Annotated in this window: 85 protein-coding genes, 9 pseudogenes and 1 riboswitch (2 of these 95 only partly in view); of the genes and pseudogenes, 50 read left to right on the top strand and 44 right to left on the bottom strand. The window is 60.6% G+C overall.

What is annotated here, in order from left to right:
• The 7 genes and pseudogenes from EJ075_RS15655 to EJ075_RS15620 form a co-directional block, all read right to left on the bottom strand.
• Positions 1-115: the start of a branched-chain amino acid ABC transporter permease gene (locus EJ075_RS15655; RefSeq protein ID WP_095487013.1), read on the bottom strand. 935 nt of this gene lie to the left of the window's left edge; the window shows 115 of its 1,050 coding nt (coding positions 1-115); its start codon is at positions 113-115; its stop codon lies beyond the left edge, outside the window.
• A 3-nt stretch (positions 116-118) separates the two neighbouring features.
• The gene (locus tag EJ075_RS15650) at positions 119-1,015 is read right to left on the bottom strand and encodes a branched-chain amino acid ABC transporter permease (protein ID WP_095487011.1); all 897 of its coding nucleotides are present in this window, start codon (positions 1,013-1,015) and stop codon (positions 119-121) included.
• Complete coding sequence (locus EJ075_RS15645) at positions 1,015-1,917, bottom strand: ABC transporter ATP-binding protein (RefSeq protein WP_126104948.1); 903 nt, start codon at positions 1,915-1,917, stop codon at positions 1,015-1,017. The genes EJ075_RS15650 and EJ075_RS15645 overlap by 1 nt, the downstream gene beginning before the upstream one ends.
• Before the next feature lie 55 nt (positions 1,918-1,972).
• Complete coding sequence (gene sfnG, locus EJ075_RS15640; RefSeq protein ID WP_095487007.1) at positions 1,973-3,073, bottom strand: dimethylsulfone monooxygenase SfnG; 1,101 nt, start codon at positions 3,071-3,073, stop codon at positions 1,973-1,975.
• Positions 3,074-3,098: 25 nt separating this feature from the next.
• Entirely contained in the window at positions 3,099-3,668 is a 570-nt protein-coding gene (gene msuE / locus EJ075_RS15635; protein WP_095487005.1) for an FMN reductase, read from the bottom strand.
• A 558-nt stretch (positions 3,669-4,226) separates the two neighbouring features.
• Positions 4,227-4,829: pseudogene (locus EJ075_RS15630) on the bottom strand (SMC-Scp complex subunit ScpB).
• Positions 4,830-5,370: 541 nt separating this feature from the next.
• Positions 5,371-6,510: a nucleotide disphospho-sugar-binding domain-containing protein gene (locus EJ075_RS15620; RefSeq protein ID WP_245458161.1), complete on the bottom strand. Its 1,140-nt coding sequence runs from the start codon at positions 6,508-6,510 to the stop codon at positions 5,371-5,373.
• A gap of 2,810 nt (positions 6,511-9,320) precedes the next feature.
• Between EJ075_RS15620 and EJ075_RS15610 the strand changes: the two genes are divergently transcribed.
• The 17 genes and pseudogenes from EJ075_RS15610 to EJ075_RS15530 all read left to right on the top strand — a co-directional run bounded on the left by EJ075_RS15610 (position 9,321) and on the right by EJ075_RS15530 (position 40,105).
• On the top strand, positions 9,321-9,584 hold the full coding sequence (locus EJ075_RS15610; protein WP_126104947.1) for a hypothetical protein: 264 nt from the start codon (positions 9,321-9,323) through the stop codon (positions 9,582-9,584).
• Positions 9,585-10,210: 626 nt separating this feature from the next.
• Positions 10,211-10,467 (top strand): annotated as a pseudogene (locus EJ075_RS15605) (aspartate 1-decarboxylase); the annotation flags it as partial.
• 117 nt (positions 10,468-10,584) lie between these two features.
• Positions 10,585-10,701: riboswitch (TPP riboswitch) on the top strand.
• A 103-nt stretch (positions 10,702-10,804) separates the two neighbouring features.
• Positions 10,805-12,640, top strand: coding sequence for a phosphomethylpyrimidine synthase ThiC (thiC, locus tag EJ075_RS15600; RefSeq protein WP_126104946.1), 1,836 nt, complete (start codon positions 10,805-10,807; stop codon positions 12,638-12,640).
• Complete coding sequence (gene thiO, locus EJ075_RS15595) at positions 12,637-13,638, top strand: glycine oxidase ThiO (RefSeq protein WP_126104945.1); 1,002 nt, start codon at positions 12,637-12,639, stop codon at positions 13,636-13,638. Before thiC ends, thiO begins: the two co-directional genes overlap by 4 nt.
• Entirely contained in the window at positions 13,607-13,804 is a 198-nt protein-coding gene (gene thiS / locus EJ075_RS15590) for a sulfur carrier protein ThiS (protein WP_126104944.1), read from the top strand. Before thiO ends, thiS begins: the two co-directional genes overlap by 32 nt.
• Position 13,805: 1 nt before the next feature.
• Positions 13,806-14,579 (top strand): thiazole synthase, encoded by a 774-nt coding sequence (locus EJ075_RS15585; protein WP_126104943.1) that lies wholly within the window; start codon positions 13,806-13,808, stop codon positions 14,577-14,579.
• A complete protein-coding gene (locus EJ075_RS15580) occupies positions 14,576-15,181 on the top strand; it encodes a thiamine phosphate synthase (RefSeq protein WP_126104942.1) in 606 nt (201 codons plus the stop codon). The genes EJ075_RS15585 and EJ075_RS15580 overlap by 4 nt, the downstream gene beginning before the upstream one ends.
• The gene (locus tag EJ075_RS15575; protein ID WP_126104941.1) at positions 15,172-15,987 is read left to right on the top strand and encodes a hydroxymethylpyrimidine/phosphomethylpyrimidine kinase; all 816 of its coding nucleotides are present in this window, start codon (positions 15,172-15,174) and stop codon (positions 15,985-15,987) included. The genes EJ075_RS15580 and EJ075_RS15575 overlap by 10 nt, the downstream gene beginning before the upstream one ends.
• Positions 15,988-16,458: 471 nt before the next feature.
• Positions 16,459-19,092, top strand: a complete 2,634-nt coding sequence (locus EJ075_RS15570) for a PD-(D/E)XK nuclease family protein (RefSeq protein ID WP_126104940.1) — start codon at positions 16,459-16,461, stop codon at positions 19,090-19,092.
• Positions 19,092-20,120, top strand: a complete 1,029-nt coding sequence (locus tag EJ075_RS15565; RefSeq protein ID WP_126104939.1) for a UvrD-helicase domain-containing protein — start codon at positions 19,092-19,094, stop codon at positions 20,118-20,120. Before EJ075_RS15570 ends, EJ075_RS15565 begins: the two co-directional genes overlap by 1 nt.
• On the top strand, positions 20,086-22,395 hold the full coding sequence (locus EJ075_RS15560) for a UvrD-helicase domain-containing protein (protein ID WP_164547113.1): 2,310 nt from the start codon (positions 20,086-20,088) through the stop codon (positions 22,393-22,395). The genes EJ075_RS15565 and EJ075_RS15560 overlap by 35 nt, the downstream gene beginning before the upstream one ends.
• A 350-nt stretch (positions 22,396-22,745) precedes the next feature.
• Positions 22,746-23,831, top strand: a complete 1,086-nt coding sequence (locus tag EJ075_RS15555; RefSeq protein WP_164547112.1) for a hypothetical protein — start codon at positions 22,746-22,748, stop codon at positions 23,829-23,831.
• Positions 23,828-27,241: a hypothetical protein gene (locus tag EJ075_RS15550; RefSeq protein ID WP_126104936.1), complete on the top strand. Its 3,414-nt coding sequence runs from the start codon at positions 23,828-23,830 to the stop codon at positions 27,239-27,241. The genes EJ075_RS15555 and EJ075_RS15550 overlap by 4 nt, the downstream gene beginning before the upstream one ends.
• Before the next feature lie 8 nt (positions 27,242-27,249).
• The gene (locus EJ075_RS15545) at positions 27,250-37,182 is read left to right on the top strand and encodes an RNaseH domain-containing protein (RefSeq protein ID WP_126104935.1); all 9,933 of its coding nucleotides are present in this window, start codon (positions 27,250-27,252) and stop codon (positions 37,180-37,182) included.
• Positions 37,179-38,822: an AAA family ATPase gene (locus EJ075_RS15540; RefSeq protein ID WP_126104934.1), complete on the top strand. Its 1,644-nt coding sequence runs from the start codon at positions 37,179-37,181 to the stop codon at positions 38,820-38,822. Before EJ075_RS15545 ends, EJ075_RS15540 begins: the two co-directional genes overlap by 4 nt.
• Positions 38,823-39,197: 375 nt before the next feature.
• Positions 39,198-39,584 carry a hypothetical protein gene (locus tag EJ075_RS15535; protein WP_095204923.1) on the top strand — a complete coding sequence of 129 codons (387 nt, stop codon included), beginning with the start codon at positions 39,198-39,200 and terminating at the stop codon, positions 39,582-39,584.
• On the top strand, positions 39,581-40,105 hold the full coding sequence (locus EJ075_RS15530) for an RES domain-containing protein (protein WP_126104933.1): 525 nt from the start codon (positions 39,581-39,583) through the stop codon (positions 40,103-40,105). Before EJ075_RS15535 ends, EJ075_RS15530 begins: the two co-directional genes overlap by 4 nt.
• Positions 40,106-40,143: 38 nt before the next feature.
• Here the strand turns inward: EJ075_RS15530 and EJ075_RS15525 are convergent, their stop codons facing one another.
• From EJ075_RS15525 to EJ075_RS15465, 11 genes and pseudogenes are all read right to left on the bottom strand, one after another.
• Entirely contained in the window at positions 40,144-40,866 is a 723-nt protein-coding gene (locus EJ075_RS15525; RefSeq protein ID WP_126104932.1) for an SMC-Scp complex subunit ScpB, read from the bottom strand.
• Between the two features lie 2 nt (positions 40,867-40,868).
• Complete coding sequence (locus tag EJ075_RS15520; RefSeq protein ID WP_126104931.1) at positions 40,869-41,828, bottom strand: DUF1403 family protein; 960 nt, start codon at positions 41,826-41,828, stop codon at positions 40,869-40,871.
• A gap of 203 nt (positions 41,829-42,031) precedes the next feature.
• Positions 42,032-42,178: pseudogene (locus EJ075_RS15515) on the bottom strand (DUF3363 domain-containing protein); the annotation flags it as partial.
• A 322-nt stretch (positions 42,179-42,500) separates the two neighbouring features.
• On the bottom strand, positions 42,501-43,178 hold the full coding sequence (locus EJ075_RS15505; protein ID WP_164547111.1) for a thermonuclease family protein: 678 nt from the start codon (positions 43,176-43,178) through the stop codon (positions 42,501-42,503).
• 523 nt (positions 43,179-43,701) lie between these two features.
• Positions 43,702-44,574, bottom strand: a complete 873-nt coding sequence (locus EJ075_RS15495) for a hypothetical protein (protein WP_245458160.1) — start codon at positions 44,572-44,574, stop codon at positions 43,702-43,704.
• 328 nt (positions 44,575-44,902) lie between these two features.
• Positions 44,903-45,952 (bottom strand): OmpA family protein, encoded by a 1,050-nt coding sequence (locus EJ075_RS15490; RefSeq protein WP_126104929.1) that lies wholly within the window; start codon positions 45,950-45,952, stop codon positions 44,903-44,905.
• The gene (locus EJ075_RS15485) at positions 45,949-47,262 is read right to left on the bottom strand and encodes a hypothetical protein (protein WP_126104928.1); all 1,314 of its coding nucleotides are present in this window, start codon (positions 47,260-47,262) and stop codon (positions 45,949-45,951) included. Before EJ075_RS15485 ends, EJ075_RS15490 begins: the two co-directional genes overlap by 4 nt.
• Positions 47,262-47,858 carry a hypothetical protein gene (locus EJ075_RS15480; protein ID WP_126104927.1) on the bottom strand — a complete coding sequence of 199 codons (597 nt, stop codon included), beginning with the start codon at positions 47,856-47,858 and terminating at the stop codon, positions 47,262-47,264. Before EJ075_RS15480 ends, EJ075_RS15485 begins: the two co-directional genes overlap by 1 nt.
• A gap of 214 nt (positions 47,859-48,072) precedes the next feature.
• Positions 48,073-49,512, bottom strand: coding sequence for a hypothetical protein (locus EJ075_RS15475; protein WP_126104926.1), 1,440 nt, complete (start codon positions 49,510-49,512; stop codon positions 48,073-48,075).
• Positions 49,513-50,357: 845 nt separating this feature from the next.
• Complete coding sequence (locus EJ075_RS33140) at positions 50,358-51,416, bottom strand: AAA family ATPase (protein WP_164547110.1); 1,059 nt, start codon at positions 51,414-51,416, stop codon at positions 50,358-50,360.
• A gap of 727 nt (positions 51,417-52,143) precedes the next feature.
• Positions 52,144-55,290: a class I SAM-dependent DNA methyltransferase gene (locus tag EJ075_RS15465; protein ID WP_206437554.1), complete on the bottom strand. Its 3,147-nt coding sequence runs from the start codon at positions 55,288-55,290 to the stop codon at positions 52,144-52,146.
• A gap of 589 nt (positions 55,291-55,879) precedes the next feature.
• Here EJ075_RS15465 and EJ075_RS15460 point away from each other — a divergent pair.
• Positions 55,880-56,254: a hypothetical protein gene (locus tag EJ075_RS15460; protein ID WP_126104925.1), complete on the top strand. Its 375-nt coding sequence runs from the start codon at positions 55,880-55,882 to the stop codon at positions 56,252-56,254.
• 87 nt (positions 56,255-56,341) lie between these two features.
• A pseudogene (locus EJ075_RS15450) lies at positions 56,342-56,872 on the top strand (RES family NAD+ phosphorylase).
• On the opposite strand, the pseudogene EJ075_RS15445 reads toward EJ075_RS15450, so the two are convergent.
• Together EJ075_RS15445 and EJ075_RS15440 are read right to left on the bottom strand one after the other, a co-directional pair.
• Positions 56,813-56,938: pseudogene (locus tag EJ075_RS15445) on the bottom strand (segregation and condensation protein B); the annotation flags it as partial. The pseudogenes EJ075_RS15450 and EJ075_RS15445 sit on opposite strands and share 60 nt — an antisense overlap.
• Positions 56,939-58,053: 1,115 nt before the next feature.
• Complete coding sequence (locus EJ075_RS15440; RefSeq protein WP_126104924.1) at positions 58,054-58,335, bottom strand: hypothetical protein; 282 nt, start codon at positions 58,333-58,335, stop codon at positions 58,054-58,056.
• Positions 58,336-58,865: 530 nt separating this feature from the next.
• Here EJ075_RS15440 and EJ075_RS15435 point away from each other — a divergent pair.
• The 5 genes and pseudogenes from EJ075_RS15435 to EJ075_RS15405 all read left to right on the top strand — a co-directional run bounded on the left by EJ075_RS15435 (position 58,866) and on the right by EJ075_RS15405 (position 62,776).
• The gene (locus tag EJ075_RS15435; RefSeq protein ID WP_095486945.1) at positions 58,866-59,066 is read left to right on the top strand and encodes a hypothetical protein; all 201 of its coding nucleotides are present in this window, start codon (positions 58,866-58,868) and stop codon (positions 59,064-59,066) included.
• Positions 59,067-59,538: 472 nt separating this feature from the next.
• Positions 59,539-59,997, top strand: a complete 459-nt coding sequence (locus EJ075_RS15425) for a sensor histidine kinase (protein ID WP_245458159.1) — start codon at positions 59,539-59,541, stop codon at positions 59,995-59,997.
• Positions 59,998-60,561: 564 nt separating this feature from the next.
• Positions 60,562-61,094, top strand: a pseudogene (locus EJ075_RS15415) (MgtC/SapB family protein).
• 261 nt (positions 61,095-61,355) lie between these two features.
• A pseudogene (locus EJ075_RS15410) lies at positions 61,356-62,125 on the top strand (cytochrome B6); the annotation flags it as partial.
• 45 nt (positions 62,126-62,170) lie between these two features.
• Positions 62,171-62,776, top strand: coding sequence for a DUF4142 domain-containing protein (locus EJ075_RS15405; RefSeq protein WP_126104922.1), 606 nt, complete (start codon positions 62,171-62,173; stop codon positions 62,774-62,776).
• Between the two features lie 866 nt (positions 62,777-63,642).
• Here EJ075_RS15405 and EJ075_RS15395 read toward each other — a convergent pair.
• The 7 genes from EJ075_RS15395 to EJ075_RS33540 all read right to left on the bottom strand — a co-directional run bounded on the left by EJ075_RS15395 (position 63,643) and on the right by EJ075_RS33540 (position 71,199).
• A complete protein-coding gene (locus EJ075_RS15395) occupies positions 63,643-64,152 on the bottom strand; it encodes a DUF892 family protein (protein ID WP_126104921.1) in 510 nt (169 codons plus the stop codon).
• A gap of 224 nt (positions 64,153-64,376) precedes the next feature.
• Positions 64,377-64,505, bottom strand: coding sequence for a DUF982 domain-containing protein (locus tag EJ075_RS33560; protein WP_245458158.1), 129 nt, complete (start codon positions 64,503-64,505; stop codon positions 64,377-64,379).
• A 697-nt stretch (positions 64,506-65,202) separates the two neighbouring features.
• Positions 65,203-65,439: a hypothetical protein gene (locus EJ075_RS15385; protein ID WP_091600251.1), complete on the bottom strand. Its 237-nt coding sequence runs from the start codon at positions 65,437-65,439 to the stop codon at positions 65,203-65,205.
• A 302-nt stretch (positions 65,440-65,741) separates the two neighbouring features.
• Entirely contained in the window at positions 65,742-67,661 is a 1,920-nt protein-coding gene (locus EJ075_RS15380; RefSeq protein ID WP_126104920.1) for a potassium transporter Kup, read from the bottom strand.
• Positions 67,662-68,530: 869 nt separating this feature from the next.
• Entirely contained in the window at positions 68,531-69,694 is a 1,164-nt protein-coding gene (locus EJ075_RS33965; RefSeq protein ID WP_126104919.1) for a calcium-binding protein, read from the bottom strand.
• A gap of 304 nt (positions 69,695-69,998) precedes the next feature.
• Positions 69,999-70,526, bottom strand: coding sequence for a hypothetical protein (locus tag EJ075_RS15370; RefSeq protein ID WP_095488462.1), 528 nt, complete (start codon positions 70,524-70,526; stop codon positions 69,999-70,001).
• A 385-nt stretch (positions 70,527-70,911) separates the two neighbouring features.
• The gene (locus EJ075_RS33540; RefSeq protein ID WP_126107342.1) at positions 70,912-71,199 is read right to left on the bottom strand and encodes a hypothetical protein; all 288 of its coding nucleotides are present in this window, start codon (positions 71,197-71,199) and stop codon (positions 70,912-70,914) included.
• A gap of 441 nt (positions 71,200-71,640) precedes the next feature.
• Between EJ075_RS33540 and EJ075_RS33365 the strand changes: the two genes are divergently transcribed.
• From EJ075_RS33365 to EJ075_RS15345, 3 genes are read left to right on the top strand one after another with little or no spacing between them, the layout of a single operon-like run.
• Entirely contained in the window at positions 71,641-72,387 is a 747-nt protein-coding gene (locus EJ075_RS33365; RefSeq protein ID WP_206437553.1) for a hypothetical protein, read from the top strand.
• On the top strand, positions 72,387-72,725 hold the full coding sequence (locus tag EJ075_RS33360) for a hypothetical protein (protein ID WP_206437552.1): 339 nt from the start codon (positions 72,387-72,389) through the stop codon (positions 72,723-72,725). The genes EJ075_RS33365 and EJ075_RS33360 overlap by 1 nt, the downstream gene beginning before the upstream one ends.
• A 30-nt stretch (positions 72,726-72,755) precedes the next feature.
• A complete protein-coding gene (locus EJ075_RS15345) occupies positions 72,756-73,682 on the top strand; it encodes a lipase family protein (protein WP_164547109.1) in 927 nt (308 codons plus the stop codon).
• On the opposite strand, the pseudogene EJ075_RS15340 reads toward EJ075_RS15345, so the two are convergent.
• The 7 genes and pseudogenes from EJ075_RS15340 to EJ075_RS15310 all read right to left on the bottom strand — a co-directional run.
• Positions 73,628-73,915, bottom strand: a pseudogene (locus EJ075_RS15340) (HupE/UreJ family protein); the annotation flags it as partial. The gene EJ075_RS15345 and the pseudogene EJ075_RS15340 overlap by 55 nt on opposite strands.
• Positions 73,916-74,022: 107 nt before the next feature.
• Entirely contained in the window at positions 74,023-75,540 is a 1,518-nt protein-coding gene (locus EJ075_RS15335) for a DUF1254 domain-containing protein (protein ID WP_126104916.1), read from the bottom strand.
• Between the two features lie 57 nt (positions 75,541-75,597).
• A complete protein-coding gene (locus tag EJ075_RS15330; protein ID WP_126104915.1) occupies positions 75,598-77,031 on the bottom strand; it encodes a DUF1254 domain-containing protein in 1,434 nt (477 codons plus the stop codon).
• A gap of 82 nt (positions 77,032-77,113) precedes the next feature.
• Positions 77,114-77,908, bottom strand: a complete 795-nt coding sequence (locus tag EJ075_RS15325; protein ID WP_245458194.1) for a transporter — start codon at positions 77,906-77,908, stop codon at positions 77,114-77,116.
• An 11-nt stretch (positions 77,909-77,919) separates the two neighbouring features.
• Positions 77,920-78,216 (bottom strand): hypothetical protein, encoded by a 297-nt coding sequence (locus tag EJ075_RS15320; RefSeq protein ID WP_126104914.1) that lies wholly within the window; start codon positions 78,214-78,216, stop codon positions 77,920-77,922.
• Between the two features lie 571 nt (positions 78,217-78,787).
• On the bottom strand, positions 78,788-78,934 hold the full coding sequence (locus tag EJ075_RS33135) for a hypothetical protein (protein ID WP_164547108.1): 147 nt from the start codon (positions 78,932-78,934) through the stop codon (positions 78,788-78,790).
• A gap of 20 nt (positions 78,935-78,954) precedes the next feature.
• Positions 78,955-79,847 (bottom strand): annotated as a pseudogene (locus tag EJ075_RS15310) (LysR family transcriptional regulator).
• Positions 79,848-79,968: 121 nt separating this feature from the next.
• Between EJ075_RS15310 and EJ075_RS15305 the strand changes: the two are divergent.
• The 4 genes from EJ075_RS15305 (at position 79,969) to EJ075_RS15290 (ending at position 82,397) form a co-directional block, all read left to right on the top strand.
• Positions 79,969-80,694 (top strand): SDR family oxidoreductase, encoded by a 726-nt coding sequence (locus EJ075_RS15305; protein WP_126104913.1) that lies wholly within the window; start codon positions 79,969-79,971, stop codon positions 80,692-80,694.
• 97 nt (positions 80,695-80,791) lie between these two features.
• A complete protein-coding gene (locus EJ075_RS15300) occupies positions 80,792-81,181 on the top strand; it encodes a carboxymuconolactone decarboxylase family protein (protein ID WP_245458189.1) in 390 nt (129 codons plus the stop codon).
• 92 nt (positions 81,182-81,273) lie between these two features.
• Positions 81,274-81,546 carry an Atu4866 domain-containing protein gene (locus tag EJ075_RS15295; protein WP_245458188.1) on the top strand — a complete coding sequence of 91 codons (273 nt, stop codon included), beginning with the start codon at positions 81,274-81,276 and terminating at the stop codon, positions 81,544-81,546.
• A gap of 89 nt (positions 81,547-81,635) precedes the next feature.
• Positions 81,636-82,397: an NYN domain-containing protein gene (locus tag EJ075_RS15290; RefSeq protein ID WP_126104910.1), complete on the top strand. Its 762-nt coding sequence runs from the start codon at positions 81,636-81,638 to the stop codon at positions 82,395-82,397.
• Positions 82,398-82,579: 182 nt separating this feature from the next.
• Here the strand turns inward: EJ075_RS15290 and EJ075_RS33355 are convergent, their stop codons facing one another.
• Positions 82,580-82,732, bottom strand: coding sequence for a hypothetical protein (locus tag EJ075_RS33355; RefSeq protein WP_206437551.1), 153 nt, complete (start codon positions 82,730-82,732; stop codon positions 82,580-82,582).
• 166 nt (positions 82,733-82,898) lie between these two features.
• On the opposite strand from EJ075_RS33355, the gene EJ075_RS15280 reads away from it, so the two are divergent.
• The 13 genes from EJ075_RS15280 (at position 82,899) to EJ075_RS15220 (ending at position 95,615) form a co-directional block, all read left to right on the top strand.
• A complete protein-coding gene (locus tag EJ075_RS15280) occupies positions 82,899-83,159 on the top strand; it encodes a DUF982 domain-containing protein (RefSeq protein ID WP_126104909.1) in 261 nt (86 codons plus the stop codon).
• Positions 83,160-83,214: 55 nt separating this feature from the next.
• The gene (locus EJ075_RS15275) at positions 83,215-83,403 is read left to right on the top strand and encodes a DUF3606 domain-containing protein (protein WP_095488451.1); all 189 of its coding nucleotides are present in this window, start codon (positions 83,215-83,217) and stop codon (positions 83,401-83,403) included.
• Positions 83,403-83,585 (top strand): hypothetical protein, encoded by a 183-nt coding sequence (locus EJ075_RS15270; RefSeq protein WP_164546994.1) that lies wholly within the window; start codon positions 83,403-83,405, stop codon positions 83,583-83,585. Before EJ075_RS15275 ends, EJ075_RS15270 begins: the two co-directional genes overlap by 1 nt.
• Before the next feature lie 153 nt (positions 83,586-83,738).
• Positions 83,739-84,788 carry a glycosyltransferase family 2 protein gene (locus tag EJ075_RS15265; RefSeq protein WP_126104908.1) on the top strand — a complete coding sequence of 350 codons (1,050 nt, stop codon included), beginning with the start codon at positions 83,739-83,741 and terminating at the stop codon, positions 84,786-84,788.
• Complete coding sequence (locus EJ075_RS15260; RefSeq protein WP_095488449.1) at positions 84,769-85,470, top strand: class I SAM-dependent methyltransferase; 702 nt, start codon at positions 84,769-84,771, stop codon at positions 85,468-85,470. Before EJ075_RS15265 ends, EJ075_RS15260 begins: the two co-directional genes overlap by 20 nt.
• A 44-nt stretch (positions 85,471-85,514) precedes the next feature.
• Complete coding sequence (locus EJ075_RS15255) at positions 85,515-87,005, top strand: hypothetical protein (RefSeq protein ID WP_126104907.1); 1,491 nt, start codon at positions 85,515-85,517, stop codon at positions 87,003-87,005.
• A gap of 369 nt (positions 87,006-87,374) precedes the next feature.
• The gene (kdpF, locus tag EJ075_RS15250; protein WP_032918612.1) at positions 87,375-87,464 is read left to right on the top strand and encodes a K(+)-transporting ATPase subunit F; all 90 of its coding nucleotides are present in this window, start codon (positions 87,375-87,377) and stop codon (positions 87,462-87,464) included.
• A 32-nt stretch (positions 87,465-87,496) separates the two neighbouring features.
• Entirely contained in the window at positions 87,497-89,200 is a 1,704-nt protein-coding gene (kdpA, locus tag EJ075_RS15245) for a potassium-transporting ATPase subunit KdpA (protein WP_126104906.1), read from the top strand.
• A 38-nt stretch (positions 89,201-89,238) separates the two neighbouring features.
• Positions 89,239-89,454 (top strand): hypothetical protein, encoded by a 216-nt coding sequence (locus EJ075_RS15240; RefSeq protein ID WP_126104905.1) that lies wholly within the window; start codon positions 89,239-89,241, stop codon positions 89,452-89,454.
• On the top strand, positions 89,451-91,544 hold the full coding sequence (gene kdpB / locus EJ075_RS15235) for a potassium-transporting ATPase subunit KdpB (RefSeq protein WP_126104904.1): 2,094 nt from the start codon (positions 89,451-89,453) through the stop codon (positions 91,542-91,544). Before EJ075_RS15240 ends, kdpB begins: the two co-directional genes overlap by 4 nt.
• Before the next feature lie 12 nt (positions 91,545-91,556).
• Positions 91,557-92,126: a potassium-transporting ATPase subunit KdpC gene (gene kdpC / locus EJ075_RS15230; protein WP_126104903.1), complete on the top strand. Its 570-nt coding sequence runs from the start codon at positions 91,557-91,559 to the stop codon at positions 92,124-92,126.
• A 52-nt stretch (positions 92,127-92,178) separates the two neighbouring features.
• Entirely contained in the window at positions 92,179-94,926 is a 2,748-nt protein-coding gene (locus EJ075_RS15225; protein WP_126104902.1) for a sensor histidine kinase KdpD, read from the top strand.
• Positions 94,923-95,615 (top strand): response regulator transcription factor, encoded by a 693-nt coding sequence (locus tag EJ075_RS15220; RefSeq protein WP_095488435.1) that lies wholly within the window; start codon positions 94,923-94,925, stop codon positions 95,613-95,615. Before EJ075_RS15225 ends, EJ075_RS15220 begins: the two co-directional genes overlap by 4 nt.
• A gap of 22 nt (positions 95,616-95,637) precedes the next feature.
• Here the strand turns inward: EJ075_RS15220 and EJ075_RS15215 are convergent, their stop codons facing one another.
• Positions 95,638-96,219, bottom strand: a complete 582-nt coding sequence (locus tag EJ075_RS15215; protein ID WP_095488433.1) for an invasion associated locus B family protein — start codon at positions 96,217-96,219, stop codon at positions 95,638-95,640.
• 34 nt (positions 96,220-96,253) lie between these two features.
• A complete protein-coding gene (locus EJ075_RS15210) occupies positions 96,254-104,479 on the bottom strand; it encodes an autotransporter outer membrane beta-barrel domain-containing protein (protein ID WP_126104901.1) in 8,226 nt (2,741 codons plus the stop codon).
• Positions 104,480-104,799: 320 nt separating this feature from the next.
• Here EJ075_RS15210 and EJ075_RS15205 point away from each other — a divergent pair, with 320 nt between their 5' ends.
• Together EJ075_RS15205 and EJ075_RS15200 are read left to right on the top strand one after the other, a co-directional pair.
• Positions 104,800-105,213 carry a hypothetical protein gene (locus tag EJ075_RS15205; RefSeq protein WP_337124228.1) on the top strand — a complete coding sequence of 138 codons (414 nt, stop codon included), beginning with the start codon at positions 104,800-104,802 and terminating at the stop codon, positions 105,211-105,213.
• A 133-nt stretch (positions 105,214-105,346) separates the two neighbouring features.
• Positions 105,347-105,814 carry an NUDIX hydrolase gene (locus EJ075_RS15200; protein ID WP_126104900.1) on the top strand — a complete coding sequence of 156 codons (468 nt, stop codon included), beginning with the start codon at positions 105,347-105,349 and terminating at the stop codon, positions 105,812-105,814.
• Between the two features lie 9 nt (positions 105,815-105,823).
• Here EJ075_RS15200 and EJ075_RS15195 read toward each other — a convergent pair whose 3' ends face one another.
• The 5 genes from EJ075_RS15195 to EJ075_RS15175 all read right to left on the bottom strand — a co-directional run bounded on the left by EJ075_RS15195 (position 105,824) and on the right by EJ075_RS15175 (position 111,060).
• Positions 105,824-106,675: a citryl-CoA lyase gene (locus EJ075_RS15195; RefSeq protein ID WP_126104899.1), complete on the bottom strand. Its 852-nt coding sequence runs from the start codon at positions 106,673-106,675 to the stop codon at positions 105,824-105,826.
• 13 nt (positions 106,676-106,688) lie between these two features.
• Complete coding sequence (locus tag EJ075_RS15190) at positions 106,689-107,873, bottom strand: CoA transferase (RefSeq protein WP_126104898.1); 1,185 nt, start codon at positions 107,871-107,873, stop codon at positions 106,689-106,691.
• Between the two features lie 15 nt (positions 107,874-107,888).
• A complete protein-coding gene (locus EJ075_RS15185) occupies positions 107,889-109,412 on the bottom strand; it encodes a tripartite tricarboxylate transporter permease (protein ID WP_126104897.1) in 1,524 nt (507 codons plus the stop codon).
• A 4-nt stretch (positions 109,413-109,416) separates the two neighbouring features.
• Positions 109,417-109,953 carry a tripartite tricarboxylate transporter TctB family protein gene (locus EJ075_RS15180; protein ID WP_126104896.1) on the bottom strand — a complete coding sequence of 179 codons (537 nt, stop codon included), beginning with the start codon at positions 109,951-109,953 and terminating at the stop codon, positions 109,417-109,419.
• Positions 109,954-110,082: 129 nt separating this feature from the next.
• Complete coding sequence (locus tag EJ075_RS15175; protein ID WP_095488421.1) at positions 110,083-111,060, bottom strand: tripartite tricarboxylate transporter substrate-binding protein; 978 nt, start codon at positions 111,058-111,060, stop codon at positions 110,083-110,085.
• A gap of 207 nt (positions 111,061-111,267) precedes the next feature.
• Here EJ075_RS15175 and EJ075_RS15170 point away from each other — a divergent pair, with 207 nt between their 5' ends.
• Positions 111,268-112,041, top strand: coding sequence for an IclR family transcriptional regulator (locus tag EJ075_RS15170; RefSeq protein ID WP_126104895.1), 774 nt, complete (start codon positions 111,268-111,270; stop codon positions 112,039-112,041).
• A gap of 49 nt (positions 112,042-112,090) precedes the next feature.
• Here EJ075_RS15170 and EJ075_RS15165 read toward each other — a convergent pair whose 3' ends face one another.
• Positions 112,091-112,630 (bottom strand): GNAT family N-acetyltransferase, encoded by a 540-nt coding sequence (locus EJ075_RS15165; protein WP_126104894.1) that lies wholly within the window; start codon positions 112,628-112,630, stop codon positions 112,091-112,093.
• Between the two features lie 231 nt (positions 112,631-112,861).
• Between EJ075_RS15165 and EJ075_RS15160 the strand changes: the two genes are divergently transcribed.
• Positions 112,862-113,317 carry a DUF2214 family protein gene (locus EJ075_RS15160; protein ID WP_095488419.1) on the top strand — a complete coding sequence of 152 codons (456 nt, stop codon included), beginning with the start codon at positions 112,862-112,864 and terminating at the stop codon, positions 113,315-113,317.
• On the opposite strand, the gene nth is transcribed toward EJ075_RS15160, so the two are convergent.
• Positions 113,311-114,114: an endonuclease III gene (gene nth, locus EJ075_RS15155; protein WP_126104893.1), complete on the bottom strand. Its 804-nt coding sequence runs from the start codon at positions 114,112-114,114 to the stop codon at positions 113,311-113,313. The two genes, EJ075_RS15160 and nth, sit on opposite strands and share 7 nt — an antisense overlap.
• A 22-nt stretch (positions 114,115-114,136) precedes the next feature.
• On the opposite strand from nth, the gene EJ075_RS15150 reads away from it, so the two are divergent.
• Both EJ075_RS15150 and EJ075_RS15140 read left to right on the top strand, forming a co-directional pair.
• The gene (locus EJ075_RS15150) at positions 114,137-114,631 is read left to right on the top strand and encodes a DUF2244 domain-containing protein (protein WP_126104892.1); all 495 of its coding nucleotides are present in this window, start codon (positions 114,137-114,139) and stop codon (positions 114,629-114,631) included.
• Positions 114,632-114,861: 230 nt separating this feature from the next.
• Positions 114,862-115,343: the 5' portion of a methylated-DNA--[protein]-cysteine S-methyltransferase gene (locus EJ075_RS15140; protein ID WP_126104891.1), read on the top strand. Its footprint extends 397 nt past the window's final position; the window shows 482 of its 879 coding nt (coding positions 1-482); it begins with the start codon at positions 114,862-114,864; its stop codon lies beyond the right edge, outside the window.

The raw sequence follows: 115,343 nt of genomic DNA, 5'->3' as shown, positions 1-115,343 counted from the left end.
AGGCAGGGACCACGCCGTAGGCGACGACGAACAGGGCGGTCGGCAATGCCAGCTTCTGAACGAGTTTCGCCCAGTCGACTGGAAGCCTTGCGGTGTCGAGAGCTTGCACGGCCATGGTTCAGACCCTTTCGACGGTTTTCTGGCCAAACAGGCCGGAGGGGCGCACCAAAAGCACCACCAGCGCCAGCGCATAGGCGAACCAGCCCTCGATGCCGCCGCCGACGAACGGGCCGAGATAGACCTCGGCCAGCTTCTCGCTGGCGCCGATGATGAGGCCGCCAACGATGGCGCCGAGGATGGAATCGAAGCCGCCAAGCACCAGCACCGGCAGCGCCTTCAGCACGATCAGCGACAGCGAGAACTGGACGCCGAGACGCGCGCCCCACAACAGCCCGGCGACCAGCGCGACGAAGCCGGCCGCCGTCCACACGGTGCCCCAGATGCGAGGCAGCCGCAGCCCGACGGCGAGGGCCGCGAACTGATCGTCGGCGACGGCGCGAAACGCAAGGCCGATCCGCGTCCAATAGAAGAAGGCGCTGAGGCCTGCGACCATGGCGGCGGCGATCGCCGCCGCCAGCAGGTCGAAGGACGAGATCAGTACGCCGCCGACCTCGAAGGGGGTGTCGTCGATGCCGAGGTCGAGCCCGTGCACCTGCGTGCCCCAGATAAGCTGGGCGGCACCTTCGATGATGTAGGAGAGGCCCAGCGTCGCCATGAACAGCGTCATCGGCGAGCGGTTGACCAGCGGCCTGAGCACGGTCCGCTCGATGGTGAAGCCGAGCGCGACCATGACCGCGAAGGTGATGAGCAGCGAAAGCGCGAAAGGGACGCGGCGTTCGACCAGGCTGACGAAAGTGAGTGCTGCAAACAGCACCATCGAGCCTTGCGCGAAGTTCAGCACGCCCGAGGTCTTGTAGATCAGCACGAATCCGATGGCGACGAGCGAGTACATGACGCCCGACAGCAGGCCTCCGACCAGCACCTCGATGACGAAGAGGAAATCATAGTAGCTCATCAGATGCCCTCGCCGTCTTCGCCCTCGGCGGTGCCGAGATAGGCCCGGATCACCGCAGGATCGGCGCGCACCTCGGCCGGCGTGCCGTCGGCGATCTTGCGGCCGTAGTCGAGCACGGCGACGCGGTCGGAGAGGCCCATGACGACGCCGATGTCGTGCTCGATCAGGATGATGGTGACGCCGTGCCGGTCGCGCGCGGCGCGCACGAAGCCGGCCATCTCGGCCTTCTCGGTCGCCGTCATGCCGGCCATCGGCTCGTCGAGCAGCAGCAGCTTCGGCTCGGCGACCAGCGCGCGCGCCAGCTCGACCCGCTTCTGCAGGCCGTAAGGCAAGGTGGCGACGAGGCGGTCGGCGACGCTTTCGAGATGCAGGAAGGCGACTATCTGATCGGTCTTTTCGGCGATCATGGCATCCTCGCGCCGGGCGCGTGGCAGGCCTGCAATGTGTTCGACAAAACTGGCGCGCCTGGTGTGGACGCGGCCGGACGCGATGTTGTCACGCACCGAAAGCCCGCCGAACAGCGCCAGGTTTTGGAAGGTTCGTGCAACGCCCAGTCGCGCCAGACGGTTCGCCGGCACCCGGGCAAATGGCTGTCCGTCGATCGTGATCGTGCCGTGGTCGGCGTGGTAGAGGCCGCTGATGATGTTGATCAGCGAGGATTTGCCGGCGCCGTTGGGGCCGATCACCGCGCGGATCTCGCCGCTCTTGACCTCAAGGTCGACATCGCTCAATGCCGTGACGCCGCCAAAGGAAATACCGATCCCATTCAGCGTCAGGATCGCATCAGCCTTTGCCGACAGGCGCGCCCGGCGCGTGTCCTCCACGGGGCCAACACCAGCAAGAATGCGGGAAATTTCGGGCGCGCGCTCGTATGCGGCGGCTCCCAGCGAAGCACCAATCATGAAACGTCCCTGTTTTTGAAGGAGAGCTGGCGGTGGCCCGAAGGCCGCGCCTGACCTATTCCGCGGCGACAAGCTCCCTGTCGCGAGCTGCTTCCAGTTCGCGCACCAATGGGATGACGCGCTTGCCGAAGAACTCGACCTCTTCCTGGAAATGCAGGAAGCCGAGCAGGATCAGGTCGGCGCCGGCATCCTTGAGCTTCAGGATGCGTTCGGCGATCTGTTCAGGCGTGCCGATGAGATTGCTGCGGAAGCCGTCATTGTATTGCACGAGATCCTCGAAGGAGGATTTCGCCCAATTGCCTTCGCCTTCCGGCGAGGCCTTGCCGGCATTCTTGACCTGATCGGCAAAGCCCTGCACCGCCTCCGGATTCGCCTTGGCGATGATCTCGTCGAGCACGGCGCGCGCTTCCTGCTCGCTCTCGCGGGCGATGGCGAAAGCGTTGACGCCGATCCTAACCTTGTGGCCGTTGGCTTTCGCCTTGGTGCGGATGTCGTCGACCTGCTTCCGGATCTCCTCCGGGGTATTGCCGTTGGTGAAATACCAATCGGAGACACGAGACGCCATGTCGCGAGCGGCTCGCGACGAGCCGCCTTGGAATATCTCGGGCAAGGGCTCGATCGGCTTCGGCTTCATGGAATAGTTGGTGAAGCGGTAGAAATCGCCCTTCAGCGTGAAACTGTCTTCCGTCCAGATGCCGCGCAACGCTCGGATAAATTCCTCCGACCGGCGATAGCGCTCGTCATGATCGAGCCAGAGTTCGCCAATCGCGGCGAACTCGCCTCGGAACCAGCCGCTGACGACATTGACGGAGACGCGGCCATTGGTCAGGTGGTTGATGGTAGCGATCTGCTTGGCCGCCAGCGCAGGGTTCCACGGGCCGGGCAGGATCGCTGCGATAACCTTCAGCGTTGTGGTCGCGGCAAGCAAGGCATGACTGAACGAGACTGATTCGTGCTGGTTGTCGGCCCCATAGCCGGCCGTGAAACGGATCTGGCTCAGCGCATAGTCGAACCCGTTGGCCTCGGCAATCTGGGCGAGCTTGCGGTTGTAGTCGATATCCCAACCTGTCCGCTGCTCAATGTTGGAGATCACCAGGCCGCCGGAAACATTCGGGACCCAGTAGGCGAATTTGATGGCGTCGGAATGCGAACTCATGTCGTCGTTTCCCCTGTTGATTGGCTCAGCCGACGCGGGTGGCGACGGCAGCATTTGCGTGACTGGAGTTGAGCAAGGAGACCGCGTCGGTGGCAGCCCTTGCAATGCGCTCGATGATGGCTGCGCCGACGATTTCGCCATCGACGAAATCGTCGGGCGCGCCGTAGACGCCCGTAGGGACGGTGACAGCGCCAAAAAAGCCGAACAATGGCCGGAGCTGATGTTCGAGGACCAGGCCATGGTATGGGCTCCCGCCGGTCGCGGCGAGAAGCACGGTCTTGCCCGTCAACGCGCGATAATCGACCAGGTCGAACAGGTGCTTGAGGGCGCCAGTGTAGGAAGCCCTATAGACAGGCGTTCCGACCACGAGCAAATCGGCCTTCTCGACACGCTGGATAATCGCTTCTCCAGATGCGCCAAGTGCGCCGCGGGATAGTCCGGCGAAAAGTGAGGGTGCCGCCTCCGTGATCTCGATCAGACCGGTGTCTGCAGGCACGCGCAACGCGACCGCCTTGACCAGCGCATTGACCACCGCCGTGGTGCGGGACGGGTTGCTTACGCCGCCCGATATTCCGAGAACCGATAATCGTGCCAAGTCATCAATCTCCCACACTTTGCATGCGCGCTAGGCCGCACCAAACCAGATCAAACGATATTCTATTAAATCTGTAGAGCTAAGGTACTTTGTTCTGATGTTTTGACGTCAATGGGAAAAACGGCGCTGTTACCCACATGGCAAAGGGGTGGAATCTTTAACGATCGGCTAAAACCCACAGTTACGACAATCAAGCTGCCGGTACCTATCGCGGTCCGTCTCTCATAAATTCACTGCAGATATCGTGGAGCTTGAGACTTTTATCGCAGATCCAAAGTGACGCCGCAGAGGCAGCTCGACCGCAGATGAGACCAAAGAAGTGACTTCGCGCCAAGCCAGAGAGCACCTGAGCACAGTAATAACTGACTGACGTACACGTCTCCTTCGCCTACCGTTTTCCAAGGACGCCAAGCTCGCAACTTGAGGCGCTTGCTACCGAAGGGTGTCGCTTCATTGTTTGATTAGACCCGCTTCTCTTTATGCGTACCGAAGATCCCGACGGCGGAGATTTGAACAGCATCACGCGCCGGCGGTCGGCTGCTGCGCGGCAGCGAGCAGCTAATCCTCGATCTCGACGTCGGCGTTGTAGTGATGGGAGGAAAAGCCGGGCACTATGGCGCCCTCCAGCAGCTTCCCCTTCGACAGAAGTCCAGCATCCTCGAGCGCCTCGAAATCCGGCAGGTCGCGCAGCGTGTCGAGCCCGAACTCCACCAGGAACTCTTTTGTCGTCACGTCGGTGTAGGGCGCGCCTGGGGTCGGGCTGCGTGGACCGGAGGCGATGAGCTTCGCACCACGCAGATGGCCGACCAGGTCGCGGCTGATCTCCTTGCCGAAGAATGGCGATAGCTCTCCACGGGTGATCGGTTGGAAATAGGCGATGCACATAACACCAGCACGTCCGACTGGGTCAGGTCTACACCACGCACGCTGTCTCCGACGGCCTTGCCAAATGCACTGCGGATGGCGTCGGCATAGGCCGGGCGGGTCAGGTGTTTCCAGCCGCCGGCGACGGAGACCAAATCATAGGGGCCGGCCGCGCAACTCTTCGCGGATATCGTCGATTAGCAGATCGATGCTGCAGTTCTTGCCGACGATCCGCGCCAGCGTCGCACGGCCAACGGGCTCGCTGGCTGCAAAGATCGTCGCCTCGACGCGCTGCATCCATTCGCGCCACCGCGCCTCCGGCGGCAGATGATCCAGCTCCCGATCAAACAGCTGGTCAGCTGATCGACGGTCGTAACCCGACCAAACCCACCACTAACGTGTATGCAGCGTCCTGCGCACATATTTTACTTACGCGTAGTGGCGCGGCGTCGGAGGCCGACTGCTAGGAAGCGGTCGAGCATTGCATTCACCTGGTCAGCCACTTCGATGGTGTTGAAATGGCCAGCTAACAACGTCTTGGCCAGGATGAGCTGCGAACAACGAGCCTTTAGCCAGTCGAGATCCCGGGTAGCGTTCACTAACGGCACAGTATCAATCGGTCCTGAGTCTCGGCAAAATAGGAACCGACTGATGCTGAAACACGATGGTCTGTAAGAGGCACCAAGTGGGGATAAATGTCGACTTGGCCCGGTGCAGAAGCATCGGCGGAATGACGTGGATGCGTAAAGCCAGTCGGCAAGATGCCGACGCGGCCGAAGGTGAACTTGAAGGATCTAAATGTCTGAGCAGGATCGGACCGCCAGTATCAAAGCGGCGATCAGACAACGCGCCTATTTGCCACCATAGCCTCCAATTCGTCAACGAGACCGGAGGCGGCCATTTCATCTTTCATGGCACCGCCCAAGCGTCGGGCCTCATCCCGGTAACACGGTTCCTGAAGTAGCCGAGTGACGGCGTCGGCGATCTCGGCCTCACGAGCACTCGACGGTAGGCGTAGACCAGCTCCCTTCGACACAACTCGTGCGGCATTATCCCCTTGGTCGCGCCCTTTCGGGAGCACCAATTGCGGCAGACCGTTTATCAACGCGCGGCTGACGGTGCCGTGGCCGCCCTGCGTCACGACGAGGCAGACTTCCTTCATCACTAGGTCATGCGGTGCACCGTGCAGCGGATGCACGTTCCTGGGGGCCGCCAGTTTTCTCGAGTCAACATGGGGGCCGATGGTCGCTACTGCGTCCACGTCCAGCGTACCCAGTGCGCTGATGATCCGCTGAACCAATTCGTCTTGACCCTGAGCCCCGGTGCTGCAGGCGACAAGCACACGAGGTCGACCGGAGTCCATAGGCCAGGGAGCCTCCCAACCCTTCGACCAATTCGGTTGATCGAGCAGCGGCCCGACATAACGAACGTTATCGGGCAGAGAGTCGGCTGCAAAGTCGAAGGTCTGGCTGATCGCGAGCAAGTACCGATCGGCACGCTGGAACAAATCCACCGTCTTGTCTAAGCCGCAGAGGCCGAGGCCGGCGCGCGCCTCGTTTAAAAGTGGAAGGAACTGGTTCAAAAAGCACGCCCAGCCTTCGCTCGCCGCAGCGGCCGCGATCCGCTCTTTTGGCGTTTGCGGCTGCACGAACCCGCTGGTGATCGGCGGAGTCCCTGGGAGAGGGCGAAGGCTAACATGGGGTGCCAACATTGCGATAGGCACGCCCGCAGCTTCGGCGCCCAATACCGCACCGAACAATAGATCGATGGCAATGACAGCATCCGTCGGGATGCGGCCGATCTCATCCCGGATATCGGCCGCATAAGCTGGCGCGGGGCCGAACACCGCCTTTTGAAACCAGTCACGGATGTCCGAAGAGTCAGTCGGATCCGCGTCGATGCCTGTCGGGGCGCGCCGCCAGAACACGAATTCGCAGTCCGCCGAAGCCACTTCACTCTGCATCACTGGATCAGCCATGATGCGGACGCTATGGCCGCGCCGTTGCAGTCTTCGGGCCGCAGTCAGCAACGGACTCAGATACCCGACGTCCCCCAGGACGCAAGCAGGAAGCTATACACAACAACACCTCACCTTAATTGTGAATGGAACCGAATTCGTTCGAAATCAGGCGACCACCAACCAATACCTGACCGATGACGGTGACCCTCATGGCGAGGACGGGTATGACTCCGCTTTTCAAAGCGTAGCTCTCGCCCCCCGGCAGAATACCACCCAGGACCTTGATCGCACATCATGACGCACTCCAAAGGCCCCGCGTTCGCTGAGCTGACAGAGCGGCAGGACCAACAAGAAGCAGATTCCGTAGTATGCCACGATGACCTGGACTGGCGCACCGAGGTAGTTCAGGATTGAGCCAGGCGCGACCAAAACAAGGGCACGAATTGCGACTCTGGCAATGGCCTGTCTACCTGCAACCCCCGACTTCGGCGCCTTGCGACCGGTAATCAGGAGAATCGAAAAAACAGCCAATACGGCAAACAGGGCGGACGACCGCCCATGGGTTGGTTCCATCAGAAACCCGACTAGTCCTCCTTCGCCGGGGTCGGGACCGAGATGGGCGGCACACATCCCGAAGACAGCCAGGCCCGGAGCGAGGTCGATGCCGACCAGCCGATCTACGACCGACCCATGGCTCGCGCCGGCCATCGGGGAGTTCTCGGCTGGCGGTGCCTGTGCTATGCTGGGCTCCTTCCTTGGTTATGTCGATCGCGGGGTCCGCGACAGGAGAGCCGGTCGGCTGCTGCCGTCGTCTCACCCTCAAGGGTGCAAATCTCGTTCCAATCTGACGGATCGAGCCGGCGACAGAAGTTTATGCTTGCTGTTCAGCTCTTTAGCCGACGGCAAACAACACATCGGCTTACCAAGCCTGTGGCGCGGACCTGACAAACCCCACACAGCGTGTCGCGGGGCCGCCATCTTGAGGCAATGGCGGTGAACCGGCGAGATGCCAATCAGCGTGAGCGTACCTGGTATGTGGCCTGCATACGGGTGCGAGATATTCTGATTGTCCCCCACACCCTCAGGCGTCAAAAGACTCCTGGTTCAGCTCTATCGATCTGCGTCAGTATGAAATTCCCGAGCTGGAGCTTCGTCCTTTGCGCGTCGGGAAACGCAGCCGCTGGCCTCCCGGCCTAACGAGCAGTCTTCCGACATGTTTGCCGCCGAACAGCGGTGCATTGAGGAAAGTGCCCCACCGGTCGTCTGGCGCCGGCCCAGTTAGCACGACGCTGATCGGCTGGGCGACCCTCTCGATGTTGTCGTGACGTCAGAGAGCCACGTTGAGCATCCGGAGGTGGTCGGTGCCGGAGCGCGTCGGAGCGTCATCCTTCACAAGCTGATGGAGGAGCTTCTCACGGGCGAGCTCGCGGGAGAGACTAGACGCAAGCGCGTCCCGCGCGCGCGAACTGCTCGATCAACTGATCTCAGACGACGACGAATCTCGGCCAGATTCCAAAGAGAGGCCGCAGCGGCGCTTCGCGGGCTCGCGTTACCACAGATCGCAGAACTGTGATCTCGCCTTGTGCCCGAGATCGCAATCTGAGCTCGCGACGAAGCATATCGCCGGACGGGCCAATGCCTTCGCGATCATGAAAGGACGGGTCGACGCCACGATCAATTGGAAATCGGACGTGAATCCCACGCCTACGGTCCGCGAGGCGCATGTGCAGCAATTGCGCGATTACCTTTCTGCGACCGGCGCCGAACGCGGAGCGAGCGGCGAGGTCACCTGGATCCAACGGCGGACGCATTAGGCGCTCGCGATCAATAGTATCCTCAGGATCGATTGCAGCGCTTCCGAAGTAAGTACCGCCAATTAAAAGTCGGTTGCCTTTTTCCATCGCCGCCTCACACATCGTGTTGGGGCTGAAGAGCTACCTGCAAATCCTCGCAGCGGGCGCGGCCACATCCCTGATTTTACAAATTAACACGTCTTGATTTTTAGAAAATGCCACGTGCGATGATGGCGCCGCCAAAAAACAATGTCACGAGAGATGATCATGCCTGAGGTAAATGGTCCGCCAAAGTTTGGAACGGTATACCGGTTGAATGATGGATACACCAGGCCGGATAAGGGCTTCGGGTTCCGGACGACGAAACTAATCGACAGATACGCGCTGCGCTTGAGGAAACTGCATGCGCGTTACGGTTATGACCATCCAGGGATGCCGGACATGATCTTGAATAGTGACATTGCAGGCCAAAGAGCGGCCGAGGAGCTAGCAGAGGGCCTGAAATCGCAGGGCAAGCAGCAATACGAAGACAGGTCGAGGGAACGCGAACGAGATATGTCTCGTTAGGTCGCACGTTGCAGCAAGGGTGCCGTCGGAAGGCAATCCGCCGTGTCCTGAACGAGGTAACCTGCACTTTTCGAGAATTGCCACGGCGGTACCCTATTTTCGGCTGTGAAGCACACGAGACCCGCGACGTGAGACCCAGTTGCTCAATGCCCAGTTGCTCAATGAGCTTTCTTACGAATAAGGGAGAATTTCCGCGGCCGGACTCTCTCTGAGTGGGCGTGCATGACTGCCAACGGAAGGTCTTGCACGCACCCTTGCGATCTTGAGCAATGGTCGCCATGACTTTCTTCTTGCAGGCTTTTGAGTGGCCCAGCCTGCGATCACCAGACCCCACCGACTCTAAAGAGCGTGGCAGACGGGATAGTCGAGGTTGCCCGGGCACAATCACGCTCAAGGCTTGCGCCGCCCAGAGGACACGCTGAAAAGGCAGCATGGGGGCGCGAGCACGCCATTCACGAGAGATTCGACATGAAGACCATGCAAGAAAAAGACATTCCCGCATTCGTGCAAGCAGTTGTGGACGCCGGCTGCAACATTTGCGCGATTGGCAACTTGGGATACGTCTTTGGCGATGCTGATTTGACGCCGGCGCAACGGAGGGCCGTCGAGCCACAGCTGCGTAGGATTGCTGAAATCTACGGCCAACGCGATCATCTCATGGACGAGATAGCTGTATATCTGCGGTCGATCGGACGCCATGTCGAGGTTGAGCCGAAGACAGGTGTTTCCTGATGGCCGCGATCGCGTTCCGTAGTCGCCATTTCTATTGGGTAACGAGAAGCCGTCTTCCAACATCTGAATCATAAGGGAGGTGACCCGCAAGGCCGCTCTCGAGACCGCAAGTCTGAGCCGCTGACGCATGGCGATAACCAGACTGTCCGAACTGGGCGGCGATATTCTTCGCGTCGATGCCTTCCTCGACCAGGTCGCGGTAGGCGGCGATCTCATCTACCGCATGCATAGCCAAGCCAGGGAAGTTTTCGGCAGGGGAATTCAGACTGGAGGGCACGGCCGACCCGGCCGCCAACGACCCCGCAGGGATTGCCATGTACGGCAACGCCAACAGCAGGCGGATCAATACTCGGATAATGGCGGCCGGATATGTAGCGATCGATCGCCGCACCAACATGTCAATGCAATAGCTTAGTTGCTTTCAAAGGCGGTCGTACGATCTGCAAGCAAGCTAAACGATTGCGTCAACTCTTCCTCGCAGAGCGAAAACTCCGCGGCCCACGCGATTTCTCTGCTGGAACAGCGGCACATCCTCAGCGCCAGGACACGGCCGCCGCCGTCGGGTTTTACGAAGCCGGTGATTGCATAAGTTGCCCGCAAGATGTCATTGGTATCGGGAACGCCGCCGATGCTGCATCCTGAATCGAGCGGCCGCCCGCACCTGCCAGCCCGACGACCAGATCATTATCTGCAACTCCATCTACCTGGACGAGGTGCAAATCACCTCGCTGAAGCCGCGAATCGTCACCTTCGACCAGGATAACCACATCCGTGACCGCCTGAGCTACTCGGTCGATCCGACGCACATGGCCGATACAGTTTCTCCATCCTTCACGAAGCGAAAGAGGCTTTGGCCATTCCAGCCCTGGTCTCCGGGGCGTGACTTGTCCCCGATGCATGCGCGAGCTCTCCGCCCGGTTTTGACAGGCCGCCGGTCATCGCCACCGGCCGAAGGCGCCCGAATGCGCTTGACAAGATAGCGTCGGCCCGTCCAACCTGACGCATTCACCAGGGGAGTCCCGGCAAGGGGCTGAGATACTGCTTGCTTTCGCGGCGCAGTGACCCGTTGAACCTGATCCAGTTCATACTGGCGTAGGGACGGTGCAAGCGCTTTGCGGGAATTTATGCCCGAGGTCCTGTTTCGGCAGGTCGACAGAAGCGTCTTTTCATCCTTCCGGCACAGAACTGGGTCTCCAATGCATGAGCAAAGGAGCCTCAAGATGAATGCCCTCACCCCAGCCGTGTCGACGGGACCGCTGCCCGCCTCACGCAAGATCCACAAATCCGGCATCCTCCACCCGCAGATCAAGGTGCCGGTGCGCGAAATCTCCGTCCATCCGACAGCGGGCGAGCCGCCCGTCACCGTCTACGATCCGTCCGGCCCCTATACCGACCCGGCTGTCGAAACCAGCATTGAAAACGGTCTTGCCCGGCTTCGCCACGAATGGATCACCGCGCGCGGCGATGTCGAGGCCTATGACGGCCGCCACGTGCGGCCGGAGGACAACGGATTTGTGACCGGTGAGCGCCTGACGCCGGAATTTCCCATTCGCAGCCGGCCACTCAGGGCCAAGGCAGGCAAGGCGGTGACCCAACTTGCCTATGCGCGCGCCGGCATCATCACCCCCGAAATGGAGTTCGTCGCCATCCGCGAGAACCTCGGCCGTCAGATGTCGCGCGGCAAGCTGCAGCGCGACGGCGAAGCCTTAGGCGCGGCCATCCCCGATTTCGTCACGCCGGAGTTCGTGCGCGATGAGGTGGCACGCGGACGCGCGATCATTCCCGCCAACATCAATCATCCCGAGAGCGAACCGATGATAATCGGCCGCAATTTCCTGGTGAAGATCAACGCCAATATCGGTAACTCGGCGGTCACCTCCTCGATGGCCGAAGAGGTCGAAAAGATGGTCTGGGCGATCCGCTGGGGCGCCGATACGGTGATGGACCTGTCGACCGGCCGCAACATCCACAACATCCGCGACTGGATCGTGCGCAATGCGCCGGTGCCGATCGGCACGGTGCCGCTCTACCAGGCGCTGGAGAAGGTGGGCGGCATCGCCGAGGATCTGAGCTGGGAGGTCTATCGAGACACGCTGATCGAGCAGGCCGAACAAGGCGTCGACTACTTCACCATCCATGCCGGTGTGCGGCTGCATTACATCCCGCTGACCGTCGACCGGGTCACGGGCATTGTCTCGCGCGGCGGCTCAATCATGGCCAAATGGTGCCTGCACCATCACCGCGAAAGCTTCCTTTACGAGCACTTCGCCGAAATCTGCGACATCTGCCGGGCCTATGACGTGTCCTTTTCGCTCGGCGACGGTCTTCGTCCCGGCTCGATCGCCGACGCCAATGACGCAGCACAATTCGCCGAGCTGGAAACGCTTGGCGAGCTGACGCAGATCGCCTGGGCGAAGGATTGCCAGGTAATGATCGAAGGCCCCGGCCACGTGCCGATGCACAAGATCAAGGAGAACATGGAAAAGCAGCTCGCCGTCTGCGGCGAGGCGCCCTTCTACACGCTTGGACCGCTGACGACCGACATCGCCCCGGGCTATGACCACATCACCTCGGGCATCGGCGCCGCCATGATCGGCTGGTTTGGCACCGCCATGCTCTGCTACGTCACGCCGAAGGAGCATCTCGGCCTTCCCGATCGCAACGACGTCAAGATTGGCGTGATCACCTACAAGATCGCCGCCCATGCAGCCGACCTGGCGAAGGGCCATCCGGCCGCGAAAGTCAGGGATGATGCCCTTTCCCGCGCGCGCTTCGAGTTCCGCTGGGAGGACCAGTTCAACCTGTCGCTCGACCCCGAAACCGCGCGCTCCTTCCACGACCAGACCTTGCCCAAGCAGGCGCACAAGATGGCACATTTCTGCTCGATGTGCGGGCCGAAATTCTGCTCCATGCGTATTTCTCACGACATCCGCGCCGAGGCACAGAAAGAGGGCATGGGGGCAATGGCGGCGAAATATCGCGATGGCGGCGATCTCTACCTGCCGGTAGACGAGACCGGCGTACGGGTCATGCCAGAGGCGCCGGAAGCGTCATGAGGGTGCTGGTCAAAGGGGCCGGCGTTGCCGGCCTCACCGCGGCCTTCGAACTCACCGCCCGCGGCGCGACGGTCACAGTCGCCGAGATCCGGCATGGCCTTGGCGGCAATGCATCGTGGTTCGCGGGCGGCATGCTGGCGCCATGGTGCGAGTGTGAAAGCGCCGAGCAGCCAGTGCTGGATCTCGGACGCGATGCCGCCGGCTGGTGGGATGCAGTTCTGTCCGGCCAGTTGACACAGGCCGGAACGCTGGTTGTTGCTGCACCGCGGGATGCGGGCGAGCTTGACCGGTTCGCCAGCCGCACGTCCGGCCATCGGCGTGTCGATGAAGACGAGATTGCACTCTTGGAACCCGATCTCGCCGGCCGCTTCCGGCGCGGACTGTTCTTCCCCGATGAGGCTCATCTCGACCCGCGCCAGGCGATGGCGGCACTTCATGACAAGCTTGCAGCCATGGGTGTCGAATTCCACTTCGGCACCGACGCCCGGCATGTTTCCGGCTTCGATCGTCAGATCGATTGCACGGGGATGGCGGCAGAAGACGACGGGCTGCGCAGCGTTCGCGGCGAGATGCTGATCCTGCGCACGCCGGACATTTCGCTGTCACGCCCGGTCCGGCTGCTTCATCCGCGCTTTCCGCTCTACGTGGTGCCGCGTACCGATCACCGTTTCATGGTTGGCGCGACGATGATCGAAAGCCAGTCCACAGGACCGGTCACGGCGCGATCGATGATGGAGCTGCTGGGTGCCGCCTATGCCCTCTATCCGGCCTTGAGCGAGGCCGAGATCGTTGAAACCGGTGTCGGCGTCCGTCCGGCCTTTCCCGACAACCTGCCGCGCGTCGAAACGAACGGCGAGATCATAGCAATCAACGGGCTCTATCGTCACGGCTTTCTCCTCGCCCCCGCCATGGCGCGCCAGGCTGCCGACCTGGTTTTCAGTCAAAACAGAACCAAGGAGCTTGCCCATGAAACTAATGGTCAACGGCGAAGCGCATGAGGTTGCCGCCACCACGCTGGCGGAGCTACTTGCCGCGCTCGACTATGAGGGCGATTGGCTGGCAACGGCCGTCAACAGCGACCTCGTGCACAAGGCCAACCGGGCGGAGTTTCGATTGAGCGACGGTGACCGGATCGAAATCCTCTCGCCCATGCAGGGAGGCTAGCATGTTCGATCTTCTCGGGACGACACTTCCCTCCCGCCTGCTTCTCGGCACGGCTCAGTATCCTTCGCCGGCCATCCTTGCCGATGCGATCACGGCGTCAGGCACGTCGGTAGTGACCGTCTCCTTGCGACGTGAGATGGCAGGCGGTAGGGCCGGCGAAAAATTCTGGTCGCTGATCCGCTCGCTTGGCACGAGAGTCCTTCCCAACACGGCAGGCTGCCACTCCGTCAAGGAAGCGGTCACAACCGCGAAAATGGCGCGCGAAGTGTTTGGGACGAGCTGGATCAAGCTCGAAGTGATCGGCAACCACGACACTCTACAACCGGACGTGTTCGGCCTGGTTGAAGCCGCCCGCATTCTTTCCGAGGACGGCTTTTCGGTATTCCCCTATACCACCGACGACCTTGTTGCCGCCGAGCGGCTGCTTGCGGCGGGCTGCAAGGTCTTGATGCCGTGGTGCGCACCAATCGGTTCCGCCATCGGGCCGATCAACATCATGGCGCTACGCTCGATGCGCAGACATTTCCCTGGCGTCCCGCTGATCGTGGATGCCGGGCTCGGACGGCCGTCGCACGCGGCGACCGTCATGGAACTGGGCTTTGACGCCGTGCTCCTGAACACGGCGGTCGCCAAGGCGGCCGATCCGGTGGGCATGGCGCGAGCATTCGGCAAGGCGGTCGAAGCCGGTCGTGAAGCCTTTCTTTCCGGAATGCTCGAACCGCGCGAGGTCGCGGTGCCGTCGACGCCGACATTCGGCAGAGCGGTTTTTTCATGAAGCTCGATCCCTTCTACCTGATCGTCGACAGCGCCACCTGGATCGAAAGGTTGGCGCCGCTCGGCGTCAAGCTGGTTCAGCTTCGCATCAAAGCCATGGATGAACCCGGGCTGCGCGCGGAGATCCGCAAGTCGAAGGCCTTGTGTGTCCAACACAAAAGCCAGCTCATCGTCAATGATCATTGGCGCCTGGCAATCGAGGAAGGCTGCGATTTCGTGCATCTCGGCCAGGAGGATTTGCAAACGGCCGACCTCTCGAGGATACGGGCAGCCGGCGTCAGGCTCGGATTGAGCACGCATGATCATGTCGAGCTGGAAACGGCCATGTTTGCCGAGCCCGAGTATGTCGCGCTCGGTCCGATCTATCCCACCATCTTGAAGAAAATGAAGTGGGCACCGCAAGGGCTAGAGCGGATCAGCGAGTGGAAGCGGCGGGTGGCGCCGATCCCATTGGTCGCCATCGGCGGCCTCAACCCCGACCGCCTCGACGGCGTCTTTGAGGCCGGCGCCAACAGCGCCGCAGTGGTCACGGACATCACGTTGAGCTCCGACCCTGAAGCGCGCACGCGAGAATGGATCGAAAAGACGGACCGATGGCGATGAGACGAGAACCGCATGTGCTTGTCGTTGGCGGATCAGATTCCAGCGGGGGTGCTGGAATAGCACGCGACATCGAGACGATCTCTGCCATTGGCGTGCGCACCTGTCTCGCCGTCACAGCGCTAACGGTGCAAACGCACGACGCCGTGATCGAAATCCATCATTCGCCTCCCAGCCTGGTGGCCAATCAGATGTGCGCCGCGCTGCAGGCCAACGACGTGGCCACAATCAAGATCGGCATGCTGGCGACTGCCGAGATCATTGTTGCCGTTGCCGCAATGCTGCGCAAATTTCCGCAAGTGCCGGCAGTACTCGACCCTGTGCTGGCCTCCACTTCAGGCCGCCCACTTCTAGAAGCAGGCGCTATCGCCGCCATGAAGCGCGATCTGATGCCGCTTTGCTGCATTGTCACGCCCAACCTCCCTGAACTGGCGCTCCTTATTGGCTCCGAACTGGCATCGGATGAGCACGGAGCGCTGCAACAAGGACAAAGATTGCTGGCCGCCGGTCCTCAAGCCCTGCTGATCAAGGGTGGGCATGCGTCGGGACCCCGGTCGACTGATATTCTGTTGCGTTCCGATCAACAACCAATCCGCTTCGATGCACCGCGGCTTGCCACATCGATGCGCGGGACAGGTTGCATGCTGGCCAGCGCGATTGCGGCGCATCTGGCGAAGGCGAAGCCGCTCGAAGACGGCGTGCGCGAAGGCAAGCTGTTTGTGTTCGAGAAGCTTCAGAAATGCCGGCTGAATAAGCACAACGTTCTGCGTCCAGCCAAGCAGACCCATTTTCCAGAATTTTTCCCGTAGCGAGACTAAAGAAGGGGCTACTGCTTCTCTATGCCATCCTTACAACGCTGTGTTCCACACTGCCCTTTTATGCGACTTTGGAAGCACAAAAGGCGAACATCTAGCGGCTTATGTGTTTTCGACGTCAACAGCTCTGGGTCAGTTCGGCGACCGGCCGGCATTGTGAATGCCTGGAAGGGGCCGGAAGCTGTCAGTCCGCTATTCGAGCAGAACTACCACTAAGCTGCCACTCCAAAATAAATCATCAAGCCACCTCTGCTCGCCTCCCCGATGTCGAAGGTTGATATCGCTGACCACGCTAGAGGAGACTCCCGCATCGCTGCTACGGTCCTGCGACCGCTCGCAATCTGAAAAGGTTCTCACTGCTTTTGTACAGGGCAGCCTTGTAGTTCGGGGTCCCTGATCTAGGATACGTCCGAATCTACCGTCGGATTACCGGCTTGCAGCGCCGCAACAAATGTCCTTTTCACCATGGAACGTCACACCGTCGTCGTCGAGGGCACCTTAGCCTTTCGCATGCAGCGTGTCGCAGCCGCGCAAGCGGGTGACCACGGTCTCGACGTCGCCACAGTCCCGCTGCTCGCTGCGCGCCTCGCAGGTGGTTTCAGCCGACTGGCCGATCACCCAACCCTTGTGCCGATCGTTGCTCGAGCACTCGCAGAGATTACTTTTGAAGAGCTCGAAAAGGTCAAGACAAGGCCTGGCATGGCACGGGCGGTCCTCTCGAGTCTGGAGCGTGTGTGGGCGGCCGACATTGGCTTTGACGATCCACTCTATCCGAGCGCTCGGCTGAACGACCTTGGTCGCATCGAAGCCTATCTACGCGAGCATCTTCCAATCGGCGCGCTGTTGCCTGTGGATCTGCGCGATCGCGCGCTTGCGCGCGTCGCTCATGCGCGCGCTGTCGTCGGCCCTCTTCATCTCCACCGTCTTATTTCCGTCGACCCGCTCTGGCGGCCGCTCGTCAAAGCCCTTGCCTCGGTCATCGAAATCACCTGGGAAGCGCCAGGCACGCAAGACAAAAGCTGGTTTCCTGGCACGATCCTGGCGACGAACTTGCAGCCTCGTGAACATCTGACCTGTGAGGTTTGCGCCGATCCCCGCGCGGAGGTGGTTGAAGCGCTTCGCTGGGCGCGCGAATTGTTGAGCGACGGCGTGACGCAAGCATCCGACATCGCGATCGCTAGCGCTGACTTGAGCACTTGGGATGATCACATGCTGGTCCTCGCGGCGGACGCGGATCTCCCGATCCATTTCGCCAGCGGCGTTTCAGCCCTGAGCACGCGCGCCGGCCAGACCTGCGCGGCGCTCGCCGATGCGATGATCAACGGCCTGTCGCAGGATCGCATTCGCCGTCTCTCCCTGCTCTCTCCTTACCTGTCGGAGGCGCTTCCGCCTGACTGGATGAAAGGAATTCCCACCGAGGCGGGTCTCTTTGAGCCGGAGCATTGGGCGCGAAGTCTGGAGACGCTCTCCCGGACCGATGGTTCCCCGATCGCAACGGTCGTTATGCCGGTGCTTTATGGCCTTGTGGACGGCGCAAAAGCTGCGGTCAAACTCGGAAAGTTGCTCCTGCGCGGCAGCAGCCTTGGGCTCTGGCAGGAGGCCCTTCGTTTGGCGCCGGCGGCAGCAATGGAGATGACCCTAACGTCGTTGCGCATTGCGGATCAGAGCGACCCTGCCAACAATGTGGTCTGGGCGCGGGCGGCGGACCTGGTTGGTGCGCCACGCAAGCACATGCGTCTGCTTGGGCTTTCGAGCAGAAGTTGGCCGCGTGGCGACAACGCAGACCCGCTCCTGCCCGAGCATGTGCTCAACGAGCGCGAGTTGGTTGACCTGCCCCGGCTCGAGCGGGATAGGTTGGCCTTCGAGATCCTGACCGGTCATCCTGCTTCGAAGGTTACGCTGTCGCGCAGCAGGCGATCGGCCGAAGGCGCGTTCCTCGCCAAGAGCGGGTTGCTGCAGCGCCAAGTTGCCGAGCGTCCTCTTTCCCGGACGAGAGCGCCGGAGCATGCGTTCAGCGAGGGTGATCGTCTGCTGGCTCGTGCCGAGGATGCGATCGCTTTGCCGCGCATGAAGAGCGTCGTTTCCTGCTGGACGAACTGGACGCGCACGCTGGAGACAACGCCACATGACGGTGGGTTCAGGAAAGACCATCCGGCTGTTCTGCGCGCGCTGAGCTTGCCGCAATCCGCTACCTCGCTCCGGCGGCTGCTGCGGGATCCCTTGGGCTATGTTTGGCTAAGAGTGTTGGGGATGACCGCGCCTGAGCTGGCCGTTCAGCCGCTGCAACTCGATGCGGTGACCTTCGGTGAGCTCGTGCATGAATTGCTGCGCCTCGCGGTCGAGCGCATGCCCAGCCTTGTCAGCGCAACGCCAGCAGAAATCGATAGCGCGCTTGAGGCAGCAGCCAACAGCATCGCGGAGCACTGGCCGCTGACCCGGGCAGTGCCGCCGAGGTTGCTCTGGCTGGACACGATCGAAGAGGCACGGCGACGGGCCCGCCGCGGACTCACGGTCGATGACCGCTTCGGTCCTGGTACCCACAGCTTCAGCGAGGTGCCGTTCGGCACGCCTGAATCGCAGGCAAAGCGTTCCGATCCCTGGCGCGAAGACCAAGAGGTGCTGATCGGCCGTTTCGGCATCCTCTTGAAGGGCCGCATTGACCGTGTCGACGTGAAGCCCGACCGCCGTGGCGTCCGGATGTCCGACTACAAGACCGGGAAGACGCCGCGCGATCTGCGCAACGTCATCCTCGGCGGCGGAACGGAAGTTCAGCGCGCACTCTACGCCGTCACGATCAAACAACTCATCCCCGAGGCGAGCACGATCATCTCCCGCCTCGTCTACCTCGACACCATGGAACCTCCGGCGCGTCTTGAAGGCGACATGCTCGAGCAAGCGGAAGAGACACTGCTGCGCTTCATCGATATCGCGGTCGAAGGGCTCAGAGCTGGGATCGCCTATCCCGGACCAGATGCGTTCGCAGGCTACAACCAACTCAGGATCGCGCTGCCTGCGGCGCTCGACCGCTACCAGCGGCGCAAAGATGAAGGTTTCAACGCCGCGCAGCACAAGCTCGCGCCCCTTTGGAGGGAGCGGTGATGCTGAGCGATGCTCTCGAGCGCAGTCGCGTTCTCACGGAACTCGACAGGACATTGCTGGTCGAAGCGGCCGCGGGCACGGGCAAGACGTCGCTGATTGCCGGCCGCGTCGTCATGCTGATGTTGCACGGTACGCCGCCCCGCAGCATAGCCGCGATTACGTTTACCGAACTGGCCGCCAGCGAGCTGTCGCTGCGCATTCGCGAATACGCAACCCAGCTGCTGGCAGGAGAAATCCCAAAGGTCTTGCGCGGGGCTGTGACCCTTGAGTTGCTCAACGAACGGAAGGCTGTCCTCAGGTCGGCAATCGATGCCTTCGACGAGATAACCGCGTGCACGATTCACGCGTTCTGCCAGCAGATTATCATGGCCTATGCCGTCGAAACGGGACTCGACCCCGGGTCGAGAATGATGGATGGGCCTGCGGCAGACGCGATGTTCGAGAGCGTCATCTCCAAATGGCTGTTCGAGCGTCTCTCCCTACATACAAGGGAGGGCGAGGATCCGGTCGCGGTCCTCTCCAGATTCGAGCCCTTGAAGGTCGTCAAGGATAGCTTCGACCTGGCCAAGCTCAAGCTTGAGCATCCGGGGGCCGGCACGGTTTCGGTCGACTTCTCGCTGCGAAAGGATATCGAATTTGTCGAGAGCGTCCGTGCTTTCAGACGCTGGCAAGCGGACTATCCCAAGGAACGCCGCACCGGGACCCTGGTTGGAGAGTTCGAAACCCTCGCCGCATTCTATGAGAACTGCTTCGAGACGCAGCCAACCTTTGCTCGGCTATGGGAACTTGCCGACCCGCCGCGTACTGCTTCGATGAAATGGAACGAGTTCGCTTTTAAGAAGCAGCGCAATCTCGGCTATTGGAAATCAGCCTATGGCAAGGACAAAGGACCGGAACTCGATCAGCAGGCCGAGACGCATTCCCACAACTGTGAAACGCAATTCGCAGAGCTCCTCGGCCAGATCGGCGATGCCATGGTCGATCAGATGTCACGTGCCCTCGCACCCCGTCACCGACCTCTATGTTGAGCGCAAGGGCGACGCGGCTGTCCTCGATTTCGACGACCTTCTGCTGCGCGCACATGCCCTTGTGACCAAGACCGATGTCGTGCGCGAGGCTGTGGGTCGACGCTTTACGCATATCTTGGTCGATGAATTTCAGGACACCGATCCCATCCAGGCCAGCATCCTGTTTTCGATCGCGGCGCGCGCCATGCCCGATCGCTGGCAGGATGCCGACCTTCGCGACGGGGCGCTGTTTGTGGTCGGCGATCCCAAGCAATCCATCTATGCCTTTCGTGGCGCCGACATCGACAGCTACAATCAGGCGAAGCGGACGATTGCACGCCTGGGGGACGATCGCGTTGTCCATATCGGGGCCAACTTTCGCTGCCAGCCAGGCATCATTGACTACGTGAACGCCGCGTTCCAACCGGTTCTTGATGCCGACGGTCAGCCGAGCTATGGCGCACTCACTGCCACACGCGAGGGCGCCTTCCATGGACTGCCTTCCGCGTCCCATGTGACCATTGGCGACGGTCGAACGGCGGGCATGCCCGAGCAGCGCGACGTCGAGGCGGCCGACATTGCGCGGATATGTTCCAAACTCGTTGGCGCAATCGAGATCGAAGACGAGCACGATGGCAGGCGCCGCCTCCTTGAAGCGGGCGACATTGCCCTGCTTGCTCCAACCGGCACTGACCTATGGCGCTACGAACGTGCACTCGAGGCACTCGGGCTTGCCGTCGCATCGCAGGCCGGCAAGACGCTGTTGCTCCAGCAGGAGACCCAGGACGTTCTGGCGCTGCTGCGTACGTTGGCGGATTCGCGCGACCGGCTTGCCTTCGGTGCCTTCATGCGCGGGCCCATGGTCGGTCTCAACGACGAAGAGTTGCTCGACATCGCCGAAGAAGTCCATCAGGCCGGACCAGACGCTTCACTGACGGGCCTCTTTGACATCACGACACCACCCGCTCTGGTGTCCCATCGCATCGCCAGTTCCATCCTCGAGATCCTGCAAAAACTTCGCGCGCGGGTGAACGTCACGACGCCGCGCATTTTGTTGGCCGAGGCCATCGAGCAGCTTCAACTGCGCGTCGCACTGTCTGCGCGCAGCGGCAACAACCGTGCCGCGCGCTCACTCGCCAATCTTGATCGCATCGTTGAACTCGCGCGGCCATTTGACGTCCGGGGGCTCCGGTCTTTCGTCCGTCATCTCCAGCTCGATTGGGACCGTCGCGCCTCGCGGCAGGAGGGCCGGATCGACGCGTCGAAGGACGCGGTCGAGATCGTGACCATTCACAGCGCCAAAGGCCTTGAGTGGCCGGTGGTGATCCCCATCAACATGGGCACGCGTGCAAGACCCTCCGAGCGTTTCGTTCATCGTCAATCCGACAACACGCTGCACTGGATCATCGGCGGCGTCTGTTCCTCTGCGCTCAAGCGTGCTCGCGAAGAGCAAGCGCAGCGTCAGGCGCTGGAAAATCAACGCATGTGGTATGTCGCCTCCACACGCGCCCGCGACCTGTTGGTCGTTCCCAATCTTTCGTCGGCCAAGCCAGGCGCGTGGTCGAAACTGCTCAACCTGAGATTCGACCTGCTTGAGGAATTAAAGTTCAACCAACTCGAGCCACGCACGACCGCCAATTTCGACGCGGCCGCGTCACCTCAGGACGCAGATACGTTCGCACGGCAAGCCGCAATCGTTCAGGCAGCCTCACCAGTACTGCGCTGGGTCAATCCCAGTGCCCACGATGCGGATCGTGCCGAAATCCTCGCGCCGACTATGGCGGCCGACCCGAGCGGCGCGTTCGAATACATCGAGCCCATTGGGGCCGGCAGGACTCGCGGGCTGGTTCTGCATAAGCTTATGGAGGAACTTCTGACGGGCGAACTTTCACCGCAGGATGACGTTGCCGCCCGCGCTGAACGTCTTCTCAACGAGCTTGTTGCCATCGACCCCGCGGAGGGAGCGCTCCCTGCTCCAGGCGCACTCGCGACGACCGCGCTGCAGACCTATCGGCTGCCGTATGTGCAACGTCTCTTGCCTGTCCTTGCGCCTGAACTGTCTATCTGGGGCGAGATAGGGGTCGGCAATCTTCTCGCCGGACGCGTTGATGCGATCGCAATCGAGGACGGCAAAGTCCTGGAAGTTCTGGACTGGAAGAGTGATCGCGACACAAGCCTGAACCGCGCTGCGTATGTCCAGCAGTTGCAGCGCTACCTTGAGGCAGCGTCGGCGCCACGCGGCGCGATCGTATATATGACTACCGGCGAAATCGTGCCTGTCCTACCCGCGAATTGAAGCTCACCGGCCCGGACCACAACCCTCGTTAGCCGAAAGCAGGCGTCGAACAGCATGAGCCATGGCGCCGATTGCGGATCGGATGTTTTCAAGAGTGGCGATGCTGATAGCTGCCGTTCGCTAGCAGATTGGCTCGTCCGGAGCAGAACCGAAATCTGGGGCTAACAACCGGAAGAGACCTGCACGCGCTTGGGTGAACGTTCGAATACAGTGCATTTTTTAGTCTACTTTCGGGTTCTGTGGGCCGTTTCAGTTGATCATCCTCGTCCGCACAGATGATGTGTTGACTTGGTGGGTTTAACCGCCAGTCTACAAAGGGGGGTGGCGTCATCGATTCGGCGAATGGGGATATGGACCAAGCGAGCATCGCAGTTCGCATGGCGGCGAGAGGACTGGTCGAAACGCACCGTGCGTCCCTGACCAGCCGTGAGGTCTTATCTCAAGGTCCGGGAATGTCTTCCGCTCTGCGGCGTGGAATGGCCCTTGTCTCGGCAATAGCGCTGCGGGACTGTTTTCCTTCGGACATCGCTAGCCAAGTGAATGATTTCACGACACTCGCGACGCGACCCATCCGGGAGTGGGGTCCGGTTTCTTTCGCGCGATGCGAAGAACGTAATGCCATCCTTGTGGACGAGGGATACGGCATACCCACCGCCGACTGTATCGATCTGGCAGAGATGGGAGACGAGGGGTCGATCGTAGAAGACGTTTTTCACGATAAGCTGAGAACTGCCCTGTCGAGAGTCGGAAAGAATGCGGACAGCCTTTACCGAGCGGTGCGCGAGAACATAATCCGGGGACCTTGCCGGACAAGAAGGGAAGTCCTGGCCTTCGCAAGCCAGAATCCCGAGCTTGCTTCGGAAATCCCGTCGTTCTTTTCTCCGCTGCCGGCTTCGGCACTCCATGGCAAGACATTGCGACTGTGCGCCCGTTGCAACGCTCCCCTTTTCGCCACTGCCGACCGCTCAACTTTTCCACTGGGGCGCTGTGCCGTCAGGGAATGCCGCATGTCGTGGCCTGACACTGCCGTGGGCGACGAGCACGACGTTCCTGTCCACGACGACTGGCGCATTGCGAACCCTGCCATCATGACTTTCTGGGTCGGTCCAGGCCTGCCAGAGATCGCCCTTTATGACGCACTCCGGAAAAAGAGGTCCGATGTCGTTCTTTATCCAATGTGCGATCTCGCCGACATCGGGATCGACGGAACGAAAATCGGGATCGATGTAAAGTCCTATTCGAGCGCTGCCGTTCTCGGGAAACGCTTCTCTGCGGGCATAGGCGGCTTGCTTTCCTTCCGACGCCGGATCGTGGCCGTGCCGGATTTCTGGTTACAGTCCGACCGCGATTACCTGCGTACGGCTTCGGCCGTGTCCAAGAATAAGGACGGCATAGAGTTCAAGTCCGTTTCCCAGGTGGCGGAGGCGTTTTCGTGAGAGAGCGTCCCGAAGGCTACTCAAACGTCATTGCGGTCCAGTGGCTCTGTGCCGCGGTCGAACAGTTCATAGGAACCAACGATCTGGCGGATACGCCCGGATTTCTCTCCGGCTTTTCTTCGATAACAGACCATCCCTCGCTGTCGTCTTTCGCAAGGGCCGCTTTCTCGCTGCGCCAGCTCGGTGTGAGCTACACCTCCGAGAACGAGCTCCGCCAGGCTGTCTACGACTTCCTTACCTGGGAGGAAATGAGGCGGGAGGAAGACGATAACTATGTCGACCAGCCATACAAAATCGACCCCCGCTCGAGACGCATCACCTTCATGCGCAGGGCCGGAAACGATCCCAGGATCGAACAATGGGCACAAGCCCTTGAGAGAGGCGTTCCCATCCGATTGCATGGCATGTTGCCCGCGAGCGAGGGGAGGCCGATGGGCGTCGACCCACGCGAAGCAGGAGCGCGGCGCATTACCGTCGATCTCGCCGAAGCTGCGGAACACCTGCCGGAACGCCCGTACCACAACATTTCCGCGCGCGAACGCAGCCCCGTTTTGATACCGCTAGCCGATCTGCAGGCCATCGCAGAGCATTTCGACGCCATTGATGCCGCCGATGCCAACAGGACATCCAAAGCATGGTCGAGGCGTCTTCTGGATGCCAACGGGGCGGCAAAGGTGGAGGTTCTGACCCCCGCGGCCAACAGGTCACGACTGGAGCCAGCCGATACAATCACCCTTGACGGACTCAAGCACATGATCGGCCTGCCCGGTACAGGCAAGACGACGCTTGTTACTCTTATCGTCGCCTGGCTGTACGAACGGAAACTCCGCACCGTCGTTCTGCTTCCGTCAATTGAAGTCAGCTTCAATCTCATGGCGGATTTATCAGGTTATGGTGTCGATGTCGGCCTGCTGATGGGCCAATCTCCCGACACCCGTCTCAACCATGCCCGCAAGCTGGCCGAACGCATCGGTTCCCTGGACAATGCCAGAGGTTTCGGCCGCACGGTTCCGTTCGCCGACCTTATGTCCGTGAATTGCGCGCTGGCCGGATTCGACGACAGGTACGACGACGAGCAGCCATTTCCGCATCTCGATCCACCTTGCACGCGCATTTCCCAAGCAAAGCTGAAGGCCGACGGAACGCCTCGAGATAAGGAGTCGACCTCATTTTGCCCGGTCTCCTCATGGTGCGGACGTATGAAGGCGGCACGGCAACTTGCCGAGCGCCATGTCTGGCTCGGCCATGTAATGTCGCTCGACACAAGGATGCCGCCGCATTTCGCTGAAGAGCACATCCGCCATATAGAAGCCGTTGCCCGGGCTTCGGATGTTGTTATTGCGGACGAGGTGGACGGTATCCAATCCGTCCTCGACGGCCGGGCCATCGGCGAGATCACGATATCCGGGGCGAAGTCCTCATATGAAAACAGGCTACTCGACGATCTCCTGAAGCCGATCGCTCTTGGAGAGAACGACAGAACAGGAACGAATGTCGCCGATTACGCGTCTAAGGCGACCCGTTTCATCGACCTGAACAGGTTTCTGGTCCGGTTACTGCAGAACGATCGCGCGGCATCAGGCAACCGATTCTTCGCCAGCTACGACGATGCCTTCGTCACAGGCAACAGGGTAGTCGCCGATCTTTTCGGAGACCCCGCCAAAAGCCGCGGTACCGATGCGGAACGTTCAGCCGAGGATGAACGCGTCGGGGCAATCATGGCATTCTGGGATGCCTGCATAAGGCAGGTGCTGTTCAGGACACTCGATACCGCCGACGGCGAAGAAAGGGATTTCGACATCCGGCGCACGGGAATCACCCTATCGAAATCGGATGAGGAGGTACAAGAGGCCTTCCGCAAGATCGCCGATTTCCTGCAGGATTGGCTGTCTTATCCCTCCAGCGTCCAAAAAGCCGATGCCATCGAGCAGGCGCGGGAAGCCATGATGGCATTCGTTTCTCCCAATCCCGAACTCGGCATGGCCAAATCCGCGGCCCTGTTCACGTTTCTGGTCAACGTCTCCAGCGTGGTCATGCAATTCCTTTCCCTGCTGCCGGCACAGCATGTGATGGCGGCGGAAGGGGTGCACCGCTCCCCGATATTCGTTGACGGCATCAGCATGGATTTCGGTCGCCTCGTCCCGGATTCGATTATCGGACGGCTTGCCGGGGTTCGCTTCCTCTTCCAGCAGCGCAGGGGACGCAACAGCCTCCAGCTCCATTATGTAACATTCGAGGGAGCACCAAGAATGCTCCTCTACCGCTTGCACGAATTGCTGCGGCATGATGGCATAAAGCGGGGGCCGAATGTCCTGCTCACCAGTGCGACATCCTTCCTTGCAGACAGCCCCGCATTCCACGTGCCAGTCGGCCCGGACTATATCCTGCGTCGGGCGGACAGCGACACTGCATGGAAAGAGAGCCGCTACCTCCTGAAAACTGTTCCAGACCCGCAGAATCCAAAGAAGGCCCTCCGATTTTCCGGAGCGCCCTACGAAGACCGGGAACGCATTATGCGTGCGATGACCAATCACTTCGTCAGGGAAGGCGGCCTGTTGCAAAGCCTGCTGGCGGATTCGTTCGCCAAGGGCCGCAAAGTTGCATTCGTCGTCAACGGCTACGAACAGGTGCGGCTGGTCAAAGATCACGCGATGTCCGTTTCCGAACGCAACGGACGCAGGCTGATTGCCGTCGTCAATGCAGTCCCCGAAGGCAACATGGGCGATTATGTCACCGCCGCCCAGGTCGAACAGCTCGGTGAAAGAGATGATTGGGATGCCGTCGTCTTTCCGATGAAGGCACTCTCACGCGGCGTGAACATCGTTTTCGGCGGGCCGCTTTATGCCGGAACGGACCTGGCGGACAAGGCGGCCATCGGCACTGTCGCTTTCCTGACGAGGCCGCATCCGGCACAGGAGAGTTTCGACTTTGTCGCCGGGATGGTCGGCCGAAGCTCCATGGAGTTCGACCGCGAAAGGTTCGGCCGGGAAGTAGATCCGCGGGAACTGGCGGAACGGCTGCGAACCATCCGTCGCCAAACGATGACCGACGTTCGCAGACTTTTGCGCCACTCAGTCAGGTTCGGCAGGCTTGGCAATCTCAATGAGGCTTTCGTCGCCGATGTGATGATTGACGTCATCCAGACGATCGGGCGGTCGATGCGCAACGGATGCAAGACACGCGTCTTGTTCGTGGATGCGGCCTGGGCACCGAACTCAACCCGGCCTGAAGGCCCGTCCGAAGACACAGCCGCCACAAGCTACCTCGTTGCGATGCAGCGCATTCTCGACCGCCTCGTGAACTCTAAGGATGCCGTGCACGCCGAAATATATGAAGCCCTCTACAGGCCATACCTCGAGCCGCTTTCCCAATGTCAGGGCCTGCTGGTCAAGGGAAATGACGGACAATAGGAAGTTGCATGTTTTATCTGGCGAAGCCCGAACAGAAGACCGAAAGTATCTCCGTCATGGGATTGTCCTTCCTTGGCGGCAAAATGCCCACCCAGGATTGCGTGAAGGTAAGCTGGCATTCCGACATGGCCCAGGCCTTCGCCGCTGTGGCCACGGCAGCCAGGAACACAGGAGACGCCGCAGGAAACCGCCTTCCTTATGCTACATTGAGAGCCTTGCTCTCCGCCGGGCTTCCGGATCCGATCTATGTGGACTCCGAACTGGGCGGGATCGGCTGGCACGACAGCGAGAAGGGTCCGCGGTCTTTTGCCGAATGCGTTGCGTCTGAAGAAGAATGCCTCAAGGCTGTTTCGAATGCAGTCCGCATGTGGGCGGCGAAAGTGCTGGCTCCGTGGGCGGAATCCCGAGGGCTTCCTGCCGACTTCGTCGAAGACATCACGCGTCTCGCCATAGAGGGATCTGCCGCAATCGCTTTCCGGAAAACGCTCGAGACCGAGGATGGCAAGGGCAAGGACTTCACGGATGTCCGGGACATCATCCATGCAGAAGCATTCCGACGCATTGCCGGGACGGAGCTGTTTCCAGGAATGGGGCCTGTCCGTGTGCTGATTCGGTCTTCTTCCCGTGAAAATTCTATCTGCTTCGTGACCTTCCCCAGGGCGGCCGCCGCCGGATCGTGGTCCATGCAGGCCCGGCTTACCGTCGAAACGCACCCCGGCAGGCCGCAACCTTTCGTCAGGCTCGATGTATCGCGCAAGCGTTGGACGCCGGATGTTCCTGCCAAATTCCTGCCCCGACAAAGGAAACTGACGGCAGCCGTCTTCGGCGAGGATGAAAGGCGGGCGGTTTCCTTCCATGTTCCGATCCTGAAAGGGGCCGTCAGCGAGCCTGAAGACCCGGCCTATGTGCTCGGCGCGCTCAAATCGGGCGTCGATACGGGCCTTGGCTTCGCACTGCTCGTGATGTCGGGGCCGCGGGACGGGGCATTCGTCGGCATCGCCTATTCCACCGCATATGAAACGACGCCTTCCGTGGCAACGGGGGCGACGGAGCTTGACTGCGTCGATTGCTTCGACCGGATCGCCGAGGCCATGAAAGGTGTTCTCGAGCCGCTTTCTGTCGAACCTGTCGACAAGGCGAAGCGCGTCAAGCGCCGCGACGAAGACATTCCGGCCATGAAAGCCGTGATGGTTCTCGAAGAGATCGCACGCTCGCTCGGATACAACGACATCGACGACAAGGCGATCGCCGAAACCTGGAGAATGCTTGCCGATGGCGATCTGCCTCCGTCAGTGAAAGTCCCCGCCGATCTTGAAAGCCAGAGGGAACGCTTCGATGCGTTGCGGGAGGACAATTCGGCGAGGCTCCGTCAGGTGTTCGGCAGCAGTCTGCCTGTGCTGATCATCGTTTCCGCAAGCGCAACCGATGCCGAACATATCGGGATGGCCGTACGGACACTCTTCAACAGCCGTCTGCGCATCGAATATAGGCTGATGCCCGAAGGCGTGCACGGCCCCCGCAAGTCTCTTGCCGTTCCAGGCGGTAAAGCACGGAACAGGTATGAAAACCGGGTTTCCCTCTGGAAGCCGTTCGCACAGACGCTGGCCGAGGAGTTCGGGCCGACTCGCGTCCTGGTCCATGCCCGCAAATTCGCCGACGATGGCGTGAACAAGATCGCGGGTCGCGTGGCGCTGGCCCGCTACGGCGACTGCAACGTCCAGTATCTCGACACCAAGGGCCCGAAAGTCGATGACTGGTTCTTCCGCATACAGGCTGCCGTACTCGACCTCATGTTCGGCCATTCCGCGCTTGTTTCCCCGGTCAGGGACAACGTCGCCGAAGCATTCCTGGATCCTGCGACCCGGCCGGAGACGATCACCGGGATTTCCGTCGTTTCCCTGAACCGGACCCGCACCCGGCAGGCGTCATCCTTCTTCCTGTCGGTCTCCATCGATATCGAGAGCGGGAGCACGACAGCCAGGGCAGGGCGGCCCGTCAACGGCACCATAGACATCACCGATCCGCTTCCGTTCTTCGACCTGCTGAAGACAGTGGCTGGCTGGGATGAAGCCGACACCGGGAACGGTGAAACGGAAAAATCGGACTTCCAGACGTTCGTCGCCGAGATCGTAAGTTACGAATGTGACCGCGGTCACAGGCCCCTTGTCATGTTCGAAGGAGACCATGCCAGGAAACTCTGGCCAGCCCTTTCCAACAAGGGATGGGACGAACCGTGCAAGCTTGTCGGCACAGATTTCAATCCGTCCGAGTGGCCGGGAGCGCGGATCGTGCGCATCCAGGACCAGATCGAGCCGACCGTCATCACCCGCAAGGAGCAGACCTTCGCCATTCTCGACCCCGAAACTGGCGCGGAGACTGGGACGAAGACCCAGAAGACACACACCCTGACCGAGCCTGGACGCCTCGTGCGCTTGGCCGGACCTGCAGACAACTACATCTCCACCGGGCATCTGGACGGAACCCAGAAACTGCCCAAGGGGCTGTCCGTCTACAGGCCGATCCCCCAGATGAAGGCAGCTGTGGCTGCGGACCTTCCGCCTGCGCTGGCTTTCATGAAGGTCAAGATCGAAGGCGAGCGCGATCTCACCGGAGAGCCATACAAACTGCCGGGCACCATCGGCATTCTGGCTGTCCACTGCCTCGAAGGCGATGACCCGGACAGGATAGCGGCTCTCTGTCATGGACTGCGCTTCGGGTTCGGCCACACACGCTCGCCCGTCAAAATGCCCGCACCTCTTTTCCACGCCAAGAAAGTCGCCGAGTACATTCCCGCATACATCCTGACGGAAGAGGACGAACGCGAAGATACGGCGGAAACCGTCGAACCCGCAGACCAAGAGGAGCCGGATGAGTCTGATGGACTTGCATCTCCCGAAGACGGGGACGGCACGGATGATGCTGGCAACACGCGGCCGGAACCGCAGGCATATTTGGGAGACCTGTCGTTCATGAACGGAACAAACGGAACGCACGGTGCTACCGCCATTCCGAAAGATTCCTTCTCGAAATCGAGAACGACGACGCTTCCTGCTGAAATCCGCGCCAAGGCAAACGGTGACCTGAAAATCGAAGCCCTTCTGGAAATGATGTGGCTGGGGCCGTTGCCCTCCTGCATCACGGAAGACTGGATGGTGTTGCTTCTCAGCGCCCATTCATCGGTCAAGCCGAGGCAGAAACTGTACGATCTCGCCATGAAGGTAGAGGTGCCGATGAAACTCGTGCTGCCTGAGACCGACGTCAAGGACGACCGGTCCTTTGCCCGGTTCCTGATGGCTCTGCTCCAATTGGGGGATTCAATAGTTTTTGCCAAAACGGCGATCCCCCGCACCATCGACAAGAACAGGAGGAGATGGATTTTCAATCCGGTCTACGAGCAAATTGCCCGCAAAGGGAAGAACGGGGCCAAGTCAGAAACGGGGATTTCGATCGTAGATACGCTTTATGAGTCCCCCATCCACACATTGAAGAAATTGCATGAGGGCGGAGACGGGCTGCTTGCCAGGCAGTTCATGACCGTCGAATCCATGTTCAGGCCGGAGAAGGCTGCCATTTATGCCGAGGCAGCCGGAAAGTTGAGGCAGGAGTTCGGCATCGAATATGCCGACACCGAGGCCTTTTGCTACCGGATGGCGGCATTCCAAGAGCGCTTGATAGACTATGTGAACCTGAAATCGATCCTGGCGGAGCAGGAGCAGAAGAAGGCGTCGCCTCGTATCGGCCGTCTGGGCATGGATGACTACCAGACAATAGCCGAAGAAGCCGAACCCGTACGCCCTTCCGCGCCTGAAGTGAACGCAGCCTGGTTGCGGGACAGGATGTCGCTCAGCGGTGCTTTCAGAAGCCATCTCCACAACCACCGCACTGAGATCAGGGAAGTGCTTGGCGATGTGAAGGCATGGCCTGAAGACAAGCCATCCAGTGAAGTGATTGCCGATTGTGTCGCGAAGCTCTTCTCGGTTCCCGAGCCGATCCTGGCGGCGATATCGAGGCGGGACAAGGAAAGCCTGTTCAGGCCGTTCTACCGCAAGATCGAGACGACCGTCCGGGCGATTGACGAAAGCCGCCCCGAGGAAAAGCGGCTGTCGGCCGCCAACTGGGAGGACGATGGCACCTCACCTGAAATCTTCGCACGCTTGTCTGAAGGCGGATACAGGCAGTTCGCCGACGAGTTCGCGAAAATCCGCGCGATCGAAAACCCGTCGCTTCCTCTCGAACGGGCAGTGAAAGCTGCCGGAGAGGAATTCAGGGAAGCTGCGGAATTTATCGAAGCGAGACGCAAGGCGTCGCTTTGGTTCTTCGCCAATGACGACCGTTCCGACAATCCGTTGTACGAAGCCTATCTCGATAGTTTCGAAAACGGAGAGGTCGCCGTCCCCGGTGAAGACGGCCAGTCAGGCACGACCGGGAACGCACCGGAAGCACGGAGCGAGCCGGAAGTACAGGCGGAAATCGAGATCGGGAACATAGCGTCGCAGGACGCCGGACAAGAAGCCGGAGCCGGGCACGCAAGGGGGGCTGACATGGGCATCGAGGACATCTTCCGCGCTATTGTGGTGGAAGCAGAACACGGGGTTGAAAAGCTGAATAAACCCGATTGGGATAGCCTTTCAGCCTCTCTGTCGGTCATTTCCGGCCTTCTGGACAAGGCACAGGCGGCTGTTGCCGCCTTGCCGCGTCAGGTGTCGAATGCCGCATTGCTCGCCCGGGTGCAGATTCTGGACAAGGAAGCCGCTGAAATTTGCGAGTTCCTCGGGTCTGAACATACAGCGCTCTTCTTGCCGGAGGAGGGCAATATCGAGCCGTCATCCGCTGAATTGGCTGAAATGTGCCTTGGTGAAGGGGAGGAGGCACTTAACGGCACGAAGCTCGCCGTAGCTGCTTACACAGAACTCGATGAGAAAATGACGGCGGCCAAGCCAGCTGAAAAAATCCTACTCGCCCCCTCAATGAACGAGGAGGTCGGAAAAGCCGAATCCGGCATCGGCTCCATTGCCGTAGCGCTGGCGAACGCCCTGTCTTATCTGGCACCGGCCGCTTTGCCGTCCCCTGACGGTGGAGACTGCCCCGGGAAAGGAACGCTTCAATCCGACGAAGTCCGGGAACAGGAAAGAGAAACACCCGAGGCGGCAGGCAGTGACCGGGAAGCGGTTCCAGCCGCCGAACCTGTTGCGGCTGGAACCGCGGAAGCGGAAGACAATCCGGATGACGCGGACGATGTTTTCGCGGAAGTCATCCCGGAAGACGACATCCTTGACCCTGAAACAGCCGAACACGACGTCGTGCCAATGGCAGAACCTTTGCCGCAAGATGGCGGTTCCGTCGTGGCGGTTCCTGAAGCCGAGGTTGAAACTCCGCCAGCGGAAGACCTTGAAACCCTTAGGATAAACCAGTCCCTCGACAGGTTCATGGCTTCGGGAAGCTATTCGCTTGCATACCATCTTGCACGGGCCTCCGAGGCCGAAGACCCGTCACGGCCGCTTGTCATCACTTCAAAGGAAGCGAAGCTTGCGGCAATCGCGGGCCACCTCAACCACACCGCCCTTCAGTCCAACCCCTTTCTCGTTTCGTCATGGGTCAGCGAGGCATTCAGTTCGGTCGAAGCAATCGGCCGGGACAGCAAGGAGGAACGCGCGTCGGCGCGGCTTCTTTCATTGATGCCGCTTGCGATCGAACTGGCTATCTTCTCGCCATCTTACGGGAGCGCCGAAATCCTGCGTTCCTTAAACTCGTTGCCTGGAGACCTCGGGAAAAATGTGAGTGAGGTTTTCAAGAACCTCGACTCCCTCAAGCACACGACGATCGTCCTGTCCCGGGCCATGCTCGCCAATGTCGCCGATGAAATGGATCTGACGAAAGCCCTGAGCGAAAGCCGGGCGCACCTGTTCCAAAAAATCGAAGGCTTTCAGGCGCTGCGATTCAACTACCAGCCCGGAAACAAGATCAAGAACGAGCTGTCCCGCAGCGACAATCTCATCGGAAAACTGCGGACCCAGATCACCAAAGGCAGGGATGACGACACGACGCTGGCCGTCGTGAAAAACTTTGCCGAGAGCCTCAAGGACCGTTCGGCCATCATAGAACTGCTCGACGAAACGCATGCGATGCATCAGGACCGCTCGAAGGGGCTGGACGGCGTCGTGCGCAACCGCCTGGTTTCCTTCCTTGAGAATTTCCGGGATGCCGCCAACAACTATATCGACCTCAAATCCGAAATGCGGGAAACCAGCTCGGCGGAACGTCCGAAAGCCCGCGACCTGGCGAAAAAGATTTCGCGGTCCCTGAACAATATGACCGCGGCCGTGGAAGTAGCCTCTCAGGACGAGGGCCTGATCGGAACAGCCGCACGGCACGTCGCTCTGCGCCTGAAGAAACTGTCGGCCATCGTTTCGGGGGAGCAGGTTCCCTCCGCCAACAGCAACGAATACCTTCAGGCCTGCCACGCCGAGATCGCCCTCCTTCCCGAACTTGATTACGGACGCTCCTGGTTTCCAAGTCCGTATTCCGCCGCGGAGATGGTCGGCCTTCTTTGCAATGCAAAGCTCCCGTTGCTCCCTGAAAAGGGGCAGGAGCGGGACGAGGCCTTCGACAACATCGTCCGCCAACGCATGGACCGCGGCTCGTTCGTCGGCGCACGCATGCTTCTCGATGCCGACGATTTTCTCGAAATCAGCCAGGAACTCGCTGAAAACCTCGAAAAGGAAGTCGGAGCAAACATCCTCACCGCGAAGACATCCATGAAAGACGACATCGGCCAGGCTCGGAAAGTTGTCGAACGCGTCATGCGGTTCGGCTCGTTGCGGCAAGGCACCGATGCCGAACAGGCCGCCTCCCTCCTCGACCGTCTCGAAAAGATCGAGGCCGTAGACGTCCCCATTACCCTTGAGCCGGGCGCTCGCATCGAAGAGGAAATTGACGGCATATTCGATGTCAGCGTGGCTCAGGACGAAATCGAAACGATCCGAGAAGGGGCCCAAGCACTGCTGGAGGAACCGCGCATCCGCCTCCAGAAAGACATTGACGAACTGTCATCCAATGGCATCGACCCCAAAATCTGCCAGAAGCTTCGGGCGCTTTGCGAAACTGACGACCTCCTGACAGCTGAAGAGCATATCCAGGAAGTCAGGAACGAAGGCCGCCTGCCGGAATCGCGCCGCCGCAACTGGAGGTTCGAGACCTTCCGGGATGAAGTGCTTCCCGCTCTGGAACATTACCGCGGCGACATCGCCAGCAACGTGTCCCACGCAATCATGAACGGTGATGCATTTGAAGGGATAGCCTACGACCAGCTTTCGGAAACCCGCCGGAAGGAATCTGTCGAGATCGTCACGGAATGGCGGGAGCTGTTCCGCAAGTTCCATGTCAAGGACTTCGCCCCCTTCGCGGCAAGTTTCCTCGAGAAATTCGGCATAAGGGCCGAGTTTAAGGACGTAGCCAACATCCCTGTGCCTCCGATCGCCAAGGGAAAAATGTATGTCGGCGATTTCAAGCTCGACATCCCGACCGACACAGAAAGCCTGCTGTTACCTGATTTCGGCTCCCGAACCGAGGGCAATTACCGTGTGGCCGTCAGCCAAACCCTCCCTGCGGAAAGCACTCTGCAGAAACTGACGACGGGCAACGGCCTGATCCTGATGGTCAGCGACATCGTCACACCCGAAGAGCGCCGGAAGTTCCTGATGAGGAACCTGGCAGCCAATCGCCGCATATTGCTGATCGATTCAGCAACAATTTCCTACGCTGTCAGCGAACCGCAGATCAGGGCGCTGACGCTGATCGAACTGGCTCAGCCCTACAGCTTCGCCGAACCCTATGCCGACTGGGGGAGGAGTGCTGTCCCCCGTGAAATGTTCGTCGGACGCTCGCAGGACATTCGGGCGATCCTCCTCGATAGCGGCTCGAACATCGTCTATGGCGGCCGCCGCATGGGCAAGACCGCTCTCCTGAAACATATCGAGCTGGAGAACAACGACCCGAAAATGGGCAGACTTGTCGGCTTCGTCGATGCCCATCAGATCGGCAAGGGGCATCTGGCGACCAAGGTTATCTGGCAGGAGATCGCGAGGGCGCTGCCTGAGATTTTCCAGCTCAATACTCCGATCGACGCAACACGGGTAACCCAGGTGATCAAGAGGTGGCTGGCCGATGACAACCGCCGCCGGATTTACCTGCTGCTGGACGAGTGCGACCAGTTCATCGTTAGCGATGCTGCGAACGGCTATGCCGAGTTCCTGGCGCTCCAGCAATTGATGACCGACACCAACAGGCGCTTCAAATTCGTGCTGGCAGGACTGTCGAACGTCACCCGTCTCGTTCAGACGGGCAATCCGCCACTCAAGCAGATTTCTGCTGACCCGAGACGCATCGGCAGCCTCACTGGCGAAGAACGCACGGCGGCCGAGGACCTCGTGCTTCGCCCCTTCGCAGCTCTTGGCCTCGAACTGGAAAGGCAGGACATCTGGAGGATACTGTCTCATTCCAACTACTATCCTGTCCTGATCCAAACCTATGCGAAGCATCTGTTGAAGAAGGTGCTCTACATCACACAGTCCACACAAAAGCCCATCCGCAAGATACCGTCGGAGCAGATCGCAAGTGTGCTGGACGACCAGACGACCAAATCGGAGATCAAGACGATCTTCGACATGACGCTCGGCATCGACCTGCGGTACAAGCTGATCGCCTACGTCGTGGCGAGCCTCGTCTTCGAGGCGGAGGCAGAAGGCCGGATGGACGACGGGTTCACGACCCGTGAAATTCGCGAACACTCGATCGGCTTCTGGGAAGCCGGCTTCAAGGACAAGAACCGCTTCTCCCTCTTCGACGACCTGCTCGACGAAATGGAAGGGTTGGGCATTGTCCGACGGATCGGCACCGACAGATGGACACTCCGCTCGACCGCAGTCGTCCGCCTCCTCGGCACCCGCGACGAGATCGACACTGTTCTGCTCGATTTCACGGAGATGGAAGCCCCTGTCGGTTTCGATCCGAAATCGCACAGGAGGGAGATCAAAGCTGCAAAACACGTCCTGCAGAAGCGGTCCGTGTCGCCGCTCACATTGAGCCAGGAGCGCGACATCCTGCTTTCCAGCTCAAGGGCGACCGTCATTCTCGGCAACAAGCTCGCGGATTACGACATCGTCCCCGCTGTGCTGAAGACGGTTCCTGACTCCTTCTCGGACGGCGACAATTACGACGTAAGAATCCTATCCGTGAACACCGCGGCCGAAATGGCGAACACCCTTCGCGACCAGCGCGTAGTTCAGGGCAAAAAGGCCATCGCCGTCATCAAGCCATCGGCACCGTGGACCGCCGAATGGGTCAAATCGGCTATTAACGCGAAACCCGTAACCAAGGGGGATGTCAGGGTGATATTCGTCGGTGGCCCGCAACACGCTGCCTCAGTTGCCGCCGATGGCCAACTGGCCGGGCTGACATCCCATGTCGAGATCATGGTCCTTGAACCATGGTCGACGGCATTCTTCACCGAGATGGTCGACAAGGAACACCCCGGTCCCTCGATCCAGCATTACGAGGACCTGCTTGCCCAATATGGCGGCTGGAATGAGCCGATGTCCCAATATGTCGGCTACGCGCAAAGGGTCAAACCGAAGCAGATGCCAGACGCCGTCGATGCAGCGGCGACCGGGCTGACGGGGGATTACGGAAAGGTGCTCGGAAAAGTCCTCGAATTGATCGGGCCGACCGCCTTCAGCGTCAACGACGTCGAGGCGTTCCTCGACCTCAACGACGATCTCAGGGCCCCTGGCATGACCGGAGAGGCTCTCGTTCAATACGGCACGCTGATGGGCTTGCTGGCCGTTGCGCCTGCCAAGCCCGGGGTCGAACGCCAGAAAAGCTCCTACCTGCCGACGCCCCTGACGGCAGGACTTCTCGGCATGACGCTGCTGGCCGCAGAATGATCGACAAGGCTTTATTCTGGTCCCTTCCGGGCCCCTCCGGTTTCATCGAAGACATCGCCGAAGCCGTCACGAAACATGGTATCGTCGCCATCCAGGCACCCCTCTACCGTGCGCCGGGCCTCTCCGAAGCTGTCATCGAGAGGCTGGAAAACGACGGCTACGTTCCCGTCTTCACGGTCCCGAGCAAAGCGGGCGGGCCGATCATTCATCGGCTGGCCATTGCTGCGGGTGAAATGCGCATGTCGATGCGCACCGCCGGGTCTTTGATCGACAAACCCGAGTTCAGAGGTGCCGGATTCTTAATCGAAGATATCGATAACGACGAATGGGACAGCTGGAGCATCTTCTTCAGGTCATATTCCGCGGAATGGCGCAGGCGCTCCAATGAGGCCCTGAAGCCTGTTCTGGCAGCGCTCGTTCCTCCCGATGTCCCGAAGGCCGACCTTGACCGACTCTTCCCTGGCGCATTTGTCCAATGGAACGGCCGCGTTTCTTCTTTTGACATGAGAACCTACATCTCCAGACGGACGGGCAGATTCGCGGCCCTGGCGCTTCTGGATAAGGTGGCGATCGAGGTCGCTATACGGCTTTCCGGCTACGATCCGAGACTAGCAGAATATCTGGTCACCCTCGACCCCGTCTCGGCAATCGATCCATGGGAAACGCTGAAGAAGGCATATGGCGGGAATGCCGACGTCAGGCCGTGCTGGGGCAACGGACTGGTCGATACGATTGACGGAGATGTCTTCGTTCACACTGCCAGCCTGATCGCGGCAGACGACAGGAAGGCCTTCGACATCCGGCGCTGGCGCGCGGTCAGCGGCCCCGTGCTCGACTTCAACGCCACCGTGTGCAGGCACTTTGCCGACACCTATGCGAGCTCCATCGATGCCAAGCTGCCGTGGCGCGTCGCGTTGCCGTTCGGCGAGAAGATGATCACCAATCGATATGACATGGAAAACAAATATTTGCGGGATTGTCTCGGCGATACCCTCGAATACCGGGAAATGACGTTTCTCAGGCAAACAGCAAAAGCGCGCAATGATATCGCCCATAATGAAATCCCGGCAGGCACGTTGCTGAACACTCTCTCGGCGACGTGGAAAACCTACGCCTTCAGCAGCAGGAAGGAGACGGTCGGCTGGGATTGGCCGAGATGTGGCCAGAAACTCATCATGATGGTCGGGCCAAGCGGTGCTGGCAAAAGCACTTATGCGAAAACGAACTATCCACCAGATGAGATCGTATCGGCCGACTCGGTCAGGGAAGAGCTTTTCGGCACCTCTGTGGTCGCCGGACCTCAAGCGAAGATATTCGAAGTGGTCACGCAGCGACTGGTCGCCAAACTGTCACGAGGAGAAAGCGCGGTCCTGGATGCGACCAATATCAAAAAGCGCGACCGCCTGAAAATCGTGGACCTGATACCGGAAGACATGAAAGTCGAATATGTCATCCTCGACCGGGACATGGACGACAAGAGGCGGGACGGAGGCTGGCGCAACGGAAGGAATGGTCTTTTGGAGGGCCATGCTGACATCTTCGCTGCCGAAATCAATGACATTCTTGCCGGAGATCAACGACCCAACATTCTGGTGACTGATAAGCGGTTAATCGATTACTACGAAGTAGATTCCGCATGATATTTCCGGGTCGCGTATGCGCGTCCGCTGCAGAACTGGGACAGGCGGAAGCAGAGGTTCCAGAAACAACTAGCTTTTGGCCGTGATGGCTTACCGGATAACCTGTAGCGGCCGTCGAAACGCTCAGGACCAAATCGCCACTACACGCGTTCAATGCTCTGATTGGGTTCTGTCTCTAATCGTCTAATGCCGGCTTCTAGGAACGGGCGCAGTTGGTCTGAGTATCTGATATCGGCGCATTGCTGCCGCTAGCTAGCATCCGCTACGAGGATGGGGAAGCACAAGCAGTGCGCTGGAATGGCGTCAGGCTCTGTTCACTTGCTATGCCTAGGAATGTGCATATATTATGCGTTTGAGAGAGGTCGGAGATTTGTCATGACCCACGCACAGCTCGCACAATCGAAAGTGGTCTCAGGTTTTGTCGACAGCCTGCAGGAGCCGCGCACGCCTTATATCTCGCCGAAGCGCCTGTCGCAGGCGCTGGGCGTGAAGGTGGCCAACCTGGCGCAGTTGACCGGCGTCCACCGCAACACGCTCCGTAACCCGTCATCGGAGCGACTGCAGGGTCGAATGCGCGAGATGGTAAAAGTGATCTCGGCCGCAACGGAACTCACCGGCGACGTCAAGAAGGCGATCTTTTGGTACCGCAATGAACCGATTGCCGACTATGGCCATCGCACGGCTGCCGAACTCGTCGCGGACGGCCAGGTCGAGGCGGTTCTGGCCTTTATCCGGGATCTCGAGAATGGAGCGCGTGGGTGAGGATCACCCGGGGCGGTCCAGACGAGATCTTCCATCGCTATCTGACACCCAAATGGGCTTTCCTGCCCACCAGTGGTGGGGGCGCGGCGATCGATGGCGGGCGCTTCAATCGGCCCGGCGTCGAAGCGCTTTACCTGTCCCGCGCGCCTCAGACAGCGTTGGAGGAATACAAGCAGGGAGCCAGCATCACCCCGCCCGCCACCCTTGCCGCCTACAAGATCACGCTTTCCGAGATCGCCGATCTTTCTCAGGGGTTCGACCCGAATGTTTGGGATAGTGCCTGGAAGGAATGGGATTGTGCCTGGCGCCAGATCGCTCGCATCGACAGGAAGATACCTTCATCGTGGAAGCTTGCGGACCTGGTCATTACGACCGGGCTTCGCGGTATCCTGTTTCCGTCGCTGCGCCACGCCGGCGGCACCAACCTGGTGATCTTTTCAGCCAACCTTGTCGAAGGCGACAAGGTCGCGGTCTATGATCCCGATCACCGGCTGCCGCACGATCAGTCATCATGGCCCTAAGTTGCTAGCTGTCGTAAGCAACCCGTTTTTCGATCAGTTCAGAGCGCCTCATCCTCAACGACGCCTGTCGTTGGCTCGCCCTCTTCGCCGTCGCCCTCCCCCCGGCCAAGACCGGTCGGTATATCCCCAGCCAGCAGCTTCTCCTTCGACAACAGCCCGGCGTCCTCGAGCGCCTCGAAATCCGGCAGCTGGCGCAGCGTGTCGAGCCCGAACTGCGAGAGAAAATTTTTGGTCGTCACATAGGTGTAGGGCGCGCCGGGCTGCGGCGAGCGCGGCCCCGAGGCGATCAGCTCCTGCGCGCGTAGCACGCCGATCAGGTCGCGCGACACTTCCTTGCCGAAGAAGCTGGAGAGTTCGCCACGGGTGATCGGCTGGAAATAGGCAATGCACATCAAAACCAGCGCTTCGGATTGCGACAATTCTTTCGACCCCTGCCCCGCGGGCGTGCCGAATGCACCGCGGATGACGTCGGCAAAGGCCTTTTTGGTCCGGTGCTGCCAGCCACCGGCGACCGCGACCAGCTCATAGGGGCGCCCGGCGAGCTCGGCGCGGATGTCGTCGATGACCAGCTCGAGATTGCAGCTTTTGCCGACGACGCGCGCCAGCACCTCGCGCGGTACCGGTTCGCTGGCAGCAAAGACCACCGCTTCGACCCGGCCCATCCACTCGCGCCAGCGCAGTTCCGGCGGCAGGTGGTCCAGCTCGGTGTCGAGCAGCGCCGGCTGATCGCTTGCCTTGCGGCGGGCGGAGACTTCGGCCATCGCTAGAGCCCAAACAGCCGAAAAGTGGGGCGGCCCGACAGCTCGCGTACGACGTCGAGTTGTTGCAGCCGTTCGAACAGGCGCCGCGCCGCAAAACGCGACAGGTTTTTGGTCGTCAGCGAGCCGGAGACGGCGTCTTCGTTGAGCAGCAAAAAAACCACGTCGCCAGCGCCCTTGGCCCGCAGTTTCGGCGCAATGGCGAGGAGCTTTTCGGCGCGCCGCGACAGCTCGCCGGCCAGCCGGCAGGCCTCCGCCGCCGCATGCGCCAGCGCGACGCAAACCGCGCGCTCAAAATTTTGCTCCCCGAGCTTTTTCCGTCGGCCGCCGGCCTCCGCGCGGAACGCCGGACCGAAGGCCTGCGCCATCAAGAGCGGCACCGGCCGCGGCCAGCGCAGCTTTTGCGCCAGCGCCAGGTCGGCGAGCCACCAGGCAAAAAGTTCGCAGTCGGGGCGCACGGTGACGACGTGAGCGGCGATCGCCGCGGCGGCGAACGGCGCCGGCCGCTGCAACCCCGCCAGTTTTTCGATCTCCGTGCAGAGGTCGGCGAGAGCCGCGCAGTCCCAATGGAGCCCTAGCTGGTCGAGGATCATTTCGAGCCGATCGGCGCTGGCGGCGGGCGGCTGCAGCGCCAGTTGCCGCCAGGCGCCAAAGACAGCGCCGGCGGGGCCGGGATCGGTGCCGGCCGGGCAAAGCTGCCAGGCATCGCGCAAGGCGGCTTCGTCCTCGGCGCGGCCGGCGAGCCGCATGCTGGCGGCGGCACAGCGAAGCGCCAGCCGCTGGCGCCAGGCGCCGGCCCAGCTGGCTTGCGCGCGGGCCAGCGTGTCGAGCGAAGCCAAGGCGGCGCCGGCCTGGAAGGCGGCGTCCGCATCGCTTAGCGCGCCGCCGTGGGTGAGCGCCCAGGCCGGGACGGTCGGCAGCGCGATAGGCGGGGAGCCTGCGGTTGCGGGATCGAGACGAATCATGCTTTCGAGGGTAAAGTGGGCGTGCGCTTTGCGCCATGATTTTCACGCTGAAACGCACAGCCTGTCGGAGCGACAAAATGACCGATAATGTTGCATTATCAGTCGTTTAACTCTTCACGTGTTCGTCCCTGCTAAGCCATCCGGCCAACAAGTAAGTCTCGACAGGGCACCTTTTTGCGCAGCCGGACGAAAATTCCGTTCGGTCATGTCACGAAACGCTCGGCCCGCTCCTCTGCCGGCCGATGGTCAACGAAATCCTCTCCCCATACCTCCTTGCCAATGTGCCGATCAAGCACTGGTCGCCACGGGACCAGCGTGAACTCTCGCGACTTCTCAACGACCGCGTGTTTTGCCGCCGGCGAGATCAACCGATCGGCGGCTCCGATCCGATTCTCTGGACCGCCGGAAGGTAGAGTTTCCCGGCTTTCTCACGATGGCGAGTTGGCGGCGTCATCGTGATTGAGCGACGAGATCAGTCGTCCTCGTCACGTCGCCGCCTTCGGCGATAAGAGTACTCTAACGGCTAGATTCTGAATGGGCAGGGGCTCAAGGCCGGGGCGTGAGGAAACATTCGGCGCTTTGCTGCATCAGCAGAGGCCCTCGCAGGGTATCCCGTCGCCATCTCGGTCGAGCTTGCTGCCCCAGGAGCAGTTGTTCAGGTACCAATGCGCTTCATCGCAAGAGGAAATCTGAGAGGCAATAGCGGCGAGGCTGGCACGAATAGCTCTGCGCTAGCTGACCATGCGTTACAAGGCCGAGTTTATGGTTGTGTATTAGCTTCCGGTCATTAGCGTGATCAGCGCGCCAATCCCATGGCGCTTCGAACTCACCGGCCCATAGTCCAACCTTGGCAGCTTTTGCTTGCGCCTGGAGTTGCGCGTACGCGCCGTTGCTGTAGCGGGGCCAATCTAGCGCCTGGCCGTGATCTACCATCCAGGTGGTGACGCTGGCGCCGTCTGCTCGGCGACAATCGGCGACGAAGCGGTGATACCTATCCCATGCCACGAAGGTGCATTGTACCGGCCGAGACGCGGCCAAAAAAGTGTCCAGGGCCTCGGCGGACCGACGTCCACATGGATAATCTACGCCATTGACATCTTTGCAGAGTTGGCGGCTTTCAGGCGCGTCTATTCCGTTGAAGCGGATGCGCTGACCGTGGATCTCGATGGTGTCACCGTCCACAACCGACGCCGTTCCCACGATAGCCGGTGCGTTTACCGCAGTCCAGTGGGCTATGGCTGTGCCAAGTTCGTTGTGGCTGCCTTCCGTGAGAGAAAAAGCGGCGTACGCTGAAGCCGCTAGGGCAGCGATTGCTAAGGATATGATGGCGATCGCTCCGGTTCTGGGCATCCGGCCAAAAGTGTTTTTTCTATCGGATCGTAGACGCGATCGGCGTCGTAGGGATTGCCGACTACTATTCAATTCTAGCTCTCCACAGAGACTACCGTCGTCTTGCCTCTTCTAGCAGGTGTGCACATCGAGCTAAAGCGATGTTGCGAGCTCTAAGTAGCGGCAAAGTGCGTTTGCAAGCTGCATCTGGCGAGGTGTTCGGCACTCGGCCTGGAAAAGCATTGGCGACGAAACTAGGACGCATACGCATTTCGCCCGGGACGTCGCCACATTCAAGCGGTTGAGGCTGTATAGAAACTCCATGCCGCGCGGCGCATCGGCGGGGCTCGAAGCTCGAAGTTGCTGTGGAATAGATGGCGATCGGCGCGGACCGTCGATGTCAAGAAGCGCAAGGATAGTGCGGCCCTCCTATGCGACTTTCGAAGCACTCGCGCGCTCATTCATCATTCATCGCTACAGCTACCCAAAGCAGGAGACTTCCCTCCGCGACGGCGAGACCTTCGCAATTGCCGAGGCGAGAAGATCAGTCGAAGCTATTTCGCTTGAGGAACGATCGGGATGCCCCATGTACTTGGGCCAGCGCTGTTATCGCTTGGCAGAACGGCTGGCTGACATTCGTTTTCGAGAACTCAACGAGTTCATTCAATCCGCTCGCGCTGGATAGCCGTAACGCCTCATATCGGCAGATGGGAATCTGCCGATTGTTTTTGAACCGTCTGTCGGGGCCGCCGCTTTTGTTGGGATGCGCCCAAGTATGCCCCACCACCTGAGCATCGGATGGAACTTGGCCAGTCTCGATGAAATTGCTTGGCGCAAATTGGGTCTGGAGGTCGCCATAAGGGACAGCCCCGTAGCGGTTGCCGTCTTTCACGAGGACGAGATCGGGCATGAAATAGAGCACCTGCCGGCCCACGTGAAGCGAAGGCGGTGTAACATTGCTGCGAACAACGTTCGGTAGGGCGCTTGCAAGTGTCGTGGGCTTTTTGTCGACCAGCATGCTGGCCCCGGCGTTGCGCTTCCAAGTTGTTAGATCTTGGATCTTGCCCCCGGCCGCGACGTGCCACCGTCCCGCGCAACGATTAAGCGTTTCGAACGCGGCAACCAACCTCCCATAGGCGGCCTCGGCATCTTGCTCAAGATCGTAATAAAGCACGCTCACGCGGCGATAGCCGTCAAACCATTGCCCTATCAGCATGCCCGGTAGAAATGCAGCTACCCCCACCACAGGCCCGACACCGCCGATCGCCTTCCCGATAAGGAAGCCCACGATACCAAATAAAACTGCCAGTATCACGGAGAGCCGCGTCTGCGCTTGCCTGGCGTTGATTTCATCCAGGACATTGGCAAACGTTTCATCGCGCATGTCCATCACGTCGCCGGACTCGATCTCCCTCATCAGGACGCCATTAGCGACATACTCTGACCCGGACGGTTGCGGCTGTGCTTGAAGTGCCTTTGGCGCCTGCGATCGGGCAACGTTTCTCGCGCCGGCTTTTCCGAGGGTACCGCGGTAGTACAAACCGCCGATCCCAGCGTGGATATAGTGGCCTCGTGGGCCCGTCCCGATCCGAAGGCCTTTTACGCCAACCGAGACGCCAAGCCCGCCCGACGAAAAATTGAAGCGGAACGGTCCCGCGCTGATCGATTTTAGAACGTAAAACCCCATCCTTTGAGTCCCCCAACTCAATGCTGTGAGCGCTAGCTCACCAGCATTCTTTTCCCATTCATGACTTCAATCCCTGAGCCGGCGCGAGGTCCGTTTCGCGGGAGCGCTGCCTTACCCTAATTTCAATTCGCCTTCTTGCCTTCACGTCGCCGGCCTGCGCCCCGTCGGTCAGACGATCGCCAGGCAATATCAGCTGTCCACCGGACATAGGCAGGATAGTGAAACCTTGCAATTCGGGCATATCACGAAGGATGCTAGTAACCGAGATTGCTCGTGCCAACCCAAGGCCCGCATTGTCGGCTGGATGAAGCGCACCAACCGCCACCTTGCCTGCCAACACCGGTTGGAGACCTTTGTCCATATTCGATGACTGGCCGGACATTGCTTGCTCGTCCGTGTGTCCAATCACCTCGATGACGTCGACGCCGTAAGACGTTGCAATGCCCGCAATCGTCTTCGAGAGATCCCGCAGCCTCGTCTTGAAGCGATCGGAAAGCTCCGCGCTTCCAGTATCGAAATTGTAGCCATCAAGCTCGCTGAGATTAATGATTGGCGGCCAATCGTGGGGTTTGGCGGTAACTGCAGACGCGTTTGCCTTCTTCAGGGCATCCGAGAGGTCCTTAGGTGTCTTGCCAGCGCCGACATAGCCATACTCCTTCAGCACTTTCATGTGCTCGATCATCACCTTGGCTTGGGCGACGTCGAAATCGTTCTCGGAAAGGACTTTGGTGACGGGGGCTCTTTTGATCACTTCTTCAGCCGTAAGTCCTGCCATTTTGATTCTATCGATAGCGTCTTTGGCCAGCACTAGTTCACGCCATTGCTGGTCAGGCACGTTGCCTCCCGTCGGCGATTTTGCCATTTCATTCAGCTGGGCGAGCAGCCGCTTGTTCTCCTCATCGAGCTTGCGAGCTTTCTCCTGGACGGATTGGACAAGCTTCTGCGCCTCCGCAGTCTCTCTCTCTTTCTTGGCGATCATCGCACCGGCCGCCAACAAAAGGCAGAACACCAAAAGGAGCATTGTCTCGGCCATTGTCAGACCAAGGATCAGGCCACGGCCATAGCCCTTGCGCTCGAAAGCAACTGATGTTGCGCCGACCTCGCTCATCTGCCCCACCAACTGCTTCTTCTCGGCGGCTCAGGCTTTTCCGCCTGCGATGTTCCGCCCAAGGTTTGGAAGGATTCGGTTTGCGTGTCGGCGATCTTGATTGTGGCCTCCTCGCCGACGCCGGCAACAGCAGCTGTCCCAGAGCGTGCCGGATCGATTGCTATTGGTCCGTTGACGGAGTGGTTCGCGCGCGAGACTTGAAGGCTCTTTTCCGCGAGCATCGCAATGAGTTCGCTCGTGTCCCTACTTTGTTTTTGCACTACTGCGCCAAGTGCCTCGGTCAATCGTTGCCCTGCCTGAACAGTCTCTGCAGTCTTTTCGGCCGCAGCTGCCACCCGCTCCACGCCAGTCGTCACCTTGGCCACTGCATCGGCAAGACCGATCATACGCGCTTGCTGTTCCTGTGAGGCGGTCTCGGTTTTCACGACATATTGCGCCACTGCGCTGCCCAGAAGCTTCACCATGGGCGCTAGGTCGTTCTTCAGTACCTCGTCTGGAATGACAACTTTCTCCAGCTTCGCGGCCACGGTGTCTGCTTGCGCGCCAAGTTTGCTCACTGACGAGGACATCGAGCTATTGGCCTTATCGAGCAAATCGGCGGCCGCCTCTACGCGCTGCGCTATAGAAGAGAACTGACTTTCGACCTGACCGAAATTGTCTCTAAGCGCGTCGCTCAATTTGCCTGACGCTTCCTGGACGGGCTTGATCGATTCCATCGCGATCTTGTCCAGTGCGGATCTGATGTGCTCGCCATTCCGCTCCGCCTGGACGGCAATCTCCGCAAACCCTTCTTCGAGCATTTGATGGCTAACGCGGCGAAACTCGGCAAACTCCCGCGTCACGCTTTCCATCTCGGCTCTCACCCGCCGCGTCATATCAGCGAGCTCGTGCCTCGCCGTCCGCTCAATATCGGCAGGGTCGCGGCGCATCTGATTGTAGAAAATTCTGAGCGCAATACCGGTGATCGTTGAGGTAACGGCGATACCGAAGTTCCTGACGATGGTTTCAGTTGAGCCTTCCGAGCCAAACTGAAACAACGATACCCCGAGGCTCGTCAGCGTGAATAGGAAGCCCATGTAGTAGAGATTGTCTCCGGTCTGCTCGTCGTGAAGCCGCAGCTTCCCCGTGAAAGCCGACACGCCGAGATAGAAGAACATGAGGCAGACAGGCACCCCCGCCGCAACAATAGGGTTCACGCCCGACAGCTTGGCGACAGCGATGAACACGCAACCGCCTAGGGTCAGCGCCGCAAAGACAACGAGCGGAAAGCCTGGATGGCCCAAGAGGGCATTGTCGCGCTTCCTGGCCATCAGTTTAATCCCTCTAAGCCAACTAGCTTCTCGAATTCTCCATGATGGCTCTGGACCCATTGCGTCCAGAACTCGGCATGCTCGAGCGACTTGAATGGCTTCTTTGCCCGGTCAATATAGAGAATTGTGACGCCCACCCCGTCGAGCGACGTTCCGTAGGTCCGATCGGCAGCGCTAGAGAGATATTTCTGGTAATCGAGCCCCGATCGGTACTGTGAATAGAGCCTCGTATGCTCGATCATGTCCGAGGCGACCACCAAGCGCTTCGCACTTTCCTTTTTCGCCAGGCCGCTATCGAAGAGCGACAATTTGATTTTCTGGATGCCGGCGATTATTGGAGATTGACTTGCGGAGTCTCCATTCGGAATTGCGTCAGGAAGCTTGCTCAAAGGTTCGCCAAAGGCGTTCTCCCACTTCTTTTGACGACGCGCCGGGTTGTTCGTCCAACTATCCACAGTCGACCCATCGCCAGGATTGCACCCGTCGAACATCACGGTCAGGTCGCCGGGTTCAGAGTTCAGAGTATAAATTCTCACATAACCGCCTGGCTTGACGCGACCGATGGTCTTGCGGAACTCGTTCTTCAGATCCGCCATCGTAGTTGCCGAAATAGGATCAGTGGCGTCGATGAGAACCGCCGTTAGACTGGTTGGCCCGCCCAAGGGGCAATTCGTGCTAGGGTCGATCTGACCGTTGCCAGATCTTGACCACATCCAACCAAAACCGGCCAACATCGAAACCGATAGCACCCCTAGGGCGACAGCCGCGGCGATCGTGCCCGCACGGCCCTTCTTACGTCTGCGAGCCCGCCTAGCCATTCACGCCGTCCGGATGAAGCTTGTCGAGGTCGCGGTACTGCTCAATCCCCCGCTCGCATTCCTGACCGATCAGGCGAACCTGCGCGTTGAGCTCTTCTTGTGCACCGCGGATCGATGCGCCAACGTCCCCCTCGCTCCACAGGTCATCCCCCGAGATATGTGGCTTAATCCGATCGAGTTTGTACGATGCCCCGAAATGCTTGGGCGCAGGCTCGGTCCTAGCCTGGATATTCGCTTCTCTGTACCTTGATAGAAGCTGGTTACAGGCTCGCTCCAACTGGTCCTGATGCTGAGCAAAAAGGGCCAACAGCCTGGTCCGGTGATCGACGATCGCGCGATGCTCTCTTCGACGACTGCCGAGATCCTTGACGATGTCCTCAACCTTTTCGTTGTGGTCATCGCGAACGTCTTGAAGCTCTTCAATCAGCTCCTTCTTGCGATCGATATAGTCCTCGCGCCTGCCGACCAATCGATTCTCGACGCCCGCGTACCCTGGATAAGGATCGAACACGAACCAACCGTCGATAAATGCGAAAATCGAAAACATGAGGCCAATCGCAAAGAGCAGCCATGACTTCACGTCTGTCAGCCCGGCCGGATTGGCGCGTAAATTGCGGACAACTTCTGCACCTGCGCCGTCTGCGAGCGAGCCTGTCACCTCGCGATAGTGAGCCAGCGCCAGGTTTATGGTCACAGCCAGGGCGACATAAAAAACGATCGAACCAATCCCCACCAGCTTTGCAAAGATCGACCGGTGGGTGACCAGGCGAGCGCAAAAAACCGCAAGCAGCAACGCGGCGCCTATGTTGATGAACGAGAATGCCGCGGCCTCCAAGATGCCACCAAAGAGCCCCTGTTCGTTTCCTTTGGCAAGGAAACTGCCGTTCATTGCTGTCTCGATGAGAAATAGGAACAGCAGCAGCGAGAGCCTAAAAAGATGAGCCGCGCCGTGCTGAACCCGCGCAGCACGAGCCAAACCGTGCTTTTCCTTAAACCAAGCGTGCTCTTTCTCAGCGTCGTTAAGAGCCCTTCTCAGTCCATGGAGTTCATCCAAACCGACGGCAACCGAAGCCTTGAAGTCCGACACGCTGGCTGCATTAGCCTGGCGGATTAGACCGAACTGTTCTTCGAAATCTAGGCCGGCAAGGCGCCCGCCGAGAAGCTGCAAGCTGTCCTCCAGCGTGTGATAGGAAGCCTTCTTCTCGTCCTCAACCCGTTCAATGATAGCATGTTCGACATCGTCGAGATTCTTGGCGTTCTTTGGCGGCTGGTTCGCCTCGCCACGTTCCTTCCCGCGACCAGCGAGATCCATGTCGCGATCAATCTTGGCGACGTCCAAGCTATTGAACAACTGGGTACTCGCACGGAAATCATGGTTAGACTCGCGCAGCGACTCGCGCAGCCTATTTAGCTTTTCGAACTTAGAACCCACGCCCTAGCACCCAACCCTTATAACCCCGGCCTAGTGCTTCTATGCAGAGTAGAGCCAAAGGGCAACTGACATTCACAACTGTCCACTTGGTAGTGCCGGCAACGCTAAACTGGGTTCCAAATGATGGTGGTAGACTAGATGATCAGTCTCCCCGGCGAGCGACCGCGCAATTCGAGGCAAGATGTGGAGCGCAAGTGATGGCCAGCACCGAGGGATCGGTTCGCACCTAAAAGAACCAAGAACAAATGCACCGCCCGTTCAGTGTGGAACTGGTTTCACACTGAGCCACCCCTCCCGCGCCGGTTGCAAACACGCTGGACCCAATAGCGCCGGTGGTCGGCGACACAACGGATGACCGGTTTGGGGCCGAAAGAGACTGTCTGCCATTGTGACGAGTTTAGGGAACAGCCGCCATCCGATGACCCACTCTTTCATCGCGCCCGCAGTGGCCGCCGGCACTGATCGCAACATCGTGCTAGGTAGGAGCGCTTGAAGGTGTCGGAGGGAATCCTATCGGCCCTAAACCTCGTCAACGAACGCGGCGTTGATGGCCTTGAAGAGTTTCTCCGCGCTGGCCGCGGTTCCGGTGGGAAGGTCGGACGCCGTAGTCCACCTGTCGAAGCGGTTCCAATTCGCCGAGGACACGTCGCTTATCAAGTTCAGACATTCCGTACCGGACCTGGAGCACATGCTCAACGCGCTTAGTAATCATACCCGACCCGTCCACCGGCAGATCCTCGGGCTTAATTGCCAGCCCATACGCGGTGTTTACGCAATCGAGTAGAACTTGTCCGGGAATAGGTCCTCAACAGCAAAATCGGTCTTCTTCGAACCCGTTGCCTTACCTAGCATGAAAGTCCGGAAGCGCTTGGCCTTTTCAGCCGCGAGCTTAGAGACATACAACTCGTCGATCTTTGCCTTGGCTGCTTGTCCGGCTGTGTCACTGTCGAGAAGTACACCGGCGTCCCAACCCTGGCCAATTGCAAAGCCCGCATACATCGGCGTCTTCGAAGCACCATGCGCCGGCCACATGTAGATGCGGTCCGACAGCCGCTCTTTGCCAGCTGCCCCGAGAGGCCCGATAGCTTGTGCAGGATGATCGCATCGTCACCGCCTTCCACAATGAGCACCTGCCGGTTCCCGAGCAGCCCGCTCTGATCCCCGGTGAGGCCGAGGCTCCGCTCGATGACTGCCATCGGCTCCCGGTGTGCGCTAACGATGCCCTGTGTGATCCCGAGGTGGCAGTCCCTCGTCTCTACAATCCGCACCCGCTCCGGATGGGCAAGCTCGACCATTGAGGCGAGGTGCGTGGTGTAAAGGATGGTATTGTGCTCGGCGAGCCGCTCGAAAACCTTCAGGAGGTCGCGCTGTCCTGAGAAGTGCAGATGCACCCCCGGTTCCTCCAGCAGCAGCACGCAGTCCTTGAATTCGCCTTGGGTGGCGTGGGTGAACTTCCAAGCGAAGGAGACGTACCAGCGGAAGCCCGTTGAACGGCGGTGGAGGCGCACAGGCATTCCGATAGCTGTGTCTTCGGCAAAAATGTTGAGGGTAGGCCCGTCGATCTCGATGTCGAAATTCACCTCCTTCTGCTGCCATAAGTTGGCAAACTGGCGAGTCAAGTATTTGGAGGCAGATCGTTTGCCGAAGGAGCGAACGGTGCGTCCCTGGGCGGACTGCCCCTTCTGAATGAAGTCATTAAGGTCAATGTTCGCGAGGTCGAGGATGACGAGGATGGTCTGGTCCTCGTTGCTGAGCTTGTGCCGGTTTTTATCGCCGCCGACACCGTCCAGTCGCTGCTTGAGCTGGTCAAGCTCCATCTGCGCGCCGGACATCTCATAGTCGTGGATATAGACGAATTTGGGAACGTTCACTTTGGCCCAAGCGACGGCCTTATTCTCGTCCAAGGTTCCTTCGGCGAAGTCGTGCACCTTGAAGCTGGTCTGAGAGCCATAGTTGCGCCAGAGAACGACCCGGACAACGGTGGCACCTGGGGGGCCTCCTCCCCCTGCTCCACCTTAGGCGTGACGAGTGCCGCCGAGGCAAGCTCTTCTATCTCCTCGCGTGACAGAACAAATTGGGCCTTGCAGACGAGCTTGCCATTCGCCTCCTTGCGACCTTCCCATCGGTCTACCGGCCAGTCTTCGTCAAGACTGTACTCGGCGCCCGGGATAATAGGATTCAGCGTGTAAAGCGCCTCAAAGAGATTGCTCTTGCCAGCCTCGTTTTGGCCCACGAACGCCGTGATCCGATTGGCATTGATCCAGCCGGAGTCAATGATGTTACGGTAATTCTTGACCTGAAAGCCCCAAAATTCATCCCCTCCCCCACATGTTCTGTCTATGACAGGATGGCTCGCCAGAAGATCAGGATCAAGTCACAGACGCAATTGAATCGACGAAGAAGTTGCGGCTGGCCTGCCGTCGGTGAGGATTGAAATCACAACTTCGGCGTAGGAGGGCATTCTCCTAGTGTATGTGTGATGTAGGTCAGCTTCCGGGAAACTGCAGGCCGCTCGCCAATGTTCGTGATGCGGCGCATAGCAGTCCTTGATGAAGTGTAACGGGAATGACCGGAATGGGTCGGTCATCAATCCTGGAGCAAGGGCGTCTCGCACAACTTGGCTGACCTGGATCAGATTCTTCGGCGTTTGGTGTTCCCCGGACGCTCTGCTGACGTCGGCTGGTTTTCGCGATCCTCGGTGGTCAGTTGCTGCGGACCGACAACTGACTTGCGGCCACCTGCAATGGGCAACTTCATCTGCGGCGCACGTCGAACCTCTTCCGGCGTTGGACGACGACGTGGCTTTCCTGTCTTCAAACCGGATTTGGCGCGCGCGTTGAATGCCTCACGCGCCAGATTGAGTTCTAGGAGATTCGCCAGGGCTTCATCTTCAGGGATATCGGCAGGCCACCCGTAGGCTGCGGCAACGGCGGCATCCAGGTCCGAGTGGGCATCGACTAGCCACTGCGGACGCCGGTTGTAGAGGCTGGTCAGGGTACGCTCACGCAGGATCGTTTCCGATGCGATGTCCTTCGGAAGGATTCGATCCGGATAGCCGAGCACCACCTCGGGCTCAATCTGGACCAGGTCGCTCGGGTTGAGCCATGCGTTTCGTATGTCATCAAGTCTCTTGGCCGCGCTTGATATAGCGATGGCGCGTGAATGCTTTTCATATCGAACTGCAGGGATGTCCGGAGTGAGGCCCTCGGGGAACGGGAAGGTCTCGAACACTCCCGCACTATTGTAGGTCGGATCATTGCCGACGCCGTGCCACGAGCAAGTTCGCAAGCTCCACGCCTCGTGAAATCGGGAGTGAAGAATTCCGAAAAAGACATCGTCTGACCGAGAAAACGCGAAGATACGGGAATCGGGCAGTATCGATTGATCAAGCCATACGAATGTCCGATGCTTTGCGACGCGAGGTGTGGCCACGTAGCGCGAATGGCCCTGCAAGGAAGCGTGGAAAGCCGGTCTCGGCTCCACGTGTCGCCACCAACGCTCGCGGTATGCATCGCGCCTGTTCTGTGAGCGCTCCGGAAACACATGCTCTCTGATGTATTGGAACGGCGCCTCGTAAAGTGCAGCCTCCTGCTCGGACATCTCCCAGTCGAAATCCACGATCCACATATCTCGGCCGCGGCGAGTGATATCCATTCCATTGCGCCATGGATGGAGCACATCTGAGTTTGGCCTGCCGTTGGGATTCATCGGCATGGAGAGCCAACTCCGCGCCAAGCTACCCGGGACATCGAAGGCGCCGCCTTTCGTATCGCCCATGAATGCTACGTTCCGGTTTGCAGAGAGCCGGCGCGCCTTGGTCAAGTCGGTCACGCCCGCGGTAAGATCTGCGTTTATCTGTGCAACCGACCTCCCATCGAGGCACAACGGGTCCTCGCCGTGGCCGAAGCAGATTAGGGATACCCGCACGGCCGCGCCATCGACGACCCACGGCTCGTCACTCCAGGCTTCGAATAGCCGGTTTTCGGCAATGATCCGATCCATCACCTTTCGATTCGCTCCAGCGCGTATGGAATTCGTCGTGACCAGCCCCACCCGGCGCGTTCGATCTGCTGCCACGGCTGCGCGGGATTTCTCAACCCAATAACAGACGAGATCAGCCTCGCGAGGGACCCTCCCGTCGTAAACGTCGAAAAGGCGTTCAACCGTCGAATTGCCTAAGGCTTGTCGCATCAAGCGCACGCCAAGAAAGGGTGGATTCCCAACGATGAATTCTGCTTCCGGCCATTCAGCTTCGGCATCTCCCGTGGGTGGCCCTAGGGCAGCCAGAAGGTCTCCTTGTGCGTCAAGCGCTGTATCAAGGTCTTCGGCCTGCCTTACCAAGGCGTCTCGCTTTTCGATTGCGTCCAGCTTGCGCAGGATTGGAATCGATTTCGAGCGAATCCCGTTCTTGATCTGCCACTGAATATCGCCGATCCAGATGGTCGTACGTGCAAGCTCGGCGGCCATCGTGTTGATTTCGATGCCGCGCAGGATTTCCGGCCCTGTGAGCGGAAGCTGCGCGGGCAAGCCGAGCATCTCGCAGTCGAGGTTGGCGCGGTGTTCGATGTCCTTCACCCCTTGGAGAGCGAGGTAAAGGAAGTTCCCGGAACCGCATGCCGGATCCAAGATGCGGAGCTTTCGCAGCCGTTCCGTGAAACGGGATCGCACTTCAGCGGCCGCTTCCTCCCGCGTCATCCGGCGGGATTGCTGTTTGCGCATTGGTGGCTTGCGACTGCCATTCAGGAACTCGACGATCTCCTGCCTTGCTTGTTCCCATTCCTGTCGTAGAGGTCTCAAAATGACAGGGTCGACAAGGCGCATGATCTTTTCTGGATCAGTGTAATGCGCGCCGATCTGGGCGCGTTTTTCCGGGTCGAGAAATCGCTCGAACAGAGTTCCAAAGATCGTCGGATCGATGAGCCCCCAATCGAGGCTGTCTGCGGCGATAAGCAAATCGATGTCGCCGTCATCTAGCTGCAGCGCTCGGCGACCGTCGAACAGACCACCGTTGAACCATGCGATATCGGCCAGATCGAACTCGCCGCCGCGCTCCATCGCTTCAAACAGCTTGTTGAGGTAGCCTATCGCCCGGTCTGGAACGCGGGCGCATCGCCTTAGGAGCTTGGTGAACAGCCCGTCTGGCAGGAGGTTCACGCTCTGAGCGAAGAAGCAGAACACGAGCTGATTTACGAAATGAGCGATCTCATCCGGGGTGCCGTGTCCCTGAAGCCGGAGGGCGATTGTGGAAAACTTGTCTGCGGCCTCCTTCGTGACCGCGGCGCGCGTTCTGGTCGGCCTCAGCTTCTCCGGATTGAAGAAGACGTTGCGCAGTATCTCGCGTGCTGCAGGCTCCGCGAGGTCATCCAGAGTGATCTCGTAGATAGATGGGACGGTGTTGGTCCAAGCGGTATGGATGCGAAGCCGTTCGATGTCGCACACGATGTGGAGCGGTGGACTTGAGAGCGCCGGTGCATACCGCATCAACTGCAGAAGGGCCTGGTCGAGGTTGCCCTTCTTACGTTTGTACTCCCAGGCGAAATACCCCTTCTTCCACACGTCGGCGAAGCCTTTTCCGCCTCCGAGCTTGTTCGCACCTTTCTCGAACGCGAAGAATTCCCCGCTCGGGTCCTCACGCACCGGAGATGGATGGCCGATCAGCGAGCAGATGTCGAGAAAGTGTTCTTGGGCGGTTTGTCGCTCGCTAAGATCCGACTTCCGCCATTTCTTGATAAACGCAGTCGGCGTTATGGGCACGAGCCCTGCGGCACCCAGACTCATCACGCGTCCCCTCCGACACAGGCATTGCCCGATAGAAGAGTTTGCCAATGAAAATCTGATTATTGGTTAATTTTAAATAATCTATGCATAAGCATATGATTGTCAATGACTTATTCATAGTGCGCATCAGAAATAGGCGCTCCGAAGCATTACGGCAGCCGTTACGCGGATGGAAGCGCACTTACTGGAGCGCTTTCCATTCGACGCCGAATAAGTCGCATGGATGACGCAATTGCGCATCGAATCCTTCACTGTGGTCGCTCACGAGAATCGGTAGAGGCTCCATGGCGTAGGAGCGGTCTCCGATTGTGGGCCGCCGAGGTACGCGACAAGCCTGCTAGAGCAGGCTGCTAGGCCGGCTATTTGCTAGGCAACTCGAATGTCGGGAAGTGGCCCGAGTATCACATTCCGTAACGGATCCTGTAGCGTCCGCTTTTATGGAGCCAGCGGGTTTCGTGACCGACATTGTGCGCATTGCTGCAGCGAGCTAACAACCGCTACGTGGATGAGGAAGGACAGCGTGAGGCTGTTCACTTGCTACGCGTTGAGGTGTGCATATATTATGCATATGAGAGGTGGGAGATTTCTCATGACCCACGCACAGCTCGCACACTCCAAGGTGGTCTCAGGCTTTGTCGATAGCCTGCAGGAGCCGCGCACGCCCTATATCTCGCCGAAGCGCCTGTCGCAGGCGCTAGGCGTGAAGGTTGCCAATTTGGCGCAGTTGACCGGCGTCCACCGCAACACGCTCCGTAACCCGTCATCGGAGCGGCTGCAGGGTCGGATGCGCGAGATGGTGAAGGTGATCTCGGCCGCGACGGAGCTCACTGGCGACGTCGACAAGGCGATCTACTGGTATCGCAACGAACCGATCGCTGACTATAGCCATCGTACGGCGGCCGAACTCGTGGCCGACGGTCAGGTCGAAGCAGTCCGGGATCTCGAGAATGGAGCGCGTGGGTGAGGGTCACCCGGGGCGGTCCAGACGAGATCTTCCATCGCTATCTGACACCCAAATGGGCTTTCCTGCCCACCAGGCGAAGGAGCTGCGATCGACGGCGGGCGCTTCAATCGACCCGGCGTCGAAGCGCTCTATCTGTCCCGTTCGACGCAGACAGCGCTGGAGGAATACAAGCAGGGCGCTAGCATCCCCCGCCCGCCGCCCTTGCGGCCTACAAGATCACGCTTCTGAGGTCGCCGACTTTCGCAGGGATTCGACCCGGACATCTGGGACAGCACCTGGCAGGAATGGGATTGTGCCTGGCGCCAGATCGATCGCATCGACAAGAAAGACCCGCCATCGTGGAAGCTCGCGGACGTGGTTATTACGGCCGGGCTTCGCGGCATCCTTTTCCCGTCGCTGCGTCACGCCGGCGGCACCAATCTGGTGATCTTTCCTGCCAATCTTGTAGACCGCGATAAAGCCGTGGGTTCACGATTCCGATCACCGGCTACCGCACGACCAGTTGTCCTGGTCCTGAGTCATCGACTGTCTTTGTGGTCGCAACGCGATAACGCCCGCTCACGACACCTGGTCCTCAACGACATCGTCCTCGTCTTCCCTGTTAGCCGAGCCGGCTAGAATACCGCCGGCCAGCAGCTTCTCCTTCGACAGCAGCCCTGGGTCCTCGAGCGCCTCGAAATCCGGATGGACGGCCATTTGGCGGGAGCGGCCTGTGCTATATCGCGGTGCAGCACAGCGGGAACCAGAATTCCAGCCCGAAGGAGGCCGACCGTGTCCGTGATATTGTGAGCGGGATCCTCGCTTCGGGGGCACATTGACTTGACCGGCAGGAATGTCCGCCGCTCCGCTAACCCGGGGGGCTGCGCGGCGGCGGACGATCTCCTGGACGGCGACGCCTTGCTTCGACAGACCGAGCACCGCCGTATTGGCAGTCCGCAGTCGGCACCGATGAAGACGTTCAGATTGCCCTGCGGACCTGCGGAAGGTCGGTAGATGGCGTAACCACACGATGAGAAGGCTCGCCGGAAAGTCGGCATTAGGTTGCGATTGAGACAGTCTGAACGGCCGACTTGGAGCGCGCAAATCGGCCATCGCCGCGCGTGTCAGCATTGCATCACCTTCTGAACCCAAGCCCTCACGTACACCCCCAAGTGATCGACAAGGCTTCGGCTCCATCAGGTCGGGGTGGATTGGGCGGGCGAGCTCAGAGGCGAGAGCTTAAACCGTCGTTCTAGCGCGTAACAAACTGTGTAACAAACAGCGCGAAAAGTCCAATGTTTTCATAGTCATAGGCGTGAACTCGAAAGACGCATTCTGGGCCTAGTTTATCGGCCAGAACCAGAGCACCTAGAGGGCCGAACATCTAGGGGCTCCTAACGCCTATTGCTCCACCATGATTCTCCGACGCCTACCAGCCGTTGGCTTCCTTCGCGAGATCGGGCGAAGACATCAGCGACCACCCGAGTTTCTGTTGCGGCGGGAAGCACACGTCAAAACCCGAGTGGTCGTCTCATCCGGGCTCGCGTTCCGTGGCGGACACCAGCCCTCACGCCCAAACTGACTCGGTTGGATGGGGAACCGCTGTCGCCGGGCCATTGAGCATTTCTGCACGACAACAAGCAACACGGCCGGCTTTGGCGTCGCCGTTAGCTCCGGCGAATCCGAACTCTATACCAGCGTCGATGTTTCGAGGACGCTGTGAATCGTTCAGGCGGGGCTCGAAAGAGCGCACGAAGACGCGGGATAATGATCCTGGCCGACGAGGCTACGTTCATCTGGCCCACGATGGCAAATCTATCCTAGTGGAAGTCAATCTTTTGTGGCGGTTGCGCGGTGTGGCTTTTCAGACTGATCAGCGCAGGCGTGTCGATTTTCGACGCTATGCGCCGGGCGAGTTCCCGCAATTCGAAAAAGCCGTCAATACTCATCAGGCTCAACGGTGTGCCCGACGAAGTGTCCCACCGCATAGGTTCTTTGTCTTGCCTGTACGAAGATCCGTTCATCTCGCAAATGGCGTCATAAATCGCCTGTGCGATCGACATTTCGGCACGGATACGCTCTGCGTCTTTTTGGCTATTCACGAGAATTTTCCCCCAAACCCGCGATTCTCCTTAGCCGGTTTCATTGGGCACCGCTAGATCACGCGGATGTGACACGTCGGATAAAATCGATTGTATGGCGGAGGGAGCCACGCCAGACTCGCGGCGTTGAATGGGCACTATTGCCACCACGCGCCGTGATTGATTTCTGATTGATTATTTTTCAAAGGAATCTGTGGGGCAAGAATGGAACAAACACCCAAGGTCCTCTTATCCGCAGACGGCAAGCGACGCGTAGTCTTCTATGAAAACGATAATGGTCTTTTTCAATGGAGAGAACAGGGGATCATTCCTCCAGACCCAGACCTCGGTCACCCGGACCCCGAATGGGGACCCACCAACCATATCCCATCTGGATATTTTGCGCGGCTCGACGTGGCCGAGGGAGAAGCACGCAAGATCGTCGGTTGGCTCCGTGATTCCAAATAGCGTCGTCCGTCCGCCGTTCTATATCCGCGCAAACTCCGCAGGCCTTGACGATCGCCAGCCCAGCGCCAGTATGCTGGCCATGGATGAGAAATTACATCTATGGGGAAAGAACCGGCCTGCAGCTCGTGCGCATCGCGATCGAGCTCACCTGTCCGGCCGGGGTGCTGCCGAGCGAAGAGGCGGTAAACGTGCTCTATGGCCCGTTACCCGTGAACGAGGGCGAGGCGCTGGCCAAGGCGATCATCGAAACGGTCGAGCGACTGACCCGCGACCACGACATTTAGGCGAGTATGCCACTTTGCGGGTCTCCAAGGCTTCAAGCACTTCGAACACGCGGCCGACCGGCGCGGCGATTTTCCTAGCAGGCAAGTGCTTCACGCGGCCAATTAGCCCCAGCTTGACAGGTCGTGACCTAGGAGAATCCGCTAACTAACTTCTTTGTCCAGCTTGCAATCGCGAGCCCGCACGCGATGCCGACACAATCGGCAAACCAGTCGAATATGTCCATGTCGCGACTTATTATTTGCGTGCCCTGCAGGATCTCGATCCCGGCGCCGGTAAGGGCGAGAAAAATTATCAGTCTTGCCCTGCGCTCTGGCCAACCGAGCCGATGGCCGTCAACACGACGAACGCTGCGGCGTGAAGCGACCCGCGACCCAGTGGGTGCAGCCGGGGGAGGTCAAGCTGCGCGTCAAGCACCTCCGTGGCGAGCACAATATATACGCAAGAATCGTGTCGCTTGTCGACACGCACTCAATGCTTACAGACGACTATTGGCAGACGGCCTCTTTACAGAAGTTGCTTGAGGCGGAACTGAGCCACTACGAGATCCATGGCGAGCCGCGAATTTCACTGCATGGTCCGAATGTGGCCCTCGTCGCCGATATTGCGATACCTGTCGGCATGGCGTTTCATGAACTTGCCTCCAACTCAGCAAAAATCGGCGCCCTGTCGCGCCCGCAAGGCCGCCTTGAAGTGCAATGGTGGATACCGGATTCCGCAGGTGAGCAGGTCCTGCATCTTCATTGGCAGGAGCGGGACGGCCCCATTGTGCAGCCGCCGAGTCGACGAGGCTTTGGAACGACATTGCTGGAAAGAGTGGTTACAGTGCAATGCAATGCGAAGGTCAACTGCATTACAATCCCGGCGGCCTGCGTTTCACTATGGCGTTGCCATTGCGCGAAACGAGGCTCGTGCCAGCGTACTCCTGAGTGACCTGCCGAACGCGACGAACTAGCCTGCAGCCTGTGGCAGCAGCCGAAGCCACCAATTAAAGAGCTCGCTGCGCGACTTTCTTCAGCGATTCTACGGTGCCAGGATGCACGTTGCGTGCTGGGGTCGCCATTCGGGCCGCTGAGGCCGCCCGGCCCCTGGCAGCACCAGGTCGGAGCCCGCATGAACGATTGGGACAAAAACCCGCTGCTAAGCCGACCTTTTGAGCTCCGCCACCTGAACGCCCAGCCGGAAGACCTGACCGTCTGCAAACGAGCGCGCGTAGCTCTCAGCTGTGAAAGGGACCGTGGTAGTGGTACCATTGACCGTCACGCGAACCGACCACCCTTTGCCCTTCATTATTTCAACGGCATGTTGCACATGCGCAGCCATGCATTCCTCCCAGAATGGTACGTTGAGAAGGGGAGGATTAGCGTCGCAAATTTGCATGCAAATAATCCGACACCGCAAGGTCGAAATGTCAAAACAGCGCACAGCCGCAGCACCCGCAGCGCTTGGGGAACCGGGCCGTCCCGATCACGTTGTGTCGGGCAGCCTGGATTACTCATGCAACAACTTCTCCAAGAATTCGGCCATCCGACATACGTCCCGTTTCCGGTCATTGCGGCGAGGCTTCTACTGGCGTCGATTTTCGGTGCTGCGATCGGTTTCGAACGCGAATGGCGAAATCGGCCTGCAGCGCTTCGCACGCATATTCTGGTCTGCGTCGCAGCGGCTACGTTCGGCATTCTGACGATTGAAATCGTTCACGCGCCGATATTTCTGCAGGATTCGGTAAAGGTCGATCCGATTCGCGTCGTCGAAGCGGTCACCGCTGGCGTCGCGTTCCTTGCTGCCGGATCGATTTTGTTTTCGAGAGGCGAGATCCACGGGCTGACGACCGGTGCGGGCATGTGGCTGTCTGGCGCAATTGGCGTGGCGGGGCTGGTCTGTGGCAGGTGGCGGCGCTCGGCACGCTTTTGGTGCTCGTCGCTGCAGGCCTTCTTTATAGTTTTGCAGCCAAGTCCGGCATTGGCGAAAACACCCTGCCAGGGAAGGCAACGTCGGGAGAAGAAGTGTCCAAGCGGCGCAAAAGCTGAGGACAGAGGCGAATACATAGGGTAGCCGCGCCGCCCAAGCTCAGAAATAAAAGTGCAGTGCCGTGCCAGATGCATTGACCGATTACGGGGCGCCTTGTGGCTTGGATACTGCGGCAGTACGCCACGTACTTCGTTCGCATGGCTCGTTCCCATTTGCTTGAGCGCACGAGTTCGCTCGAAGGCGAGCACCCTAGTCAAAGGCTCGCCAGTCAGGCCTAGCGGCCCTCCAAGATCCCCGCTCCAAGCTGCTGGCCCCACCGGGAGGGTCTGCGGCTTCTGTTGACGCCGTTCCCACAGGAGGAATTCAATCCGAGGACCGCAAGGTCGCCGCGCAAAGCATGGGCGTCGCCTGCCTCGATTGCCACGCCAATTTCAGCACCAACGCCGCCTTTCATCTGACGCCCGATGTCAGGCCGCAGGCAGCGCGCTTCCGCCTCGATCCGACCAGCCTGCGCGGCCTGTTCAACCAACAAATCCACGGGTCGAAACGGTCGCTGCGTTCAGTCGAGGATTTCACCGAATTCGAGCAACGCACCGCCTATTTCAACGGCGACCATGTCAGCGCTACCAGGAAAGGCGTCAACCTACCAGACCGCACCAATCAGGTGGCGATGATGGCGCAGATGCAGAACATCATCGACTTTCCGCCGGCGCCGAAGCTCGATGCGTTCGGAAAGCTCGATCCCGCCATGGCCAGCGAAAAGGAGCTGGCGGGCGAGCGGGTGTTCATGGGAAAGGGCCGCTGCTCGGCATGCCATGACCCGCAAACATCGTTCATGGACAACAACATGCACGATTTGAAACTGGAGCGCTTCTACAAACCCGGGCGGACCGTCAACGACATGGTGGAACTGCCCGACGGGCCGATCAAGACGTTTACGCTGCGCGGCATCAAGGACACGCCACCCTATCTGCATGACGGCCGTCTGATGACGCTGGCCGATACGGTGGAGTTCTTCAACCTGGTGCTCGGCGTCAAGCTCACCCAGGACGAGAAGGATGATCTCGTCGCCTATATGCTCGCACTTTGACACGCGGCAGGCCGACCGGTCGGCACATCTTCGGTGGAGGTTTTCATGCGTGTTCTTGCAACGACCTTGGGCCTGACGGCACTCTGCGCATCGCCTCTCTTTGCGCAGATCGGAAATCCGGCCGGCAACGCCCCGGACACATTGATGGACTCGCCGGGTCAGCCCATGCCGCATCAGGCGAACTATCAGGACCAGCTGTTCGCGCAGCTCGCCGTGGCCGGCGGCACGGCAGAAGTCGATTTCGGTAATCTTGCGAAAAAATCCAGCCATTCCGCCATCAAGGAATTTGCCAGCCGCATGGTCGACGACCACTCAGCGGCAAACGAGAAACTGAAATCGCTTGCCGAAAGCGACAAGATCCCACTGCCGCAAGGGCTCGACGACGAGCACAAGCAGCTGCGTGCCAAACTCGAAAAGCTCGAAGGGGCTGCGTTCGACCTTGCCTATATCAGCGGCCAGATCACCGATCACCAGAGGACCGTGCAACTGCTCGAATGGGAGATCGTTTCGGGCCAGGATGCCGACCTCCAGCATTTCGGCTCAGATACTTTGCCGACTGTGCTCGAGCATCTGCGGATGGCGCGCGACATCAAAGCAAAACTCGCAAGCCAGGCGCTCGCCGACGCCGCTTCGGGGCCGCCAAGAAAGTGAATGGGTTAGCGCGCCACGTAAAACGGCGGACCCAGTGCTTAAATTGCCCACGGCCGGCCATGCAGTTTTGTCGCCTTGATGATGGAAACCTTCGCTCGCTCGCAGCTCATTCCCCGCGAATTCCGGCTCAATGTCCCCGAATATCCCTTCAGGTCACGCCGCTGGAAGCTGCGCTTGCTTTGCAGAACCCAGCACTGAATATCAGAAGCTGCCCAGCCCCGTGGCATTGCTGAGCTTCCATTCGGTGCCGAGCCAACGTCTTCCACCCAACACGTGCGGCTGGACAGCCCAGAGAGAACAACAGGCACGGGACAACAAAGCGGAGATCGCAGGAACAGCAACTTGATGCTGCCGACTGGAAGCTCGCGACCAACGAGGCCATAGCTGCCCATCGTGGGGCCAGAGAAGTAGTCAAGGCGCTTCTCCTCGCTAACGCTGCCCTGGAGCGTGGGCTGGCTCTAGCGGCCGCTACTTAGAGTCATGAGTTTAGCAGGGATGGCACCGCCGAAGACGGTCCCAGCGACACCGAACAGGTTCGCGGCAGAGGAAGGCAGTCAGCATGCGAGACAGCTCCTGCCGCAGCAGAAGGCTCCCAATTCATTGTGGTCACCGCCTTCGACGCCGACGAGACCGGGCACCTTCAGGCTGTCTTCGGTCCAGCAGAGCAGCAGTCGGAAGATCGGGCAGTAAGGACCGCGAACGCTCTTGCGAGCAAACATGCCGCGGCTATTGCGTGGTCCCATGATGCTAACTCGGCGGGGCGAATGGGGCGAGCCGACGACCCTCTTTGTTCGAGGCGACGTGCCCGACTGGAGTGACGGGCTTGCGCGTCCGACGCCAGGCACCGCTCAGCCAGGTGCAGCAGATCAGCGCTTGGCAGAGTCGCTGTCCGTTTCGGCCCTCGCGAGGAACTCCTCGGTTGTCGACGGAAGATGGTCTTTCAACCATTCCGCCATGGCGACCTCCTCTCGCAGGTTCTCTTCGCAAGCCCGCACGACCTCGGTTTCGCCCAGCGATTCAGCGGCGGCAATGAGGATCGTGTAGGAGGCGATTTCCATGTGTTCGAACGTGTAGCTCGCAAGGGAGCCCTTCATCACCTCGTCGCCTGCGAAGACGCCACTCAAGGATTGCGCCAGGGCAGTCAACTTTCCGCCAGCATCCTTCATAGTGGATGAACCCTCATCCATCCGGTCGAGACAGGCTTTCAGCCGAGCAGCCTGTTCCCTCGTTTCATCAAGGTGCAGACGCATTCGATCGCTGAGTTCCGGATAGTTCTCAATACGGCTTAGCTGCCCGTTCAACATTGTTTCGGCCTGCTCTTCCATGGCATGAGCGTCCCGAAGCCATTGCACCAGCCATTCTCGCGACTCTGACATTTGAAATCTCTTTTGTGACAAAAGAGAACTGCCGAACTGTGAGATTGTTCCTAGTGAAGCGGGCCTAGGTCTTCTCGCCCTTCAAATCCTTCACACAGCCTTGACGCACGGCTGAACGGCCCTGCGAAGCTACGTACGCGTTTTTTGATGTCCTTAGATGCCGGTCTGACATGCTCCTGACGCCCTTCCAGTGATTGGGCCGGGTCGGAAACAAACCCGGAGCGCTACTCACGGGACCGTAGCACCCCCTCCTCCTTGGCAGCAGCCTCGAAGGCCTGACGGACATCCATCGGGGTCGCCCGGTTCTCAAACGCGTCAACGCAGGCCTGGACCGCCTTCCTCCACAGGTCCACGCTTGGACCACTTCATGAGTTCCTCGGCTGCACTCTCTAGGTGGTTTACTCCGTAGGTCGTCCCAGGCCGGTCGGTCTTGACGTACACCGGAGGGGAGAACCAATAGGTAACCATTAGGGGAATGTAGGGCGGCTATAGAGCTTCGTCGTCTCTGGCCTTACCAATCGCCTCAAGTAATGAAGCTAGGGTTGGGCTTAGCTCTGTGTCGACTGGCCCAAACAGCTTCTGTACATGACGACGATTGTCTTCGGTTCCGATCAACTCCCGAACGGCGTCTGCAAGGGACTTATGCCCAGCTATGTCGCGCTTTATCATGTCGGCCGAGGTTCCCCGCCTTTTGCGTAACCCGCAGATCAGGGATGGTTGCATTAGGGGAACAAATGCAGGTCCACGTCGGTTAAAGACTTGCAGCGGTCGATCCGTCTCGGTGCAGCCACTGTCGAGGTCCGTCGCCAATTCCTCTCGGTGGCGGACCTCCAACGATAGTTACAGCGGGACTAAAAAGTAGGCCCAATCTCGCGCTCCAGGGCGACGCGGGCCTTCCGTAACGAGACGAGCAGCCGCTCCAGTAGGCCTTCATCCAATTCGGATGCTAGGCCCGAAACGCCCGGTCGTGCTCAACGATCCGGTCCTGTATCGACACTACGGTTTCATAACGAGCTACAAGGCTCGTGAGGACTTCCTGATGATCGGAGGTCATACGCTGCCCGTTCTGGGCAAGGAGCGGGCATCAAGCTTAAGGCGTTCATAAAGAACGGCCTCATCGAACTCGCCGTCCGAGAACAGTGCCATTACGCTCACGCTCAGGCGCTCCGCCTGCATGCTACTAACGGAGATACCTGCCTCGGCGCAGACACGATCAAAGACCTGCTTCAACAAAGCCAGGTCGCTGGGATAGGCAATGCCACTCATTGAGCTGGTGTTACTGACCATAGCTGTTCCTCCCATTAGGGCGGAAGCGTGGCCGTCGCTCAACGGCGATGCCCATGATGTAAATCGCCGATGGAAGCAGGCTACTCCGATTCATGCGGAGAGTCTGGGAAAGGGCTGCTGGAGTTCTGCTCACCGAAGTCGCGCCTCCCGAGACAGAACCCAAGCAGCGATCCTTGGTCAATTCCTAAAGATATCAAGAGTTGGAAACGTACCAAACAGAGGATGGGGATGTTTGGTATTCAGTGAGGCGCTTTCTATGGACACGCTCAAGTGGCTTCTCAGCTGCTGAACTGCGGCATGCACTAAATCGCCACCTGCGTTCCGATCTCAACCACACGTCCGGTCGGGATCTGGAAATATTCCGTTGCGTCGGCCGCCGTGCGCGCCAGCCCGATGAACAGCTTGTCCTGCCAGACCGGCATGCCGGAATTGGGCGAGGCCTTGAGCGAGCGCCGCGACAGGAAGAAAGAGGTCGTCATGATGTCGAACTTCCAGCCCTGCTTGCGGCAGATCGCCAGCGCGCGCGGGATATTGGGCTGCTCCATATAGCCGAAGGTCAGCGTCACCCGCATGAACAGCTCGTTGATCGTTTCCATCTTGACCCGGTCACTGTCGGGCACGACGGGTTGTTGCGCCGTCACCACCGAGAGGATGACATTCTGTTCGTGCAGCACCTTGTAGTGCTTCAGGCTGTGCATCAACGCGGTCGGCGCGCTGGCGGGATCGCTGGTCAGGAACACGGCCGTACCGGACATCAGCTGCGGTTTCCTCTTCAACAGATTGCCTGCAAGGAAATCCAGCGGGATCTCGTTCCGGCGGGTCTTTTCGAACAAATAGCGGGTGCCGCGGATCCAGGTCCACATGGTCAGCACAATAACCGCGGCAATGGCAAGCGAGGACCAGCCCCCTTCAAACACCTTGACTATGTTGGCTGCAAAGAAGCCGGTATCGACGAAGGCGAACACCGCCATCAGGGCGACCGCGACGCCGAGCGGCCATTTCCAGATGCGCGTCATCACAACAAAAAGCAGTATGTTCGTCACCAGCATGTTGCCGGTCACCGAAATACCGTAGGCCGAGGCCAGGCGGCTGGATTCGCCGAAGCCGACCACCAGCAACATCACCACCAGCGCCAGCATCAGGTTGATGCGCGGCAGATAGATCTGGCCCGACTGTTTTTCCGACGTGTGCTGGATGACGAAACGCGGCAGCATATTGAGCTGCACCGCCTGTCTGGTCAGTGAGAAGGCGCCGGAGATCACCGCCTGGCTGGCGATAACGGTCGCCGCCGTCGCCAGCACGACCATCGGAATAAGCGTCCAGCCCTGGTTCATCTCGAAGAATGGATGACCGACAACGCCGCCATTTGCCAGCACGAAGGCGCCTTGCCCGACATAGTTGAGCAACAGACAAGGAAACACGATGGCCAGCCAGGCAAGCACGATCGGCTTGCGCCCGAAATGGCCGAGGTCGGCATAGAGCGCCTCAGCGCCAGTGACGGCGAGAAAAACCGCACCAACCGTGACGAAGGCGACTTCGGGCGAGTTGATCAGGAATGACACGATGTAATGCGGGCTGATTGCCAGCAGGATTTCCGGGTCGTCCATGATGTGGTTGAGGCCGGAAAGGCCGATGGCCAGGAACCACAGCGCGGTAACGGGCCCGAACACCAATCCTACGCCACCGGTGCCAAACCGCTGTACCGCAAACACGATCGCCAAGATGGCCAGTGTCAGCGGCACCACATAGGGCTGGAATGTCGGCGTGACGACATTCATACCTTCGACCGCCGACAGCACCGAGATCGCCGGCGTAATGACTGCGTCGCCGAAAAAAAGCGCCGCGCCGACAATGCCGATGCCGAGGATCACCGCCGAGCGCGTCGGGAAACTGTTGCGCGCCAGCGCCATCAGCGACAGCACCCCGCCCTCGCCGCGATTGTCCGCACGGAGCACGAACATGATGTATTTGATGGTGACGGTGATCGTCAGCGACCAGATAATCAGCGAGAGTACGCCGAGGATGTCGCCACGGTTGGCGACGTTGCCACCGGCCGATGCGTGCAACGCCTCTCGGAATGCATAGATCGGGCTGGTGCCGATATCGCCGTAAACCACGCCCAACGCGCCCAGCATCAGCACCTTGGTGCTGTGCTGCTCGACCTCAGAATGGCTCGATTGTTCGACAGGTTCTGCCTCGTTACCAGCATTGGTAAGGGCCATGGACGACACTCCGATAAGCGGGCGGTGCTCTACGCTTGCTGCACTGCAATATCAAGTGCCGTCACGTAATGTCTGCGTCTCGGTATTGCCTATCGCTCGTCGGCTTCGCAGACTCGTCAGCCCCGAAGCGGCTTGGGAATTTTTGCGAGACTATGCTGAAGCTCCGGGAGCAACGATGCCCGAGTCAGTATCGGATTAGGTCGATGCTCGGGCGCGCGAGCTCAGATGCCGAGAGCTTAAATTAACGCTGTAGCCGTGTAACAGACTGTGTAACAAATGCCGCGAAAAGCTCAATATTTTCAAGGACGTAAGCGTCAAGTCGAAAGACGCTCTCTCCGCCAACTATCGTCCTATCCAGCTGAAAACGTTTGGCTTTACGGCTTGGTTGTGATCTTTCCCCATTTCCTTCCCCACTATGCCCCTCCGAGCAGGTACCTGCCCTTCGATTGCCTGCGAAGCCTGTGGAACCTACCCACCACCCCCGCGGTAGACCGGTCGGCTTCTAGCAAAGATGCAGACTACCCTCTGCAAAGGGTGATCAAAAATTTTGCTAAAAATAAGGATGCCGACGCGCTGCAGCAATCGCCCGCGCTCGCCGCTTCGAATAGCTGGGCATGGTCTTGCTTCAGTTCCGGGAGCCGTGAAGCTTTCAGCGGAGCGTATGCTCAGGCGGTCGTGGCGCCGAGCCCGTCGGAGACTTGGAAGCCGTCTGTGTTACCGCCGCCCGGGGAAGCCGAGGTGTGTGGAGCGGTCAGGTTGGCTCTGATACCGGTTTGGGCGTCCCCTAAGCCGCGCACTCCCTAGCTCTGTCCGCATTTCCGTGTATCTCAGGTGTGAGGGGCGACCTGTGCGCCGCCCCTCACTCTGGGTTAGAAGATGAAGTCTGAATCGGTTATGAGAGCTGCTGCCTTCGCACCCACTGACACGTCGAGGTCGATTGTGCCGGCGTCGTCGCTGAAACCGATGAGGGTTCCGGCAGAACCGTCGATGACCTTTACTACCATGCCCTCGGCGGATATTTCGTTGGCGTCGAGGTAATCGAGAGCCGACTGTGCTGAGTTGAAATCGACACCTTGCAGAAACGAGGTGGCGTGGGTGTCCCTTAGGTCGAACTTGTCTTGGCCGTGCTTGAAATCTGTTATCGTGTCCTTTACCCAGTCGTGGAAGATGAAGGTGTCGTTGCCGCCTCCTCCTGTCAAGGTATCACTCCCGGAATCTCCGAAGACGGGATCACCCCCGTCGATGATATCGTTGCCGGCACCGCCGTCGATGGTGTCGTTCCCGAGGTAACCGAATATGGTGTCGTTGCCTTTGTCGCCGAATAGGATGTTATCCCGGCCGGATGGAAGGAATTCATCACCGTAGATGATGTCGTCACCGGCACCGCCGTGAATGATGTCGGTGCCGTTACTATTGAGGGGTCTGCCGCCGTCGCCGCGAATGGTGTCGTTGCCGGCACCGCCGTAGATGGTGTCGTTACCCTCGCCGCCGCCGATGATGTCGTTCCCGGCCCCACCGTTGAGGATGCCGTTCCCACGACCGTCCCTGATAGTGTCGTTCCCGGCCCCGCCGTTGACGGTGTCGTCACCGGGAGAGGAGTGACCTCCGCTGTCATCGCTGCTGCTGATGGAGTCATCGCCAGCCCCACCGTTCAAGATGTCATTACCGTCACTGCCACTGATAGTGTCGTTGCCGTCACCGCCGTTGATGGTGTCGTCGCCGAGACCGCCGCTGAGGGAGTCATCCCCGGCCCCGCCGTGCAGGAAATCGTTGCCGAGGCCACTGAAAAAAAGGTTGCCGAAGTCGTCACCGATCATTCGGTCTGAGAAGTTCGAACCGAACCAGATACCGGTGTACGTGAAATCTGTTGTCACCGCGGTCCCGCCGGCGAAATAAGCGCCCTCGTCGGTGACTGTCGCGCTCGGCGGGACGTTCTCTTCGAGTTGGACTCTGTGTGCTTTCAGGTTCAGGTCGACACTTGCTGCCGACAGCGAGAAATCCGGGCCGACTGGTACTAACACTGGCTTTGCCATGAAATAGTCCTCCCAACCCGCACACCATGATCGCGTGCGTTTAGAGCACTATAATGCGTGGAAAGGTTAGTGGATATAGAGGACAATGTCCTGCGGTGGATCCAGAAGGCGTAGTACTTATGGAGTATTCTGGCGTCACGTCAATGGACGACAGTTGGTCAAAGAAAATCACCTATTTACAATAGCTTGGTGGACATCAGAAGACGATGGAGGACATAAGTATGGAGGACGCTCTCTCCGCCAACTGACTTCCATGAAAGTCGTTATTTTTCAAAAACTTCGTTATAGACCTTGACCGCCGGAGTCACTGCGTGAGGCACTTGTGGCCCATTGCCATTGCCTTGTAGGTCCCCTTCAGATCGACGACAAAGGCTCCCTTGGTTTCCGGAAACACGGTCATTTTATATTTCTTCGCTACGTCGCGCTTGAACTTCGGGTCGTCTGTCAAGATGTAGCCGCCAGAGTATCCGCCCTTGAGTTCGCCGCTCGTGCTAGTGGCCACACCACGATAGAGATGGCCGTCAATGGAGACGAAGATGTCCGACTTGGTCCCGTTCTGAAGGCCGATATCCTCTTTGGTGAACACGCCAAGATAGCCGACCTCCCGATTTGCGGTAACACCCATTTGCACCGAACTTGGGCCATCTGAGTGCACGATCAAGCAATCACCGCGGGTTTGATTGGCATAGACGGTCCAGCCCTCGACGTCGTCCCCGTAGCGGACAAGCACATCGCTGGCCTTTGGAAGGGGGCTTTGATCTTGTGCGTAGGCTGCCATCGCAGTCGAAAGTGCTACTGACGTTGCCGCGATGCGTGTCATGTATTTTCGCATTGCTATTCCCCTTGTGTGCAGGCTGAATTGTTCTTTGGCTACGGGCACCATTTGCTCCAGAGGCTGCTGTCCTCTTGCGGGGCGATGGGATGACGGCTGTGAGTGACCTTGGCCGATCGGCTCACGTCAGGGAACGTAACTAACTGTAACCTACGGGCTAATACTGGCCAGCGCACTGCGGACCGTTCAGTCCTTGACGCTAAAATGGCCGTTGGCATCTCATACGAACGCCACCTAAGGGTCGATGTCTTGGTATCTGACTACGTTCGCCAAAACGTCCGCAACGACGGCAGGATGCCCGGGTTTGACCCCATTGCAGCCGTTCTCTGAGAGAAGGTTTGCGAAAAGCCATGACCCTTCCCTGACGCTCCGCCGGCGGCTACGATCAGTTCACGTAAATGACGACGTAACGGCCGCCAGAGGGCTGGTAGTATGTCCCGCCGCACTGCCAAACCGTAGCGCCGTTGATGCTAGTCCTAACGCAGGCGGGAGGAAGCGCCGCCACGTATATCGTCGAACGGCGAACGGCCCGGCGCGTTGTGCGCCGCGCTACGCCGGCGACGCTGCCGGGCGTAAGCGGCCTGCCGACGCGCGCTTCCGCGCTGGAAACGATCGAACCTGCCGGAATGAAGTAACCGCCCATCAGGCTATCGGTTATAAGAAACGCCGTCATAACAGCGGCGACGAAGAGATGATTACGGATGCACCGTGCGGCACAGAGCATGGACCAGTTCCTGCGTAACGGCGCTATCTGCTCAGATACTTGAGACGTTAGCAGCTTGCCGGCGCTCAGCGTGCGGCGGTCGCCCTCGCCATCGAGGACAAGCTGCTTGGCCACACGGGAAGCCGCAAAAATCTGCCTGTAGGATACTGTAAGTTACGTTTCACGTCGTAGGCCAAATGCGCATAACTTCTCCCAAGAAGGGCGGGTTCATCCCGTGCACCGGATGTATCGAAGGGAAGTCTCGTCAACGACGGAAGCTGGACTGTACCGCCCGTCAAGAAGGTGAGCTGACCCGGCACGGGCCGTCCCGCACGGATTTCATTTGCCCATTCTAGATGCGCTGTAGTCTGCGACGCGGCTTGCTCTCATCTCTAAGGAGGATTTTTCAGTATGAACGCCAATCGCATAACGAGTATAATATTTTTTGCTGGAGGCCTTGCCCTCGCGACTGCGGGCGCAATGGCGCAAGAAACCGCCAAGAAGCCTCACGTGCCGCTGGAAAAGACCATCGGCCAGGTCAAGGCGACAGGCGCCGTCCCATCCCTCGCCGTCATAAATTCGCAGAGTGCCAAGCTTGACGGCGGCAAGCTCGTCCTGACCGGCGTTTCGAAAAACTCGATCGTGTTTGCCGATCGGCCGGTGCGGGCCGCCGGCCATGTCACCACCGAGCAATTCATCATGCAATGGGATGAAGGCAAGGACAGTTTCGCTATCGATCCCCCGAACGCAACGCTCTCAGTCCTTGGGGGAGACGGTTCAGAGGTGAACGATGCCGTGGTTACGCTCAAGGCTCCGAAGCTTGAGGGAACCACGCTCACATTCGACGTTGCCGTCCTGGAAGGTAGTCTGAACAACGCGAGTGGTCCGGCAGCACTTTTCATTGACGCCTTTGCGTTTCGCGGACCGGGCGGCGGCGGCTTCGCCCATGTGGGCGGCTACGGTGGTGCGGTCTGGCATGGTGGTGGATACGGCGGCGGCGCCTACTGGCATGCTCCCGTCTATCATGGAGCTTGGTATGGTGCTGGCGCTGTCGCGGGAGCCGCAGTTGCCGGGGCTGCTATTGGCGCAGCCGCTGCTGCTGCGCCCTATTACCCGCCCCCGGCGTGCGGCTACTATCCCTACCCGCCCTGCTACTGATGCAATTGAAAGCGGTCCAACTCATAAAACCCTGCGCCGTCGCCATCCGTGTCGCCTTCGACACGGATGTCGAACCGATCCGCAAGCTGTTCAAGAAGATCGGTGAGGAGATTGCCGCCGACCCCGAACTGGCGCCCGATCTCATCGCCCGTTCAAGAGCCAGGATCGGGGACGTCGAGTACGGGACGCTGATCATCCAGACGAAATTCACAGCCGAGCCAGGAAAGCAATCGATGATCCGCCTCGCGGCGCTGAAGCCGGTGCACAAGGCAGTCCGCGAAACGGAATTCGGGCCGTGCCCAAGCCCCCTGACCGGCGATGCGGCGGCTCCAGCATGATCGCACAGCAATTGCCACGAGATGGTTCGCGTGAAAAGTCGCTTTGAACTGCTCGCAGTGATCGCCCTTTGCGCGATGGCGCTGACGGCGTGCGTCGGCGTGTCATCGAAAGAATTGCAGGCGCTGGGATCGACGGTGACGCCCGCCGATGTCGATTTCACAGAGCTTTTGGCTTATGCCGGCAGAGCGAAGACGGCCTATGCGACGGAAGCAGTCATCCGCGCCAAGTATCCGGCCACGGTGCGCGTCGGCTCGCCCGGCGCCACCGATGCCCAGTATTTCGTGGAGCGGGACGACAAGACGCGGACCCAATACATCGCGGTCCGGGGAACAGCCAACAGGAAGAATATTTTCGAAGACATCGAGATCAGGATCCGCCAGGACCTCGAACTCGGCCTGCCGATCCACTCAGGCTTCGACGCCACGTCGCACGCCCTCTACGCCGACATGAAGCCTTCCCTCAAACAGAACTACAAAACGTTCGTAACAGGACACTCGCTTGGCGGCGCGATCGCAGCGATCCTTGCGATATACCTTGCTCGGGATGGCTACGACGTTGCTCGGGTCGTCACCTTTGGCCAGCCGAAATTCACCACGGCGGCAGGCGTCGAGCGAATAGGGTCCCTTTCGATCACACGTGTCGTCGACGAAAACGATATGGTGCCGATGTTGCCGCCTGTGACAGCACTAATCAACCGCCTGCACGGATCCTACGAGCATGTCGGGCCGGAAGTGATCTTGCTGGACGGTCCTCATTATGTGTTCCTGCCAAGCCATAATGCCGACCGCATTTCCGTTGGAGAGTTCTGGCGTTCGATCAGCTTTGCTGACCTCGCCGATCACCATATGGACAACTATCTGAACAGGCTCTCGACAAAGGCCACTGGCGCCGTCGCGGTCTCCTACAACGATCGCGAACGGTACATAACGCCAAAGAAGAAGCACGCTTCGAACTGAAGAGCCCCGGCCACGCTATCGTGAGACTGGTTCGGCCGGTCCATCCGGATGATCTCGGCGCCGATCAAAACGATGCTGAAGGCGATCATAATCTCGACTGGCCCCGAAGGCAGGGCGACCCACCCGAGCGTGGCGAACGTGAGTGTGATCGAGTGCGCGACGGTGAACGCGGTGATGGTTTTCATCAGGGTTCGCCAGTTGCGCACGATAAGCATCAACGCAGCGACGAACAATCTGAATTGCCGGTTTTGAGCGGCAATCGCTTACCGAAGTCATTGAACCTTCGCCTGAAGATCGATCGAGCGGGTAGAGAACCATCCGCTCGATTCGACTGTTTTCCCTATTGCACCAGTTCGAACTCGCCCGGCTTCCAGCTCTTGTCGAACCAGGACTCCAGCGGGCCATAGAGGCGAAGAAGGACGTTCCAGCCCTTGCCGGGAACTGTCTGGACCCAGTTGGCCTCATGGCCTTCCGGCGCTGTCGGACCGAACCAGACATCGACCGAGGAGTCCGCGTTGATCACAATGTCTTTCTTGTCGCTGCCGATGCTGGGGAATTGCTGGTCCGTCTGCAGCATCGAACGCGTTTGATTGTCATACGCAACGAACGACCAGAATTCTTTTGCCGGAATGTTTGGCGGCAGGTGGATCTTATAGGTCTTGCCGCCATCGAACGGTTTGCTGTCCTTGTCGGTGGTGGCGCCGGCGTATTGCGAACCGATGCCGACCCGCTTTATCGCCATGGCCGGCGTGATGCCCGTCGCATAGTAGTGGAACAGGACACGAGCATCCAGATAGCGAACGCCGGGCTGCAGAAGAAACTCGTAGCTGCCGCCGACAAAGCCGGTGAACCAGGCACTGTCCGGATAATAATAGGCGTCCTTCATGCGGGTCTTGAAGGTGATGGTGCGCGCTGTCGCATTGCCTACGGCGACGGCTTCGGTGAGGATCTTTTTCATCCGCTCGTCGGGTGCGAAGGGTTTGCCCTTTTCGATGCCGATGGCGGCGAGCTGTCCCAGCACTTCCGGATGGTAGGCCTCGTTCGGCTCGTATTGAACGATGTTGTTCACTTCCTCGTAGAAATGAAAGTCATTGGCATGGATGGTATTGTATTCCTTGCCGGAGGTATTGATGATCTTCATCGGCGGCGGGTTGTCGGCTTTCGAAAGAAGATACACCTTGGCGAACTTCTTGGTGTTTTCGACCGCGGTTGCAGTGCTGCCATTCTCAAGGAAGCCGCGCCAGAAGAACAGGTTTCCGTAGGTTGACGTCCGCAATACAAAATAGCCTTCAGGTATCTCGCCCTCATAGCCCGGCGGCAAAAGCAGGTATTTTCCACCCTTGCCCTTGTCCGGGCCGGCATTGCCGACATCGCCGACATATTCGAACCAGTGGTTGTCGATCATGCCCAGGATGTTGGGCGGTGTTTCGATGACCAGCGGACCCGCCTTGGTGTCCAGCCACATCAGATTGTAGATACTTTCGGTGTTGCCGGTGAGGAACAACGAATGCGAATCCATCAGGTTTTCGAAGATCAGGATGGTCTGATTATTGTCGGCGCCCTGGCTGGCCAATCCAACCCGCAGGGCTTCAACCGATGCGCCGGGCATGGCGTTGAGGAAGGCATCGACGCCGCGCATGAAGTCGAGGTTGTCGTAAAGCTTCTCCGAAGTGGCGTCATCCGGGAAGCCGTCGAAAAAGTTCAGCTTGCCAAGCCTGGTGTCCAAACTCTCCGGCGTGATGATCGAATCCGGTATCGGCGTCGTCATCTTCATCTTGGGCGCTTCGGCGGACGCAGTGCCCAAGCCCATCAGAACCACCGCGGCGGTGGCGCAAAGCAGTCTCGTCGCTTGTATCATTACTCTCTCCTCGTTGACGGTGCCTAGTCGGCACCACGCATCGCACAGTCGGGATAACTATTGCGCCACTTTGATACCGGGCGGCTGCCACGTGCCTTTGCCAGCCGGCAGGATCGAAGGCGCTTCGGTCTTCGGCCAGTACAGCCGCATGACGAGATAGATCGTGTCGTTGGGTGCAGGCAGCCAGTTAGCTTCCTTGTCCGCGCCGGGGCTGTCTTTCTGGATATAGAGGGTGAGCGAGCCATCCTCGTTCTTCTTCATGCCGGGCAACATCGGCGAGTTGATGAGGTAGCGGTTGATCGGGTTCTTGATCAGCAGCTGGCTCTTGCCGTCATACATCGTCACCGACCAGAAAGAGTTCACCGGCGGGAGCTGTCCGGGTGCGAAGGTGAGGGTGTAGTTGTGCTTGCTGGCGTCGAGTGTATCGCCCGTCGCAGTCGTACGGGTAAAGGGATACATGGCTTCCACGGCATCATTGCCATAGATGCCGGCCTTGACTGCTCCTGCCCGCATCAACCAATCGCCGTTGTAGAAGGCTTCGTCGCCAAGAAGCGAGCTGACGTTCCAGCCGTTGATGGGCTTGTTTCCGCTGGTCAGCCATTTGTTGATTTTATCGTCACCTTGCTTCATGCCTATCAGCATTTCTGCCTTGTGCTCGAGCGATAGATCTTTCAACTCGAAAGTCTTGCCGGGACCGATACCAATCTTCGCCAGTTTCGCACGGATCTCCTTGTCCCTTGGCGTCTCGGGGACGAATTGCAGGGCCGTATCGAGATACTGGAAGAAGTTTTCCTTGATCCCGGCGGTGGTGGCGGGAAGGAAGTCGATCGTCGGCGCGGCGGGCGGCGCGGGCTGTTTGAGGAAGGCGGAAAGCGGCTGCGCCTTGTAGCCGGCCTGCACCTTTTCCACGTTCGGCATATCTTCGGCGTTGATAAGCTGGGTCCGAAAGTTGGCGAACACGAACGGGGTAGTCGAGGAAAAGACCTGGCCGATGCCGGCAGGCTTCTCGCCTTTCCAGTCGGGTCCGACAACGAGGTAGGAACCCGGAACGTTTCCCGTGGCGCGGCTACCGATATAGCCAAAGTTATATGTGTTGCCGTCAATCAGCTGCACCGAATAATAGCGCTCCTTCTCCACCGCCGGCACGGAGATCACCATCGGCTCGGCACGCAGATCCAGCCACAGTATTGAGTATGGCGTATCGCTGTTCGGCGTGACTACCGCTGTGTCTTCGTAGGTCGCCACATGGTTGAGGTTGTCGATCTTGTTGAACGGCGCCTTGAACTGGCTGGACTTGGGGTCAACGGCGAACTCGTTCATCACCGCATAATTCATCACCAGCGGCAGGCCGTAGATGAAGCCTTCCTCGGCGATGTCCTTGGCCTCGATGATGCCGGGGTAGCTCTGCGCCATCAGCAGGCTTGGGTTCGCAATCGCGGCGCCAGCGGCAATCGCCGCGGCTGAGCGAAGTAGATCTCGCTTCGTCAACATTTGTTGTAATCCTTTATTGTTCGATGAGTTATCGAATTCGTTCGTTTCATAAGTTTCGCGCCGGCAGGCTGCGCCGGTCTTCTCATTTTTTCGGGAACAGAAGTGTAATTCCGGTGCGAAAGCCCCACCCGTCCGGGCCGCTGTCGGGGCTTTCAGCCCAGTAGCGGACGCCGGCGAAGAGGCTGATCGGCTGCTTATCGACGACGACCAGCTTCGAGACCTGGAAATTGACCGGAACGGACCATGTCTCGGCCTCCCAATTGTAGCTGCTCTCGGTGTTCAGCGTGAACGTCCAGGCGTCCTTCGTCGTGTAGGAAACGAAGGGCTGCAGGAAGGTCGAGCTAATGTCACGGCGGTCGCTGTCGCCGGCGAACGACCAGATGTGGTTCGCCAACGCGCCGATGGTCCATCCATGGCTCTGCTTCAGCACGACGGCGGTCGGGCCTGCGCCCCATTTGCCGCCGCCGAGCAGTTCGTCGGTCGCGGTAGGAACCAGAAACACCGGGCCGACTCCCCAGACGATGCCGGACTCCGTCGGTTGGGACGGCGAGAAGAACAGGCTCTGGGTTATGTCGCCGAGGCCGAATTGCTCGCCCGATGGCCCGGCGATGTCGTTCTGCCAGATCACGGGCACGATCGTGCGCGAGATCATGTTCCAGTCGGCATTAAGCGAGACGGGGATGACCGGCTGGATGTTGACATAGGCCTTCTCGCCGTCGTTCGGCCCATAGCCGCTGTCGTAATTGAATTGGAACGGCACGCTGATCAGCGAGGCAATCGGGTTCGACAGTTTCTTGGCGAGTTCCTGCGTGTCGTCCTGGGCTGACGCTGCGCCTGCAAAGAGCAAGGCTGGGACCAAAAAGGATGACGCTCGCAGGCGCCGACCAATCAGCCGTTCGGGCGCGGCTTCACGAGCCCCTCCTTGTCCTGCAGTGCGGTTCCGACTTCCTCGGTCAACCTGCTTATCAATTCTTGCCATTCGGCCCCCCTCGTCTCACGCAATTCCACCGCAACGGTGTAGACCTTCGACAATGCGTCTTCCGCTTCAGCAAGTTCTTCGCACATGTCACAAAAAGCTTCGCTTCGATCCATCAGCCGACGGATCAAGAATTCGGACTGCGGGAACCGTCGTGCTGCCGCTGAAAATGCGCTCTCTCTGCCCTTTAGTCTGGTACTCGCTGCCATTGCGCCACCCGCTGTCAAAGCAGCCTAGGCTCGGCATTCGTGGTGTTCCAGCAGCAGTGTGTAAGTTACGTGGCCGCCACGTAATTGCGATGTGGCGGGACCTGCTATCAATCCTGCGGGTCCAGTTACGTCGCCGTCCATGGGGACTAGCAGCCGCTCCCCCGACCGAGGTGCCGCTGACCCTGTGCGGCGCCCTGTGGTGGGATCCCGCCCATTGCGCGTGACCTGTTGCGTCGCGGGGTCGCAAACGACCGTCATTTCGTCGCGAATTGATTCTATCCCCTATAGCGCAAGGGTTTGCGAATTACGGTGACAGTGCACTTTTTGCCATGTTTGCTCGGCTGTGTGTAAATTGAACGCATGGCTCGACTTGCATTGCCGCGCCGCCGATGTCGGCATCTGCGCGGCCGATGGGCAGCGAAGCACTTCCGGACCGGATTGCCGAGCAAACCGGAAAAGCCGTGATATCGCGAAAACGCGGCAGGCGGGCGGCCCGGCAGCCTATTGGGGGTGACCGGCCGGCTACCGGGCCTAACCGGCTTGCGCCGGCTGATGAAAACATGCGCTTACGCTAATGTAATTGCAACATCGAGATGCCGGTGCGTCCAGCGGGGTTGACGATCTGGGCTCCGCCCCAAAAGGATGGTGGGCTGGTCGGTGCCGCCTCGTAGGTCTTGTAGAACATGCTCGTCAGCACGGCGTCCTGCCATGCCTTCATCAGCGTCCGCGCCGAAAACGCTAACCGAGACGCCGCAGGTGATCGACAAGGGCGCGCAGCTTCGGCGCTACGTTGCGACGGCTCGGATAGTAGAGATAGAAGCCGGCAAAGCGCGGGCAATAATCCTCGAGAACCGGCACCAGCTCGCCTTGATCGATCCACGGGCGAAAACTCTCCTCCATGCCGAAGGTGATGCCGGCGCCGGCGATGGCGAGCTTTATCATCAGCGCCATGTCGTTGGTCGTGATCTCCGGCGCAACGGCGACGCTGAACTCATTGCTGTTCTCCGCGAATTCCCAACGATAGGGCGCGACCTTCGGTGCGCGGCGCCAGCCAATGCAGCGATGGCCAGCGAGCTCCCTCGGATGCGAAGGCGCCCCAAACCGATCGCGATAGGCCGGCGCGCAGACGGCCAGCTGCCGCTCGTCACCGGCGACAGACACCGCGATCATGTCCTGCTCTATCACCTCGCCGAGCCTGACGCCGGCATCGTATCCCTCTGCGACGATATCGAATTCCTCGTCCGTCACCGTGATGTCGATCTGAACCTCCGGATTGGCTTCGGCAAAGGTCGCCAGGAACGGCCCTGAAAGAAAGCGCTCGGCGATCGACGAGACGGCGAGCCGCAACTGCCCGCGCGGACGACCGCGCAGGTCCCCGGTGGTCTCCATTGCGGCGCGCATGTCGGCAATGGCCGGCGCTATCTCGGCGTAGAGGCGTTCGCCAGCCTCGGTCAGGCTGACGCTTCGCGTCGTGCGCCGGACAAGGCCAATACCGAGCTTCTCTTCCAGCCTCTTCATCGTCTGGCTCACCGCCGAGCGGGTGACGCCCATGCGGTCCGCAGCCGCGCGAAAGCTCCGCTCCTCGGCCACACGAGGGCAAAGACCGCAAGCGCATTGAGGTCCGGCTGCATTGGTTAGCTGTGCTTTCCATCTTGGGAAGGAATGGCCGTCTTATCGCAACAGTGAAACAGATCCATCTTCGTGGCAACCGCTGCATCGCAGTTTGCAAGATCAACCAGATGGAGACGAAACATGTCCCTCAACAAAGTCGTGCTCATCACCGGGGCTTCGAGCGGCATTGGCGCCGCCATCGGCCGGGAGCTCGGTGCTGCCGGAGCAAAGGTCATGCTCGGTGCGCGCCGCACCGATCGGCTGGACGCGCTCGCGGAAGAGATCAGGGCAAAGGGCGGGGAGGCAATGACACGCCGCCTCGACGTGACCAACCGCGCCGATGTCGCCGCCTTTGCCGAGGCGGCGCGCCAGGCCTGGGGACGCGTCGACGTGATCGTCAACAATGCCGGCGTCATGCCGTTGTCGCTGATGGCCTCGATGAAGGTCGACGAGTGGGACCGAATGGTCGACGTCAACATCAAGGGCGTGCTCTACGGCATCGCCGCGGTGCTGCCGGAGATGACGGCCCGAGGCTACGGCCATGTCGTCAACATCGCCTCTATCGGCGCGCTTTCGGTATCGCCGACAGCCGCTGTCTATTGCGCAACCAAATACGCGGTCCGCGCCATCTCCGATGGCTTGCGGCAGGAGCACGACAACATCCGCGTCACCTGCATCCATCCCGGCGTGGTCGAGAGCGAGCTCGCCGACACGATCACCGATCCGGTGGCGGCGGAAGCGATGAAGACCTATCGCGCCATTGCGCTGCAGCCCGACGCCATCGGCCGCGCCGTGCGCTTTGTCATCGAACAGCCGGACGATGTCGACGTGAACGAGATCGTCATCCGGCCGACAGCCAACAAATAGGGAGGCAAAAATGGATTTTCGTTTTCACGGCGCGTACATCGTGATTGCCGCAGCGTTGCTGCTCGGCGCGGTTCCTCAAACGGCCAAATCGCAGACGATGGAAGAGCGGCTGCAACGCGGCGACGCTGTCGTCAGGAGCCTGAACAGTGGCGCTCCGCAACCGACGCTGGAACGCATGAGACAGGAGTTTCCGTTTCTGGCCGCAGCAACCCAGGGCTATGCGCTCGGCGACGTCTGGTCCCGCCCGGGGCTCGACAGCCGCACACGCCAACTCGCCGCCGTCGCGGTATTCGCAGCCATGGGTGAGGCCGCCTTCATGAGGATTCATGCCGGCTATGCGCTGAATATCGGCGTGTCCGAGGGTGAGCTGAAGGAAGTCATGTACATGGTGACGGTTCCGGCCGGATTTCCCCGCGCGATCGCAGCATCGCAAGCGCTCTCCGAGCTGTTCGCTGAGCGTCGCGCCGCTCCCGGCAAACAACCCTGAGGAGCTGTCCCATGAAACAGGTTTCGATGCTTACCGCTGCCGGGCTTCTTGCCGGCGCAGCCGTCTTACCCATGCAGAAAGGTTTCACCCAGATGAATATCGAGCAAACCACAGCTACCCAGGTTTCGAAAAGCCACCCCTATGTCGGGATGTGGGTCACGGCCGATGGCCATATCCGTCACAACTTGCTTCCAAACGGTCGTTATGACGAAGCGCGCGGAAACCGTGATAGCGCATACCAGGGGCGCTATGAAATCCGGGGCAACCACATCGACTACTGGGACGACACCGGCTTTACCGCCGATGGCGAATTTATTGACGGCGTGCTCCACCACGCAGGTATGATCTTGTACCGGAAGAAGTAGGTGACGTTCGTCGAATCTCGATAAAAAGGTTACCGCTGCACCATATGGCATTATGTCATTTGGTGCGAAGCCAGAACAGGGGGCCCACCGTGCCAACCGAACCGCGTTCTCCACGGCTTGCTGTGCTGATCGACGCAGACAATGCCTCGGCCAAGATTGCCGACGGGCTGTTCGAGGAAATCGCAAAGATTGGCGAGGCAAGCGTTCGTCGCATCTATGGCGACTTCTCCAGCACCCGTTCGAAGGCGTGGGCCGATGTGCTGTCGAAGCACGCGATCATCCCGCAGCAGCAATTCGCCTACACCACCGGCAAGAACGCATCCGACATCACGCTCGTCATCGACGCGATGGACCTTCTCCACAGCGGGCGGTTCGAAGGCTTCTGCCTGGTGTCCTCCGACAGCGATTTCACCCGCCTTGCCGCTCGCATCCGGGAGCATGGGATCGACGTTTATGGGTTTGGCGAGCAGAAGACACCGGAGAGTTTTCGGCAGGCATGCCGCCGGTTCGTATACACCGAGAACCTGCTTCCGACTGCGCCAGCCAACGCTCAGGATGCGGCGCCGACGAAATCTTTGCAGCCGCCCAGCGCCGCGACGCCGATCATCACCAAGGTCATTTCACAGATGGAAACCGAGGACGGCTGGGTGCCGCTCGGCATTGTCGGCAATCAGCTCGCAAATCTGGCATCGGACTTCGATCCCAGAACCTTCGGCTTTCGCAAGCTGAGCGATCTCGTGCGGAAAACCAATGCCTTTGAGATCGATCATCCCGAGGGTGGGGCGGTGCGCATAAGGATCAAGCCAGCTGCGAGGAGCCGAGAGAAATCGAAATCGGCAGCGTCGCGCTGACCCCTGCAAAAAGGTGAGCATCCCCGGCCCGATTGGCCTCTGGTCTGACCACTATTTCGCTGGCGAAAACTGCCATTCGGCGTAATATTCTCATGGGAGAGGGGCGGAGGAGGCCAATGAACATCGTCTCGAGAGCGCCTGCCGTTGACTTGACCGTCCAGGAACTTGTTTCATCTGCGCTTTCAAAATTCCGCGCCGGCGACACCATATCGACCAGAGCCGCAATAGATGCCATCCGCCGAGCAGACCCAGCTTGTGAGGACAGCGACGACCATCTGGTCGAGCTTGTCGTCATGACCGCAATTGGTAGGACCATGGGGGTCGTGTTCGACCATCGGTCCCGCTAGTGCATGCCGCCCCTAGCTTGTGCACTGTCTGAACTACCGGCGACGTAAGCCACTCAGTAACCATGAATTGTGATCGGGATGGATCACGCAATTCGTCATCGGAACGTATAACCCGCTGCGCCGTTGCTGTCTTCGGAGTCAAGGAGCGGCGTCAATGCGTGATGAACAATTCGACATTCCCGTGACGATCGAGAGCGAACGGATCGGCCGCCCCCTCTCTGTGACGAGGACGGTCCAGGCAGCCTCGCTTCTGGTCGACAAGTGGCCAGACGAAAAGCGCGGGCCGAAATATCGCGCGGCCTTGAAAGCCATGATGGATGCGATGGAGCAGCGGCGGGCGGTTGGCAGTGCGCGGCGGGCATTCGCGGCCGCCGCCAAGGAAGCCGATGTGTTCGTGCGCGAAGGCCGGCACTAAGGAACCTCACGAAATCTCCGTCGTTATGCTCAAGGTCGAAACGAGGAGAACTGCCATGGCCGACGACAAGACCAAGACCGACAACCGCGATCGCTCACAAGTAGCCGGCGACGAAGACTATGAGGTGAGGCATCTCGCCGAGGAAGCCGGCATCACTCCCGACCAGGCACGCACGCTGATCAAGCGCCACGGCACCGACCGCAAGGTGCTGAACGAAATCGCCGAGAGCATAAAGGCGTTGTGATGGCTGACAAGAAGACCGCGATGGCCGACCGGAAGAAGCGCGAGCCGGACGACAAGGAGGCCCTGCGCCTGGCCGAGACCACCGACGTTTCTCCCAACCAAGCGAAGGATCTGATGCGCAAGCACGGCAAGGACAGCGCCAAGGTCGAGAAGGAAGCCAAGAACTTCAAGGCCGAAGGCTGAACGGCCGATTTGGCGGAGCGTCCGCCCTCTCCGTATCCCCGTCGCATGTGTCCGTCACGCGTCGTTTGTCTGACGTCGCGGGCCGGCCTGAGCGGTTTATCGGTTTTCTAACAAATTCGGCCTATTCCCGTTCTAGTAACGGGAGCTGGGCTTTTGGCGCAAACAGAGAAAATCGCCACGCGACGCGCTATCGCGCTGTCTGTTGTCGTGCCGTGCTACAACGAAATCGACGGAATCGCCGAGCTTTACCGGCGCGTGACAGCCGCTTGCCGTGAACAAGCGGGGCATTCTTACGAGATCATCTTGGTCGTCGATGGAGCAACCGACGGTACCCGAGAGGCCATTTTCGATCTCGCCAGACAGGACAGCCACGTCGTCGGATTGGATCTTGCCCGCAACTACGGCCACCAGATTGCGCTCAGCGCCGGCCTGGAGTTTTGTCGCGGCCAGCGCATTCTCATTCTCGACGCCGACCTTCAGGACCCGCCGGAATTGCTCGAAGCCATGATGGCAAAGATGGATGAGGGATTCGACGTCGTCTATGGCCAGCGGCTGAAGCGGCAAGGCGAAGGCTGGTTCAAGCGCACGACCGCGGCCGTGTTCTACCGCCTGCTGCGCAAGATGGTCGATGTCGACATGGCGCTCGATTCCGGGGACTTTCGCCTGATGAGCCGCCGTGCGCTCGATCATCTCAATGCGATGCCCGAGCGCTACCGCTTCATTCGCGGCATGGTGAGTTGGATCGGCTTGAAACAGGTGGCCTTTCCCTATGAACGGCACCAGCGCTTCGCCGGCGCCACGCACTATCCCCTGAGGAAGATGGTGTTGCTGGCGATTGATGCGATGACGAGTTTCTCCACCGTACCCCTGCGGTTTGCCTCGCATCTCGGCATGATCTTCGGTTTTCTCGGGCTTGCCGCTCTCGGCTACACACTGTTCTCGTGGTTCGTCGGCAGCGTGTTGCCGGGGTGGACCAGCCTGGCTGCGATCGTCCTGATTCTCGGCAGCGTTCAGCTTCTGGTCCTCGGGATTTTCGGCGAGTATCTCGGGCGCATGTATATGGAGACCAAGCGACGGCCCCTCTACCTGGTAAACGAGATTGCCACCCACGATCCCGCCTCCGAGAAGCTGCCCGTCCATCGCCTGCAGGAGATGGCCGGGGAGCTGACGAAGGGAGCCGCGCGTGCTTCAGGCAGAATTTGACCAATTCGCGCAGGAATATCAGCAGCAGCATGCCGCAAGCATCCGGCTGAGCGGCGAGACGCCGGATTTCTTTGCGCAGTACAAAATCGATGACGTCGCGGCAAGGCTCGCCCGCTCGGGCGTGAAGCCGCGGCGGATACTCGACTTCGGCGCGGGCGTCGGAAACTCGCTGGGACCCATGCGCGCCGCCTTTCCCGACAGCGAAATCACCTTGCTCGACCCGTCCTCGCAGTCGCTCGACATCGCCCACAAGCGCTTTCCCGGCCAGGCTCATTTCAGGCACTTCGACGGCGAAACGATCCCATATGAGGACGCGAGTTTCGATCTCGCCTTCGCCGCCTGCGTGTTCCATCACATCCCTGAAAACCTCCATGTCGGCCTGATCAAGGAGATCGAGAGAGTGCTGGCCAGTGGCGGCAGCTTCTTTCTGTTCGAGCACAATCCCTTGAATCCGCTGACGACGCACGCAGTGCGAAGCTGTGCTTTCGACGAGAACGCGGTTCTGATCAACGGCCGCGACATGCGTGCGCGAGTGGCCGCGGCGGGCTTCTCCAGGGCCGATATCGTCTACCGGATTTTTTTCCCGCGCCTATTCGCAAGATTGCGGCCGTTCGAGCGCTTCCTCGCCACGGTTCCCCTTGGAGCCCAGTATTTCGTGCATGCGATCAAGCCTGCCGTCTGACCATCAATAGAGATGCTCGGCAGCAAGCAGCTCAGGGATATTCTATGCTCCAGATACACGCTTCCCGTGAAGCACCGCCGTTGATAGACGACGCCCGGCGCGCAAGGCTGGTGTTTTGCCTGGTCGCCGCGGGTGTCATGGCGGCTGCGCTCCTTGCCCTCGCCGCTTCGTTGCTCCAGGACCCCGACAGTTGGTGGCATATCAAGGTCGGGCAGGATATCCTGGCAAGCCGCGCATTCCCGACGATCGATACCTATTCCTACACCTTTGCCGGCCATCCATGGATCGCCAAGGAATGGCTCGGGCAGGTTCTTCTAGCGCTTGCCTATGACGCAGCTGGCTGGAGCGGTGTGGCGCTGCTGACGATCGCCATGGTCGTCCTGACGGTCTTCTTGATGTCGTGGCATCTCAGCGTCTGGCTGAAGCCGACACTGGGGGCGGGACTAACGATCGTTTTGGCGCTCCTGATCGACCCCGTCTATATCGCGCGGCCGCACATCTTCACCTTGCCCATCATCGTCGTCTGGACCGCGTATCTTTTCGGCGCCGCGCGCAACGAGCAGGCCCCGCCTCTATGGCTGCTGCCGCTGCTTTGCCTATGGGCCAACCTCCACGCGACGTTCACCTTCGGCTTCGTCATCGCGGCTTTTGCCGGCCTCGATCTTCTCATGCGCATACGCCTGTCCAACCCCGCGCTCCTTGCCAAATGGGTTGCCTTCGGGCTGCTATGTCCGCTGGTCAGCCTGCTCAATCCCTATGGCGTCAAGGCCATACTGGCTACCTTCACGGTGGCCTATGGCAATGAAGCGGTGCCCTACATCATGGAGTGGCGGCCGTTCAACGCTTCTGAGCATGGTTTCCAGGAGATGGCCCTGCTGATTGTCTTTTTCGGGCTGCTGGTTTCGAGACTGCAGATCGGCTGGGCCAAGGCGTTGTTCCTTGTCTTCACCTTGCATATCTATCTCACCCACATACGTTTCATTTACCTGTTCTTTCTGCTTGTCCCGATCGTCCTCGCCGTGGAGGTTGCGCAGCAATATCCAGCACTTTCGGCCCGGAAATGGGCGGAGGAAAAGCGCGACGGGCTTGAACAATTTTTCGTGCGGCGGTTCCGCCAAGTCTGGGGTGGAATTGCCGTCTTGCTGGTTTTGGCATCGGCGGCCTTCATTGCCACCTATCCGGTCGCGCCGAGCCAGAAGACCTCGGCCAAGAATGCGCTCGCATTCGCCCAGACCCGCAATTTATCAGCCAATCTGCTGAACTCCTACGATTTCGGCGGCACGTTGATTTTCCATGGCATCAAGACGTTCATCGATGGCCGCACAGACCAGCTCTTTCTGAATGGCTTCGCGAAAGCAGATGAGCAAATGGGGCGCAGCGGCGGAAAGCCTGTCCTCCAAGCCCAGCTCGATAAGTATGCGATAGACTGGGCCTTGCTGACGGCGGACGACAGCCGCATTCCGTTCTTCGACGAACTGGGCTGGAAGCGGGCATATACGGACGACTATGCTGTGATCTACATGCGCGATCATTGATTTTCAGCAGCGTCTCGCGCCGGCGCACGGCCTGTCCGGGCCATCTTGTTTTCAAACGCCGTGCCTCTGTTGAGATCGCGACAGCAAAATCCCTATAGGATTTTTATTTCTTTCCCGCTCGCCACGTCTCGAACCTTTATGGTGTTTCGAGCCATATTCTACCGGAAATACACATCTCGGTCATTCTGCCGTTGTGGCAGGACGTTTCCGCATGATTTCGGCCTGCCGCCTGCAGGAGACGCGAAAACAAACGAAAATAAGGAACATGCACGATGGACATCGTCGTTCTCGGGATAGGGGTTTTGTTCTTCGCCCTTTCTTTTGCCTACATCAAAGCCTGCGACAGTCTTTAAGCGGGAGGATCGCAACATGCTTCTCGACTACATCCTCGGTGGCGGCGTGACTTTGTTCCTGCTCGCCTATCTCACCTACGCCCTCGTTCGGCCAGAACGCTTCTGACAGCAACTGGCCAGGCACGGAAAGCTATTTCAATGACTCTCAACGGATGGATACAGATCCTCGTTTATTGCGGGATCGTCATTTTGCTCGTGAAGCCGCTCGGCGGGTACATGTATCGCGTTTTCAGCGGCGAACGCACATTCCTGTCGCCGATTTTGGGGCCTCTCGAACGGAGCCTTTATCGCATCTCGGGAACCAGCGAGCGCGAGGAGCAGCACTGGACCTCCTATGCGGCGGCCCTGCTGTTCTTCAACCTGGCCGGCTTCCTGGTGCTTTACTTCCTGCAACGGCTGCAGGGCAGCCTGCCCTATAACCCGGCTGGCATGACCGCCGTCGAACCCGGGCTCGCCTTCAACACCGCCGCCAGCTTCATGACCAATACCAACTGGCAGAACTACGGCGGCGAAAGCACGATGTCCTATCTCGTGCAGATGGCCGGCCTCACCGTGCAGAATTTCCTGTCAGCGGCGACCGGTATCGCCATCGCGATCGCGCTGATCCGCGGCTTCGCCAAGGCTTCCGGCAAATCGATCGGCAATTTCTGGGTCGATATGACCCGGTCCACCCTTTACCTGCTGTTGCCGCTCTGCATCGTGCTGACGCTGATCTATGTCTATCTCGGCATGCCGCAGACGCTCGGCACCTATGTCAACGCAACGACACTGGAAGGCGCGCAGCAAACGATCGCAGTCGGGCCTGTCGCCTCACAGATCGCCATCAAGATGCTCGGCACCAATGGCGGCGGCTTCTTCAACGCCAATGCCGCGCATCCCTTCGAAAATCCCGATGCGATCTCGAACCTGATCCAGATGGTGACGATCTTCGCCATCGGCGCGGCGCTGACCAACGTCTTCGGCCGCATGGTCGGCAACCAGCGCCAGGGTTGGGCGATCTTGACCGCGATGGGCGTCCTGTTCATCGCTGGCGTCGCCGTCTGCTACTGGGCGGAAGCCGCAGGCAATCCGCTGGTGCATGCGCTCGGTATCGACGGCGGCAACATGGAAGGCAAGGAAACACGTTTCGGCATCGCTTTATCGGCGCTGTTTGCGGTCATCACCACGGCCGCGTCCTGCGGCGCCGTTAACGCCATGCATGACAGCTTCACCGCGCTTGGCGGCATGATCCCGATCATCAACATGCAACTCGGCGAGGTCATTGTCGGCGGCGTCGGCGCCGGTCTCTACGGCATCCTGATGTACATCGTGATCGCTGTCTTCGTTGCCGGGCTGATGGTCGGACGCACGCCCGAATATCTCGGCAAGAAAATCGAGGCCAAGGAGATCAAGATGGCAATGCTGGCCATTCTCTGCCTGCCGCTGGCGATGCTGATCTTCACCGCCATTGCGGTGGTGCTGCCGACAGGCGTCGCTTCCATCGCCAATGCCGGCCCGCACGGTTTCTCCGAGGTCCTCTATGCCTACACCTCGGCTGCCGCCAACAACGGCTCGGCCTTTGGCGGCCTGACCGGCAACACCCCTTGGTACAACATCACGCTCGGCATCGGCATGCTGATGGGCCGCTTCCTGGTCATCATCCCGGCTCTGGCAATCGCCGGTTCGCTGGTCGCCAAGAAGACGGCCCCTGCCTCAGCCGGCACCTTCCCGACCGACGGGCCGCTATTCGTCGGGCTGCTGGTCGGCGTCATCCTGATCGTCGGCGGCCTCACGTTTTTCCCGGCGCTGGCGGTCGGACCGATCGTCGAGCACCTGGCTGGCATCCACGGGCAGACATTCTGAAACCGCCCCACCTTGGATCCCCACCTTGGATCAATGTCATGTCCTGGTTCGAAACTATTCGTCGCAAGACCCGGCATCGCGCCGATCGGAAGGGGGAGGCAACCCCTCCTCCTTTCCCGACCATGTCCACCTTCCTTGGCATCGCGGCAGTCATGATCGTGATCTGGTTGCTGGCTTACGGGCTTCCGCATCTGCTTTCGGCATCCGATCGGTCGGTGCCATCCAACAACATCGACACTGGAGCCACCAAATGAGCCAGTCCAAATCCGCTGTTATCATGGATGCTCGTATCCTGTTGCCCGCCATCGGCGGCGCCTTCAGGAAGCTGAACCCGCGCACCTTGATGCGGAACCCGGTGATGTTCGTCGTCGCTGTCGTCTCGGCGCTCACGTCAGTCCTGTTCGTCAAGGATCTCGTCACCGGCGGCGGCGATCTCGGCTTCTCCCTGCAGATCATCATCTGGCTGTGGTTCACCGTGCTTTTCGCCAACTTCGCCGAAGCGGTCGCCGAAGGCCGAGGCAAGGCGCAGGCCGATTCGCTGCGCAAGGCGCGCACAGAGACTCAGGCCAAGCTGTTGACCGGCGACGACCGCACCAAATTCAAGCTGGTGCCCGGCACCAGCCTGAAGGTCGGCGACGCGGTGCTCGTCGAGGCCGGAGACATCATTCCGTCGGACGGCGAGGTGATCGAAGGCGTCGCTTCGGTCAACGAGGCGGCGATCACCGGCGAATCCGCCCCGGTCATTCGAGAATCCGGCGGCGACCGTTCCGCGGTGACCGGCGGCACTCAGGTGTTGTCCGACTGGATCCGCGTGCGCATCACCGCGGCCTCCGGCCATACGTTCCTTGATCGCATGATCTCGCTCGTCGAGGGCGCCGAGCGCCAGAAGACGCCCAACGAGATCGCGCTCAACATCCTGCTCGTCGGCATGACGCTGATCTTCGTGCTGGCGACGGCGACGATCCCGAGTTTCGCCTCCTATTCGGGCGGCTACATCTCGGTGACCGTGCTCGTCGCCCTGTTCGTGACCTTGATCCCGACGACGATCGGCGCGCTACTTTCGGCGATCGGCATCGCCGGAATGGATCGCCTGGTGCGGTTCAATGTATTGGCCATGTCGGGCCGCGCCGTCGAGGCGGCGGGCGATGTCGACACACTGCTGCTCGACAAGACCGGCACGATCACACTCGGCAATCGCCAGGCGACGGAATTTCGTCCGGTCAAAGGCGTCACCGAGCAGGAATTGGCCGACGCGGCGCAGCTCGCTTCGCTCGCTGACGAGACGCCGGAAGGCCGCTCCATCGTCGTGCTGGCCAAGGAGAAATACGCCATCCGCGCCCGCGACATGGCAACACTGCATGCCACTTTCGTGCCCTTCACCGCACAAACCCGCATGAGCGGCGTCGACATCGATGGCTCATCGGTTCGCAAGGGCGCGGTCGATTCCGTGCTCGCCCATGTCAATCAGTCGACCGTCGCCACCCATGCCACGCGCCCCAGCAGCGACACCGTCCGCGACCTGCAGGCAATCGCCGACGACATCGCCAAATCCGGCGGCACGCCGCTGGCGGTCGAGCGCGACGGCCGCCTGCTCGGCGTCGTCCATCTCAAGGACATCGTCAAGGGCGGCATCAGGGAACGGTTCGCCGAACTGCGCAAGATGGGCATCCGAACGGTGATGATCACCGGCGACAATCCGATGACGGCGGCGGCGATCGCGGCGGAAGCCGGCGTCGACGACTTCCTTGCCCAGGCGACGCCCGAGGATAAGCTGAAGCTGATCCGCGACGAACAGGCCAAGGGCAAGCTGGTCGCCATGTGCGGCGACGGCACCAATGATGCGCCCGCCCTTGCCCAGGCCGATGTCGGCGTTGCCATGAACACCGGCACGGTCGCCGCACGCGAAGCCGGCAACATGGTCGATCTCGACAGCGATCCCACCAAGCTGATCGAGATCGTCGAAATCGGCAAGGCGCTGCTGATGACGCGCGGTTCGCTGACGACCTTCTCGATCGCCAACGACGTGGCCAAATACTTCGCCATCATCCCGGCCATCTTCGCCGTCTTCTACATCGCGCCGGGGCAGACGTCAGGCCCGCTGCAGGCGCTCAACATCATGCATCTGGCAACGCCGCAGAGCGCCATTCTCTCGGCCATCATCTTCAACGCGCTGATCATCATCGCGCTGATCCCGCTGTCGCTGAGAGGCGTCAAGTATCGCGCCATCGGCGCCGGCGCGCTGCTCAGCCGCAACCTTCTTGTCTATGGCCTCGGCGGTATCATTGTCCCCTTCGTCGGCATCAAGGCGATCGACATGGCCATCACCGCGCTTGGCCTCGCATAAGGAATTACGTCCATGCTCAAGCAAATCAGACCCGCGATCGTCATGATCGTTTTCTTCACCGTGCTAACCGGCCTGATCTATCCGATCGGCATGACCGGCATTGCTCAAGCTGTGTTCCCGCGCCAGGCCAATGGCAGTCTGATCGAGAAAGACGGCAAGGTCATCGGTTCCGAACTGATCGGCCAGGCTTTTGCCAGCGACCGCTATTTCCACGGTCGCCTATCGGCCGCCGGCGACGGCTACAATGCCAGCGCTTCGAGCGGTTCGAATCTCGGTCCGACCAATCCCAAGCTGATCGACCGCATCAAGGGCGACGCCGACAGGCTGAAGGCAGAAAATCCGGACCAGCCGGTACCGATGGATCTGGTCACGACTTCAGGCAGCGGCCTCGATCCGCATATCAGCCCAGAAGCCGCCTATTTCCAGGTAGCCAGGGTAGCCAAGGCCAGGGGGATGGATGAAGCCGGGATCAAATCCCTCGTCGACAGCCATGTCGAGAACCGCGAGCTCGGTTTCATGGGAGAGCCGGTGGTCAATGTGCTGGCGCTCAATCTGGCACTGGACGAGGCCACCAAGCAATGAATGGTGGGCCGGGGATCGACACCATCCCCGGCGCCATTCATGATCGATTCTGATGCCGGACGACAGCCGCAACGAAACCAGACCCTCACCCGACGCGCTGCTTGATCATGCGGAGCGGGAGGCGCGCGGTCGCCTGCGAATATTCCTGGGCGCAGCGCCCGGTGTCGGCAAGACCTATGAAATGCTGATGTCGGGCCGTACAAGATTGGCCGACGGGGTCGACGTGGTGATCGGCGTCGTCGAAACGCACGGTCGCAAAGAAACCCAGGCGCTGGTCGACGGCTATGAGCTGATTCCCCGTCGTCAGGTCGACTACAAGGGGCGCATCCTCGAGGAGATGGACCTCGATGCCATCCTTGCCCGGCGTCCAGCGCTGGTCCTCGTCGATGAGCTTGCCCATACCAACGCGCAGGGCAGCCGCCATCCCAAGCGCTATCTCGACGTTCAGGAAATCCTGACGCACGGCATCGACGTCTATACGACGCTCAACATCCAGCATGTCGAAAGCCTGAACGATGTCGTGGCGCAGATCACCCGCGTCAGGGTACGCGAGACGGTCCCAGACTCTATCATAGACCAGGCTGACGACATCGAGATCATCGATCTCACTCCCGACGACCTGATCAAGCGGCTCGAGGAAGGCAAGGTCTATATCCCCAGCACCGCCCAGCGCGCCATCGAGAACTATTTCTCGCCGGGCAATCTGACGGCGCTTCGGGAACTGGCGCTCCGCCGCACCGCCCAGCGCGTCGACGAGCAGTTGCTGATCCACATGCAGGCCCACGCGATACCGGGGCCCTGGGCGGCCAGCGAACGTGTCCTGGTCTGGGTCGACGAGGATCCGCGCAGTGCGTCCCTTGTGCGCTATGCTCGCCGCCAGGCCGAGCGGCTGCGCGCATCATGGCTCGCGCTCTACGTCGAGACGCCGCGTTCGACGGGCCTGTCCGAGCAGGATCGCGACAGGCTAGCATCGACGCTTCGCCTTGCCGAACAATTGGGCGGCGCTGCCGTCACCATACCCGGCCAGGACGTCGCCGCCGACATTCTGCGCTACGCGGCCGCGAACAACGTCACCCACATCATCACTGGCAAGCCGCGCAAGCCGCGCTGGCGGCAATTGTTTGACGGCGCCGTCACCTATGATTTGATACGCGACGCGGGAAAGATCAGTGTCCATGTCGTCTCCGGCGACGTCCAGGCACAAGCGCAGCCGTCGCGCGGTATCACCCCGGCCCACCCGGCGCGTTTCGACATCAAGCCCTACGTGATCGTTACCGGCTACGTCGTCGCGGGGCTACTTTTCGGGCTGCTCTTGTCGCGTGTGCTCGACGTGCGAAACATCGCCCTAGTCTTCCTCATGGCGGTGCTGGTATCTGCGGTCACCGCGGGTCTGTGGCCTGCGATATTCGCTTCTGTTCTCAGCACCTTGGCCTTCAATTTCTTCTTTCTCGACCCGCTTTACACCTTCAACATCAGCGACACGGAAAGTGTCGTCGCGCTCGGCTTCCTCTTCTGCGTCGCGATCATCGCCAGCAATTTGACGGCACGAGTGCAGCGCCAGGCCGTGGCGGCACAGTCTCGCGCTCGCACCACCGAGGACCTTTATCTGTTCTCAAAGAAGTTAGCGGGAACTGCCACGCTCGATGACGTGCTTTGGGCGACTGCCTTCCAGATCGCCTCCATGCTGAAGCTGCGGGTCGTGCTGCTTCTGCCCGAAAACGGCTCGATCACCGTCAAGGCCGGCTATCCGCCCGACGACACGCTGGCCGAGGCCGACATCGCGGCCGCCCGTTGGGCCTGGGAACACAACCGCGCCGCGGGACGCGGCGCCGACACGCTGCCAGGGGCAAAACGCCTCTATCTCCCGCTGCGGACGGGGCGCACCGCCGTCGGTGTCGTCGGCCTCGACAACGACAAGCAAGGCCCGCTGCTGACGCCCGAGCAGCAGCGCCTGCTCGATGCGCTCGCCGACCAGGCGGCGGTCGCCATCGAGCGCATCCAGCTTGTCGCCGACGTCGACCGGGCCAAGCTCGCCGCCGAGGCGGACAGGCTGCGCTCTGCGCTGCTCACCTCCATTTCCCATGATTTGAAAACACCGCTTGCCGCCATCATGGGCGCGGCCGGCACGCTAAGGGAATTCGCGCCGGCACTTCCCGAACAGGACCGTGCGGACCTGCTTTCGACCGTGCTCGACGAATCGGAAAGGCTAAACCGCTTCATCGCCAATCTGCTCGACATGACCAAGATCGAATCCGGAGCGATGGAGCCGAACTACGCGTTCCACTATGTCGGCGATATTGTCGGCTCCGCGCTGTACCGAGCCAGGAAAATCATCGGCGAACACAAGACCGACATAGACATTCCCGCTGACCTGCCGATGCTGAGGCTTGACCCCGTCCTGTTCGAGCAGGTGCTGTTCAACCTCCTCGACAATGCCGCAAAATATGCGCCGCCTGGTTCGACGATCCGCTTGCAGGGCTGGCTCGACAATGGCTTCGTCATCCTGCAGATCATGGACGAGGGGCCGGGCATTCCGCCGGCCGATCTGCAACGCGTTTTCGACACATTCTACCGGGTGCGCAAGGGCGATCAGGTCCGTGCCGGCACCGGGCTCGGGCTGTCGATCTGCCGCGGCTTCATCGAAGCGATGGGCGGGACAATTTCGGCGGCCAGCAGGACCGACCGCTCGGGTGCGGTTTTCACCATCAGAATGCCGGTGCCGACGGAATTGCCCGCCGTGGACGACCCCAACGGCGATGACCAAAATGTGGGCGGCCCCGATCTGGATGATTTGGCATGACGAATCTGGACGTCAGGATATTGGTCGTCGATGACGAACCGCCGATCCGCAAGCTGCTTCGCGTCGGCCTTGGCAGCCAGGGCTATGCGATCAGCGAGGCGCCGAACGCCAAGGCGGCGATCGAGCTCATGGAGACGGAAAAACCGGACTTGATCCTGCTCGATCTCGGCCTGCCCGGCATGGGCGGCCACGAATTGCTGAGCAAATGGCGAGATGATGGCCTTGACGTCCCCGTGGTCATCCTCTCCAGCCGCACCGATGAGGCCGGCATCGTCTCGGCACTTGAACTGGGCGCCGACGACTATGTCACCAAGCCGTTCGGCATGAACGAGCTTGTCGCGCGCATTCGCGTGGCGCTTCGCCACAAATTACAGCAGCAGGGCGAGAAGCCTGTTTTCCACACTGGCGATCTCACGGTCGATCTGGTGAAACGGATCGTCACCGTCGAGGGCAGAGAGATAAAGCTCTCGCCGAAGGAATATGACATCCTCCGCATCCTCGTCCAGCACGCCGGCAGGGTTCTTACCCACCGGTTTCTGCTGAACCAGGTCTGGGGCGATTCGACCGACGTGCAGTATCTCAGGGTTTATGTGCGGCAGCTCCGGCAGAAGATCGAGAAAACGCCCGACCAGCCGCGCTACATCACCACCGAAACCGGCGTCGGATACCGCTTGCGAGAAGTTGACTGAATACAATCCGGGTGGACAACGCTCAGTCTGCCGAGAGTTCCGCGGTTCGGGCAAGCGCGCCGCTGAAGCCGGCCAACGAGATGGGAAAGCTGATCGGCTGGCCCGTATCGACCGCGACCGCGTTGATCTTCAAAATGGTGGCGGCCTTGAGCAGCGGCGTGATTTTCGCGTCGAATGTCACGGGAACCAGGCAACCGACGGCCTGACAGGTGCTGAACTGCAGGATGCCCTCCAGCTTCTTGTCGTCAACTTCGAGATTGATGCCCTTGGCCAGGGCCAGCCCGAACGGCAGCGCCAAGGTGCCGTCGGCTTGCTCTGCGGCCTTGGTCGCCAATTCTATCGCCAGAAGGCGCTGGCCGTTCTGCTTGTTGAACTGCTGATGCGACAGGCTGCATGCCTTGGTTTTGCCAATGATCTGGCAATTGACCGTCCAGTCGCCATGCGTCTCGGACAGGGCCGACGCGCCACCGGGCAGTTGCGGCGGCTTGGCCACGTCGGCCGGCACGGCTTTGTCGGTCTTGGTCTGGGCCAATGCCATTGCCGCCGGCAGGCCGGCGATGAAGGCGATGCCCAGCACAGCCGCGAAATACGCCCGCTTTCTCATGAAGACCCCCCTCTTGCCCTCCACCTCAAGCCAGCTAGAAGCTGACCTTGAGGGACGCGCTGACCGCGTTCTGTTTTACTGTTTCCCCGAAGGCGCCATTGTACCTGACGGCCATGCCGACGCCGTTCACGCCATTGAGTTCGAGGCCGGCACCGACGCGATAGAGCGGCGAATCGACCTCCTGTGTCAAGTGCAGCGCCGGATTGCCGGGCAGATCTTCCGCGGCCGCGAATTGGCCCTCGATCTCCCACTTCTTGTTCGAGAACTCCACGCCTGCCTTTCCGTAGACGCGAAGGCTGGCGATGTCGCTAAGCGCGATGTCGGTGCCGAGCTCGAGGCCTGGCGTCGCGGAATAATAGGTGTTGGAACTGTCGTCGAAATTGAAGGCGGCAACCGAACCCTCTTCCTTGCCGGAGACGCGAAGCCAGCGTGCATCGAATTGCAAGGTCGGCTGCAGGTAGAACGCGCCCATCTGCTGGGTCACGCCGAACCGTGCCGAGCCGCCGAACTGGGCGGTCCTTTGCGTATAGGTGACGCTGTTGCCGATGCCCTCGAGCAGCAGTTCCGGCAGATAGACGCCTTCGAGCGTTTCGCCGGGAATATAGCCGACCTGGTCGACATGCGTGTCGCGTTGGCCGTCGAACATGCCGGTGCCGCCGCCAACGGCGAAGTCGACGAAATAGTTCTTGTTCTCGTATTTCGCCAACGCGTAGGCCTGCCAGGATTCACCCTGGGTGGTCGACAGCAGATCCTGGTTGAAATGGGTCTCGGAATCGAACTCTGTCCGCCCGATCGTGCCGCCCAGCGACCAGTTTTGGTTGACCTCGCCAATGGCGCCGAACGACATCGTCTTCAACACATCGTCGCGGCTGGTCGTTCCCGCCCCGGCGTCCCGGTTGTAGTCGGCCTGCGGGCTGATCACGCCCCAGACGCAGCGCCCGTCGGGATTGCTGTATGCGGGAACGCCGGTGCATTCGCGCGCCGTTTCCAGCATGATGTCGGCCGAGCGGTTGACCATCTCGAACGCATGCACCGCGTAATGCGGCGTCAGTCGCGTCAGCGCTGCGCCGAGTGACGCCTCATCCGGCAGGAACCGCAGCATATTGATCAGCCGCGCCATCGGATTGTCCGGGCTCGACGACGCCTCGACATCGTCGAGATACTGCGCCATCTCCAACACGCCCGGGTCGTTGGTGCCGGAGTTGGGCTCCTGCGCCAGTTCCAGGAAGGTCGGATTGTCGGCGTAGAGAACGAGATCGGTGCCGTCGTCCACCCTGGTCAGGAAATTGAAGCCGACCGCCGGATGCAAGGTCGTCGGCGTGATGCCGGAATCGACCATCGAGGAGCCCTTCGCCAGCAGATATTCGGTAAACAGCTTGTCGATCGACAGGAAGTTGAGCGGCGCCTCGCCGTTGAAGTCGCCGGCGCCGGTCAAGGCAAGGGCGTCGGTGATCTGATTGTTGAGATCGACGTCGGTGACGAAATCGCCGGTGGCCATTTGGGTGAAGCCGCCGGTCACATCAACTGTCTCCACGACCGCGATACCCTTGTTGGTCATCAGGCCGTCGTTGAGGAAGGTGCCGCCGCCGAGGTCGATGGTCTTGAGGCCGACCATCGAGGAATTGGCGAAGTTGTGGAAACCGTTTATGCCGCCGCCGAGATCGATATTGCCGATAACGCGGCCAAGCGTGCTGGCTGTCCTTTGATTGTTGACCAGATCGTTGCCCGAGGTGCCGGTGATCGACAACGGGCTGAAATCGTCCAGCAGCGATTCCAGGATCGCCTTCTTCGGGGCAACGGGTCCACCGGCCGCAAGCTCCTGGAGGTATTCGGCCAGGTCTGCCTCATTCTGGAAAGAAAAGGATCCCGTCAGCCCCATCGCATAAGTCAGGCTGTTATTGTTCAGCGTATTGTTCTGACCGCCGACCAGCATCGCCGCCACGCCGGTGCCGCCGCCGCCTATCGCATACTGGCCTTTCAGGTCCAAGCTGATGTTGCCCTTCAATCCGCTGGCCGTGCTTTCGGCATAGGCCGCGACCGAGTCGGCACCCTGCGCGAACAGGCTGCCCTCTGCGATCAAATCGACGGCGCCGGAATTGCCCTGGCCCGTGGCGCTCTGCCCGAACAGCGCGTAGGAGCTTGCGCCCTTGACCCAGACCTGGCTCATCGCCGTCGCAGCGGCAGCGGCTGCGTCGCCGATGCCGCCCTGAGAACCGGCAGCCGATTGGCCCATCGCCAGTGAGGCCATGCCACCAGCGCCACCACCGCCGCCGACGGCTTGCGCGATAATGCCATGGGCGCGGTCGCCGTCCGTCTCGATCTCACCGTCCTGGATGATGGTGACCTTGCCGCCGGTGCCCTTGGTGCCGCCAGGGGTGTTGAAGCCGATGGCGTTCGGGCCGCCGCCATCGTCGTCGGCGCCGAAACGGCCAAAGCCGGCGCCACCGAAGCCGCCGCCGCCGCCGACCGATTGCGCGATGATGGCAATCGAATCCTTGCCCGTCGTCGTGATCGTGCCGGTGCGGATCACGGTGACGTCGCCACCATCGCCGCCATTGCCGCCGAGCCCGCCAATGGCGAGCGCATTCGAGCTCTTGCCCTTGGCGTCGCCACCATAGCCGCCACCGCCACCGACGGATTGCGCGACGACACCATGCGCGCGCTCACCATGGGTGATGATCGCACCTGAGATGGTGACGTCCACCGCGCCGCCATTGCCACCATTGCCGCCGAAGCCGCCAAGTTGCAGCGCAATCGAGTTGTCTCCAGCCGTGTCTGCCGACACGGTGCCGCCATAGCCGCCGCCGCCGCCAATCGACTGCGCGAAGATGCCAATCGCGCCGTCCTTGGTGGTTTCGATGACGCCGTCATTGTTGACGATGACATGGCCGCCATTAGCGCCGTCGCCGCTCGGCAGCGAAACCGCGCCGCCGATCGACATGTCGGCTGTCGAGGCGCTGGCCGCGGCGCCTGATGCGCCGCCGCCGCCGCCGACCGACTGGGCGAAGATGCCGTGCGACAGATAGCCGGTGGTCTGGATCAGGCCATGATTGTCGACCGTCACGTCGCCGCCGCGACTGCCTGCGCCGCCGATGCCGCCGATCGACAAATTGACCGCCACCGACTCGGCCTCGCCGGTTTCGGTCGAGCCGCTGCCGGCCGCACCGCCGCCACCGCCGATCGACTGCGCGAAGACGCCATAGGAATTGTCGCCCTGGGTGATGATGGTTCCGGTCGTATTGTTGATGACATGGACGAACTTGCCGATGCCGCCATTGCCGCCAAGGCCGCCAAGAGCCGCCGAAATGGAAACAGAGGCGTCGGCGGATGTCGAACCGGCCGCGCCGCCGACACCGCCACTGCCGCCGATCGACTGCGCCATGACGCCGTGCGAATTGGCCTTGTCCGTCAGGACAATTCCGCTGTTGGTGACATGGACCTCGCCGCCATCGCCGCCGCCGGCGCCAAGACCGCCCATCGAGAACTTGACGTCCACGGTGCCGCCGTCGCTGCCCGTGCTCTTGCCGGCGCCGCCGGCGCCGCCGCCACCACCGATCGACTGCGCGAAAATGCCGATGGAATTTTCCTGCCTGGTCCAGATCAGGCCGGTGGACTGATTGGTGACCTCGACGAGCTTGCCTTCGCCGGCGCTGCCGCCGAAGCCGGCTATCGCGCCGCCGATCGCGTATTCGGCTTTGGCACCGGCCGACGCAGAGCCGCCGACGCCGCCGCCGCCGCCGATGGAGCTGGCGCTGATGCCGTAGGAGAACGCGCCGTCGGTGATGATCCAGTTGCTGTTGGTGACCGACACTTCGCCGCCGTCGCCGGCCGTGCCACCCGGGAGAGACAGGGCCACGCCGATCGAAACGGTCGTCTCGCCGTTGTCGCCGGCACCACCACCGACGTCCTCGTCGGAAGCTGAAGCCGCGCCAGACGCGCCGCCGCCGCCGCCGACCGCCATCGCCATGATACCGGACGAACCGAAGCCCTGCGTGGTGATGAGGCCGGAATTGATGACGGTCACCTTTCTGGCTTCGCTGGCGCCGCCGCCATGTCCAGCCAAGCCCATATTCACGTTGACGCTGGTCTGGCTGCTGCCGCCGATATTGTAGGACTTGGCGGTGCTGGAGCCGCCAATGCCGCCGCCGCCGCCGATCGACTGGGCGATGATGCCCGACGAGAAGGCGCCGGTGGTGGTCAGCGTGCCCGAATTGATGACGTCGACTGTGTTGCCGTAGCTGCCGGTGCCGCCGCCGCCACCCATGGCGAAATTCGCCGCGACATTGACACCGCTGCCGCCGCCGACATTGGCCGATCCGCCGGTGCTGGTGCCGCCATTGCCACCGCCGCCGCCGATCGACTGCGCAACGATCGCGCTGCTGGAATCGCCGGTGGTCGTTACGGACATCGCATTGGTCACATGGACGTCACCGGCGAAATCGCCATTGCCGCCGCCGCCGCCGATATTGACGGTGGCGCTCACCGTCACATTGTTGCCGTAGCCGCCGGCGCCACCGAACGTATCACCGGCGTTGCCGCCACCACCGCCGATCGACTGAGCCATGATGCCAACGGCCTGGAAGCCCTGGGTTTCGATCCTGCCGCCGCCGGCAAGCCCGGTCTCGACGCGGACCGTCTTGCCCTCGCCACCGCCGCCACCGCCGCCGCCCACGCCGACGCCGAGATTGACCGCCACGCCGTTGCTGACGGCACCCGCAATCGAGGTCGTGCGGCCACCATTGCCGCCGCCGCCGCCGATCGATTGCGCCACGATGCCGCCCGAACCCGTGGCATCGGTAAGTGAAATGAGGTTGCCGTCCGCCTTGAGCGTGACAGCGCCGCCAGAGCCGCCATTGCCACCGCCGCCGCCGACGCTGACCGCTACGGCGGCGGATGCATAGAGACCGGCACTGAACGCGCCGGAGAACGCTTTGCCGCCATTGCCGCCGCCGCCGCCGATCGCCTGTGCCAGAATAGCCTTGGATTCCGCGCCGCTGACCGTGATGTCGCCGGTATGCGTGACGTTGACCGCCATCGCGTCCCTGCCAACGCCGCCGTCGCCGCCGACCGCCACGCCGACGCCGACAAAGGCGCCGACGGACACCGCACCGGCGCTGCCGCCATTGCCGCCGCCACCGCCGACCGACTGGGCGAGTATGCCGTGTGACAGGTCGCCTGTGGTGGTGATCCTGGCGTTGCTGATGACTTCGACCTCGCCGCCATTACCGCCGCCGCCGCCATGGCCGCCGACACCAACCGCGGTAAACAGACCGCCTGCTCCGGCAAAACCGCCGTCGCCGCCGCCGCCGCCGATCGACTGCGCCAGCAAGCCAACCGAGAGGTCGTCTGCGGTGGAAAGTTCTCCCGTGTTGCGAACTGTGACCTTCTGGCTCGAGCCGCCGGCAGCGCCGGCACCGCCGATGGCCAGCGACGGACCACCAATGGCGATCGAGAAGCCACCCGATCCACCGCCGCCGCCGACCGACTGCGCCAGGATCGCATGCGACTGCACGCCCTCGGTGGCGATCCTGGCGCCATTGGTCACATCGACCGTCTTGCCGCCGCCGCCGCCCGCGCCCTTGCCGGCTATGCTGACATTAAGGGCAAAGCTGCCGGCGACACTGCCGCCGCCAGTGCCGCCGCCACCGCCGACCGACTGGGCGATGATGCCGGTCGAACGGTCCTCGATCGTGTGGATGGAGCCGCTGTCGACAGTGACCCTGACCGTGCCGGCTTCGCCGGCCGCGCCGCCCTGGCCGCCTACGCCGACCGCCGCGCCCGCCGACAGATTGAAGGAAAAGCCGCCATTGCCGCCGCCGCCGCCGATCGACTGCACGACAAGGCCTGCCGAATCGGCCTGATGAGTGGTGATCGTGGTTGTCGCGGATCTATATTCCGCAGCATTGGCATCGCCACCGCCGGCGCCATTGCCGCCGATGCCGACTGTGAGGCCAAGGCCGACACCAATGACGCCGCCGCCATTGCCGCCACCACCGCCGATCGACTGCACGATGATGCCGGCCGAGCGCTGCTCCCACGTTTCCACGGACCCGTTATAGGTCGCATCGACCGCCAGGCCCCGGCCTGCCGCGCCGGCGCCGCCGCCGATGCCCAGATTGGCGATGGCGCCAAACGTTCCGACAAATCCGCCATTGCCGCCGCCGCCGCCCACCGACTGCACGATCAGGCCGGCGGAATCGGTGCCATGCGTGATGATCGATTGGCCGCCGCCAGCAGTGCGGAAGAACACCTGGCCGCCGTCACCGCCCCCACTGCCCCTGCCGCCGACTCCGACACTAACCCCCAGGCTGCCTGCAACGACGAAGCCGCCATTGCCGCCACCGCCGCCAAGCGATTGCGCGATGATACCGGCCGAACGTGCCTGGCTGGTTTCGACCGTGCCGCCGGTCGTCATATCGACTTTCTTGCCGATGCCGCCCGCGCCTGCGTTGCCACCCACGCCGACCGCAACGACGCCCGCGCCACCTAGGGCAAATCCGCCATTGCCGCCGCCGCCGCCGACCGATTGCACCAGGATGCCGATAGAATCGGCGCCGCTTGTCGTGACATGCGAATTGCCGATGTTGTAGTTGACCTCGTCGCCGTCGCCCGCGGCGCTGCCGCTGCCGCCGATCGAAACCGAAGCGATGCCCCCGGCGGCGAAGCTGCCGCCGCCATTGCCGCCGCCGCCGCCCACCGACTGGGCAAGGATGCCGATCGCTGAGCTGCCATGCGTGCTGACCGTCGCACCGGCGCCAGCCTGATTGACGTTGACGATCCCGCCATTGCCGCCTGTGCCACCGCCGCCGCCGATGGCAACCGCCGCGATCGCACCGACCGACAGCGCGAAGCCGCCATTGCCGCCACCACCGCCGACCGACTGGGCGAGCACGCCATGCGCGCCGTCGCCGCTGCCATCGAAGCCGGTGATTATCTCGCCGCCGACATTGGCGGTCACCGTTCCCGCAGTGCCGCCGCCAGCGCCAATGCCGCCAACAGACACGATGCCGGCTGCGCCACCGCCGTCACCGCCACCACCCCCGATCGATTCCACCAACATGCCGATCGCACCAATGCCGTTGGTCGTGATCCTGTTGGTATTGGTCGCCGTGGCGTTTCCACCGTTGTTGCCATCGGCGCCGGCTCCACCGCCGCCGAACAGACCGAAAGCACCGCCGCCACTGCCGCCGGCGCCGCCGACGGATTGCACGACCAGGCCGGAGGCGAAGTCGCCATGGGTCGTTATCTCACCGGAATTTTCACCCGAAGCATTGCCGCCGCTGGTGGGTGAGCCGCCATTGCTGCCGGATCCGACAAAAATCGAAGACGATTGATTTCCGTCGCCGCCGCGGCCACCGGCGGAGCGGACAATCATGCCATATGAAAATCGACCGCCTGTGGTGATCTGCCCGGCGTTGCTGCCGTTCGCGGTGCCGGCACTGCCGCCATTGCCGCCTTCGCCGGCATTTGCATAACCGGCGGAGACGGCGTTACCACCAGTGCCGCCATTGCCACCGCTGGCGTCTACGATGATGCCGAACGAGTTTTCACCGGTCGTTTCGATGATGCTCGAGGCTGTGGCGGTTGCACTGGCGTTGCCGCCGGCGCCGCCATGGCCAGCGTCACCTTCATCCGCGAAAACGAGACCGCCGCTTCCGCCGCCATCACCGCCCTGACCGCCGGTGGCTGTCGCAACCATGCCGTGATGAAAATTGCCCTCCGTGAACAGGCTGGCGGTGTTGGTGGCACTGGCGCTTCCGGCGTTGCCGCCATTGCCGCCCTCGCCACCATTGCCTACGAGCAACAGAAAGCCGTATCCGCCATTGCCGCCATTGCCGCCGTCCGCCGTGACATCATAGGCGCTAACATGGGGCAGAGCCGGCGCAGGCACGCTCTGGTCGGTGTTGTTGACATGCACTGCGTTGCCGCCCGCGCCGCCATTGCCGCCGTCGCCGTCATAGCCGCTGCCGTTGCCTCCATTGCCTCCATTTTGATTGATGAGGACTTGCGCATGAACGACATCTGTCGAAACGGGAAGGAGCCCTGCCAAGGCCGTGGCGCCGAGCAGCAGCGCCAGGCGATTTGGCAGAATGGCCCGGCCGGGCAAAATGCGCCGGTTCTCGCCGCACGCGGCTTGCGGCGCGGGTCCGGCTTTCTTGCTCGATCTGATATCGACAGGGCGTTCCGTCGAAACGGCCTTATTGCCGATGACGGTCCGCCGCACGGAATCCGACACGGAGAGCCTTGAGAACAAAGCCATGCACTACCCCCTAGAGTGCGACGTTCCCAATCCCTACTTGGATCCGCCGCTGCCGCCACATCTACTCAGGCAGTAAAAAATGCTGGATATTCGTAATAGAACTCAACGCATTAAGGCCAGCGCTCCCAATTCGTTGTGAAGCGCTGGCTTGATTAGAATACATTAACTTCTGCCCAATGGAATTCGAATTGTTGAACTTGCGCTTGATGGAATCGAAGTGTTGCGTGAAGGACACTGGCCAAAACGTCTGACGTTTCATAGTCGTCATATGACGGCAATGCTTCAATCGGCCTGCCGAAATATTAGAGATTACGAATATAATGTCCTGGCGGCAGGCGCATCGATTCCACTACGATCGGGGCCTTGGCGATGGCATCGCCACGCAGACATCCTATATTAGGAGGGTGTCTCCTCCGCGCGGGAATGAACGGATGTCGCAGTCTCGTCTTTCAACGATTTTCACGTCGGCATTGCTGGCAACAGCGATCTTGCCGGGCGCAAGTCCGGCCGCCTTGGCACAGGTCCTCAACCCCGCCGACCGCAACGCGCTGGTCCGGCAAAACGAATTGCAGGTGCTCGAGAACAGGCTGCGGCGCCAGCAATATCAGCAGCAGCAACAGCAGTTCCGTGCCCAGGATCGCGAGGTCGCGCCGCAACGGCCAGATGTGCAGCAGATGCAGCCTACGTGCCAGTTGCGACGGTCGGGCAGCCGCTTTATCAGCACCTGCCGCTGATGAGCCGGTACTTTTCATTTATTTAGCCGACTTATAGCCTTGAACACCGCTCTACTTGAAGTAGCATCGAAGGCGGTTTTGATTTCGCAACGTGCCTTTGTGCTTGGGCACTGCCCTGATTGGATCGTCGGGAATGGCAGCCACCAAGAAGAAGGCCGTACGCAAGGCAAGGAAGGGGGAGCGGGTCCGTCAGGTCGCGGCTATTCCTTTTCGGCTGAGCGAACACGGGGACGTTGAGGTGATGCTGGTCACCTCGATATCGACAAGGCGCTTTATCGTGCCCAAGGGCTGGCCGATGAAGGGCAAGAGTGGGCGCAAGGCCGCCACCATCGAAGCGCAGGAGGAAGCCGGCGTCCTCGGCAAGACGCTGAAGCAGCCGGCCGGCACCTATTCCTACTGGAAGCGGCTGACAAACCGCTTCGTTCGCGTCGACGTCACCGTCTATCTGCTGGCGGTGACCGAGGAGCTGCCCAACTGGCAGGAAGCCAACAGACGGCAGCGAGCATGGCTGACGCCGGAAGACGCAGCAGTGCTTATCGACGAGCCCGACCTTTCAACGCTGCTGAAGAACTTGAAGGTTCCCCAACCTGCGCCCGCTTGAACCGGGGCCTCATTTGGAATCGTCGTCTCCCTGAGGGAAAGGCCGGACCGGCGTGCCGGCATAGGCCCACAACCATTCGCGCGGCAGCGGCCCCTTGTTGCGGTCGCTCTGCTGCGACTGCTCCCACGCATGCGCCAGAATGCCGACCGAGCGCGACAGCACGAAAAGGCCGCGCGTCAGCGGCGGCGGAAAGCCGAGCTCGCCATAGATGACGGCGGTGGCGCCGTCGATGTTGAGCGGGATTTTCTTGCCCTTGCGCCGCGCGACCTCGGCCTCAACAGCCTCGGCGATGTCGGCGAAACGTCCGCTGATGATGCCGCGCGCGGCAAAATCTCGGGTCAACTCGATGAGGCGCGGCGCCCGCGGATCGACCGGATGGAAGCGATGGCCAAGCCCCGGCACATAGGATTTTTCTTCGGCAAAGAAGCGATCAAGCCGCGCCGTGACAGCATCGGCAAGCGTCATGCCTCCGTCCAGTGCCGCGGCGATGTCGCCGTAGAAGGCAAGCGCCTGCTCGCCAGCGCCGCCATGCACGTCGCCAAGGACGTTGATGGCTGAGGCCATGGCGCTATTGATGCCGACGCCGCAGGTAGCCGCCATCCGGGCAATGGCGATCGACGGCGCCTGCGGGCCGTGGTCGACGGCGGCACCGAGCGCGACGCCGAGCAGCGCCGCCTGCTCCTCACCAGGCAGTTCGCCGCGCAGCATCAGCCAGATCATCGCCGGAAAGCTGACGCGGCCGATCAGATCCTGGATCTCGTAGCCGCGCAGCCGAATCACGCCGGGGCGCATTTCGATGATATCGGTCTGCCACCATTCCTCGCCGCGCTCGCGGCCGGTTTTTTTCCCAACGTTGCTCATGGTCTCGCGTCGCTCATGCCCGCGCTCTCGTTTTTGCCCGGGGCGGCAAGCCGGCAAACACCTCGTCCGTATGCTCGCCCAGCGTTGGCGGCGGCTTGGTCGGCAAGGGTGCTGTGCCATCGACCATGAACCCGCCGCGCACGACGGTCAGCGGCCGGTCGATGTTCGGCATGCCATCGAAACGGGTGGTCATGTCGCGCCCGATCACTTGCTGCTCCGCCAGCACCTGCGGGATCGTCAGCACCCTGCCCGCCGGCACGCCTTCGCGATTGAGCGTCTCCTCCCAGGCCGCGGCCGAGCCGCTCGCCAGGGCATCCTCGATCAGCGCCTTCAAGGCGATGCGGTTGCGCTTGCGCGTCTCGCGCTCGGCAAAGCGCGGGTCCGACGCCAGATCGGGCAGCCCGATCAGCCGGCAGAGCGCCACGAATTGCTCCTGCTTGTTGGCAGCGATGTTGAGCAAGCCATCGCCGGTGCGAAACGTTCCAGAAGGTGCCGCCGTCATGTTCTCATTGCCCATCGGCTGCGGCTCGACATCAGCCGTCAGATAGTTGGAGACCGGCCAGCCCAGTGCGGAAAGCGTGCATTCGAGCATCGACACGTCGAGAAAAGCGCCTTCGCCTGTCGTCTTCTGCTTCACAAGTGCAGCAGTGATGGCAAAGGCACCAACCAGCCCGCCCAACGTGTCGGCAACGGGATAGCCGACACGCAGCGGCGCGGTCTCCGGCGTGCCGGTGATACTCATGATGCCGGACAGTCCCTGTATGATCTGGTCGTAGGCCGGATTGTCGCGCATCGGCCCGGTCTGTCCAAAACCCGAAATCGCGCAATATACCAGGCTGGGGCGGACCTCTTTCAGCTTCTTGTAGCCAAGCCCCAGCCGGTCCATCACGCCGGGGCGGAAATTCTCGACCAGAGCGTCGGCGGAGGCGACCAGATCGAGGAAGCGTTCGCGATCGGCCTCTTTTTTGAGATCAAGCACCACCGATCGTTTGCCCGCGTTCTGCGCCAGGAACGAAGCGCCCATTCCGGCACTGTTGAGTTCCGGCGAGCCGCCGAGCTGGCGCGCCAGATCGCCGCCTTGCGGCGCCTCGACCTTGATCACGTCCGCCCCGAGTAGCGCGAGCTGATAGGCGCAGTAAGGACCTGCCAGAACATTGGTCAGGTCGAGGACGCGGACACCGGACAGCAGATCGGTCATGATGTCACAAACAGGTCAGGCATCGCCCGGCACATGCTCCGGCCCACGCGTGCGCCTGCGCTCGACGTAGGCCCAGATATGCGGCCCAATCAGCCCGATGAACGCCAGCGTCAGCAGTGTCAGCGACAGCGGATGCTTGTAGAACACCGACCAGTCGCCATTCGAGATGGTCATCGCCCGGCGGAACTGCGCTTCGGCGAGCGGCCAGAGGATCATGCCGATGATGACCGGCGCCGTCGGGAAATCGAAGCGCCGCATCAGGAATCCGGCCCCGCCGAGCAGATAGAGGATGACGAGGTCGGTCGGCGACTGAGAAATGCCGTAGGTGCCGACCGTGGCGAACACCAGGATGCCGGCATAGAGCTGCGGCGCCGGGATTTTCAGCAGCCGCACCCACAGACCGATCAGCGGCAGGTTGAGGATGACGAGGATGACATTGGCGATGAACAGGCTGGCGATCAGCCCCCAGACCAGATTGGCCTGCGTCATGAACAGCATCGGCCCGGGATTGATGCCATAGCTCTGGAAGGCCGACAGCATGATCGCGGCCGTCGCCGAGGTCGGCAGGCCGAGCGTCAGCATCGGCACCAGCACGCCGGCAGCCGATGCGTTGTTGGCGGCTTCCGGTCCGGCAACGCCTTCGATGGCGCCGACCGTGCCGAACTCCTCCTTGTGTTTGGAGAGCTTCTTCTCGATCGCATAGGACAGGAACGTCGGGATCTCGGCGCCGCCGGCCGGCAAGGCGCCGATCGGGAAACCGAGCAGGGTGCCGCGCAGCCAAGCCTTCCACGAGCGTGCCCATTCGGCGGCGGTCATGTAGAGCGATCCCCTCAGCGGCACGATCTCGTCCTTGCCGGCATAGCGGCGCGAGGCCATGTAGAGCGTCTCGCCGACCGCAAAGAGGCCGACGGCGACGACGATCACGTCGACGCCGTCGAGCAACTGGCTCATGCCGAAGGTGAAGCGCGGCTGGCCGGTCTGCAGGTCGACGCCGACTAGGCCGATGACGAAGCCGACGAACAGGCTCGTGAGGCCACGCACCGACGACGAGCCGAGCACCGCCGAAACCGTGATGAACGCCAGCACCATCAGCGAAAAATATTCGGCCGGGCCGAAAGACAGCGCGAATTTGACCACGACCGGGGCCAGGAAGGCGACGCCCAGCGTGCCGAGCGTGCCGGCGACGAAGGAGCCGATCGCCGAGGTGGCAAGCGCCGCGCCGCCGCGGCCGGAACGGGCCATCCTGTTGCCTTCCAGCGCGGTGACGATGGTAGCACTTTCGCCCGGCGTGTTGAGCAGGATCGATGTCGTCGAACCGCCATACATGGCGCCGTAATAGATGCCGGCAAACAGGATGAAGGACGCTTCCGGCGCCACCTGATAGGTGATCGGCAAAAGCAGGGCGATGGTCAGCGCCGGTCCGAGGCCGGGCAGCACGCCGATCGCGGTCCCCAGCGTCGTGCCGAGCAGGCACCACATGAGATTGACCGGCGTAAAAGCGACCGAAAATCCATGCGCGAGATGGCCAAGCGTTTCCATGGCGTCACGCCCTCAACAAACGGATAGCCGAATCGAGAACCGTGTTCAGCTGGTTCTCGATGAAGCCGGCGCCGATATTGACGCCGAGAGCCCTGGCGAAGCCGAAATAGGCGGCAAGCGCCAGGATAAGGCCGAGCATCACATCACGCAGCGGATGTCTGCTGCCGAACCCATGGCAGATGAGAACGAACATGATCACCGAGGCCGCGGTAAAGCCAAGCGGCTGGATCAGCACAAGGTTCGCGACCAGCCCGACGGCGACGATGCCCATCGCCTTCCAGTCGGTCGGCGTTTCCTTTTCTTCGTCCGGTTGCCAGCCGCCCCGCAGGGCGGCGACAATCAGCAAGAGGGAGAGGATCGTCATGCCAACCATGGTGATGTAGGGAAAGACGGTCGGGCCGACCTTGGAGTAGAGCGGCGACACAGGAATCGATAGCGTCTGCCAGGCTACCGCGCCGGCGCAAGCGAGAAGCCCGATGCCGATCAGCAATTCGGGCGCGGCAAGGCGCGGCCGCGCCGCCTGCTGGTCGCTGGTGCTCATGATCGTCCTCCCTGGATAGCCGGTCTCCCACAGCCGACCTCACCGCAGTTTCACCCGCGCTGGATCGTATGTCCATGCGGCTGGCGAACATCGGAAAGGGGCGACGCAGGCCACCCCCTTCCGAGGGTATCAGGCAAGGCCGAGGTCCTTGAGGATGGCCGCGATCCTGGTCGTGTCTTCGGCGAGAAATTTCGCATAGTCGTCGCCGGTGAGCAGGATTTGCGTCCAGTTGCGGTTCTTGCATTCGGTGGCCCAGGCATCGCTTTTGGCCATGGTCTCGACCAGCGTGATCATCGCCGCCTTATCGGCGTCGGAAACGCCCGGCGGTGCGAAGACGCCGCGCCAGTTGAACAGTTCGACATCGATGCCGGCTTCCTTCAGCGTCGGTGCGTCGATGCCTTCCTGTGGCTTGTCCGCGGAAATGGCGAGCAGCCGAAGCGCGCCTGCCTTGACCTGTTCGGAGAACTCACCATAGCCGGAGATACCGGCCGCGACCTGGTTGCCGAGAAGCGCCGACAGCGCCTCGCCGCCGCCGGCGAACGGCACATAGGAGAGGTTGGCTGCCGGAACACCGGCCGTCTTCGCGATAAGGCCGAACAATATGTGGTCCGAGCCGCCGGCCGAACCGCCAGCCACCGGGACCTTGGTCGGATCGGCTTTGAGGGCGGCGACGAAATCCGCTGCTGTCTTGAACGGCGAGGCCGCCGGCACCACAAGCGCCTCGAACTCGCCGGTGAGGCGGGCGATCGGCGTGACTTCGGTGAGATTATTGGCCGATTTGTTGGCGATGATGGCGCCAACCATGACCATGCCGGCAACCATCAGCGAATTGCCCTTGCCGTTCCACTGGCTGATGAACTGCGGAAGGCCGACCGTGCCGCCGGCGCCGCCGACATTGGTGATCTGCGAACCGGAGATCAGCTTCTCACTGCGCAGCACCTGGTCCATCGTGCGCGCCGTCTGGTCCCAGCCGCCGCCGGGGGCTGCCGGCACGAAGATCTGGATCTGCGGTGCATCCTGCGCGAAAGCGGGCGAGAGATGCAACGCCGCGAAACCGGCGGCGCCGGCAGCAGCGGTGCTCATTAAAAATCTGCGTCTGTTCAGCATGGGGATTCCTCCAATCACGACACCTCCTCCGGTGCCTGCCAGCAACGTAGCCTGAATTCAGACCCGCTCGACAAAAATTCATGCAGTCTTTGCCTAGTTCTGTCAACAGGAACGGCGTTCTACTAGACAGAACTGATTACGTGCGGCACAATTGTCCCGATCGGCCCTTCTGTCCAAACGGGGGAACGGAACGACGTGGTCAAGCAGATGACCGTAACACAATCCAAGCCTGCCTCGACCGCCGGCGTTGCCGCGCTCGATCGTGCGATTGCCATCCTCGATGCTTTCGCCACCGCCGACCGGTCGCTCAGCCTAGCCGAAATCGCGGCGCGGACAGGCCTCTATAAGAGCACCATCCTGAGGTTGGCGAAATCGTTGCTGCGCGGGCAGTTGTTGGAGCGTCTCGACGACGGCCGCTACCGTGTTGGCCCTGCCGCCTTCCGGCTGGGCGCCCTATACCAGCGTTCGGTCGTGGCGATCGACATCCTGCTGCCGATCATGCGCGATCTGGCCGAGCGAAGTTGGGAAAGCGTCGCTTTCTATGTCCGCTCGGGCGACGTGCGGACCTGTCTCTACCGCATCGAGTCCAAGCATCCCATCCGCTACACCATACGGGAGGGCGACGTGCTGCCCTTGCTGGCCGGTTCGGGCGGCCGTGTCCTCGCGGCGTTTTCCGGTCAGCAGGACGAGCCTTACGAGACGATCCGCAAGACCTACCACTGTTTGTCGGTCGGCGATCGCGACCCCGAGACGGCGGGCGTCTCGGCACCGGTGTTCGGGCCAGGGCATACCTTGCTCGGTGCATTGACGCTTTCCGGCCCGAGCACGCGCGTCGACGCGGCCTTTCTCCAGCGCATGAAAAAACCTTTGCTCGAGGCGGCCGCGCGCGCCACCCGCGCTTTCGGCGAAGACGCCTCAATGCTCGAACAGGCTGCCCGCAAGGCCGAAGTGGAAGGCCCGGTGCTGAAGCGAAAGGCGTAGAAAGCCTCGATTCGACCTGACCGCAACCACGGAATGACAGGCAGCACTCTCAACACTGCCGTTCCAGCAGTATCGTCGCATTGTCGTGATAAATGGTCCGCAACACCTCCCTGTAGCCGCATTTTGCCGCGACGTTCAGCGAACCGGTGTTTTCCGGATCGATGATGCAGACAGTCCTTGCGCGCCCGAATGCCTCGTCGCCCCAGGCGAGAACCCGTCCGACGACTTCGCTGGCGAACCCTTGGCCGTGTGCGCTGGAGACCAGTGCCCAACCGGCTTCCGGAACGCCTTCGATCGACGGCACGATATCGCGCTTCAGATCGTGAAAGCCGGCCTCGCCGATGAAGCGGCCGGTCGCCTTGTCCTCAATCGCCCAGAAGCCGTAGCCCAGCAGCGACCACAGGCCGGCATGACGCAGGAAGCGCATCCAGCTTTCCTCCCGCGTGCGCGGCTTGCCGCCAATGAAGCGGGTGACGGCCGGATCGGCCCACATGGCGACATAGGCGTCGAAATCATCGAGCCGGTGCGGCCGCAGCACGGTGCGCGGGGTTTCAATGACGGGAGCGACGAGCGCCTGTGGATTACCCATGTGTCATGCCTTCGGTTGCGGTTGCCTGTGTGCTTAGTGCATGTCGCCCAAGACTGCTCGGCGGTTTTGGGGATAACGACATGCGACAGAGATCCAAATCGCCTGCACCAAACAAGAGCCAAAGCCTGTGCAGATCATCTTCCAGCCCAATGTGAATCCTGCCCAGCGGTGCTACTTTTCACCAGCAGCTGATTCAGCGTCCGCTGTGCCATCCGACGGAGGGAAAAGGGCATGGATACCACCGACCTTCTGCTTGCCATCTTTCATCATCTGCTGGTGTTTTCACTGGCAGGCATCATCGGCGCCGAATTTGTCCTGATCCGCGGCGATCTGCCCGCCGCGACGCTCCGGCGGCTTGTCGGCATCGATCGCCACTATGGCATCATCGCCATGCTGATCATCATCGTCGGTATCGCCCGCGTCATCTACGGCCTGAAGGGTTGGGAGTTTTACGTCTACAACTGGGTGTTCTGGGCAAAGATGGCGACCTTCGTCATCGTCGGCCTGTTGTCGATCGTCCCGACGGTCCGCTTCGGCTCCTGGAGCAGGCAGGCCTCGGCCAGCCCCGGCTTCCAGGTGCCTGCTGCGCAACTTGCATCCGTTCGAACTTATGTCCGCGCCGAAGCGTTCATCTTCCTGCTGATCCCGGTCTTCGCGGCGGCGATGGCGCGCGGCTACGGCTACTGAATTTCGCCTACCGGTTCGAGTGGGGCGATCTCGACCAGCGGCGCCGGCACATCGGTCGTCTTTTCCTCGGCCTTGCAGATGTCGGCGATGACACAGACCGGACAATCCGGCTTGCGCGCCTTGCAGACATAGCGGCCATGCAGGATCAGCCAGTGATGCGCGTGGCGCATGTATTCGTCCGGGATGATCCTCAACAGCCCCTGCTCGACCTGTTCCGGCGTCTTGCCGGGCGCCAGCCCGAGCCGGTTGCCGATGCGCAGGATATGCGTATCCACCGCCATCGTATGCTGGCCGAAGGCCATGTTGAGCACGACGTTGGCGGTCTTGCGGCCGACGCCCGGCAGCTTGACCAGTTGGTCGCGGTCGTCAGGCACCTCGCCGTGATGGTCGCGGATCAGCGCTTCCGACAGCGCAATGACGTTCTTGGCCTTGTTGCGCCAAAGCCCAATGGTGCGGATATAATCGCCGACCTTGGCCTCGCCGAGCGCCAGCATCTTTTGCGGCGTGTCGGCGACCTTGAACAGCGCCCGCGTCGCCTTGTTGACGCCGACATCGGTCGCCTGTGCCGAAAGCACCACCGCCACCAGCAGCGTGAAGGCGTTGATGTGTTCGAGCTCGCCCTTCGGCTCGGGCCGCTGAACGGAAAAGCGTCGGAAAATCTCGTGCACCTCGGCCGGGCTGTAAAGCGAATGGGACCGCACCGGCCGGGCACGCGGCTTGGCGTTCGAGCCGTCGCGTCGGCCGGGGGGCAGTTGATTTTCGAGCGTGGAGGAGTTTTTGGACTTGGGGTTCGTCATCCCCTTCCTATAATATCCCGCCATGAGCGACACAAACGCCTCATTTCAGGCCGACGAGCCATTCTTCGAGGCGTTGCTGATACCGCATCGGTCGCTCGGCAAAACCGGCTTTGCCATCCTGATGGGCGCTCTGCTGTTCGGCTCGTTGGTCACCGGAGCGTTTTTCCTGTCGCGCGGCGCCTGGCCGGTGTTCGGCTTCCTCGGTCTCGACGTCCTCGCCGTCTACATCGCCTTTCGCGCCAATTATCGTGCCGCCCGCGCCCGCGAGGAGGTGTCGGTCTCACGCACCAGTCTCGATATCCGCAAGACGGCGCCGTCAGGCAAATCGGAAGCGCATCGCTTCAATCCATTCTGGGCGCGTTTTTCGGTCGCCCGGCACGCCGAGATCGGCATCACCAGGATGGCGGTGGAAGCACAAGGTCAGAATGTGCCGATCGGCGGCTTCCTCAATCCCGACGACCGGGAGAGCTTTGCCACTGCTTTTTCAAGGGCACTGGCGACCGCGAAGGCGCGTTAAAACCGCCACCTCAACATCCCGCCGATCTTGCGGCGACCGGCTCTCCAACGCCTTGCCATACACGGTAATCAGCAACGTCTCCTTCTCCTTGGTGAGATGCACCTTTTCGCCAGCCATCATCGGCTCCTTTCCCGAAGCCAACTCTATCTGGGGATGTGCGGAAAGAAGGCAAGTTTCGGGTGGTGATCGGCGCCGCGAAGGACGATATTCGCGCTCAAGGAGATAGTCCCATGAACGCACAGACAGCTATTCTGAAGAAAGACATCACACCCGAAGGCGGTGACTACGAAGTTGTTCGGCGCGCGATCGAGAAGATCAGCCTTGACTACCGCGACCAGCCGTCGCTCGAAATACTGGCCGAGGAAGTTGGCGAGACGCCGACCGGCCTGCAGAAGCTCTTCACCCGCTGGGCCGGCCTGTCGCCCAAGGCCTTCCTCCAGGCCGTCACGCTCGACCATGCGCGCAAACTGCTCGATTCCGGCATGCCGCTGCTCGAGGCTTCTTTCGAGGTCGGCATGTCAGGTCCCGGACGGTTGCACGACCTTTTCGTCACCCACGAGGCGATGTCGCCGGGCGACTACAAGACGCGCGGCGCCGGGCTGACGATCCGCTACGGCTATCATATCTCGCCCTTCGGCATCGCCCTGATCATGGTCACCGACCGCGGGCTTGCCGGCCTCGCCTTCAACGATGCCGGCGGCGAGCGTGCGGC

The sequence above is a fragment of the Mesorhizobium sp. M6A.T.Cr.TU.016.01.1.1 genome (genome assembly GCF_003952585.1).
GTDB lineage: Bacteria > Pseudomonadota > Alphaproteobacteria > Rhizobiales > Rhizobiaceae > Mesorhizobium > Mesorhizobium mediterraneum.
Note: the sequence above shows the minus strand (reverse complement) of the source record. Positions and strands in the feature narration are given on the sequence as shown.

Excerpts from the sequence above, each read along its gene's own strand:
- EJ075_RS15650 (WP_095487011.1), bottom strand. The coding sequence starts at position 1,015 with ATGAGCTACTATGATTTCCTCTTCGTCATCGAGGTGCTGGTCGGAGGC.
- EJ075_RS15645 (WP_126104948.1), bottom strand. The coding sequence starts at position 1,917 with ATGATTGGTGCTTCGCTGGGAGCCGCCGCATACGAGCGCGCGCCCGAA.
- sfnG (WP_095487007.1), bottom strand. The coding sequence starts at position 3,073 with ATGAGTTCGCATTCCGACGCCATCAAATTCGCCTACTGGGTCCCGAAT.
- EJ075_RS15620 (WP_245458161.1), bottom strand. The coding sequence starts at position 6,510 with ATGGCTGATCCAGTGATGCAGAGTGAAGTGGCTTCGGCGGACTGCGAA.
- EJ075_RS15610 (WP_126104947.1), top strand. The coding sequence starts at position 9,321 with ATGAAGACCATGCAAGAAAAAGACATTCCCGCATTCGTGCAAGCAGTT.
- thiC (WP_126104946.1), top strand. The coding sequence starts at position 10,805 with ATGAATGCCCTCACCCCAGCCGTGTCGACGGGACCGCTGCCCGCCTCA.
- thiO (WP_126104945.1), top strand. The coding sequence starts at position 12,637 with ATGAGGGTGCTGGTCAAAGGGGCCGGCGTTGCCGGCCTCACCGCGGCC.
- thiS (WP_126104944.1), top strand. The coding sequence starts at position 13,607 with ATGAAACTAATGGTCAACGGCGAAGCGCATGAGGTTGCCGCCACCACG.
- EJ075_RS15585 (WP_126104943.1), top strand. The coding sequence starts at position 13,806 with ATGTTCGATCTTCTCGGGACGACACTTCCCTCCCGCCTGCTTCTCGGC.
- EJ075_RS15580 (WP_126104942.1), top strand. The coding sequence starts at position 14,576 with ATGAAGCTCGATCCCTTCTACCTGATCGTCGACAGCGCCACCTGGATC.
- EJ075_RS15575 (WP_126104941.1), top strand. The coding sequence starts at position 15,172 with ATGGCGATGAGACGAGAACCGCATGTGCTTGTCGTTGGCGGATCAGAT.
- EJ075_RS15570 (WP_126104940.1), top strand. The coding sequence starts at position 16,459 with ATGGAACGTCACACCGTCGTCGTCGAGGGCACCTTAGCCTTTCGCATG.
- EJ075_RS15565 (WP_126104939.1), top strand. The coding sequence starts at position 19,092 with ATGCTGAGCGATGCTCTCGAGCGCAGTCGCGTTCTCACGGAACTCGAC.
- EJ075_RS15555 (WP_164547112.1), top strand. The coding sequence starts at position 22,746 with ATGGACCAAGCGAGCATCGCAGTTCGCATGGCGGCGAGAGGACTGGTC.
- EJ075_RS15545 (WP_126104935.1), top strand. The coding sequence starts at position 27,250 with ATGTTTTATCTGGCGAAGCCCGAACAGAAGACCGAAAGTATCTCCGTC.
- EJ075_RS15540 (WP_126104934.1), top strand. The coding sequence starts at position 37,179 with ATGATCGACAAGGCTTTATTCTGGTCCCTTCCGGGCCCCTCCGGTTTC.
- EJ075_RS15535 (WP_095204923.1), top strand. The coding sequence starts at position 39,198 with ATGACCCACGCACAGCTCGCACAATCGAAAGTGGTCTCAGGTTTTGTC.
- EJ075_RS15525 (WP_126104932.1), bottom strand. The coding sequence starts at position 40,866 with ATGGCCGAAGTCTCCGCCCGCCGCAAGGCAAGCGATCAGCCGGCGCTG.
- EJ075_RS15520 (WP_126104931.1), bottom strand. The coding sequence starts at position 41,828 with ATGATTCGTCTCGATCCCGCAACCGCAGGCTCCCCGCCTATCGCGCTG.
- EJ075_RS15505 (WP_164547111.1), bottom strand. The coding sequence starts at position 43,178 with ATGCCCAGAACCGGAGCGATCGCCATCATATCCTTAGCAATCGCTGCC.
- EJ075_RS15495 (WP_245458160.1), bottom strand. The coding sequence starts at position 44,574 with ATGAGGGAGATCGAGTCCGGCGACGTGATGGACATGCGCGATGAAACG.
- EJ075_RS15490 (WP_126104929.1), bottom strand. The coding sequence starts at position 45,952 with ATGAGCGAGGTCGGCGCAACATCAGTTGCTTTCGAGCGCAAGGGCTAT.
- EJ075_RS15485 (WP_126104928.1), bottom strand. The coding sequence starts at position 47,262 with ATGGCCAGGAAGCGCGACAATGCCCTCTTGGGCCATCCAGGCTTTCCG.
- EJ075_RS15480 (WP_126104927.1), bottom strand. The coding sequence starts at position 47,858 with ATGGCGGATCTGAAGAACGAGTTCCGCAAGACCATCGGTCGCGTCAAG.
- EJ075_RS15465 (WP_206437554.1), bottom strand. The coding sequence starts at position 55,290 with ATGAGTCTGGGTGCCGCAGGGCTCGTGCCCATAACGCCGACTGCGTTT.
- EJ075_RS15460 (WP_126104925.1), top strand. The coding sequence starts at position 55,880 with ATGACCCACGCACAGCTCGCACACTCCAAGGTGGTCTCAGGCTTTGTC.
- EJ075_RS15435 (WP_095486945.1), top strand. The coding sequence starts at position 58,866 with ATGAGAAATTACATCTATGGGGAAAGAACCGGCCTGCAGCTCGTGCGC.
- EJ075_RS15425 (WP_245458159.1), top strand. The coding sequence starts at position 59,539 with ATGCTTACAGACGACTATTGGCAGACGGCCTCTTTACAGAAGTTGCTT.
- EJ075_RS15405 (WP_126104922.1), top strand. The coding sequence starts at position 62,171 with ATGCGTGTTCTTGCAACGACCTTGGGCCTGACGGCACTCTGCGCATCG.
- EJ075_RS15395 (WP_126104921.1), bottom strand. The coding sequence starts at position 64,152 with ATGTCAGAGTCGCGAGAATGGCTGGTGCAATGGCTTCGGGACGCTCAT.
- EJ075_RS15385 (WP_091600251.1), bottom strand. The coding sequence starts at position 65,439 with ATGGTCAGTAACACCAGCTCAATGAGTGGCATTGCCTATCCCAGCGAC.
- EJ075_RS15380 (WP_126104920.1), bottom strand. The coding sequence starts at position 67,661 with ATGGCCCTTACCAATGCTGGTAACGAGGCAGAACCTGTCGAACAATCG.
- EJ075_RS33965 (WP_126104919.1), bottom strand. The coding sequence starts at position 69,694 with ATGGCAAAGCCAGTGTTAGTACCAGTCGGCCCGGATTTCTCGCTGTCG.
- EJ075_RS15370 (WP_095488462.1), bottom strand. The coding sequence starts at position 70,526 with ATGCGAAAATACATGACACGCATCGCGGCAACGTCAGTAGCACTTTCG.
- EJ075_RS33540 (WP_126107342.1), bottom strand. The coding sequence starts at position 71,199 with ATGACGGCGTTTCTTATAACCGATAGCCTGATGGGCGGTTACTTCATT.
- EJ075_RS33365 (WP_206437553.1), top strand. The coding sequence starts at position 71,641 with ATGAACGCCAATCGCATAACGAGTATAATATTTTTTGCTGGAGGCCTT.
- EJ075_RS33360 (WP_206437552.1), top strand. The coding sequence starts at position 72,387 with ATGCAATTGAAAGCGGTCCAACTCATAAAACCCTGCGCCGTCGCCATC.
- EJ075_RS15335 (WP_126104916.1), bottom strand. The coding sequence starts at position 75,540 with ATGATACAAGCGACGAGACTGCTTTGCGCCACCGCCGCGGTGGTTCTG.
- EJ075_RS15330 (WP_126104915.1), bottom strand. The coding sequence starts at position 77,031 with ATGTTGACGAAGCGAGATCTACTTCGCTCAGCCGCGGCGATTGCCGCT.
- EJ075_RS15320 (WP_126104914.1), bottom strand. The coding sequence starts at position 78,216 with ATGGCAGCGAGTACCAGACTAAAGGGCAGAGAGAGCGCATTTTCAGCG.
- EJ075_RS33135 (WP_164547108.1), bottom strand. The coding sequence starts at position 78,934 with ATGAAGGCATGGCAGGACGCCGTGCTGACGAGCATGTTCTACAAGACC.
- EJ075_RS15305 (WP_126104913.1), top strand. The coding sequence starts at position 79,969 with ATGTCCCTCAACAAAGTCGTGCTCATCACCGGGGCTTCGAGCGGCATT.
- EJ075_RS15300 (WP_245458189.1), top strand. The coding sequence starts at position 80,792 with ATGGAAGAGCGGCTGCAACGCGGCGACGCTGTCGTCAGGAGCCTGAAC.
- EJ075_RS15295 (WP_245458188.1), top strand. The coding sequence starts at position 81,274 with ATGAATATCGAGCAAACCACAGCTACCCAGGTTTCGAAAAGCCACCCC.
- EJ075_RS33355 (WP_206437551.1), bottom strand. The coding sequence starts at position 82,732 with ATGGTCGAACACGACCCCCATGGTCCTACCAATTGCGGTCATGACGAC.
- EJ075_RS15280 (WP_126104909.1), top strand. The coding sequence starts at position 82,899 with ATGCGTGATGAACAATTCGACATTCCCGTGACGATCGAGAGCGAACGG.
- EJ075_RS15275 (WP_095488451.1), top strand. The coding sequence starts at position 83,215 with ATGGCCGACGACAAGACCAAGACCGACAACCGCGATCGCTCACAAGTA.
- EJ075_RS15270 (WP_164546994.1), top strand. The coding sequence starts at position 83,403 with ATGGCTGACAAGAAGACCGCGATGGCCGACCGGAAGAAGCGCGAGCCG.
- EJ075_RS15255 (WP_126104907.1), top strand. The coding sequence starts at position 85,515 with ATGCTCCAGATACACGCTTCCCGTGAAGCACCGCCGTTGATAGACGAC.
- kdpF (WP_032918612.1), top strand. The coding sequence starts at position 87,375 with ATGCTTCTCGACTACATCCTCGGTGGCGGCGTGACTTTGTTCCTGCTC.
- kdpA (WP_126104906.1), top strand. The coding sequence starts at position 87,497 with ATGACTCTCAACGGATGGATACAGATCCTCGTTTATTGCGGGATCGTC.
- EJ075_RS15240 (WP_126104905.1), top strand. The coding sequence starts at position 89,239 with ATGTCCTGGTTCGAAACTATTCGTCGCAAGACCCGGCATCGCGCCGAT.
- kdpB (WP_126104904.1), top strand. The coding sequence starts at position 89,451 with ATGAGCCAGTCCAAATCCGCTGTTATCATGGATGCTCGTATCCTGTTG.
- kdpC (WP_126104903.1), top strand. The coding sequence starts at position 91,557 with ATGCTCAAGCAAATCAGACCCGCGATCGTCATGATCGTTTTCTTCACC.
- EJ075_RS15225 (WP_126104902.1), top strand. The coding sequence starts at position 92,179 with ATGCCGGACGACAGCCGCAACGAAACCAGACCCTCACCCGACGCGCTG.
- EJ075_RS15220 (WP_095488435.1), top strand. The coding sequence starts at position 94,923 with ATGACGAATCTGGACGTCAGGATATTGGTCGTCGATGACGAACCGCCG.
- EJ075_RS15215 (WP_095488433.1), bottom strand. The coding sequence starts at position 96,219 with ATGAGAAAGCGGGCGTATTTCGCGGCTGTGCTGGGCATCGCCTTCATC.
- EJ075_RS15210 (WP_126104901.1), bottom strand. The coding sequence starts at position 104,479 with ATGGCTTTGTTCTCAAGGCTCTCCGTGTCGGATTCCGTGCGGCGGACC.
- EJ075_RS15205 (WP_337124228.1), top strand. The coding sequence starts at position 104,800 with ATGTCCTGGCGGCAGGCGCATCGATTCCACTACGATCGGGGCCTTGGC.
- EJ075_RS15200 (WP_126104900.1), top strand. The coding sequence starts at position 105,347 with ATGGCAGCCACCAAGAAGAAGGCCGTACGCAAGGCAAGGAAGGGGGAG.
- EJ075_RS15195 (WP_126104899.1), bottom strand. The coding sequence starts at position 106,675 with ATGAGCAACGTTGGGAAAAAAACCGGCCGCGAGCGCGGCGAGGAATGG.
- EJ075_RS15190 (WP_126104898.1), bottom strand. The coding sequence starts at position 107,873 with ATGACCGATCTGCTGTCCGGTGTCCGCGTCCTCGACCTGACCAATGTT.
- EJ075_RS15185 (WP_126104897.1), bottom strand. The coding sequence starts at position 109,412 with ATGGAAACGCTTGGCCATCTCGCGCATGGATTTTCGGTCGCTTTTACG.
- EJ075_RS15180 (WP_126104896.1), bottom strand. The coding sequence starts at position 109,953 with ATGAGCACCAGCGACCAGCAGGCGGCGCGGCCGCGCCTTGCCGCGCCC.
- EJ075_RS15175 (WP_095488421.1), bottom strand. The coding sequence starts at position 111,060 with ATGCTGAACAGACGCAGATTTTTAATGAGCACCGCTGCTGCCGGCGCC.
- EJ075_RS15170 (WP_126104895.1), top strand. The coding sequence starts at position 111,268 with ATGACCGTAACACAATCCAAGCCTGCCTCGACCGCCGGCGTTGCCGCG.
- EJ075_RS15165 (WP_126104894.1), bottom strand. The coding sequence starts at position 112,630 with ATGGGTAATCCACAGGCGCTCGTCGCTCCCGTCATTGAAACCCCGCGC.
- EJ075_RS15160 (WP_095488419.1), top strand. The coding sequence starts at position 112,862 with ATGGATACCACCGACCTTCTGCTTGCCATCTTTCATCATCTGCTGGTG.
- nth (WP_126104893.1), bottom strand. The coding sequence starts at position 114,114 with ATGACGAACCCCAAGTCCAAAAACTCCTCCACGCTCGAAAATCAACTG.
- EJ075_RS15150 (WP_126104892.1), top strand. The coding sequence starts at position 114,137 with ATGAGCGACACAAACGCCTCATTTCAGGCCGACGAGCCATTCTTCGAG.